Annotated in this window: 89 protein-coding genes and 1 pseudogene (1 of these 90 running past the window's edge); 43 read left to right on the top strand and 47 right to left on the bottom strand. The window is 60.0% G+C overall.

Features of this window, described 5'->3' with window-relative positions:
* Together Mal15_RS10180 and Mal15_RS10175 are read right to left on the bottom strand one after the other, a co-directional pair.
* Positions 1 to 697, bottom strand: partial view of a BatA domain-containing protein gene (locus tag Mal15_RS10180; protein WP_147867656.1) — the 5' end (the start) only. 1,571 nt of this gene lie to the left of the window's left edge; the window shows 697 of its 2,268 coding nt (coding positions 1–697); its start codon is at positions 695 to 697; its stop codon lies off the left edge, out of view.
* On the bottom strand, positions 694 to 1,602 hold the full coding sequence (locus Mal15_RS10175; RefSeq protein WP_147867655.1) for a DUF58 domain-containing protein: 909 nt from the start codon (positions 1,600 to 1,602) through the stop codon (positions 694 to 696). The genes Mal15_RS10180 and Mal15_RS10175 overlap by 4 nt, the downstream gene beginning before the upstream one ends.
* A 628-nt stretch (positions 1,603 to 2,230) precedes the next feature.
* Between Mal15_RS10175 and rarD the strand changes: the two genes are divergently transcribed.
* Positions 2,231 to 3,112 (top strand): EamA family transporter RarD, encoded by an 882-nt coding sequence (rarD, locus tag Mal15_RS10170; RefSeq protein WP_167546712.1) that lies wholly within the window; start codon positions 2,231 to 2,233, stop codon positions 3,110 to 3,112.
* 208 nt (positions 3,113 to 3,320) lie between these two features.
* Here the strand turns inward: rarD and leuD are convergent, their stop codons facing one another.
* The 3 genes from leuD to Mal15_RS35125 all read right to left on the bottom strand — a co-directional run bounded on the left by leuD (position 3,321) and on the right by Mal15_RS35125 (position 5,895).
* Positions 3,321 to 3,914: a 3-isopropylmalate dehydratase small subunit gene (gene leuD, locus Mal15_RS10165; protein ID WP_147867653.1), complete on the bottom strand. Its 594-nt coding sequence runs from the start codon at positions 3,912 to 3,914 to the stop codon at positions 3,321 to 3,323.
* A 231-nt stretch (positions 3,915 to 4,145) separates the two neighbouring features.
* A complete protein-coding gene (leuC, locus tag Mal15_RS10160) occupies positions 4,146 to 5,570 on the bottom strand; it encodes a 3-isopropylmalate dehydratase large subunit (RefSeq protein WP_147867652.1) in 1,425 nt (474 codons plus the stop codon).
* Positions 5,571 to 5,691: 121 nt separating this feature from the next.
* Positions 5,692 to 5,895 (bottom strand): DUF1289 domain-containing protein, encoded by a 204-nt coding sequence (locus tag Mal15_RS35125; RefSeq protein WP_147867651.1) that lies wholly within the window; start codon positions 5,893 to 5,895, stop codon positions 5,692 to 5,694.
* Positions 5,896 to 6,367: 472 nt separating this feature from the next.
* Between Mal15_RS35125 and Mal15_RS10150 the strand changes: the two genes are divergently transcribed.
* Positions 6,368 to 7,462 (top strand): potassium channel protein, encoded by a 1,095-nt coding sequence (locus Mal15_RS10150; RefSeq protein ID WP_147867650.1) that lies wholly within the window; start codon positions 6,368 to 6,370, stop codon positions 7,460 to 7,462.
* Here the strand turns inward: Mal15_RS10150 and Mal15_RS10145 are convergent.
* Entirely contained in the window at positions 7,390 to 7,839 is a 450-nt protein-coding gene (locus tag Mal15_RS10145) for a VanZ family protein (protein ID WP_147867649.1), read from the bottom strand. The two genes, Mal15_RS10150 and Mal15_RS10145, sit on opposite strands and share 73 nt — an antisense overlap.
* A 119-nt stretch (positions 7,840 to 7,958) precedes the next feature.
* Between Mal15_RS10145 and Mal15_RS10140 the strand changes: the two genes are divergently transcribed.
* The 3 genes from Mal15_RS10140 (at position 7,959) to Mal15_RS10130 (ending at position 10,734) form a co-directional block, all read left to right on the top strand.
* On the top strand, positions 7,959 to 8,792 hold the full coding sequence (locus tag Mal15_RS10140) for a family 16 glycoside hydrolase (RefSeq protein WP_147867648.1): 834 nt from the start codon (positions 7,959 to 7,961) through the stop codon (positions 8,790 to 8,792).
* A 29-nt stretch (positions 8,793 to 8,821) separates the two neighbouring features.
* A complete protein-coding gene (gene tadA / locus Mal15_RS10135) occupies positions 8,822 to 9,295 on the top strand; it encodes a tRNA adenosine(34) deaminase TadA (RefSeq protein WP_147867647.1) in 474 nt (157 codons plus the stop codon).
* A 317-nt stretch (positions 9,296 to 9,612) separates the two neighbouring features.
* Entirely contained in the window at positions 9,613 to 10,734 is a 1,122-nt protein-coding gene (locus tag Mal15_RS10130; RefSeq protein ID WP_233903390.1) for a hypothetical protein, read from the top strand.
* A 111-nt stretch (positions 10,735 to 10,845) separates the two neighbouring features.
* Here the strand turns inward: Mal15_RS10130 and Mal15_RS10125 are convergent, their stop codons facing one another.
* From Mal15_RS10125 to Mal15_RS10110, 4 genes are all read right to left on the bottom strand, one after another.
* Positions 10,846 to 11,028 carry a hypothetical protein gene (locus tag Mal15_RS10125; protein WP_147867645.1) on the bottom strand — a complete coding sequence of 61 codons (183 nt, stop codon included), beginning with the start codon at positions 11,026 to 11,028 and terminating at the stop codon, positions 10,846 to 10,848.
* A 187-nt stretch (positions 11,029 to 11,215) separates the two neighbouring features.
* Complete coding sequence (locus tag Mal15_RS10120) at positions 11,216 to 11,902, bottom strand: TIGR04283 family arsenosugar biosynthesis glycosyltransferase (protein WP_147867644.1); 687 nt, start codon at positions 11,900 to 11,902, stop codon at positions 11,216 to 11,218.
* A complete protein-coding gene (locus Mal15_RS10115; protein ID WP_147867643.1) occupies positions 11,899 to 13,041 on the bottom strand; it encodes an LptF/LptG family permease in 1,143 nt (380 codons plus the stop codon). The genes Mal15_RS10120 and Mal15_RS10115 overlap by 4 nt, the downstream gene beginning before the upstream one ends.
* A 168-nt stretch (positions 13,042 to 13,209) precedes the next feature.
* A complete protein-coding gene (locus Mal15_RS10110) occupies positions 13,210 to 13,413 on the bottom strand; it encodes a hypothetical protein (RefSeq protein WP_147867642.1) in 204 nt (67 codons plus the stop codon).
* A 284-nt stretch (positions 13,414 to 13,697) separates the two neighbouring features.
* Between Mal15_RS10110 and Mal15_RS10105 the strand changes: the two genes are divergently transcribed.
* Together Mal15_RS10105 and coaD are read left to right on the top strand one after the other, a co-directional pair.
* Positions 13,698 to 14,807, top strand: a complete 1,110-nt coding sequence (locus tag Mal15_RS10105; RefSeq protein ID WP_147867641.1) for an aminotransferase class V-fold PLP-dependent enzyme — start codon at positions 13,698 to 13,700, stop codon at positions 14,805 to 14,807.
* A gap of 20 nt (positions 14,808 to 14,827) precedes the next feature.
* A complete protein-coding gene (gene coaD, locus Mal15_RS10100; RefSeq protein ID WP_147867640.1) occupies positions 14,828 to 15,334 on the top strand; it encodes a pantetheine-phosphate adenylyltransferase in 507 nt (168 codons plus the stop codon).
* Positions 15,335 to 15,434: 100 nt separating this feature from the next.
* Here coaD and Mal15_RS10095 read toward each other — a convergent pair whose 3' ends face one another.
* From Mal15_RS10095 to Mal15_RS10085, 3 genes are all read right to left on the bottom strand, one after another.
* Positions 15,435 to 16,280, bottom strand: coding sequence for a sugar phosphate isomerase/epimerase family protein (locus tag Mal15_RS10095; protein ID WP_147867639.1), 846 nt, complete (start codon positions 16,278 to 16,280; stop codon positions 15,435 to 15,437).
* A 90-nt stretch (positions 16,281 to 16,370) separates the two neighbouring features.
* Positions 16,371 to 17,285 carry a sugar phosphate isomerase/epimerase family protein gene (locus Mal15_RS10090; protein ID WP_147867638.1) on the bottom strand — a complete coding sequence of 305 codons (915 nt, stop codon included), beginning with the start codon at positions 17,283 to 17,285 and terminating at the stop codon, positions 16,371 to 16,373.
* Between the two features lie 7 nt (positions 17,286 to 17,292).
* Positions 17,293 to 17,787, bottom strand: coding sequence for a hypothetical protein (locus tag Mal15_RS10085; protein WP_147867637.1), 495 nt, complete (start codon positions 17,785 to 17,787; stop codon positions 17,293 to 17,295).
* A 273-nt stretch (positions 17,788 to 18,060) separates the two neighbouring features.
* Here Mal15_RS10085 and Mal15_RS10080 point away from each other — a divergent pair, with 273 nt between their 5' ends.
* The 5 genes from Mal15_RS10080 (at position 18,061) to Mal15_RS10060 (ending at position 25,657) form a co-directional block, all read left to right on the top strand.
* The gene (locus Mal15_RS10080; RefSeq protein ID WP_147867636.1) at positions 18,061 to 20,388 is read left to right on the top strand and encodes an Hsp70 family protein; all 2,328 of its coding nucleotides are present in this window, start codon (positions 18,061 to 18,063) and stop codon (positions 20,386 to 20,388) included.
* Positions 20,389 to 20,594: 206 nt separating this feature from the next.
* The gene (locus Mal15_RS10075; protein ID WP_233903389.1) at positions 20,595 to 21,995 is read left to right on the top strand and encodes a vWA domain-containing protein; all 1,401 of its coding nucleotides are present in this window, start codon (positions 20,595 to 20,597) and stop codon (positions 21,993 to 21,995) included.
* Between the two features lie 10 nt (positions 21,996 to 22,005).
* A complete protein-coding gene (locus tag Mal15_RS10070) occupies positions 22,006 to 23,754 on the top strand; it encodes a sensor histidine kinase (RefSeq protein ID WP_147867635.1) in 1,749 nt (582 codons plus the stop codon).
* Positions 23,755 to 24,468, top strand: a complete 714-nt coding sequence (locus Mal15_RS10065) for a response regulator transcription factor (RefSeq protein WP_147867634.1) — start codon at positions 23,755 to 23,757, stop codon at positions 24,466 to 24,468.
* A 253-nt stretch (positions 24,469 to 24,721) separates the two neighbouring features.
* Positions 24,722 to 25,657: a sugar phosphate isomerase/epimerase family protein gene (locus Mal15_RS10060; RefSeq protein WP_147867633.1), complete on the top strand. Its 936-nt coding sequence runs from the start codon at positions 24,722 to 24,724 to the stop codon at positions 25,655 to 25,657.
* 194 nt (positions 25,658 to 25,851) lie between these two features.
* On the opposite strand, the gene Mal15_RS10055 is transcribed toward Mal15_RS10060, so the two are convergent.
* The gene (locus Mal15_RS10055) at positions 25,852 to 26,694 is read right to left on the bottom strand and encodes an alpha/beta hydrolase (protein ID WP_147867632.1); all 843 of its coding nucleotides are present in this window, start codon (positions 26,692 to 26,694) and stop codon (positions 25,852 to 25,854) included.
* Between the two features lie 212 nt (positions 26,695 to 26,906).
* Between Mal15_RS10055 and Mal15_RS10050 the strand changes: the two genes are divergently transcribed.
* A complete protein-coding gene (locus Mal15_RS10050; RefSeq protein WP_147867631.1) occupies positions 26,907 to 27,800 on the top strand; it encodes a phosphatidylserine decarboxylase in 894 nt (297 codons plus the stop codon).
* 309 nt (positions 27,801 to 28,109) lie between these two features.
* Positions 28,110 to 29,291, top strand: a complete 1,182-nt coding sequence (locus tag Mal15_RS10045) for a serine hydrolase domain-containing protein (protein WP_147867630.1) — start codon at positions 28,110 to 28,112, stop codon at positions 29,289 to 29,291.
* Positions 29,292 to 29,455: 164 nt separating this feature from the next.
* Here the strand turns inward: Mal15_RS10045 and Mal15_RS10040 are convergent, their stop codons facing one another.
* Positions 29,456 to 31,138: an outer membrane protein assembly factor BamB family protein gene (locus Mal15_RS10040; protein WP_147867629.1), complete on the bottom strand. Its 1,683-nt coding sequence runs from the start codon at positions 31,136 to 31,138 to the stop codon at positions 29,456 to 29,458.
* Between the two features lie 170 nt (positions 31,139 to 31,308).
* Here Mal15_RS10040 and Mal15_RS10035 point away from each other — a divergent pair, with 170 nt between their 5' ends.
* From Mal15_RS10035 to Mal15_RS10020, 4 genes are all read left to right on the top strand, one after another.
* Positions 31,309 to 32,205, top strand: a complete 897-nt coding sequence (locus tag Mal15_RS10035; protein WP_147871940.1) for an AAA family ATPase — start codon at positions 31,309 to 31,311, stop codon at positions 32,203 to 32,205.
* Positions 32,206 to 32,272: 67 nt separating this feature from the next.
* Positions 32,273 to 33,310 (top strand): Gfo/Idh/MocA family protein, encoded by a 1,038-nt coding sequence (locus tag Mal15_RS10030; RefSeq protein ID WP_147867628.1) that lies wholly within the window; start codon positions 32,273 to 32,275, stop codon positions 33,308 to 33,310.
* Positions 33,311 to 33,320: 10 nt separating this feature from the next.
* Positions 33,321 to 33,653 (top strand): P-II family nitrogen regulator, encoded by a 333-nt coding sequence (locus Mal15_RS10025; protein ID WP_147867627.1) that lies wholly within the window; start codon positions 33,321 to 33,323, stop codon positions 33,651 to 33,653.
* Positions 33,654 to 33,908: 255 nt separating this feature from the next.
* Complete coding sequence (locus tag Mal15_RS10020) at positions 33,909 to 34,580, top strand: glycine zipper domain-containing protein (RefSeq protein WP_147867626.1); 672 nt, start codon at positions 33,909 to 33,911, stop codon at positions 34,578 to 34,580.
* Between the two features lie 90 nt (positions 34,581 to 34,670).
* Here the strand turns inward: Mal15_RS10020 and Mal15_RS10015 are convergent, their stop codons facing one another.
* Positions 34,671 to 36,305: an ABC transporter permease subunit gene (locus Mal15_RS10015; RefSeq protein ID WP_147867625.1), complete on the bottom strand. Its 1,635-nt coding sequence runs from the start codon at positions 36,303 to 36,305 to the stop codon at positions 34,671 to 34,673.
* Between the two features lie 268 nt (positions 36,306 to 36,573).
* Positions 36,574 to 37,614, bottom strand: a complete 1,041-nt coding sequence (gene epmB, locus Mal15_RS10010) for an EF-P beta-lysylation protein EpmB (protein WP_147867624.1) — start codon at positions 37,612 to 37,614, stop codon at positions 36,574 to 36,576.
* Between the two features lie 159 nt (positions 37,615 to 37,773).
* Here epmB and efp point away from each other — a divergent pair, with 159 nt between their 5' ends.
* The 3 genes from efp to Mal15_RS09995 all read left to right on the top strand — a co-directional run bounded on the left by efp (position 37,774) and on the right by Mal15_RS09995 (position 41,350).
* The gene (gene efp / locus Mal15_RS10005; RefSeq protein WP_147867623.1) at positions 37,774 to 38,343 is read left to right on the top strand and encodes an elongation factor P; all 570 of its coding nucleotides are present in this window, start codon (positions 37,774 to 37,776) and stop codon (positions 38,341 to 38,343) included.
* A 9-nt stretch (positions 38,344 to 38,352) separates the two neighbouring features.
* Entirely contained in the window at positions 38,353 to 39,699 is a 1,347-nt protein-coding gene (gene mgtE / locus Mal15_RS10000; protein ID WP_147867622.1) for a magnesium transporter, read from the top strand.
* Between the two features lie 226 nt (positions 39,700 to 39,925).
* Positions 39,926 to 41,350, top strand: a complete 1,425-nt coding sequence (locus Mal15_RS09995) for a class II fumarate hydratase (protein ID WP_147867621.1) — start codon at positions 39,926 to 39,928, stop codon at positions 41,348 to 41,350.
* A 291-nt stretch (positions 41,351 to 41,641) separates the two neighbouring features.
* Here the strand turns inward: Mal15_RS09995 and Mal15_RS09990 are convergent, their stop codons facing one another.
* The 5 genes from Mal15_RS09990 to Mal15_RS09970 all read right to left on the bottom strand — a co-directional run bounded on the left by Mal15_RS09990 (position 41,642) and on the right by Mal15_RS09970 (position 49,119).
* Positions 41,642 to 42,817 carry a glycosyltransferase gene (locus tag Mal15_RS09990; protein WP_147867620.1) on the bottom strand — a complete coding sequence of 392 codons (1,176 nt, stop codon included), beginning with the start codon at positions 42,815 to 42,817 and terminating at the stop codon, positions 41,642 to 41,644.
* Positions 42,814 to 43,638 carry a lysophospholipid acyltransferase family protein gene (locus Mal15_RS09985; protein ID WP_147867619.1) on the bottom strand — a complete coding sequence of 275 codons (825 nt, stop codon included), beginning with the start codon at positions 43,636 to 43,638 and terminating at the stop codon, positions 42,814 to 42,816. The genes Mal15_RS09990 and Mal15_RS09985 overlap by 4 nt, the downstream gene beginning before the upstream one ends.
* 168 nt (positions 43,639 to 43,806) lie before the next feature.
* Positions 43,807 to 45,390: a phytoene desaturase family protein gene (locus tag Mal15_RS09980; protein ID WP_147867618.1), complete on the bottom strand. Its 1,584-nt coding sequence runs from the start codon at positions 45,388 to 45,390 to the stop codon at positions 43,807 to 43,809.
* A 336-nt stretch (positions 45,391 to 45,726) separates the two neighbouring features.
* Positions 45,727 to 47,160, bottom strand: coding sequence for an aldehyde dehydrogenase family protein (locus Mal15_RS09975; RefSeq protein ID WP_390623528.1), 1,434 nt, complete (start codon positions 47,158 to 47,160; stop codon positions 45,727 to 45,729).
* 201 nt (positions 47,161 to 47,361) lie between these two features.
* The gene (locus tag Mal15_RS09970) at positions 47,362 to 49,119 is read right to left on the bottom strand and encodes a peptidylprolyl isomerase (RefSeq protein ID WP_147867616.1); all 1,758 of its coding nucleotides are present in this window, start codon (positions 49,117 to 49,119) and stop codon (positions 47,362 to 47,364) included.
* Between the two features lie 555 nt (positions 49,120 to 49,674).
* On the opposite strand from Mal15_RS09970, the gene Mal15_RS09965 reads away from it, so the two are divergent.
* Both Mal15_RS09965 and Mal15_RS09960 read left to right on the top strand, forming a co-directional pair.
* The gene (locus tag Mal15_RS09965; RefSeq protein WP_147867615.1) at positions 49,675 to 51,102 is read left to right on the top strand and encodes a sulfatase family protein; all 1,428 of its coding nucleotides are present in this window, start codon (positions 49,675 to 49,677) and stop codon (positions 51,100 to 51,102) included.
* Positions 51,103 to 51,661: 559 nt separating this feature from the next.
* Positions 51,662 to 53,701 (top strand): M13 family metallopeptidase, encoded by a 2,040-nt coding sequence (locus tag Mal15_RS09960; protein ID WP_147867614.1) that lies wholly within the window; start codon positions 51,662 to 51,664, stop codon positions 53,699 to 53,701.
* A 122-nt stretch (positions 53,702 to 53,823) separates the two neighbouring features.
* On the opposite strand, the gene Mal15_RS09955 is transcribed toward Mal15_RS09960, so the two are convergent.
* Complete coding sequence (locus Mal15_RS09955; protein WP_147867613.1) at positions 53,824 to 55,497, bottom strand: hypothetical protein; 1,674 nt, start codon at positions 55,495 to 55,497, stop codon at positions 53,824 to 53,826.
* A gap of 379 nt (positions 55,498 to 55,876) precedes the next feature.
* On the opposite strand from Mal15_RS09955, the gene Mal15_RS09950 reads away from it, so the two are divergent.
* Positions 55,877 to 59,173 (top strand): dockerin type I domain-containing protein, encoded by a 3,297-nt coding sequence (locus tag Mal15_RS09950; RefSeq protein WP_167546711.1) that lies wholly within the window; start codon positions 55,877 to 55,879, stop codon positions 59,171 to 59,173.
* 233 nt (positions 59,174 to 59,406) lie between these two features.
* Here Mal15_RS09950 and Mal15_RS09945 read toward each other — a convergent pair whose 3' ends face one another.
* A complete protein-coding gene (locus Mal15_RS09945; protein WP_147867611.1) occupies positions 59,407 to 60,006 on the bottom strand; it encodes a hypothetical protein in 600 nt (199 codons plus the stop codon).
* 513 nt (positions 60,007 to 60,519) lie between these two features.
* Entirely contained in the window at positions 60,520 to 62,070 is a 1,551-nt protein-coding gene (locus tag Mal15_RS09940) for a sulfatase family protein (protein ID WP_167546710.1), read from the bottom strand.
* Positions 62,071 to 62,270: 200 nt separating this feature from the next.
* Here Mal15_RS09940 and Mal15_RS09935 point away from each other — a divergent pair, with 200 nt between their 5' ends.
* Complete coding sequence (locus Mal15_RS09935) at positions 62,271 to 63,233, top strand: hypothetical protein (RefSeq protein WP_147867609.1); 963 nt, start codon at positions 62,271 to 62,273, stop codon at positions 63,231 to 63,233.
* 145 nt (positions 63,234 to 63,378) lie between these two features.
* Here the strand turns inward: Mal15_RS09935 and Mal15_RS09930 are convergent, their stop codons facing one another.
* Positions 63,379 to 63,933 carry a DUF4416 family protein gene (locus Mal15_RS09930; RefSeq protein WP_147867608.1) on the bottom strand — a complete coding sequence of 185 codons (555 nt, stop codon included), beginning with the start codon at positions 63,931 to 63,933 and terminating at the stop codon, positions 63,379 to 63,381.
* Positions 63,934 to 64,025: 92 nt separating this feature from the next.
* Here Mal15_RS09930 and Mal15_RS09925 point away from each other — a divergent pair, with 92 nt between their 5' ends.
* The 4 genes from Mal15_RS09925 to Mal15_RS09910 all read left to right on the top strand — a co-directional run bounded on the left by Mal15_RS09925 (position 64,026) and on the right by Mal15_RS09910 (position 70,102).
* Entirely contained in the window at positions 64,026 to 65,138 is a 1,113-nt protein-coding gene (locus Mal15_RS09925; protein WP_147867607.1) for a pyridoxal phosphate-dependent aminotransferase, read from the top strand.
* A 94-nt stretch (positions 65,139 to 65,232) separates the two neighbouring features.
* Positions 65,233 to 66,447 (top strand): cofactor-independent phosphoglycerate mutase, encoded by a 1,215-nt coding sequence (locus tag Mal15_RS09920; protein WP_147867606.1) that lies wholly within the window; start codon positions 65,233 to 65,235, stop codon positions 66,445 to 66,447.
* 124 nt (positions 66,448 to 66,571) lie between these two features.
* Positions 66,572 to 68,359 (top strand): aspartate kinase, encoded by a 1,788-nt coding sequence (locus Mal15_RS09915; RefSeq protein ID WP_147867605.1) that lies wholly within the window; start codon positions 66,572 to 66,574, stop codon positions 68,357 to 68,359.
* A 513-nt stretch (positions 68,360 to 68,872) separates the two neighbouring features.
* Positions 68,873 to 70,102 (top strand): XylR family transcriptional regulator, encoded by a 1,230-nt coding sequence (locus Mal15_RS09910; RefSeq protein ID WP_147867604.1) that lies wholly within the window; start codon positions 68,873 to 68,875, stop codon positions 70,100 to 70,102.
* 250 nt (positions 70,103 to 70,352) lie between these two features.
* On the opposite strand, the gene Mal15_RS09905 is transcribed toward Mal15_RS09910, so the two are convergent.
* The 6 genes from Mal15_RS09905 to Mal15_RS09880 all read right to left on the bottom strand — a co-directional run bounded on the left by Mal15_RS09905 (position 70,353) and on the right by Mal15_RS09880 (position 78,372).
* Positions 70,353 to 71,054 (bottom strand): hypothetical protein, encoded by a 702-nt coding sequence (locus Mal15_RS09905; protein WP_147867603.1) that lies wholly within the window; start codon positions 71,052 to 71,054, stop codon positions 70,353 to 70,355.
* A gap of 263 nt (positions 71,055 to 71,317) precedes the next feature.
* Positions 71,318 to 72,184: a hypothetical protein gene (locus tag Mal15_RS09900; RefSeq protein WP_147867602.1), complete on the bottom strand. Its 867-nt coding sequence runs from the start codon at positions 72,182 to 72,184 to the stop codon at positions 71,318 to 71,320.
* Between the two features lie 230 nt (positions 72,185 to 72,414).
* Positions 72,415 to 73,650, bottom strand: coding sequence for an SHD1 domain-containing protein (locus tag Mal15_RS09895; RefSeq protein WP_147867601.1), 1,236 nt, complete (start codon positions 73,648 to 73,650; stop codon positions 72,415 to 72,417).
* A gap of 389 nt (positions 73,651 to 74,039) precedes the next feature.
* Entirely contained in the window at positions 74,040 to 75,344 is a 1,305-nt protein-coding gene (locus Mal15_RS09890) for an SMI1/KNR4 family protein (RefSeq protein WP_147867600.1), read from the bottom strand.
* A 2-nt stretch (positions 75,345 to 75,346) separates the two neighbouring features.
* The gene (locus tag Mal15_RS09885; protein WP_390623527.1) at positions 75,347 to 76,855 is read right to left on the bottom strand and encodes a BamA/OMP85 family outer membrane protein; all 1,509 of its coding nucleotides are present in this window, start codon (positions 76,853 to 76,855) and stop codon (positions 75,347 to 75,349) included.
* Positions 76,856 to 76,992: 137 nt separating this feature from the next.
* Positions 76,993 to 78,372, bottom strand: coding sequence for a BamA/OMP85 family outer membrane protein (locus Mal15_RS09880; protein ID WP_233903385.1), 1,380 nt, complete (start codon positions 78,370 to 78,372; stop codon positions 76,993 to 76,995).
* A gap of 620 nt (positions 78,373 to 78,992) precedes the next feature.
* On the opposite strand from Mal15_RS09880, the gene Mal15_RS09875 reads away from it, so the two are divergent.
* Positions 78,993 to 79,925, top strand: a complete 933-nt coding sequence (locus Mal15_RS09875; protein WP_167546709.1) for a diacylglycerol/lipid kinase family protein — start codon at positions 78,993 to 78,995, stop codon at positions 79,923 to 79,925.
* A 287-nt stretch (positions 79,926 to 80,212) separates the two neighbouring features.
* On the opposite strand, the gene Mal15_RS09870 is transcribed toward Mal15_RS09875, so the two are convergent.
* Both Mal15_RS09870 and Mal15_RS09865 read right to left on the bottom strand, forming a co-directional pair.
* Positions 80,213 to 81,949, bottom strand: coding sequence for a DNA polymerase Y family protein (locus tag Mal15_RS09870; RefSeq protein WP_147867597.1), 1,737 nt, complete (start codon positions 81,947 to 81,949; stop codon positions 80,213 to 80,215).
* Entirely contained in the window at positions 81,855 to 82,553 is a 699-nt protein-coding gene (locus tag Mal15_RS09865; protein ID WP_147867596.1) for an ImuA family protein, read from the bottom strand. The genes Mal15_RS09870 and Mal15_RS09865 overlap by 95 nt, the downstream gene beginning before the upstream one ends.
* A 454-nt stretch (positions 82,554 to 83,007) precedes the next feature.
* On the opposite strand from Mal15_RS09865, the gene Mal15_RS33995 reads away from it, so the two are divergent.
* Positions 83,008 to 83,274, top strand: coding sequence for a lipopolysaccharide assembly protein LapA domain-containing protein (locus tag Mal15_RS33995; RefSeq protein WP_167546708.1), 267 nt, complete (start codon positions 83,008 to 83,010; stop codon positions 83,272 to 83,274).
* Between the two features lie 226 nt (positions 83,275 to 83,500).
* Here Mal15_RS33995 and Mal15_RS09855 read toward each other — a convergent pair whose 3' ends face one another.
* Positions 83,501 to 83,794, bottom strand: coding sequence for a hypothetical protein (locus Mal15_RS09855; RefSeq protein ID WP_147867594.1), 294 nt, complete (start codon positions 83,792 to 83,794; stop codon positions 83,501 to 83,503).
* Positions 83,795 to 83,984: 190 nt separating this feature from the next.
* Here Mal15_RS09855 and Mal15_RS09850 point away from each other — a divergent pair, with 190 nt between their 5' ends.
* From Mal15_RS09850 to Mal15_RS09835, 4 genes are all read left to right on the top strand, one after another.
* Positions 83,985 to 84,398, top strand: coding sequence for a hypothetical protein (locus tag Mal15_RS09850; RefSeq protein WP_147867593.1), 414 nt, complete (start codon positions 83,985 to 83,987; stop codon positions 84,396 to 84,398).
* A gap of 29 nt (positions 84,399 to 84,427) precedes the next feature.
* Positions 84,428 to 85,753 carry a PDZ domain-containing protein gene (locus Mal15_RS09845; RefSeq protein WP_167546707.1) on the top strand — a complete coding sequence of 442 codons (1,326 nt, stop codon included), beginning with the start codon at positions 84,428 to 84,430 and terminating at the stop codon, positions 85,751 to 85,753.
* Positions 85,754 to 85,791: 38 nt separating this feature from the next.
* Complete coding sequence (mutY, locus tag Mal15_RS09840) at positions 85,792 to 86,940, top strand: A/G-specific adenine glycosylase (RefSeq protein WP_233903384.1); 1,149 nt, start codon at positions 85,792 to 85,794, stop codon at positions 86,938 to 86,940.
* 68 nt (positions 86,941 to 87,008) lie between these two features.
* Positions 87,009 to 88,292 (top strand): cytochrome-c peroxidase, encoded by a 1,284-nt coding sequence (locus Mal15_RS09835; protein ID WP_147867591.1) that lies wholly within the window; start codon positions 87,009 to 87,011, stop codon positions 88,290 to 88,292.
* 278 nt (positions 88,293 to 88,570) lie between these two features.
* Here Mal15_RS09835 and Mal15_RS09830 read toward each other — a convergent pair whose 3' ends face one another.
* Both Mal15_RS09830 and Mal15_RS09825 read right to left on the bottom strand, forming a co-directional pair.
* Positions 88,571 to 89,167, bottom strand: coding sequence for a hypothetical protein (locus tag Mal15_RS09830; protein WP_233903383.1), 597 nt, complete (start codon positions 89,165 to 89,167; stop codon positions 88,571 to 88,573).
* Positions 89,168 to 89,279: 112 nt separating this feature from the next.
* Positions 89,280 to 90,926 carry a sulfatase gene (locus tag Mal15_RS09825; protein WP_147867590.1) on the bottom strand — a complete coding sequence of 549 codons (1,647 nt, stop codon included), beginning with the start codon at positions 90,924 to 90,926 and terminating at the stop codon, positions 89,280 to 89,282.
* A 203-nt stretch (positions 90,927 to 91,129) separates the two neighbouring features.
* On the opposite strand from Mal15_RS09825, the gene Mal15_RS09820 reads away from it, so the two are divergent.
* From Mal15_RS09820 to Mal15_RS09800, 5 genes are all read left to right on the top strand, one after another.
* Positions 91,130 to 93,382 (top strand): serine/threonine protein kinase, encoded by a 2,253-nt coding sequence (locus tag Mal15_RS09820; protein ID WP_147867589.1) that lies wholly within the window; start codon positions 91,130 to 91,132, stop codon positions 93,380 to 93,382.
* Positions 93,383 to 93,391: 9 nt separating this feature from the next.
* Positions 93,392 to 95,518, top strand: coding sequence for a hypothetical protein (locus tag Mal15_RS09815; protein ID WP_147867588.1), 2,127 nt, complete (start codon positions 93,392 to 93,394; stop codon positions 95,516 to 95,518).
* Entirely contained in the window at positions 95,511 to 97,364 is a 1,854-nt protein-coding gene (locus Mal15_RS09810; RefSeq protein WP_147867587.1) for a GTPase domain-containing protein, read from the top strand. The genes Mal15_RS09815 and Mal15_RS09810 overlap by 8 nt, the downstream gene beginning before the upstream one ends.
* Positions 97,365 to 97,660: 296 nt before the next feature.
* Positions 97,661 to 98,389 carry a MotA/TolQ/ExbB proton channel family protein gene (locus tag Mal15_RS09805; protein WP_147867586.1) on the top strand — a complete coding sequence of 243 codons (729 nt, stop codon included), beginning with the start codon at positions 97,661 to 97,663 and terminating at the stop codon, positions 98,387 to 98,389.
* A gap of 202 nt (positions 98,390 to 98,591) precedes the next feature.
* Positions 98,592 to 100,373, top strand: coding sequence for an ABC-F family ATP-binding cassette domain-containing protein (locus Mal15_RS09800; RefSeq protein WP_147867585.1), 1,782 nt, complete (start codon positions 98,592 to 98,594; stop codon positions 100,371 to 100,373).
* Positions 100,374 to 100,515: 142 nt separating this feature from the next.
* Here Mal15_RS09800 and Mal15_RS09795 read toward each other — a convergent pair whose 3' ends face one another.
* Positions 100,516 to 103,008 carry a DUF1592 domain-containing protein gene (locus Mal15_RS09795; RefSeq protein ID WP_233903382.1) on the bottom strand — a complete coding sequence of 831 codons (2,493 nt, stop codon included), beginning with the start codon at positions 103,006 to 103,008 and terminating at the stop codon, positions 100,516 to 100,518.
* Positions 103,008 to 104,345, bottom strand: a complete 1,338-nt coding sequence (locus Mal15_RS09790) for a DUF1552 domain-containing protein (RefSeq protein ID WP_147867584.1) — start codon at positions 104,343 to 104,345, stop codon at positions 103,008 to 103,010. The genes Mal15_RS09795 and Mal15_RS09790 overlap by 1 nt, the downstream gene beginning before the upstream one ends.
* A 404-nt stretch (positions 104,346 to 104,749) precedes the next feature.
* On the opposite strand from Mal15_RS09790, the gene Mal15_RS09785 reads away from it, so the two are divergent.
* Positions 104,750 to 105,595 carry a protein kinase domain-containing protein gene (locus tag Mal15_RS09785; protein ID WP_147867583.1) on the top strand — a complete coding sequence of 282 codons (846 nt, stop codon included), beginning with the start codon at positions 104,750 to 104,752 and terminating at the stop codon, positions 105,593 to 105,595.
* A gap of 133 nt (positions 105,596 to 105,728) precedes the next feature.
* Here Mal15_RS09785 and Mal15_RS09780 read toward each other — a convergent pair whose 3' ends face one another.
* The 3 genes from Mal15_RS09780 to Mal15_RS09770 all read right to left on the bottom strand — a co-directional run bounded on the left by Mal15_RS09780 (position 105,729) and on the right by Mal15_RS09770 (position 109,171).
* Positions 105,729 to 106,088, bottom strand: a complete 360-nt coding sequence (locus Mal15_RS09780; protein WP_233903381.1) for a glutamate synthase-related protein — start codon at positions 106,086 to 106,088, stop codon at positions 105,729 to 105,731.
* A 141-nt stretch (positions 106,089 to 106,229) separates the two neighbouring features.
* On the bottom strand, positions 106,230 to 107,657 hold the full coding sequence (locus tag Mal15_RS09775; protein ID WP_167546706.1) for a sulfatase-like hydrolase/transferase: 1,428 nt from the start codon (positions 107,655 to 107,657) through the stop codon (positions 106,230 to 106,232).
* A gap of 320 nt (positions 107,658 to 107,977) precedes the next feature.
* Entirely contained in the window at positions 107,978 to 109,171 is a 1,194-nt protein-coding gene (locus tag Mal15_RS09770; protein WP_147867581.1) for a hypothetical protein, read from the bottom strand.
* 279 nt (positions 109,172 to 109,450) lie between these two features.
* Here Mal15_RS09770 and Mal15_RS35120 point away from each other — a divergent pair, with 279 nt between their 5' ends.
* Both Mal15_RS35120 and Mal15_RS35115 read left to right on the top strand, forming a co-directional pair.
* Positions 109,451 to 109,966: a PAS domain-containing protein gene (locus Mal15_RS35120; protein WP_147867580.1), complete on the top strand. Its 516-nt coding sequence runs from the start codon at positions 109,451 to 109,453 to the stop codon at positions 109,964 to 109,966.
* Between the two features lie 12 nt (positions 109,967 to 109,978).
* A pseudogene (locus Mal15_RS35115) lies at positions 109,979 to 110,191 on the top strand (helix-turn-helix transcriptional regulator); the annotation flags it as partial.
* A 67-nt stretch (positions 110,192 to 110,258) separates the two neighbouring features.
* Here Mal15_RS35115 and Mal15_RS09755 read toward each other — a convergent pair.
* From Mal15_RS09755 to Mal15_RS09735, 5 genes are all read right to left on the bottom strand, one after another.
* A complete protein-coding gene (locus Mal15_RS09755) occupies positions 110,259 to 111,401 on the bottom strand; it encodes a XylR family transcriptional regulator (protein WP_233903379.1) in 1,143 nt (380 codons plus the stop codon).
* 130 nt (positions 111,402 to 111,531) lie between these two features.
* Positions 111,532 to 112,902 (bottom strand): Gfo/Idh/MocA family protein, encoded by a 1,371-nt coding sequence (locus Mal15_RS09750; protein ID WP_147867577.1) that lies wholly within the window; start codon positions 112,900 to 112,902, stop codon positions 111,532 to 111,534.
* Between the two features lie 195 nt (positions 112,903 to 113,097).
* Complete coding sequence (locus Mal15_RS09745) at positions 113,098 to 113,661, bottom strand: flavodoxin family protein (protein WP_147867576.1); 564 nt, start codon at positions 113,659 to 113,661, stop codon at positions 113,098 to 113,100.
* Positions 113,662 to 113,730: 69 nt separating this feature from the next.
* Positions 113,731 to 114,180: a MarR family winged helix-turn-helix transcriptional regulator gene (locus Mal15_RS09740; RefSeq protein WP_233903378.1), complete on the bottom strand. Its 450-nt coding sequence runs from the start codon at positions 114,178 to 114,180 to the stop codon at positions 113,731 to 113,733.
* 78 nt (positions 114,181 to 114,258) lie between these two features.
* Positions 114,259 to 114,684 (bottom strand): endo-1,4-beta-xylanase, encoded by a 426-nt coding sequence (locus tag Mal15_RS09735; protein WP_233903377.1) that lies wholly within the window; start codon positions 114,682 to 114,684, stop codon positions 114,259 to 114,261.
* Positions 114,685 to 115,343: the final 659 nt, after the last annotated feature.

The following is a 115,343-nucleotide window of genomic DNA, read 5'->3' as shown; positions in this document are numbered from 1 at the left end:
GCATGTCGACGACCAGCCGCGTTCCGCCATCGGTTTCCGCTGCAATCCGGTTGGTCTCGGCGATCCGTCGCGCCGCTTCCAACGTCGCCGCATCGACGGCGCCGGACTGGAAGTCCGACACGACCAGAATCTGACGTCGGGGATACGATCCCTCTTCAGACGCGACGATGGCCGCGTCGATCAGTTGGCCGATCGAGACGGCGTTGCCCCGGGCATCGATTCTTCGAAGCTTGGCCAACGCATCCGAAACTCCCATCTTGGCAGCGACGGCACCCAAGCGTGAACTGCGAACCAGCATCACTTCGTCACGCCGCGTCAGATCGGCCAGCACGGTGCGGATCTCTTCCTTGGCGACCTCGATCCGTGACGGTTCGCCCGGCGGCGTGACCGACATGCTGCGTGAATCATCGATCGCGATGACCAACGTTTTCGGTGCGTCACCGGCCAGCGCGCGAAGCCCCGTCCACATCGGCCGGGCCAAACAGAACGCCAGCAGCACCGGGATCGCACACCGCAGCAACAACAGCAACAAATTGGTCACCTGCATCCGCCGCCGATTGACCCGCACGACACTTTCGAGCAAGTACATCGCTCCCCAGTCAACCGTTTTGAATCGGCTGCGAAAGAACAGATGGATGACCAGCGGGATCGTGAACGCGAACGCACCGAAGGCCAACGCGGCATTAAGAAGGCTCATCGAATCGTCCGTCTCCTGGCCGCCACATACTCGTGCAAGACATCGACGAAGGGCTGGTCGGTGGTGATCGGAATCAAATCCACACGGCTGCGTCGACTGGCCTCACGTAAGGCTTCGTTGTGCTCGGTCAAGCGCTGCTGGTACGCATCGCGGATCGATGCGGCATCGACGGTCTGCTGGTCGATCGCGGATTCCAGATCGCGGAATTGGATGCGGCCAGAAAACGGAAAATCGACTTCGTCGGGATCCAGGATCTGGAAAAAGATGATCTCGTGCTTGTTCGCTCGGAACTGTGCCAATGATCGGGAAATTGATTCGGCGTCGCCCATCGAGTCGGAGAGGATTACGATCAGTCCGCGACGCCCGACTTTGGGAACGATCTTTCGGAACACGCCCCCCAAGTCCGTCTCGCGCCGCGATTGCTCGGCGACCAGCGCCGACAAGATCGGTTGCAGGTGCGACGGGCGGCTTCGCAGCGGGACCTGTTGGCGGAGGTCGTTGTCAAAGGTCACCAAGCCGACCGGATCTTGCTGGCCGAGCATGAAGTAGGCGAACGCGGCGGCCAGCCGAGTGGCGTATTCGTGCTTGGACAATCCCTCGAAGCTGCGGGTGCCCTTGTAAGCCATCGAACCGCTCTGGTCGACCAACAGATGGCAGCGAAGATTTGTTTCTTCTTCGTATTGGCGGATGTACAGGCGATCGCTTTTGCCGAACACCTTCCAGTCAATATTCTTCAGCTCGTCGCCCTGGACATATTGGCGGTGCTCCTTGAATTCGACACTGAACCCTTTGTGGGGCGATCGGTGGCGTCCGCTGCAGTAGCCTTCGACGATTTCCCGCGCCAGGATTTGCAGCCGCGCGACGCGCGACAATTCCTTCGGTTTGACGAAATCCAAAATCCGCATGGGGGGCTCGGGCGGTTGGGCTGGAGGCGACTGGCTGGAGGCGACTGGCTGGAGGCGATCGTGGGGGGGACGCCACTAGAATCAACGGTTACGGGTCACGATTATACCCTGTCGTGCCGCGTCGATTCCGCGAGATCGGCGAAGTTCCTGAACGGCGTCGTCCCCAGCCAAGCTTGCCGGAAGCCGCCCTTGCTCGCGCCGCGGCATTAGTAAACCAACAGGCCACCTGCGGAGGAACAGGGATTGATCCTTGTGGCAGGTGAATGGACGGCAGACGAATCCTCCCGATTCTTGAAAGGCTTGCGAACCATAAAGGGACGATCGCGTTCTCTGTAGATTTGGGTGGGGCAAAACGATGGGGAGAGGGCTGGCAGAATGATGCGGGGCAAAATCATGCGGCAACGGACGGAATGGTTTCCACGGGACGCGGCTGAGGGTGTCCGCTGCGCGGCCAGGGGGAACAGTTGGGACAACGGTTCTACAATTTGGGTCCCGATTCCGTTGTTAAGTGTGGGGCTGTAAGCTCGGCTGTGCCGGCCGGTATTCACTGGTCTCGGCTTTGATGATGGTCGGCCGCATGTGCGGCTGGCCAGTTTTCGGCGTTTGCCAAGGTTCTCGAAATCACTGCATGTCAGCCTCCACCCGCCTGGGATTCTTCTGCGCATTGGCCGCCAACGTGATTTGGGGGCTGTTTCCGATCTTCTGGAATCTGCTGCGCGGAACGTCGGCGCTGGAGTTGGTCAGCCACCGGGTTGTTTGGGCGTTTGTGTTTTCGATGCTGATCGCGGGGGTCCGATTCCGGCTCAGCAACCGTGTCGTTCGGGTGGCGTTGCTGGAGGCGCTCCGTCGGCCCCGGACATGGGGCATCTATGCCGCGGCAGCCTTCTTGATCGCGATCAACTGGGGAGCGTTCTTGTACGCGGTCACGAACGAGCAGGTGTTGCTGTCGTCGTTGGGGTACTACATCAGCCCCTTGTTCAACGTTTTGCTGGGGGTCGTCGTGCTCGGGGAGCGGCTACCGGCGGCGCGGTGGGGCGCGATCGGATTGGCCGCGATCGGGGTCACGGTGATGACCTTCGCCGCCGGCCAGTTCCCCTGGGTTTCACTGGCGATGGCCAGCTCATTTGCCGGATACGCGTTGGTCAAGAAGAAGGCGCAACTGGACCCGATGAACGGGTTGTTTCTCGAGACGCTGGTGCTGCTGTCCCCGACGCTGGTTTATTTGACGCTGTTGTACCAAGGCGGCGCGGGGGATTTTGGTCGCGGCAACGCGATGCTGGACGCGATGCTGATCATCGGCGGTTTTTTAACGCTCGTTCCGCTGGCGTTTTTCTCCGCCGCCGCTCAGCGGATTCCGCTGACCCTGATCGGCGTCCTGCAATTCATCGGCCCGACGCTGCAGTTTTTGGTCGGCGCGTTTTACTTCGGCGAACCGATGTCGACCAACACGTTGATCGGGTTCGCGTTCGTTTGGAGCGGGGTGGCGGTGTTCTTGATCAAGCGGCGGTGAAGGCGGGGCAGCCCATCCACTCATTTGCGCTTCGGTACTCGTATTCCGCCGCAGCTCAATTTTCGATCGGGCTGGACCGTCGCCGGCCTCTCCGAGGTCGGCGCGGGGCAAAGATTCGCTTTTTCGGTCCGCCGAGTTCGAAGAACACGGCGACTCTCAAAACGCATCGGCTACCCGAAGCCCCAGTCTGTCGCACGATGTCGGGCGTCTACCAGGTTCGGGCGGCTTCGTAGTCCGCGATCTTGTCTTCGAACTTCAGCGTTTGGCCGATGTCGTCCAAGCCTTGCAGCATCTTGTCGCGGCGGCTGGCATCGACCTCGAACGATCGCTCCCAACCGTCGGCGTCTTTGATGACCTGGTTTTCCAGATCGACCGTCAACTCGTAGGTCCCCTTGGCTTGGGCGGTTTCGAAAAGATGATCGATGTCGCTTTCGGGCAAGGTGATCGGCAGCACGCCGTTCTTGAAGCAGTTGTTGAAGAAGATGTCGGCAAACGACGGCGCGATCACGCTGCGAAAACCGTAATCGTCCAGTGCCCAGACCGCATGTTCGCGGCTCGATCCGCTGCCGAAATTGCGGCGCGCGACCAGGATCGAGGCGCCTTTGACGGCCGGTTGGTTCAGCTCGAATTCGGGGTTCGGCGTTTCACCGTCTTCCTGGAAACGCCAGTCGTAAAACAGAAATTGTCCGAATCCGGTGCGCTCGATCCGTTTCAGGAACTGCTTTGGGATGATTTGGTCGGTGTCGACGTTGGCACGATCCATCGTCGCGACGATGCCGGTGTGTTTGGTAAAGCTCTGCATGGGTGGTTGGTGAAGTGGCTTGGGTGGTGGTCGCGTGGAAGCAAAGGTCCGTAGGTCGCACTCGATGCCACCTACTCGATGAGCCGGCGGCGCTAACCGCGGGCCTTGGATTGCCCTTCGAGACTTGTAAGGCCCGAGGCTAGCGCCTGCGGCTCAGTTTGCGATCGAAAGTCGTTTGAGCGGAAAAGGGGTCAGGCCTCTTTTCCGCGGCCAGGCTGGAAGCCTATCCCTCTAGTGCTTGTAGTCCCAGTCGCGGATGTCGACGAAGTGGCCTTGGATGGCGGCGGCGGCGGCCATCGCGGGGCTGACCAGGTGCGTCCGTCCGCCCTTGCCTTGGCGGCCTTCGAAGTTGCGGTTGCTGGTGCTGGCACAGCGTTCACCCGGCGCCAGTTTGTCGGGGTTCATGGCCAGGCACATGCTGCAGCCGGCCTCGCGCCAATCGAATCCGGCTTCGCGGAAGACCTTGTCCAGCCCTTCGCGTTCGGCGTGGGCTTTGACCTTGCCGCTTCCCGGCACAACCATCGCGTTGACTTTGTCGCTGACGTGGTAGCCCTTGATGACTTCGGCGGCCGCCCGCAGGTCTTCGATGCGGGCGTTGGTGCAGGAGCCGATGAAGACGCGGTCGATCGCGACGTCTTCCATCGCGGTGCTGGCGTCGAGTCCCATGTAGGCCAGCGCGTCACGGGTCGTTTTTTGGTCGGTCGGATCGCTAAAGTCGGCCGGATCGGGCGTCTTGTCTTTGACGCTGATCACTTGACCGGGGTTGGTCCCCCAGGTCACCTGGGGTTGGATGTCGGCACCGTTGAAATGCAGCGACTTGTCGTACGTCGCTCCCGGATCCGTGGAGAGTCCTGCCCAGCGTGCGACGGCGGCATCGAAATCGGCGGGCGCTTCCGGCAATCCCTTCAAGTATTCAAAGGTGGATTGATCGGGGGCGATCATCCCGGCACGCGCGCCCGCTTCGATCGACATGTTACAGACCGTCATGCGTTCTTCCATCGTCAGGTTGGTCACGCAGTCGCCGGTGTATTCGAGCACGTAGCCGGTGCCGCCGGCGGTACCGATCTTGCCGATCAGATACAGGATCATGTCTTTGGCAGTGACGCCTTTGGGCAACTGGCCGTCGACGCGCAACTCAAACGTCTTGGGTTTGAACTGCAGCAGGGTTTGTGTCGCCAAGACGTGTTCGACTTCGCTGGTTCCGATCCCAAAGGCCAAGGCGCCAAACGCCCCGTGGGTGGCGGTGTGGCTGTCGCCACAGACGATCGTCATGCCCGGTTGGGTGTAACCGTTTTCGGGGCCGATCACGTGCACGATGCCTTGGCGGACGTCGCCGATGTCGAACAGCTGGACGCCGAATTCGGCACAGTTGCTGCGCAGGGTTTCGATCTGTTTGCGGCTGATCGGGTCGGCGATCGGCAGCGATCGGTCGCTGGTCGGGACATTGTGGTCCGGGGTGGCCAACGTTCGCTCCGGCCGACGCACGTTGCGACCGTTGATCCGCAGCCCTTCAAAGGCCTGAGGGCTGGTGACTTCGTGAACCAGGTGCAGATCGATGTACAAAATCGCGGGGCCGGATTCCGGTTGGTGGACGACGTGTTGGTCCCAGATTTTGTCTAGCAAAGTCCGCGGGGCGGACGAGTCGGCATCGGTCATTAGCGGGGTGGGGGAAACGGAGGAATACTAAAAGCGGAGCCCCTAACTGTCGGCGGAAAGCCTTGAATTGTCAATGAGCGATCCGGCGGCGATGATGTTCGGGGGGGCCACCGACCGCAATTCAGGCTTGTTGACGCCGTTGTCGGCATCGCCGATTGGTTTCTCGCCTTTCTTCTTCGCTCATCACGGACCAGCGGGCGATTTCGTCCAGCGTCCGAAAGCAGCCCAGGCAGGTCTGCGCCGCGTCGAGTGCGCAGTGGTCGACGCAAGGCGATTGAGAACTCACCGTCTCGGGGGGATCAGGCGGATGGTGTTGCGATTGCATGACGCGTTTGGACCGTTGCGAACGTAGCTACCTTCGCCAGAAGGTGGATCCCCCGTGTATTGCCCCGTTCCCGGGATTCGGCCTGGGAACGGAAATCTGCCCAGGTTCCGCCTCTGGTTGTACGCGGGGCGTGTGGTGGGAGCCAGGCCTGCAGGGCGTTCCAAGGGGGAGCCTTGGAACGAGGCAGAAGGCAGGAAAACCCCCGACCTCGATCTGCAGGATTCTCCCTGGGGAACAATGACGGAACCGCTTCGCCTGGTTGCGATTGATTTTCGGAACGAATAAATCAGTGAGTCGCGATGGCATTTGCGCCCTTTGGGGTCGCGTGCGTAGCCTAGTCTATCACAGGGCTGCCGGGGGAGCCCGTCACTGCCCCGGGGTGTTTTCCCTATAATCCTTCGGCAGCACACCCGAGCGATCCCGTTCGGATCGGCTCCCCCGACCTTTTGGACCACATTCCAGGAGTTTCGAGATGAAAAAGCGTTTCGACACCCGGTTGTGGTTGCGGTGGTTCGCCGGCCGCAACGAAGTGTTGATGTTCTCGCTGGCGATGATCTTTTTGGTCTGTCTGGCTGTTCTGGTGGTGATCTGGGTCGACGTTCCGGGGTTGCAAGAACGTGCCAAGCAGGTGGTCGATGCGGAGAGTTTGGAGGCGGCCGAGACGGCATTGGTGGCGCCGTATGGGCTTGAGGGCGGCGTGTTGGTGACCATGTTGGTGATCTGGTGTGTCGTGATCGGTGAAGCGATCGTGCACTGGGTGACGCGACCATGGAATCGCGAAAGTCTGCGGCATCACCTGCACAGCGTGTTGTTCTGCCTCTGCCCGGCGCTTCGCATGTGTGCCCGCAGTCCCGAGATGCACGGTCGGATTTGGTTGCCCGGGCTGGGATGGCGCCGGGGAGGTCGACGGTTGCAGCGACAATTGGAACGCCATTTTAGTGTTCCGATGATGGTGATCGCACTGTTGATCATGCCGATCCTGATCATCGAGTTCTTCTTGAAAGATCAAGTCGCCGCTTACCGCTGGCTCCGCATCCTGTTGCATGGTGGCACGGGGGTGATTTGGTTTGCGTTCGCCGCCGAATTCATTTTGATGGTGTCGATCGCGGAGAAGAAACTGGAGTACTGCAAAGAACACTGGATCGATCTGGCGATCATCCTGCTGCCGTTGGTGTCGTTCTTGCGGACGTTGAGTTTGGCCAAGGCGACTCGGTTGGCCGATTTGATGCGGATCCAGCAGATCTCCAACTTGGCGCGCGCCTATCGATTACGGGGCACGGCGATCAAGGCGTTGCGAGTTTTGATCCTGTTTGACCTGACCGAGCGGATCTTGCGTGTCAGCGATCAGCGGCGGATCGAAAAACTGGAGAAGGAACTGGCAGAGATGGAGAAACACTCGCGGTTGCTGAGGCAACGCATCGCCAAGTTGAAACTGAAGACCGCCGAGGAGGAGGATGACGCCTGCACATTCACAGACCGGCGCGGTCAGACGGTTCAAGCGTCAGCCGCCTCGTTGGAGACGGCTTCCTTGGACGCCGGCAGTGATGAGAACCTCCGCGCGATCTGACGCGACACGACGTACAGACCCACCGCCGTCATGATCCCCGCCAGATCCGCCAGCGCATCGAGGACGTCCGGATGGCGTCCCGGCGAGAACGCCTGGGTCAGTTCGTCGATGCAGGCGTAGGCCGCCAAGACAACGATCACGCCGAGGAATCGCCAAGCCGACCGGCGTGGATCGTTCGCCGGCGATTGCGTCACGTAGCAACACAGGACGGCCAGTCCGAAATAGCCGCCAAAATGCTTCAGTTTGTCGCTGACCTGGGGCCCGACATCGATTCCCGCAGGCAGGTGCGTTCCCAGAAAAAGTGCGCTCCAATAGACGGCCAGAGCGATGACGCCAAGGCGAAAGCCGAGTATGGTGATGCCGGTGATTGGACGCATAAAACAAGCAACAAGGTTAGGTCCACCGGCGGTGGGCCGGATGACGTCTGGTCGTACAGAACTGTTCGCACAGAAACTGAATCGTGAATCTATTGATCTCTAGGCAAGAGGACACCACCGTGCAGCGTCTCCATCGAACCCTCACCCGCGGCCGCACGAACCCCCTTGCCCGAACAAGGTTTGTCGCACTGGTCGCTGCGGCGGTTGTAGCAACCGCGGCGACAGCGCAGCAAGCCACGGCAGTGCAAGCCGACGCGGAAGTCAAGAAACCTGCCACACAAAACACGACCACGGACAAAAACGCCCCCGAAAACGACGCTGCCGACAAATCCACCAAGACGCCTTGGATCACCCTGGCCGGGCACTGGAAAGCCTGCCAATTCGGAGGGGAAGGCGACGTGGTGATCAAGGACGGTGTGATCAAGATGGAACACGGCGACCCGCTGACCGGTGTGGTCTGGACGGGACCCTTTGATGGCGATTCGGCCAACGGCGACGGCCAGGATTCGAAAAACGCCAAACCGCTGCCTCGGGACAACTATGAACTCCGCTGGGAATGTCGGCGCGATTCCGGCTACGACTTTCTGTGCGCGTTTACCTTTCCCGTCGCCGACCAATACGTCAGCTTGGTGATGGGCGGATGGGGCGGCGGAATCACCGGGATCAGCAGCATCGATGGACGTGACGCCAGCGACAACGAAACCACGATGTTCAAGAATTATGAGGATAAAAAGTGGTACAGCGCCCGTGTTCGGGTGGAGACCACGAAGATCACGGTCTGGGTCGATGGCACTGAACTGTTCAGCCAGCCCCGCAAGGACCACGAGTTCGACATCCGATTCGAAATGGATCCTTGCACGCCGATGGGGATTGCGAATTTCGAATGCGACTCGCAAATCCGCAACATCCAACTGCGACGTCTGCATCGATCGGAAATCGCAGCGGCACAGTAAACCGCAGCGGCACAGTAAGCGGGTTTTCGATGGATCAACAGCAAATCGACGAACACTTCATGGGCCGGGCACTCGAGCTGGCCTACCAAGCGATGGAATTGGATGAGGTTCCCGTCGGGGCGTTGATTGTCCGCGATCATCAGATCATCGCTGCCGCCTCCAACCAGCGGCAAATGCTGAAGGATCCCACCGCCCATGCGGAGATGATCGCGATCACGCAAGCGGCGGCCGCGATCGGCGACTGGAGGCTGGAAAAGACGACGCTGTACGTGACGTTGGAGCCGTGCCCGATGTGTGCCGGGGCGATTCTGCAATCCCGGGTCCCACGGGTGGTCTTTGGCGCCAGCGACCCGAAAGCCGGCGCGGTGACCAGCCTGTTCCAATTGCTCGAGGATGACCGGCTGAACCATCAGTCCGAGGTGGTCGCGGGAATCAAGGCCGAACCTTGCGGACGAGTGTTGACGGACTTTTTCGCTAGCAAACGCGCGCTGGGGAAGAAGTAGGTGGGTGAAACTGTACCGGTATTCAAGATTCTCGGACTTTTGCCACTTCTCGCGGCAATCAGACTAAGCCCTGGGCGTCAGCCTGTCCGATAAGACCGTCACGACCGAATTTTTGTGTCAAGAGACAAAAAATTCGGTCAATGCACCCCAACGCGGGCCGCGAGAGAAAATTGCAGGCAGTTTTCCGCGGCTACTACGGACGACTACTATTAGACGGTGGAACAGCGATGTCGGTACGGAAGCTGACGGCTAGAATTTTTGGATCCCTAGTACTGCTCTGTGGTATGGCCTCAGCCCAGGCTCAGGAGCACGTCCCCGTGGCGGATCCGTTTCAGTTCGATCCCGACTTCCGTTGGTTCGAGCCGATCTACGACATGGACTTGGCGGATATGAAGCCAAAGAAGCGGGCCAACACGGGCTGGTTCGCCACCTACGACCGATTGAACCTGTACGGTTCGCGGCCCGAACTGGAGAACAACAGCCAGGGGCTTGAGTCGGGTATGGATAGCGGCTGGGGCCACCGCTACGAGATCGGGTTCATGATGCCCGACACGGACAAAGGCTGGCTGTTCAGCTGGGTCGACAATGACATCGGCCAGTTTTTCAGCGTCCGTAAGGAACGTGGCAATCGCATCAACGAAGATGAACTCGACGGTGACGCCACCAATGCGGCACCACCGTTCGGATTCGAAGCCATCCCGGGAGTCTCCAACAACCGCGGTTTCAACTATCGCTTTGTCGATGAAAAGAAAAGCGAGAACGTGATCGATTTTGATAGCTACGAGTTGAGCAAGACGTGGCGGTTGGAGCCCTACCATTACGGTGGGATTCTTGAACCGATGGTCGGATTCCGCTGGTTCCGAATCGAAGATACGAATGTCTTCCAGAACTTTATCAGTTCCAACGACCCCGACCAGATCGCCGATGCAGCGGCCGGACGTCCCAACTTGATCACCACCTACGGTGCAGCGGCCGAATTGATGACGACCGACCAGGCCTTCACCGAGAACGAAGCGATCACCGGTCAGATCGGTTTCCGATACTTCAAGTTCATCGATCGATTCACGTTCGCGACCGATTTCAAAGTGTTCTCGGGGGCGAACTTCCAGAGCAGCTTCAACAACCGCCACACCGAAGCCGTCGTGTACGATGGAACCGACCTGATCACCCAGGGCGACGAGGTGACTCGGATCTTGTACGACGAAACCGACCGCGTCTACACCCGCAACGAAGAGTTCTTCCTCGGGTTCGATGTCCGCGGAGAACTCGGTTACCAACTCAGCCGTGCGGTCACGGTCCGAGCCGGTTTCCAACTGATCGATGTCGCTCGCGGTCTGTGGCGAGGCGGCGACAATAGCAACTCGGTCTTGCGAGGTGGTGACAACGACCAGGATTTCTTGATGGTCGGCGGAACCTTCGGGATCACGCTGAACCGCTAACGGTTCAATCACCCCGAGCAGCGAAACAGAAAAGCCGCGGCGGAATCTTTCCGTCGCGGCTTTCTTGCGTTTCTGCGGCATCGGCGGCCGCGATTTCTGCGGGAGAGGTGATCAAGCTTTCTCGGCCAACTCTCGCAATTCCTCTAACTCCTGGCTCAATCGGTGCCGCAGCGGGCTCTCCGGCCGGAGTTCTTCGTCCAAAAGATCTTCTGCTTCATCGAAGACATTCTCCCCACGATTGGGGTCGGTGATCAACTTGCGGAACATCTCTTCAACGGTGGCTTCAGTAAGCAAAACGATAACCTCGAGGGGTCATCTGAGCGGCAGAACGTGATTGTGTGTTTGTCCCGATCAAACACTCACTGCATCAATCGCGTTCTCCCCAGATGGACAGGCGATTCTAAATTCACTGGCGCGGGCCGCAAGGTGCCGCGTGCAATTGAATTTGGAATTCACCAGGGAATCCACCAACTCCAGGGGGTTATCGATACCATCTTTCCAGACGATGTTCCGACACGCCCAAACGATGAGCGATTTGGATGCCCCAGTTTCGAGCGGTCTGGCGGATCACGCCGCGTGATTTCCAACGTCGTGCATCAATGTGCACTATGCCATCGACCAACAGTGGCCAACGCCGCCGCCGCAAGGCCTGGGCGAGCAACACATCTTCCATCAACGGCACCGCCTGGAACCCTCCCACACCCTCGTACAGTTGCCGAGAGGCGAACATCGCTTGATCGCCGAACGGCACGCCGCGCCATCGCACGCGGAGTGCATTGCCCCATTCCAGCCAGCGGTAGATCGCATCCTCGGCGTCAATTCGCTGGCGAAATCCCCCCCAACAGGCCCGTGGGTCGCCCGCACGATCGACACACCGGCACAGCGCGTCCAAACAACCGTCACCCAATCGATTGTCCGCGTGCAGGAATAACAACATGTCTCGCGTCGAGGCTGATGCCCCGGCCGCCATCTGCTTTCCGCGGCCGCGCTGCGACTGCACGACCGTGGCTGCCGACTGCCGAGCCAATTGGGCGGTTCGGTCCTCGCTGCCGCCGTCGCAAACGACGACCTCTCCCGCACCGTTTTTCCACGCCGATCCGATCGCCGCTTCGATACGCTCGGCTTCATTGAGCGCCGCAATGATGACCGAAACGTCCCGGGGCGTCATACCGTCTCGACTTCACGCAACCGGACATAAGCGATCGGGCCGAGGACCAAAAAAGGCATCCACGCGGCGATCGCGGGCGAGAGCAGGTAGCCCCCACCCCCCATCGCGCTGCCGGCCGTTTTGAGCGCGAAAAATAAAATCACGGTGCCGATGGCCGCCCCAATCATCATGAACAGGTTGCGACCACGACGATTGACGACCAACGGCAACCCCAGCAAGAACAAGGAAAAATCCAACGGCACCCTGATCAGACGCTCGTGCAACAGCACCCGCGTGGCCATCGAGTTGTGGACGGCGGGATTGCGCAGCCGTTGAAACAATTGCAGACTGCTGCACAGTCGCGTCGAAGACTGGTCGGTTTGCAGGATTTCGGCGTTGACCGGAGTGACGACGAAACATTCCCCCGGAGCCAGCCACGCTTGATCATGGGCGGTCAACAAAACCGGTCGGCCGTCCCTGTTCGCCGAAGGGATCTGGTCGATCGCGGGCGGCGTGAACACCTGCTGCATCAAATAACCTTCGCCGTGGTTCTCGTCGGCAGGCAACCAACGTGCCGAAACCGAGACCAGCGCTTCACCGAATCCCGCATAATCCACGTCAAGCCGGAAACTGGGATGCTGGATCTCTTTGCTGCGAGGCCGAATCGACTGGCCCTCGAGCAGAATCCCGCTGATTTTGTCGTAACTGGGCAGAATCGGCTGCGGTGCGTCCCCTGACAAATCCTTGCTTTTCATCGACAACGCATCGCGCATCGTCGGTAACAGCAGTTCGCGGCTGGCAAATTGCACCAGCACGATGCCCATTGCGGCAACAACCATCCAGCGGAAGATCCGTCCGTGTGATACTCCCGCGGCCAGGGTTGCGGTCAATTCACCGGTGCGCCGCAGCCAACCGACAACAAACAACAGCGTCATCAATGCAATGATCGCCCCGGTCCAATCAAACAGCAGCAACATGTACGGGCCGTAGTAGTACCACATGACCCGAGAAACACTGACGCCGCGTGATTGTGCCAAATCCACCAGGTCGTTCATGTTCTGGAACGCGTGGAAAACGACAAAGATCCCCGACAGCGAGGCGAAACAGACTGCAAAGGTCCGGAAGAATAGCCCCAGAATGTAACGATCGATTTGCGTCACGGCGGATCGGACTCACTCGGGTGGGAACATTTGACCGATGCGCTGAAGTTTCGGTTTTGCCTCCGCTTTGACCTTCCTGACCGTCCAGGCCGATCCACGGGGCAGCGTTCAGCGACCGCGCAAGCATCCCACCGGTTCGGCGGCCGACGCAAGATCGAATCAGGGAAGCTATCGCTGCTCGCGATACGTCGACCAACTCAAATAGGCCAGCACGCAGCCCAAGATCGCAAAGGTGAGGTCCATCATCAGACTTGCCCCCCCCAATACGGCCAGACTGGTTTGCCCAGCAAGACTGGCCGCGGCGTCTTCGATGAACAGGCTGACGACCAAGATCGACGCGACAAGGCTAAAAAGACAGAGTGCCTTGGGCATCAATTGAACCTCGGAACGAATGTGAAATGTGGGAAGGGCCAGACGTAACGCTCGTATCGCGGCCGGGAAAGGGCCGCAGTATAGTTGCCCGAGCACATGTTTCCCAAGCCTACGCTACATCGCTAGTTTACCGAGAGCCACTGGAGCCGTTCATCCGGGCAATTATTCGGTAAATTCCGATTGCAGGGGCGATTTGACGATCCCAAAAAATGCCGATCACGCCGTTTCAACCACCTTCCGACCCGCAATTGCGCTCTGATCCGTGGGGTTGGTGGCGAAAAAAAATGCCCATTACCGAAAAATGGGCGTATCTGGACCACGCCGCCGTCGGGCCTCTGTCGATGCCAGCCGCCGCGGCACTGCGAAACTACGCCGACCAGGCAGAACGCGAGGGCGACACGGTTTGGCCCAGTTGGGCGGGGCAGGTGGAATCGCTACGTCACGGTTTCGCCGAACTGCTGCATGCCGAACCCGACGAAGTCTGCTTCGTCCCCAACACCTCGGCTGGAATCAATCTGGTCGCCGAAGGGTTCCCGTGGCGCAGCGGTGACACGGTGGTGATTCCCGAAGGCGAATTTCCCAGCAATCTGTACCCCTGGCAGAACCAGGCCGACCGCGGTGTGACGGTCCGTGTCGTGCCGCGACGCGACGGTCGGGTGGAGGTCGACGACTTGTTCGCCCACGTCGATGATTCGACCCGCCTGATCGCGCTTTCCTGGGTGGGCTATGCCAGCGGGTTTCGGGCCGATCTGGAAACGATCGTCCGGCGGGCCCACGAAGCGGGACTTTTGGTCTTCGTCGACGCGATCCAAGGGCTGGGTATTTTTGACCTGGATCTGCGAACGGTCGACATCGATTTCCTGGCCGCCGACGGTCACAAGTGGCTGCTGGGACCGGAAGGATTCGGAGTCGCGGTCATCCGCCGGCGACACCTGGACCGGTTGCGTTGCCGTAGCGTCGGTTGGAACAGCGTTCGCAATCCGTTTAATTACGCCCAGCCGAAATTGGAGCTTCGCCACAGCGCGGCGCGTTTCGAGCCGGGATCGGCCAACATGTCCGCCGCGGCCGCCTTGGGCGCCAGTGTCGATCTGTTTCGCGCGGTCGGCAGGGTGCACGGCCCCGATGCGATCGGCGACCGCGTGGTCAGCTTGGCGACCGAATTGGACGACCGGTTACGCGCGATCGGAATCGAATCCCAGATCCCCAAGCAACCTCAGCACCGGTCCGGGATCGTCACGTTTTCGGTGCCCGGGCAAGATCCTGCGGCGGTCCGGAATCGGGCATTGGAACAAGGTTGTGTCGTGAGCTGCCGCGGAGGTGGCATCCGGGCCGGCATTCATGCCTACAATGACAGTTCGGACCTGGAGCGTCTGGTCAGCGCGGTTGCGTCATAGCATCTTCCCCAACATCACCCATGAATGAATCGAACGAGCGGCGGGTCGCTGTCTACACCGGATCTTTTGACCCGATCACGCTGGGGCACCTGCACATCATCCACCGCGCCAGTCGGTTATTCGAGTCGCTGGTGATCGGGATCGGCATCAACGCTGAAAAGGGATCGCTGTTCTCGCCACAGCAACGTCGCGAACTGGTCCGGACGGTGACGAAGGATATCGAAAACGTCCGCGTCGAATTCTTCGAAGGGCTGGCGGTCGACTTCGTCCGCTCGCTCGGTTCGCGGTTGATGGTCCGCGGGATTCGTCCGATGACCGATATCGCGGGCGAATTCACGATGATGATGGCCAACCGCCAATTGGACGAAGACGTCGAAACGGTCTTCCTGATGGCTGACGAACGGTTTTCGCACGTCAGCAGTTCGCTGTTGAAACAGATCGCCAGCGTCAGCGACGACGACGAGCAGTTGGCAAAGTTTGTCCCCCGCGAAATCATCGCGCCGCTGCGGATCCAAATGCGGACGTGATAACGCTCGGCCCCCGTAGCGGAAGCCGCGGAGGCTTTCGCTCCCCCGGGCCCCGCTTTGACGCCAGGAAAACGAAGCCGCCGACCGCCTGTTGATCGAATCAGCCCAGGATTTCGCTGCGCAGCCGGGTGAGCAACTCGATCGCACCGCCGATTTCTTGCTTTTGCCGAACCGGATCTTCGGGGATTTCACGTTCGATCGTCAGCGGTCCCTGGTAACCGATTTCGTGCAAGGTTTCCAAGTACTTGCGCATGTCGACGTCGCCTTCGCCCAGGGGCACTTCACATCCCCAGGTCTCACCCGGCTTGTCGCTCCAGGTTCCGTCCTTGCAGTGGATGCTGCGGACATGCTTGGCGAGCATCTTGAGGGCGTCGATCGGTTCACCGGTGCCGTAAAGAATCATATTGGCCGGATCGAAATTGATCTTCAGATTGTCGCGTCCGACCGCGGCGATAAATTCCAACAACCCCTCGGCCGTCTCCTGGCCGGTTTCCAGATGCAGGAATTGACCGTTGCCGGCGCAGTGATCACACAGCTCGGCGGTCACCGCGACGATGTCGGCGTACTGCGGGTCCGAGCTGTCATGCGGGATGAACCCCAGGTGCAGCGCGACGGCGTCACAACCGAGCCAGTTGGCGAAATCCGCGATGTCACGCATCTCGGCCAAACGGCTTTGACGTGTTTCCACGGGAACCAACCCGATGGTTTTCACGACGGTCGGGATGTCGGCGTAGCTTTCGCCATCGAACCCGCCGAACACGGCCGTGCAACGCACGTTCATCGCATCTAATTGTTTCTTGAGCTCCTCGGCGGTCACCCGGTCACGTTTGGACGGGTGCGGTGCGTGCAGCTGGATGGTGGGCAGTCCCAGTTCTTTGATGACGTCCCATTTGACGCCGAGTCCGGCGTCGACCGAAGCGAACACACCGATGGGCCAAGATTCCATTTCAGATATCCGTAGAAGTGTTGGAGTGAATGATTTTTGGGGGGCGATTTTTTGGGGGTGGGCGCCGTGGAGAGCGTCTAAATCGATCGCTTAAACAACGTAATTGCGGAGGAAGGTATACGACTGTTTCAACGCACGCAAACAGTCTTCGTCGGAACCCTCATAGGCACGATCTTCGACTTCCACGCAAACCGGGCCGTTGTACCCCGTGTCCGTCAGCGCCCCGAAAAACTGCCCCCAATCGACGTCGCCCATGCCCGGCAATTTTGGAGAATGCCACTCGTTGGGGTTGGCCAGAACGCCGACGCGGTCGAGTTTCGCCCGGTCGACACGCACATCCTTGGCATGGACGTGAAACAATTTATCGGCAAATTCGGCCAGCGGTGCAAGGTAGTCGATGTGCTGGAAGATCAGGTGCGAAGGGTCAAAGTTCAGCCCGAAATGGTCGCTGTCGATGTCGTCAAACATTCGTTGCCAGATGGCCGGTGAATGGGCCAGGTTCTTTCCCGCCGGCCATTCGTCGTTGGTGAAAAACATCGGGCAGTTTTCGATCCCGACTCGCACATCGTGCTTTTCGGCCAGCTCGATGATCGGTTTCCAGGTCTCCAAGAAACGCGGCCAATTGTCATCGACGTTCTTGGTCCAATCGCGGCCGATGAAGGTGTTCATCGTGCCGATGCCCAAGTGGGCGGCGGCAAGGATAACGGCCCGAATGTGCTCGACCGCCAGTGCCGCCTCCTCGCGATCGGGAGACAGTGCGTTGGGATAGTAGCCCAATCCGCTGATCGTGACGCCGCTTTCTTGCTGCAGGGAGTGAATCGACTGGACGGTCGCGTCATCCAGAACGTGAACATCGATGTGGGTGATGCCGGCATAGCGACGCGTCGCCTTCCCCTTCGGCCAACACATCACCTCGACACAGTCGTAGCCGATCTGGGCGGCCGTTTGAAAAACTTGCTTCAAATCCGCGTCGGGAAGAATCGCGGTGACGTAACCGAGTTGCATAACAGATCTATTCTTCGAGTTTGGTGTCGGGGACGGTTTCGCCCGTGCCATCCCAGTTGGGGGCGCGATACCGGGTCGTCGGCCGGCGGACGGTCGGCTTGTTGGTCAGCAATCGCAACTGATCGCCCGAATAAAGTTTGGGCACCAACTGATCGCCGCGCCGCAAGCGGTACAAGATACAGCCTTTGCGTTGGACGTAGTACATGCCCCAGACCTTTGCGACGAACCGCTCACGCTCCAGTCCCACGCCTTTCGTCTCGACTTGATCGCCGATTTCGACACCTTCGCTGCGAACGGCCAGCCACATGGTCGGCCGCAACCGAAACCGCAACCGGCCGTAAATGTAATGGTAATAAACGCCGTCGAACGAGATCCGCTTGAGCACCCGAGGGCTGGGAATCACTTGCGTCGCAACCGGTGTGTCGTCGGGATGGATGAACCCGTGACCGTTCTCGGGCCAGCGCAGAAAACATCCGTAATCGGGCAGTTGTGGCCATTGCATGGGCAAACACCAATTCACGAGACGGAAAATCGGGAAACGCGCCAATACTTCTTATGTCGAAGGTCGGTTGTGCTGTAGGAACCGGAGCGAACAGTGTAACCGAATCAATCCGCTCGTTTTTTTCAACCCGACCCGTCGGCGGATTGACGCCATGCGGCGCTCGATCGAAGTGCATCTTGTATCTCACCTTCGGCGTGTACAATCGGCGGCTCCTGTCGTTCTTTCGACAATCTGTTCCCGACTTCGCACCGTTCGACCGACTCATCGTTTTCTATGCCTGATCACAAGACGCAACCACCGGTCGGAATCGACCTCGGCACCACCTTTTCCGCGGTCGCTTACCTGGATGCCGACGGTCGCCCGGAAACGATTCGCAACTCCGAAGGCGACCTGACCACGCCAAGCGCCGTCTTTTTTGACCAGAAACGACCGATCGTGGGCATGGAAGCGGTCGAAGCGGGATTGCTGGAACCGGACCGCTTGGCCCAGTTCGCCAAACGCAACGTCGGCGAGCAACACTATGAAAAATCGATTCGCGGCAAACACTTGCCGGCCGAAGTCATCCAGGCGCTGGTGCTGCGAAAACTAAAGACCGACGCCGAATTGAAACTCGGCCGAATCACCGAAGCGGTGATCACGGTCCCGGCATTCTTTAACGAACCCTGTCGCAAGGCGACCCAGGACGCGGGACGGCTGGCGGGACTCGACGTGCTGGACATCATCAACGAGCCGACTGCCGCGGCGATCACCTATGGCGTCCAACAAGGTTTCTTGGGGACCGCCCGAGACGGTGAACCGCTGACCAGTCGTGGGCGCGAATTGGTGTTGGTCTACGACCTCGGCGGCGGCACCTTTGACGTCACGGTGATGGAAATCGAAAAAGGGAATTTCAACACGATCGCGACTGCCGGGGATGTTTATCTGGGAGGCATCGATTGGGACAACCGGATGGTCGACCTGATCGCCGAAGCCTTCCTTGCCCAGCACGGACACGACCCCCGCGAAGACCCGCAGGCCGAACAGGAACTGCTCCGCAAGGCCAATCAAACCAAACACGCGCTCACCCAGCGTGAATCGGTCACCGTCGCCTTTGCCAGCGACGGCCGACGGTTGCGGACCGAGATTTCCCAACAGGCGTTTTCGGAGCGCTGCGTGGACCTGGTCGAGCGAACGATCATGACGGTGCATTTGGTTCTGGACGATGCCGGGATCGATTGGCCCGATCTGACGCGATTGATCCTGGTCGGCGGCTCGACCCGAATGCCGATGATCCGCGACGAACTGCAACAGTTAAGCGGCATGGAACTCGATCGCTCGCTGTCGCCGGACGAGGCGGTCAGCCACGGTGCGGCACTCTACGCCGGCATGTTGTCCGCCGGCGCCAAGGACAAAACCGGCATCTCGGTGACGAACGTCAATTCGCACGATCTGGGCGTCTTGGCCGTCGACCCGAAATCGAACAAGCCACGCCGCAAAATCATGATCCCGCGGAACAGCAAACTGCCGGCCCGCAAGACCGTACGGTTTCGGACGCACGTCAACAATCAAGCCAACGTCAAAATCCAAATCGTCGAAGGCGGCGACAAACGCGGCATCAATGCCACTCCGATCGGCAAGTGCGTCGTCGCCGATTTGCCCAAAGGCACCCCCAAGGGAACCAATGTCGACGTGCGTTTCGATTACCGTGCCGACGGGCGTCTGACGGTCCACGCCTCGCTGCCCGAAATCGATCGCAAGATCACCATGACACTCAATCGCGCGGCCGGGTTGTCCGATGACGAAATCGGAACCTGGACCAAGCGATTGGACGAAGGGCTGAGCGATGCCATGCTGGCCGGCATGGTCGAAGGCGACGACGGCCCGGCGGACGATTCGGTTTCCGACTCCGGCGACGTCCTACCTGACGATGGTCCCGCCGCGGAAGACGCCGCGGCCGAGGTCCAGGGGAGCGTCCAAGGGTTTGCCGCACTCCAACACGTCGAATTCGAACCGGCGGCCCCCGCCACGCCGGTCGCATCGGCCCCCGCCACGCCGGTCGCATCGGCCGGCGCGGCGGCCGGCGCGGCGGCAGTTTTGGGCGTCTCGGCCTCCAAGACACCCCACTCGCCGACTCCGTCAGCCCCCAACCCCCAGTCCCCCAACATCCAAGCGTCCGGCTCCCCTGCATCTGGCGGCCCTGCTCCCACCGATCCTGCACGAACAGCCGACGCGGTGCGTGAACCGACGCCGAAGTTTTCGGTCGGTGTGGGTGATGCGATCAAGATTGAAACCGATCAAGCGTCCGCGCCGGCGGCGAAGTTGTCCAGCGGCGATGCCCAGAGCTTGGCCGCCGCGACCGGATCGGCAAAGCCAACGATCTCCGAAAAACCGCAACTGGCACTCGACCCCAAAGACGCCGTCCCGGCGGTCAAGGCCGACGCCAACGATCTTGCGATGCTGGCCGCCTTGAGCGGAAAGGCCCCCGCGCCCAAAAAAGGCGACGTGCCGTTGATCGTGACCGATCATCCAAGTGGCAACGATGGGGCAAACAAGGCCGCTGAGATCAAACCCGCTCCCAAGCCGAAGAAATCCGGTGGCCTATTCGGTCGCAAACGAAAATGAAGTGACATTTCTTTTACATTGTTTTGAGGCGTCCGAGACCATTAAATCGCCAGTTCGTCGTTTACTAGATGAGCTGCGGCTTCCACTCGCCCCATCGGACGAGGGTTGGATCGGCGTGTCGGCGGTTTAGGTGATCGCCCCCGAGTACGCGGCTGCACGAGTGCTCCACAGAACCAGTGCCCCACTGATGCGAGGGAATCAAAACGATGTCTGCAAACCATTGGAAAAATGCACCTGTCTTGCTGGCCGCCGGCCTATTTCTCTCGGTGATGCTCGGCGGAGGGGGAACGACCTTGCGTGCCGAACAGTTGTCGTTGGATGTCGGCGTGTCCAATCCGACGATGTTGGCCGGGGAAAAGCAACTCAACCACATCCGCATTTCGTTGACGGGATTTGATGTCCCGCAAAACGAATCGCGTCCGCCGGTCAACACGGCGATCGTGATCGACCAAAGTGGATCGATGGGCGGACAAAAAATCGTGCAAGCTCGCGAGGCTGCGATCGCAGCGGTCCGGCGACTACGTGACGACGACATCGTTTCTATTGTGCTGTACGCCGACTCGGCCACCGTTCTGGTACCGGCCACCAAAGCAACCGATCGAAAATCGATCATTCAAAAAATCCGCTCGGTCACCGCCGGGGGGAGCACCGCTTTGTTTGCCGGGGTCAGCAAAGGCGCCGCGGAGGTTCGCAAGTTTCTTGACAAGGATTCCGTCAACCGGGTGATCCTGCTGAGCGATGGTCAAGCCAACGTGGGGCCGAAGAGTCCCCGTGAATTGGAACGCCTGGGGGCCTCCCTGGTCAAAGAGGGGATCAGCGTCAGCACGCTCGGTTTGGGGCTCGGGTACAACGAAGACCTGATGAGCCGTTTGGCGTCGGCCGGTAGCGGCAACCACATGTTTGTCGAACAAGCCGATGATCTGGTCGCGGTCTTTCAAAAGGAATTCAATGACTTGATGAGCGTCGTGGCCAGCGATTTTGAAATCCACGCGAAAATCGGTGAGGGCATTCGCCCGGTCCGCGTGTTGAACAACAAGGCGGACATCAGCGGCCAAGACATCTACATTCCGTTGGCCCAGTTGTACGCCCGTCAACAACGTTACTTCGTCATCGAAGTGGAGGTCCCCGCAGGGGAAGCCGGCAGCAAACGCCCGCTCGCTTCGGTCACCGTCCAGTACCAAAACATGCTCAGCAAGACGACCGACACGTTGACCAGCAGCATCGAAATCCGTTTCACCGATGACAAGGCAGCGGTCGCCAAGGAATGCGATCACGAAACGGCGGCCTACTGCGCGATTCAGTTGGCCAACGAAAAGAATGTGCAAGCGACGGCGCTTCGCGATGCCGGCCGGATTCAAGAGGCCAAGCAATTGCTGTTGGGCAACTCTGCCGAATTGCAAAAATTGGACGCCATGTATGGCGGTATGCTTGCAGACGAGCTTTCCAGCGAGCTGAAACGCAACGCCAAGCTGAACCAAGATCAATCCGCGATCATCGAAAGCCCGTCGGCATGGAACTATTCGCGAAAATCGATGCGGTATGAGCAGAGCAAGAACGCGGCGCAGCAACAAATGCGTGTTAAAGTGGCTCCGCCCTCGGATAAGTAGGTCCTGCTGAATGCCTCGTCGATTGTTCCTTGCACTCCTCTTGCTCGTCGCGGCACCGATGGTGCTGCTGGGCTGGATGAGTGCAACGGCAGTCAAGGCCAGCCAGGCGGCGGCAAAGGAAAACCTTGCGACGTTGCTCTCGTCGCAGCTTTATGACGCCGACAGGCGGATCGTACAGCTATTTGACAACTATGCGATCCGGTTGGACGACGAGCTGGACGGCTCGGATTCGGTTTTTGAAACCCTGCGGCGGATGCGTCGCCAAGTACCCATATTGCGGCAAGGGATTGTCGTCGACCCGGCCGGCACGATCGTCTTTCCGCGGCCCGGTGATTCGATCGGCGTCGATGCCACCGAAGTGGCCGCGGCGCTGCCGGGCTTGGTCGACGCAAGGCCGCTGCCCAGTGCGACGGGAGAGTCCCAGTCGCCGGGGACGAAAGTGCCCGCTTTCAAAACAAAGACAGCGGTTTCCAAAACGAACATTGCCAACGCAGCCGATTCCCAGTCACCCCGTCTGAAAGTGTCGCCGCAATCCACGCTGACCGAATCGGCATGGCAACAGTGGTACATGGCCGATGGAACCCAGGTGGTTTATTGGCGCGCCCGCCGCGACGGATCGACCGTGGGCATGCTGCTGGAACGCAGTCGCTGGATCGCGGATTTGATCGCCGTGCTTCCCGATCACCGCAGCCCCGAGTCGACGTCCTCGCTTCGCGTGGCCACATCGGGTACCAACGTCACTCCGACCAAGCGTGCCTTGCCTGATTTGGCGCCGACCCCGATCGGCAGCCTGACTTTGGTTGATGAAGCCAAACGGCTGGTCTATCGCTGGGGAAACCGCGACGAGTTTCAGCTGTCCCCGCTGGCCGCGGCGCCCCTTTCGGCCCCCTTGGCCAGCTGGCAATTGCGGTTACACGTCGATCCAGCGCTCGTCCCATCAACCAGCTCGGTCCCGATGTACCTGTCCTTGGCTGGCATTGCGATCCTTCTGCTGGCGGTGGGATTCTATGTGCTGACATCGGTCCAGCGTCAGATCAACGAAGCCAAAGGCCGGGTCAGTTTCGCCGGTCAGGTCTCGCACGAACTGCGCACCCCGCTGACCAACATCCGGCTGTACACCGAACTGGCAGAATCAGATTTGCAGCGGATCGGCAACAGCGACGCGGCTGATTCATTGGCCCAGCGTCTCAGTGTGATCGACCACGAAAGCCGGCGTCTGCAACGCCTGGTGACCGGCGTCTTGGAGATGATCCGCCCCAACGGAAAACCGCTCGGAGTTCGACTCCAGAGCACCGACGTGGGCGAGTTGATCGCGGGCATCGCGGAACAATTCACGCCCAGCTTCAAAGCCGCGGGGCTGTCGCTGGAGACAGATTGCCGATGCCACGAATCGGTCTCCGTCGATCCCGACATCATCGAAATGGTCCTGGTGAACTTGCTCAGCAACGTCGAAAAATACGTTCCCCGCGGCGGCCGGTGTGTGATTCGCTGTGATCTTCTGCCCGATGAAACGACAACGCCGAATAGGCTGCGTGTCACCGTCAGTGATGACGGACCGGGCATCGCGGTGCCCCATCAATCCAGAATCTTCCGCCCCTTCGTGCGGATCGACGACTCGATTCATGCGCCCAGCGGAACGGGAATTGGGTTGACGATCGCCCGCCGCGCCGCGGCACGCCATGGCGGGAACCTGGTGCTGAAGTCCGACTCACAACTCGGCGGCGCGGCGTTCGAGTTGACCGTCCCGATCGGTGAGTAAATGGCACACCACATCTTGATCGCCGAAGACGATGCGAACACGCGTGCCGCGTTGGCGGAGGTGCTTCGCAGCGAGGGCTACATTGTCACCGAAGCCGCCGACGGCCGGCACGCCAAGGATCTGTTCGACGCCTCGCCGCCGGACATCGCCTGTCTGGATGTGATGATGCCCGGCATGAGCGGCTTTGACGTTTGTAAGTACTTTCGCCAACAGTCACCGACGATGCCGATCCTGTTCATCACGGCCAAGGCGGAAGAAATCGATAAAGTGATCGGGCTGGAACTTGGTGGCGACGACTACATCGTCAAACCGTTCGGGACCAAAGAGTTGGTCGCCAGGATCCGCGCCGTCGCTCGCCGCAGCCTGTCGGAATCCCCCGACGCCGGCGTGACGTTCTCCGATGCCCCCTTTTCGATGGGGGACCTGGAGATTGTGCCAAGGGAACTTCGCGCCCGGCGCGGTGACGAAACGATCACGCTGACGCGACGCGAGGTGTTGATCCTGCAGACGCTGGCCGCTCGCCCCGGCGAAGTCGTCAAACGGGCCGATCTGTTCCGTTCGGCCTGGGAAGATGATCACGTTCCCAACAGCCGAACGATCGACCAGACGATCAGCCAGCTGAGAAAACGAATCGAAACCGCCCCCAAACACCCCCAGATCATCCAGACCGTCTACGGCGTCGGTTATCGATACGAAGCCACGGGGGACCGGTAGCGGAACGCCGCAGCGGCCTGTTGATTTAATCCGATCCACACGTGGGATCAGCCGTTTCGCGCGAGCGTACGGGCCTCCAACACCAAAAATACGCCCTGGCGCCCGTAGGCTCGCGCCAAACGGCTGATTCAATCAACAGGCCGTTGACGACTTCCGCTACGGATTGGAGCAACGCCACATCCCGGCCGATTGGTGTAGAATTGGCGTCCTGAATTCAACCCTCCATTTCTCCCACTCAACCTTTCGTTTGACCATGACCAACCGCCGTCAATTCCTCCAATTTGCGTCCGCCTCTGCCGCGTCTCTCTCCCTCGCTCCGCTGCTTCGTGCTGCGGAGACAGCCGGTGGTGGCGGCGCCCCCTTCAAAATCTCGCTGGCCGAGTGGTCGCTGCACCGCACGCTGCGTGACGAGAGCAAGGGGCTGACGAATTTGGATTTCCCCCGGGTGACCAAAGAAGAATTTGGGATCGACGCGGTCGAGTATGTCAATCAGTTTTTCAAAGACAAAGCCAAGGACCAAACGTACCTGACGGAGTTGAAGACGCGCTGCGATGACCTGGGCGTCAAAAGTCTGTTGATCATGTGCGACGGCGAAGGACGTTTGGGCGATCCCGATGACGCGAAACGAACCCAAGCGGTTGAAAACCACTATCGCTGGGTCGACGCCGCGAAATTCTTGGGCTGCCACAGCATTCGCGTCAACGCGAGCAGTGCCGGCAGCTACGACGAGCAAATGAAACTGGCCGCCGACGGGCTGCGTCGGTTGAGTGAATACGCCAAACCGCAAGGGTTGAACGTGATCGTCGAAAACCACGGCGGTTTGAGCAGCAACGGGGCATGGCTGGCCGGGACGATCGCCAAGACAGAAATGGACAACTGTGGCACGCTGCCCGACTTCGGCAACTTCTACCTGTCACGCGGCGACGAACCCAAGATGTACGACCGCTACAAGGGTGTCGAAGAGTTGATGCCGTACGCCAAAGCCGTCAGTGCAAAGTCACACGACTTCGATGAAGAGGGCAACGAGGTCCACACCGATTACTTCAAGATGATGGAGATCGTCCTCAGCCACGGCTACAACGGCTACGTGGGCATCGAATACGAAGGCGGCAAGGTGTCCGAGTACGAAGGGATCCGGTTGACGAAAGCCCTCCTGGAACGCGTCGCCGAAAAGGTCGCCAAGGGGTAGCCGGCCATTCCCGCCGCTCCATGTACGATGGCCCTTCCGGGCCGTCGTTTCTCGCTGCTTCGCAGCGAGGGAAATCGCCTAAAGGCTAAACACCAACGTCCGATGACCCTTTCGGGCCGTCGCGTCCGTGGGACGCGACGCGACGACCTAGAAAGGACGTCGTACACCCACTCACCCCGCCATCGCCACGCCGTTCACTTTCCTTCAACAAACCCCAGCGATTTAAGAAACGCGATCGACTTTGCCAACGTGTCGGCATACGGTTCGCCTTTGTTAAAGAAACCGTGGGCGGCATCTTGGTACAGGTGCAATTCGTTGCGGACTCCCAACTGGTCGAGTTTCGACTGGAACGCTTTGCCGGTCGCCACGGGAATCAGTTTGTCCTTGGTTCCCAGGAACACGATCGTCGGCGGCGTGTCTTGGCTTAAGTTGTGCAGCGGCGAAATCTCTTTCCAGTACTCCTGGACGCGGTCATAGCCGTAGCCGTCGGGGCCATTGTCATACACGGGGTTGAACAGCACCAGCGCGTCGGGACGGCAGCTGACCGACGTGTCATCGGCGGGATCGTCAAAGGCGTCGACGGTCGCGGTCGCCGCCGCCACATGCCCGCCGGCCGAACCGCCACCGGCGGCGATTCGATTCGGATCGATCCCGTACCGTGACGCGTTCTTGCGAGCCCAACGGATGGCGGACTTGCCATCAGCCACACAGGTCTTCGGCGGCGTGCCGTGTGTCTTTTTCACGCGGTACTCGGCGCACATCGCGACCATCCCCAGGTCGGCCAGCGCGCGACTTTGGCCATAAAACTGACTGGGGGTGCCGCCGTTCCATCCGCCGCCGAAGAAAAACACGATCGCGGCACGCGGCGTTTCGGCATCCGACTCGGCCGGTTTGAACACGTGCATCGACAACGAGACGTCATCAATCGTTTTGTAAACGACGGTCTCGTCAGGTTGCGGTTTGGCCTCGGCGGCAAATCCCAGCGGTGACGACAGCAAGGCCAACAAGCAGACGAAGATCCAGGGGCGATGATTCATGATTAAACGCAATCGGGAGGTGGGAAAGGAAATCGGGGATCGGTTGCGATTGTATCGACCGACGCAACATCTTACACACGATTGTCTCGCCGACTCGCCAAAGTCGCCCCGGCATGTCAACCTATGGAAGCATCCCCGCGATGCGTCCCCCCTGCTACGGCAGTTCCCGCCGGAATGCGGCTCTCCTTCAATCACCCGTCACGAATCCCGACATGGATGAAATCGTCTACCACGATCGCTACCGAAACGAATCGTGCATCGAAAAAGTCTACGGCGACAAAGCGCTTCGCTGGACCTACGGAACCATCGGCGGCAAACTCGCCCTGGCGGGAATCGTCAAACGCGCCTGGTTTTCCCATTGGTATGGCTGGCGGATGGACCAAGCCAAGACGCGTGAAAAGATCGCCCCGTTCATCGCGGAATACGGCTTGGACGCCGACGAATTCGCTCGCGCGCCCGGCGAATTCGCCAGCTTCAACGAATTCTTCTTTCGCAAATTAAAACCGTCCGCACGCCCGATCGATTCCCAGGCCAACTCGATCGTCTTTCCGGCCGACGGACGCCATCTGTGCGTGCCCGATTTGTCAAAGTGCGAGGGATTGTTTGTCAAAGGGGAAATGTTCGATTTGGAGACATTACTGGATGACCCGGCGCTGGCGCGGCGATATGCATCCGGCAGTCTGCTGCTGTCGCGACTCTGCCCGGTCGATTACCACCGTTTCCACTTTCCCGTCGGCGGCCGCCCCGGACCGGCCCGTTTGATCAACGGACCGCTGTATTCGGTCAACCCGATCGCACTGTGCCAGAACATCCAGATCCTGGCGACCAACAAACGCGCGATCACGGTGTTGAAGACGGAGACACTCGGTGAGGTCTTGTTGCTGGAGATCGGTGCGACCTGTGTCGGCGGGATCTGTCAAACGTACCGCGAAGGGGAATCAGTTTCCAAGGGAGACGAAAAGGGATACTTCCGTTTCGGCGGCTCATCGACCATCACGATCTTCGAGCCCGGTCGCGTGGTGTTCGATGACGACCTGCAGCGAAACTCCGCCCAGCAACGCGAGCTGTACGCCCGCATGGGCGACCACCTGGGCACGATTCTGTAGGGGACCTCAATTCGGATGTACGACGGCCCTTCCGGGCGGTCGCCTTTCGCTGCTTCGCAGCGACCGGGAATCGCCTAAAGGCTAGACACCAACGAAACTGGATCAACTCAAGCAGGTCGTATTTCGGAGTCCGACGGCCCTTCCGGGCGGTCGCGTCCGCCGGACTCGGCGCGACGACCTGGAAAGGACGTCGTCCGAAGACGTCCGAAAGCGTTCCGCTGACCGCATCGCGCGTCATCGGGCTACAATGTCACCCCGTACGGGAGCCTCCCCCACGAACCTTCCTTCCGCCCCATCACGAGTCCTCCGATGATTCGCACCACTTCGCTGTCTTGTTTGGCCTTGGTTCTTAGTTTTGTTTCGACGTTAAGCGGACAAGACGCAGCGGCGACGAAGCAGGCCGACCGCACGCCACCGCCGGTGATCGCCGAGATCGACGCGGCGATGCAAACCTTTGTCGACCAAGGAACCCTCTCCGGCGCCGTCACCCTGGTCGGCCACCAAGGCAAAATCATTCATCTGGGGGCGGTCGGATTGGCGGACATCGAAAAGCAAAAAGAGATGCGACCGTTCACGATGTTTTCGATCGCTTCGATGACCAAGCCGATCGTCGCGACCGCGGTGATGATCTTGCAAGATGAAGGCAAGTTGAACGTCGATGACAAGGTCAGCAACTACATCCCGGCGTTCAAGGATGTCAAGCTGAAGGATGGATCCGCCCCCGAACGTGAAATCACGATCAAAGATGCCATCACGCACACCTCCGGGCTGGCCGGCGACCAAGTGTTTCAACAATCACTCGAGGAGGCTGTCAACGAACTGGCCGAGCGACCGCTGGCGTTCCAGCCGGGCACCAAGTGGCAGTACAGCCCGGGGCTGAACGTGGCCGGCCGAATCATCGAAATCGTCTCGGGGCAACCGCTGCAAGAATTCCTTCAAGAGCGGATCTTCGGCCCCTGCCAGATGACGTCCACGACGTTCTTTCCCGATCAAAAACAACAGCGGCGGATCGCAACGTTGTACGGTCCGAGTGAGGATGGCAAATCGCTGGTGGCGGTCGGCAACCGCATCTCCGATCCGGCCGACGTGACGGCGCCCAATCCGTCGGGCGGACTGTTCGCCACCGCGCGTGACATGTTTCGGTTCTATCAAATGGTGCTCAATCAAGGCAAACTTCGCAAACAGCGAATCGTCTCGGCCGATGCGGTCGCCCAAATGACCTCACCGCAAACCGGTGATTTGGAAACCGGGTTCACCCCCGGCAACTGCTGGGGATTGGGGTGGTGCATCGTGCGTCAACCTCAGGGCGTGACCGAAATGTTGTCGCCGGGCACGTTTGGACACGGCGGCGCGTTCGGAACGCAAGGTTGGGTCGACCCGAAGACGGAAACGATTTACGTGCTGATGATCCAGCGGACCAAAATGGGCAACAGCGACGGATCCGACGTCCGAAAGGCATTTCAACAAGCCGCCAGCAACGCGGTGCAGTGATCCGATTCACTGGTCTCGTCGTAATGATGCCAGCCCGACGCGTTAGCGAGGGGCGCAGGTTAGCCCCTCGCTAACGCGTCGGGCTGGCATCTAAATCTTTTTATCGGATCATCAATGAATGGAACATGCTCAGCGGCTTCCGCTACCGCTGCAACGGCTCTCGTTCACTTCGCCGTTAACTGAAAACAAATCGCTTGGCGGTCGTTGCGGACCAACACGTAGCGGCCCGCCACGGTGGGGATGTTCCAGGTCTTTGAATCGAGCGCCGGGATCCGCAGCAGTTCGTGATAGTCCTCGATCGACGCATCGACAAACACGACCTCTCCCGCTTCGTCCTGGACGACCAAGACATCCTCGACCAGGACGACCTGGCCTTGGCCGGCCCGCCACCGCCGCGGCTGCGTCCAATACGAGGTCGCATCGTTCAAGTTGACCGCTTGCAGTGATCCGTTGCTGATCCCATAACCGACGTCGCCGTCGACACAGGTGTGGTTGAACTTGGTTTTCAAGACGCGATTGCTGCGCCACACATCGGTGGCCGCCCAGTTGTCGCCCTGTTTGGCCACGCGGACGAGCGCGCTGCCGCCGCCGTATCCCTTGCCCACCAGCAACCGGTCCGCACCGACGGGCACGGCCGAGGAACAGGTCGCCCCGGTGTTGGTCGAACCGGGCCACTGAAACGTCCACAACACCACGCCGTCTTCGATCCGATGTCCGCTGGCGGTTTTCTCGTTGACCGAGACGATTTGGCGTTGGCCATCGAGTGTCACCAAAACGGGCGACGCGTAACTGAGTTGGTCGTCACCGGCAGTCCACACCAGATCTCCGGATTGAGCATCGAGCGCGACCAGCGAGCGAACCGGTTTTTCACCGACGGGTCCACCCAGCGGCAGCACACACAATCCGTCGACCAGCAACGGCGAACAGGCATAGCCCCAGGGTGCCGCCACTTCGAACGCGACCTGATCCCAACCGGCCAGTTCCAGCAAGTCGCGGCTCCAATGCACCGCCCCGGTCGCTTGATCAACACACCATAAAAAACCGGTCGCCGTCGTGGCGTACACTCGGTCGCCGTCGATGGTCGGTGTGGAACGTGGGCCGACGCCACCGAGCGGGTTTTGATGCAACCCTTGGTGTTGTTGCATCCAAATCAGTTCGCCATCGGAAAGCCGATAACAGGTCAGACATTCTTGGTCGTCCCGCTGTTCCAGCGTGATCGCATGGTCTCCGGCAACCGCAAAGGACGACCATCCGTCACCGATTCCGTGGTCCCAGACCACATGGACCTGATCGGCAGAGGTCGGTTTGGCAAACGAGCGTTGGGGATAAACGCCGTTTCGGTTGGGGCCGAGAAACTGGGGCGAGGAGACGAGCGAGTCTGCTGCATCGGTCGACTCGTCGGTTCCGGTTGCGTCCGGTGCGGTCGTTTCAGCCGTGGCAGAATCCTCGGTGGTTTCGACCGTCTGTGGTGTGACCGATTTTAGCTCGTGGACCGTCTCGCTCGCGAATCGCCAGCGAAACTGCGGTAACATTTCGCCGCTGAATCCATCGAATTGAAACGCGGCCCCGAATGACACAGCCGCGACCAACATCGCCGCCGGGACGCCCCAGGGATGACCGGACCATCGCATCAATCGGTGCAAACAAAACAGCACGTACAGCGTGGCGATCGACAGCGCTCCCAACCCGATCAGGTTGGCGTTCTGGTGATCAAACGACGGCGCGAAATACTGGGCGATCGCCGTGATCAAGATGGCCAGGGCCAGCGCGATCGCAGCACCGATCAATCGTGGTGGTTCGCCCGGGGGATGAGTCTTTCCGGACGGGGCCTGATTCGACTGCGACATTCCGTCATTTCTCCAAAATCCAATTCGGCCAATGCGTTCTCGGTCGTGGGTTCCGCCACCGGTCACACCTGGGTTAACATACGCGACGACAAAAATGCCGTCCCTTCCCCGATCTTGTTTTATCGATGATGCAGCATGCTTACGAGACCGCTCGACGGCTGCGGGAGAACATGGAAACGGTCATTTTGGGGAAATCCGAGGCGGTTCGTTCGATCGTTCTGACCTTGCTGGCCGGTGAGCATCTGCTGTTGGAAGACGTCCCCGGTGTCGGCAAAACGCTCGCCGCCAAGGCCCTGGCGGGCAGCATCGACACCGAATTCAGCCGGATTCAGTTCACCCCCGATCTGCTGCCCAGCGACATCACCGGCAGCTCGATCTATCGCAGCGACACCCGTGAGTTTCAATTCACGCGGGGGCCGATTTTTTCCAACGTCGTGCTGGCCGATGAAATCAATCGCGCCCCGCCGCGGACGCAATCGGCGTTGTTGGAAGCGATGAGCGACGGTCAGGTGTCCGCCGACGGAACCACGTACCCCCTGCCCAAGCCGTTCATCGTCGTCGCGACCCAAAACCCGTTCGAATTCGAAGGCACGTACATTTTGCCGGAAAGTCAAATGGACCGGTTTCTGATGCGGACCAGCATCGGTTATCCCGAACGGGCCAGTGAACGCTTGGTGCTGCAGTCGCATCGATCCGGTGAACCGGTCGATTCGATCCAAAGCGTGGTGACGGCCGAGGACGTCGTCTCCGCCCAGGCCGCGGTCCGCAATGTCCGCGTCGACGAATCATTGCAAGACTACTTGCTGGAGATCGTCGCCCTGACACGGGCGACCGAGGTGTTTCGATTAGGCGTCAGCACCCGCGCGGCGCTCAGTTTTTATCGCGGTTGCCAGGCCCGGGCGGTGACCGAGCAGCGTGACTTTGTGACACCCGACGACGTGAAATCGTTGGCCGTCACGACGCTGTCCCACCGAGTCCTGGTCGACGACTTCTCCGGAAACAGCAGCCGTGATACCGTCGAAGAACTGATGGCGGAACTGCTGCGCAGTGTCCCTGTACCCGTTTGAGTTTCTGTGCCCGTTTGAATTCGACTGTTCCCAACTCGTTCCGCCGGCCGGAACCATAGACCACACGATGACTGATTCACCCAGCCAACCCCACGCGATCCGCTTCGGCGTCATCGGCACCGGACGCATCACCCGTCGACTGGTCGCCGATCTGCAGTCGACCGATGGTGTGTCGGTCACGGCGATCGCAAGTCGTTCTCAAGAGCGCGCCGATTGGTTCGCCTCGCAGTACGGCATCCCGGCGGGGATCGAAGGCTACGAACGATTGCTGGCTCGGCGGGACGTCGACGCGGTCTACTTATCGCTGCCACCTTCCATGCACGCCGAGTGGTGTGTGCGAGCGGCGGAGGCGGGAAAACAGATCCTGTGCGAAAAACCCCTGGCCACTTCCGCCGAGCAAGCCCGAAGCATCGCCGACGCCTGTGACCGCTGCGGCGTGCGCTGGTTGGACGCGACCGGTTGGTTGCATCACAAACGCACCAAGGAGATGCGGGCGCTGGCCGTCGACGGCCGATTGGGACGCGTCGGCCACATCTCGGTTTCCGTTTCGTTTTATCGACCGTTCCAGTCCGGTGAACATCGCTTGGACCCGAACCTGGGCGGCGGGTGTCTGTTGGACCTGGGTTGGTACACCACCGGGTTGGCCTGTCATTTCGCAGGCCGACTGCCCATCCGTGTCTTTGCCGATTCGATTCAAGAAAACGGCGTTCCCATTCGCTGCAACGGCATGCTGTGGTTCGGTGAGGATCTGACGGCCAGTTTCTCGTGCGGCTACGATACCGCGACACGAAAATGGTTCGAAGTTGCCGGCAGCGACGCGTCGATCATCTGTGACGACTTCACCCGCCCCTGGGCGGAACGGCCGACGCGGTATTGGATCCATGATGCCAGCGGCAACGTCGAAGCGAATGAATCCACCGATCGCCAGGAACAACGTCTGATCGAAACGCTGGTCGGCGACCAACCGCTCGACTCTTGGAACACGTTGGCGCTGCAAACCCAAGCCGTCTTGGACGCCTTGGCCGATTCGGATCGTCAAAAGCAACCGGTTGCCGTTCCGCCGCTCGATTCTTCTCTTCCGCTCCACCGCTCCCACACAGCCTAGTGGTTTTCACATGCGAGTCGTCGTCGCGATCATCCAGCCGACCAAGCTATCCACCGTCCGTGACGCGCTGCGCGAACTGCAAGTCGATGACATCACGATCTGTGATGCGATGGGGTACGGCCGCCAACACGGACAATCGGCACTGTTTCGTGGCAACGAATACAAAGTCGACCTGTTGCGCAAAGTGGTCGTCGAAGTGCTCGTGCACGAAGACGAGTTGCAACCGGTCATCGACTGCATCTGTCGGCATGCCTTGACCGGATCGGCCGGTCAAATCGGCGACGGAAAGATCTTCGTCCTGCCCGTCGCCGACGTCATCGACATCGCCGACCCGAGACGCTGACGCCGGGTACGGGTGCCTCCGTACGACGTCCTTTCTAGGTCGTCGCGCGGAGCCCCACGGGCGACGGCCCGGAAGGGACCGTCGTACCGAAGCTGCGGTGCCCCCCCAACCGCATCGCGTCCGATTTTGCGGGCCCCGGAGGACTCTCGTCAAGTCGATGGCGGATTGTGGCGATGACACTTCAATTGACCCCGCCATGTCTCCTGTGCTATTTCCAACCCTGCCAATTTCCCTCTTGGATATGGAATCTCAAGGATGACTGCCATTCGACCCTTCGGCCTGTTCGTTTCGCTGGTCTTGGTTGCCATTTGTACCCCAGGCGAGACGCGTGCTCAGGTCAACCAGCAACGTGGTGCAACCTTCGGTGGGATCGCCGGAGCGATCGCCGGGGGGCTGATCGGGGACCACAATAACGAAGCCGGTGCGGGAGCCGCCATCGGTGGCGTTGTCGGTGCGGTCGCCGGAGGCATCCTCGGCAACGCGGCCGACAAAGAGGCGGCGATGGAGCAACAGCGGGCGGCGTATTATCAATCCCAACGCCAACACTATGCCGCCCAGCAACAGGCCGTGGCCCAGCAGTCGGCCGTCACGCTGCAAGACGTCATTTCGATGTCACGAAGCGGATTGAGCGACCAAGTGATCCTGAACCAGGTCCGCCAGCGCGGCTACCTGGGAAAGTTGGCCGTCGGAGACATCATCGCATTGCACCAGCAAGGCGTCAGCGAAAACGTGATCACGGCGCTCCAGTCCGCCGGCCCGCCGCAAGTGTCGGCGCCGCCCGCCGCTGCGACCCCCGCGCCGACGATCGTCGAGCAGCGGATCTACCGCCCGGCGCCGATCATCATCGAAAAACACACGCTGCCGTATTACCCGCCGCCGCACTACCGCCACGGCCGCCGACCGATGTTTCATTATTACCATCATTGATGGTGGCGCACACGTAGCGAGACATGCCAGGCGCGACGCGTGAGCGAGGGGCATTACCCGGCCCCTCGCTCACGCGTCGCGCCTGGCAAGTCAACCTTCCGACAGCCCCTGTCGCGATCTTAACCGCAGCACCATGGCGGCCGTGATGCCCATCACCAGTGTCGCGCTGAACAGAAAGTAGCCGATCACGAGCGGCCATTGGCCGGCGTTCACTTCGGGACTTTCCGGTGCGATCTCTTCATTCAACGGCAACGCGAACAGCGCCGAAAACGGACTCGCCACGCCGGTCCAATCGGCTCGGGCGATCACCGGAGCGGACATTTCCAATGTGCGTGCCAGCGTCGAAAAGGCCGGGGGAGCGACGTACAGCAGCAACAGCACGGCATAGGTCGTCAACAACGCGATCGAAGTCTTGCGTGAAAACAAGCTGCACGCCAAAGCGATCACACAGTTGACCAGGCAAACGGTCGCGATGATCAAAAACATGCCCAACACCGTCAGGCCGTTGGACCAGAACGAGGTGTTCAGCGCCGCGCCCAGAATCAATGGCCACATCAGAAACGAGGTCAGCACAAACGTGATGCGAAACCGCACCACGAATTTGCCCCACAGAATCTGGATCGGAGAAAGCGGCGTCGTCAGCAACAGGTCTAACGTTTGGCGTTCCCGCTCGCTGGTGATGCTGCTGGCCAGGAACGAGGGACCGACCAACATGTTGAAGACGATCACGTACACGCCGAACCACGGCGCATGACGCTGTTGAAAGAACAGGAACACGCCCATCATCGGGATCGCAAGCAGGATGCTGATCTGGATCACCAGACGCAACATCAGCGTTCCCTGACTAAAGATTTCGCTGTGCAATTCTTTGTCATAAACCGGGTTGGCCCCGTCGGCCATCATCTCGTCTTTCTTCGGCGGGGCGAACAAGCGATCGGGAAATTGATCCGGTTGGATGACCAACCCGACCGCCTCTTCGGCTTCGCGATCCAAATCGATCACCTCCTTCCCTTCGCTGCCCACGTCCGGCGGATAGAGCATGCGTCCGGCCGCGGCGGCCCCCATCAAAATCACGGCGGTCAACCCGAACGCAGGGAACACGATGGCGGAGATTTTCAGTCGCAAGTCGCCTTCACTGGCCATCGACGCCCAAAACAAGCAGGCACCGATCACCAACGGCAATATCGCCAGATAGCTGACCACCAGCGCGCTGCTGGTCCGTGGGAAATAGCTGCTGGCCATCACCCCGATCGCGCCGAACAGGATCACCGAGATGATCAACCCCAAGTAGGCCGCCAACACTTCATAGACACTCACCCCGCCCAGCGGCAGACACAACACGATGATCGGCAGCGAACCGATGATCAGCATGCCGATGTGGGTCAGCGAGGCGACGACTTTGCCGATGATGATCGCGCCGGGCCGAAGCGGGCTGGCCAGCAGCATCTCATAGGTCTTGCGCTCTTTTTCTCCCGCGATCGTGCCCGCCGCAAAACTGGGGGCCATCAGCGAGGCGATCACGTACTGTCCGAGGAAGAACAGATTGACCAGCTTGGTCGCCGACGGCGGATTCGTCGTCAAATCCAAACGCTGGTCCGACGGCCAAGCGGCGACGACCACCGTTGCCAACAGAAGCTGGTAAACGGCCAACAAAACGAACGCACGCTTGGTTCGCAGATTGACCAACAACTCTCGTTGAAGCACCGGGTTTTCGAAAACGTACATCGATCAAAAGATTTCCGTATCACGGGACGTATCGACAAGTCGATGGGGCAAGTGGGACCGTAGCGGAACTCGCCAAGAGTTTCGCTTTCCGGCGACGCCGCCGCCGGGAACGACGGTCGCCGTCCTCTCTGAGGTCGGCGCGGGGCAAAGCTTCGCTTTGTCGCCGAGTTCGGAGAACACGGCGACCCTCCAAACGCATCGTCAAGTACGCAAACTGAGTTGCGGTAGACGTAGACGACGAGCAGCCTCTCCCACACAGCGTGACATTCTACGCGATCGGCGTCTTGCTGTTTTCGCCGGCTTGCTCGATCACGTATTTGGGGACGGCATAGCCGGGCAGCGACCCGCGCATCTGCCGCAGGATCTGTTTGCCCCGCTGGATGTCCACCCAAAAGTGGCTGGCACCGCGGACGCGATCGAGTTGATGCAGATAGTAGGGCAGCACGCCCGAATCAACCAATTTCAGCGACAGCTCGGTCAGCGCCTCGGCGGAGTCGTTCACTCCGGCCAACAAAACGGCCTGGTTCAACACCGACATTCCCGCTCGCCTCATCCGCTCAAACGCCGCGACGACGTGCTGATCGATCTCCTGGGCGTGATTGCTATGCACGACCACCCAGACGGCCAACCGCGACCGATCGAGTCGTTCGGCAAGTTCCGCGGTGACGCGTTGGGGAATCGCGATCGGCAGCCGGGTGTGAATCCGCAGTCGGCGGACGTGTTCGATCGCTTCGATCCGGCCGATCAAGTCCGACAGAACACCGTCGGTCAACGTCAGCGGGTCGCCACCGCTGAGCAGGACTTCGTGGATCTCCTCGTGGTCCTGGATGTAACGCAGCGCCGGCGCCCACGACAGAGTCCGCGATCCGCTTTCGGAATACGGAAATTCGCGTCGAAAACAGTAGCGACAATGCACCGCACAGGCCCCGTGGGTGACGATCAATGCACGCCCGTCGTACTTGTGCAACAACCCGCCGCCACGCTGGGCTTGCAAATCGCCGACGGGATCGGAGACAAATCCGGGGCGATCGGTCAGTTCCTCGGACGTGGTCAGCACCTGACGCAGGATCGGATCCTCGGAATCGCCGGGGGTGATCCGCGACGCAAGTTCGAGGGGCACAAAGGTCGCAAACGCCTCCGCCTGGTCCGCCCGCGGGTCCGGGTCCAATCCCAGCCACTGGCGCAACTGGGCCTGGGAACGGATCGCTCGCTTCATCGCCGTCTGCCAACCGACTGGGCCGTTGGGGGTGGAGAAACGGGCACCGTTTCTCCGCGGCGGTGCGGTCGACGAGCAATCAGGGGGCGACATGAATTCGGTCCGAAGGCGGTTTCTTGCGGGATGAGGGAAAACTAGCGTCTACCCGGTCGGGACAAAACCGCCCGCCCCCGGTAAACTCTCGCCCCGTTGGGAGTCGTAGAAACTCCTCTCGACCCCCCAAAAGTCTGTATCACGGAGCCGGACAAACCGATGGCAACTTACAACACCAGCGATTTCCGAAAAGGGCTGAAAGTCCAAATCGATGGAGAACCTTACCTGATGACGGACATGCAGTTCGTCAAGCCGGGGAAAGGAAACGCTCTCTACAAATGCAAACTGAAGAATTTGATTCGGGGAACCACGCTGGACCGAACCTACAAGGGTGGCGATTCACTGGAAGCCGCAGACGTTCAAACGACCGACGTCTCGTTCCTGTATCGCCAAGGCGAAGATTACGTGTTCATGCACCAGGAAACCTTCGAGCAGTACGAAGTGCCTGACAAGGTCGCCGGAGACATCTGGAAGTACCTCAAAGACGGCATGGTCTGCACGATGACCACGTACAACTCCAACCCGATCATCGTCGAACCGCCCACGATGGTCGAACTGGAAGTGACCGACTGTGCCCCCGGTGCCAAAGGTGACACGGCGACCAACGTCACCAAACCGGCCACAGTCGAAACCGGAGCGGAATTCATCGTCCCCGGATTTATCAAGACCGGCAACGTGATCAAAGTCGACACGCGGACGGGCGAGTACAGCGAACGCGTCAGCAACTAGGCTCTCTCCATGGTCAACCCTCTCCTACTGCCAGAACTTCGAGAGATGTTGGCCGAAAACAATACGGCCGAACTGGTCGAATTCTGCACGGCCCTCAATCCCGGGCGAACCGCGGAGTTCATGGAGGGGTTGGACGATGTCGATCTGTGGTCGGTGCTGCAGTACGCCGACCTGGATCGACGCGCGGAGATTTTTTCGTATTTCGAGGACCAGCGGCAAGTCGAATTGCTGCGGACCCAGGAACCGCGCGAAGTCGCCGCGCTGGTGGACCGGATCGCGTCGGACGATCGAGTCGACTTGATCCAGCAACTGCCGCCGGCGCGGGTCCAGTCGATCCTGCCGCTGTTGCCGGTCGAGGACCGCCGCGACATCTTGCGTCTGTGTTCCTACGAAGAAGGGACCGCGGGCGCGTTGATGACGTCCGAGGTCGCGATGCTGGCCGAATCGCTGACAGTGTCCGACGCGTTGGAGGCACTGGGCAAACAAGCCAGCGAATTGGAAACGATCTACTACCTGTACGTCGTCGACCATGACAACCTGCTGCGGGGCATCGTTTCGACGCGGCAACTCGTGTCATCCCTTTCTCGGCCGCATCGGACGCTGGGCGAGATGATGGAGACCGATGTGATCGTCGCCGAAGTGGACGAGGACCAGGAATCGGTCGCCGAAAAGGTCGAACGGTTCAACTTGCTGGCTATCCCGGTCGTCGACTCGGGCCGTCAGTTGCTGGGCATCATCACGCACGACGACGTGATCGACGTCGTCCGCGAAGAATTGACCGAAGACGCCCACCGGATCGCGGCGGTCGAACCGCTGGAAGAAGATTACCTGCGGATCGGGCTGTTGAACCTGTCCTGGAAACGCGGGATCTGGCTGATCATCCTGTTCTTCGCCGCGTTGCTGACCGCGTTCGCCCTGGAGCATTATCACGCCGAGCTGCAAGATTACATCTGGCTGGTCTCGTTCATCCCGTTGATCATCAGCGCCGGCGGCAATTCGGGCAGCCAATCGGCGACGCTGGTGATCACCGCGCTGACCAGCGGCCACCTGGAACTGGGCGACTGGCGCACCGTGATCCGCCGCGAGGTCGTCGTGTCCTGCGTGCTGGGCGTCTTTCTTTCGACGATCGGATACTCCGTCGCCATCTTCATGGCTCCCACGCCGTTCGCCGCGCTGGTGATCCCGATGACGTTGCTGGCGGTGATCATCGTCGGCTGTTTCTTCGGTGCCGCATTGCCGCTGATCTTCCAAAAACTCGGGCTCGACCCGGCCATGATGAGCAACCCCTTCGTCGCCGGCATCGTCGACATTCTGGGCATCGTGATCTACATCAACATCGCCCGCGTCATGCTCTAGCGCTTTGGTAACTCCTCGTTTTTAGGTAGCGGAACTCGCCAAGAGTTTCGCCTCCGCGGCGGCTGCGCGGCCGAAAGCCTTCGCGGCTTCCGCTACCCCGAAGCGCGGCCCCGCAACACCCGACCCGCCCGAAGCGCGCCTCGCCGCACACCAATTCTCAACCGCAGTTGCCGGCGGTAAACTTCCGGGGACTCAATTCTTCCCTCCAACCGCGACCACAACAGCCATGACGGATTATCGAACCGAACACGACTCGATGGGCGACGTTCAGGTACCGGCCGACGCCTACTATGGCGCCCAGACGCAGCGCGCCGTCGAAAACTTTCCGATCAGTGGGTGGCGGTTGCCGCAAACGATGATCAGCGCCATGGGCATGGTCAAACACGCCTGCGGCGTCGCCAACCGCGACCTGGGGAAATTGACCGGCAGCGGCAAAAACCCGCTGACCGACTCGCAAGTCGACGCGATGCTGGCCGCCGCGGAAGAGGTGATCGAAGGCAAGCTGGCGGGAGAATTCCCGATCGACGTCTTCCAGACCGGAAGCGGCACCAGCAGCAACATGAACGTCAACGAGGTGATCAGCAACCGCGCGATCGAGATCGCCGGCGGCGATCGGATGGCGTTGGAAAAGCCGATCCACCCCAACGATCACGTCAACATGGGGCAAAGCACCAACGACACGTTCCCGACGGCCATCCATGTCGCCACCGCCGTCCAGATCCAAACCGCATTGATCCCGGCGCTCGAGTCGCTGCACGCGGCGTTGGTCGTCAAAGCCAAGGCCTGGGACAAGGTCATGAAAATCGGCCGGACCCACCTGATGGACGCCACGCCACTGCGTCTGGGCCAAGAGTTCGGCGGGTTTGCGCGACAAGTGGAACTGTCGATCACCCGTGCCAAGGTCGCCCGTGATGCCGTGCTCGAATTGCCCGTCGGCGGGACCGCGGTCGGCAGCGGCATCAACACGCACCCCGAATTCGGTGCCCGCGTTGCCGCCGCACTCAGCGGGCGAACCGGCCTCGCCTTCATCGACGCGGTCAATCATTTCGAAGCCAACGCCCAACGCGACGCCCTGGTCCAGTCGCACGGGGAGCTGAAATGCATCGCGCAAACCTTGTTCAACCTGGCCAACAACATTCGCTGGTTGGGTAGCGGCCCGCGCTGCGGGTTTTACGAAGTGCAATTGCCGTCGCGACAACCGGGCAGCTCGATCATGCCCGGCAAAGTCAACCCGGTGATGTGCGAGTCGATGATGCAGCTGGCCGCTCGGGTGATCGGCAACGACGGCACGATGACGATCAGCGGTGCCGCCGGCGGCAATTTCCAGCTGAACATCATGATGCCGGTGATGGCTCACACCATTCTGGAATCGATCGCGCTGCTGGCCAGCGGCTCCAGCGCCTTTGTCGAATTCTGTGTCGAAGAGATGGAAGCGAACGAGGAATCGTGCAACGCGGCGGTCGAGCAAAGTCTGTCGATGTGCACCAGTTTGAACCCGTTGATCGGCTACGAACAGGCCGCGAAACTGGCCAAAGAAGCGTTCGCAAGCGGCCAGACCATCCGCGAACTCTGCCTGGAGAAAGGCATCTTGGACGAAGACGTCCTGACCGATGCACTCGACCCCTGGAAGATGACCGAGCCCCAGGGCTGATGCGGAGATGGTTGGTGTTCAGGCTTTTGCCGCACACGGTCGCTGCTAGGGACGTCGACTTTATAAGTGACGGATTTGTTCGTAGCGGAAATCGCCAAGACTTTCGTGTTTCGCGAGGCGAAAGCGACTCTGCTAGGGCGAGCCCTCTCTGGCGTTTGCTCGCTGGCATTTGCGTGCTGTGCACACGCCGTCTCTCCCAGAGGGAGAGAATTTAGATGTGGACCGAAGTTGCACCAATACAATCGACATCCGTCGCAGCGATAGAAATCGCCTAAAGGCTAAACCAACCTGTCATTCGTGCTTCGCCCCTTCGGTGCGACCGCGCCATGCGATTTGACGGCCGGCGAGGTGATTGGCAAGTGCGATCCACTGCAATAACACGAACACTGTCGTCGCAGGCACATGACACAACGCACCCAATAACGATTGTCGCAACCGCACGACCGCAACCAATCGCGGCAAATGGGCCAGCAAAATCGCGACACCCGAAATCGCGATCGCGACCGAATGTTTCTCCGCGATCGCCAGCACCAGCGCGAGCAGCGGTAACGCACTCGCCCCCAACAGCAACACGCTGAACACGACGATCAGTCTCGGAGCGGCGATGCCTTCGGTCGCGTTCTTCAGCGCGCCGCGAATCACTTCCGCCGCCCCCCGATACATCCGGCACTCGGCCAAATCGGTTCCGTCAACGACGTCGGTCTTGATGCCCGACGCTCGATACGCCCGCGGCAGCTTGACACCGTCGTGTCGCGACTGCTTGATCGATTCGTGCGTGCCGGCTTTCTCATAGGCCTGACGTGAGGTCAGGAACAACTGACCGCATCCGGCCGCCAAACTCGCGTCCGGTTGATCACGCATGCGAGAAAACGGCAAGTAGCACAACAGGATGAAATGCATCATCGGTATCAGCCATTTTTCGAGCCATGTCCCGGTGATTTGGTGGGGAAACGCACTCAGAAGCCCGACCCCAGTTTCATCCTGATACAAAATCAATTGATACAACGCGTGAGGCGTCAGTCGCACATCGGCATCCAGGAACACCAACCGATCGTACGTGGCGGCTGCGGCGAGCTGCCAGCACGCGTGTTGCTTGCCATTCCAGCCAGATGGCAAGGGGCGTCCGTGAATCAGACGCACGCGTTGGTCGGCTTGCCCCAGTTCGGCGACAATCTCCGCGGTGGAATCCGACGAGTCGTCATCCAGCACGATCACTTCGACAGTCACCTTCTCGCTCGCAAGCGCCGCTTCAATGCATCGCCCGATGGCGGATGCTTCATCGCGGGCTGGGATCAAAACCGAGACGCCAGGCTCTGGAGGGGCATCGTCAGACGGGGATCGGCTAACACCTAGAGCCCAACGACGGTCACTCGGACGGAGACATTGAAACAGCGGCAAGTTGACCAGAAATAGAGCAGCCGGCAATGCCGTCAACGCCAATGCGGCGATCGCAATGAACAGGGTCATTGGAACTGGCCCCCGTGGCTGGCCTGAAACTTCTTTCCCGTCAACATCGCTTTGACGCGTCGGCACGAATCGTACACCAAGCCGCCACCGCGGGTACCGCTAAGTAGGTTGTCGAACGGTTCGCTGGAGCGTGAGATCGTCAACTGGGACAGGTGCGTTTGTGCGTCTCTCAGTCCGCCGGCCAAGTGCTTGGCCCAGTCCGGCTTGGACCAATCCGGGTGGTCCGCCGTCCGGATCGGTGTGCCCAGCGAGATCAGGCAGACCGGTAACCGCTCGTCCCAAAACGCGTATTCCAGCGCCAACGGCAGCGCGATCGCATCGTCGGTTCGCTTGCACAGGTGCGACAGTCCGGGCATCAATTCGGCACCGTGGTCACGGACATCGGCGAAGCGACCTTCCGGCGTCATCCAGATGGCCGAGTCGGGCTGATTTAGGATCGAGACACTCTTCTTCAAGAACGCCGCGGCGCCGGAGCCGCTGGAAAGTTTGACACCGTAGAACCCCAGCTTTTCAAAGACGCTGTATTGTTCCAGGGCATCGGCATCGATCGGCGCAAAGAAATGACGTTCGGGGAAAAGCGTCCGGTGCAAGAAGTGTGCGATCAACGGATCCCACCAGGAAGGATGATTCGCGTAGATGATCAACGGAATGTCCCGCGCGAAATCCGATGCCGGATGCGTCGCCCGATCGATGGCGATGCAGTGGAAGTGGCGTCGCAGGAAGGGCCGCAAGAAAGCGTGGAAACCGCCAAGAAACCAGGCGGCCGGCTTCTTGACCAACAGCGTGTCGTCGGTCGTTTCTCGCACAGAAGCCTTTGTCATACTTGGTCCTCGGGTAGTGGACGAGGCGACGAGTCCTTTCGGATTGCCAGCTGCCAGGACTCCTCGCGTCGTCCACTACCGCAGCCCCGTATCTCAAGGCGACGAGGACCAATTATAGTCCCGCGCAGCGGGTCTGGAAGGCCAGCCCCAATCCGCCGATCATTCTCTCTACGACACCAGCGGAGTCAGTTTGCCCCCACGAGCGTCCTGGTCCAGCGAGTCCGCAGCAATCCAACCGCTCATCATCACCATCGGCATGCCGGGCCCGGGGTGCGCCGCACCGCCGGCCAAGTACAACCCGCGGACGTCTTTGCGGCGGTTGCCGGGCTTGAACGCGCCGACGTACTTGCCGTGGCTGGCCAATCCATAAATCGCACCGTTGAGCACACGATAGCGGTTGTGGATGCCCTCGGGAGTCAACGAGGCTTCATGCACGATCGCATCGCGAATCCCCTTGGTCCCCGCGCACGATTCCATCTTGTCCAAAATCACCTCGCGATACTCTGGCAACATCCGTTTCCAATCATGGTGCGGGCGCAGGTAGGGCGTGTGAACCAGGATGTACAGCGCCTCACAACCCTCCGGTGCGACCTCGGGTTCGCTGATCGCCGGGGCGCACACGTAGGCTGTCGGGTCGGGGGCCGGTTCACCACGGTCATAGATGTATTCGAATTCCGTTTCGGGGTCTTTCGAAAACACAAAATTGTGGTGCAACAGTTGCTCGTAGCGTCGATTCAGCCCCAGGTATAACACGACGCCGCTGCAGGCCGGCGAGTAGTGGTTGCTCTTTTCAAATCGTCTCGACTGGGGCGTGTCCTGTAGCAATTCACGATACGTGCGGACAGCGTCGCAGTTGCTGACCACGGCGTCGCAGGGAAGGGTTTCACCGGAGGCCGTGATCACTCCGGTGACGCGGCTGCCGCTGGTTTGGATTCGCATCACATCCAACCCCGTGCGGACGTCCACGCCCAGTTCGACCGCCAGCTTGCAAAGTGCCTCGGGGACCGCTCGCGTTCCGCCGACGGGATACCAGATGCCTTCCTCGGTCTGCATGTGGGCGATGCTGCACAGCACGGCCGGCGACGCATAGGGCGACGAACCGACATACTGGGTGAAGTGGTCCATCATTTGGGCCACGCGGGCGTCGGGAACATGCGATCGGACGACCGACGCAACACTCTTTCCCATCCGCAGCGACATCACGTCCTTCAGCACCTTCAACGAAAACGCCCCGCCGACATCCATCGTGTCGGCCAGCCCGCCGATCGATCGCCAAAAGAAAAACCGGTCCGACACGCCGTGCAGGTGTTCGCTCAGCCCGATGAACTTTTCGTAGCCGTCCGCATTGACGTCACTGCCGGTGAATTCTCTCAGCCGCGCCTTCATCTCCGGTGTGCTGGAGACCAAATCCAAAACCGAATTCTCACCGACCGAGCCGCCTTTGCCATCGCTTTCAAAAAAGCACCGCCACTGAGGATCCAGCGGCAGGATCTCCAGGTAGTCTTCCAGCTTGCGATCCGCTTCGGCGAAAACGCGTTTCAAGACGCTGGGGACGGTCAAGATCGTCGGCCCCATGTCGAAACGATAACCGTCGGCGCAGTGCTGAGCGGCCTTTCCGCCCACCCAGTCATTCTTGTCCAACAATGTCACCTGGTGCCCGCGAGCGGCGAGCACACAGGCGCTCGACAGCCCCGCCAGACCGCTGCCGACGACGATGACGTTCAAAGGATTCGGATCGGCTGCAATCATCATGAATACTCTTGGAGGGGGCTTTTAGATGAAGTGTACCTGGGCAGGAAGCCTGCACGGTAGACCGCCCCGGCGGGATTGGCTTTTTGGGCCCCGTCCATCTTCCGCCAGACGCGCGAGATGACGCGACGACGCCCCCCAGCGCACGTTGGTGTTTAGCCTTTAGGCGACTCCCCCTCGCTGCGTTGCAGCGAGAGGCGACGGCCCGGAAGGGCCATCGTACGTGGAACAGCGACGCACCCGGGTGGACGTTGGTGTTTAACCTTCAGGCGACTCCCCGCTCGCTGCGTTGCAGCGAGGGGCGACGGCCCGGAAGGGCCATCGTACGTGGAACAGCGACTAAGTCTTTTTGACGCTGCGGACGATGCGACGCAAGCCGGCGAACCGTTTTTGGAATCCGGCGCCGTGCAACATTTGCAGCGCACCGTGCAACATCTCCTGATCCGAAGCGGCTCGGGGACGCAAATGCGGCGCGAGCGAGCCGCGTCGCCGGCTGATCACTTTGGCAGCCGTCATCGCCAGCAAGCCTTCCGGCCCGCGGGTCACTCCGAATCCGCTTTGCCCGCGTCCGCCGAAGGGCAATCGGGGGTCGGCGGTCGGTGCGATCAAATCATTGATCGTGACGGTCCCCACATCCAACCGCTCGGCCACGCCGGTCGCTTCGGCCGCCGGCCCGAACACGCTGGCAGCCAATCGATACGGACACGCGTTGACCAGATCGACCGCATGATCGATGTCGCGGGCACCCATCACGGACAGCACCGGCGCGAACACGTCTGCCGAGGCGATCGCATGGTCCGCCGTGACGCGATCGAGCAACAACGGGTACATCGCTCCCTGTTCCCGCAACTGCATCGGGTCGTAACGACCGAGACGATCGACGGCGCCGGCGGCAAGGGCTTGGGCGACCAAATCGGCCACCCCCCGACGAGCCGCCGGGTGGACGATCACCGGCGGCATCTCAGCCAACACCGTCGTCAACCGCTCAACGAGCACCTCATGATTCGCGGCTTGAACCAGCAATCTTCGGGGGCCGATACACGTCGCACTGGCGTTGAAGCTCAATCCGAACCGCAGGGCCGCAATCAAACGTTGTTCATCGGCACCGGGCAGCACGATCACCGCGTCGCATCCGCTCAATTCCATGATCGAAGCGGACAGCGTCGGCGCCGCAGATTCGAGCACCTTGCGCCCCGTCTCCGCCGCACCCGTCAAGACGATCAGATCCACGCCCTCGGAAATCGCGTTGACCGCGGCCGAGGTGTCCGAATCGAGCAAGACCAATTGGTCCGCGGGCACGCCACAGGCATGAAAACATTCGACCAGGATTTGCGAGGCCCGCTGGGCACCGAGGGCCGGTTTCAGTCGCACACGGTTTCCCGCTGCGATGGCCTGAGCCACCTGGACGCCCGGCAACAGAAGCGGATAGTTCCACGTCCCGAGAACCAGGACCGTTCCCAAGGGGACGCGATGGACGACCGAGTGGACGCCCAGCAGCCAAGCGGGGCGATTGGACATTCCCACCCGCCGTGGCGCGAGGATTTTAGCACCCCGCTTGCCCAAGAATTTCAGCGCCGCGCACAGCGGCAACAACTCGCTGGTGATCGTTTCGACCGGATCGGTTCGCTGCGGCGACGCACAGGCCTGGATCAGCTCGTCGGATCGATCGCAAAGTGCCCCGGCGATCGAACCGACGATGCGGCAGCGTTGTCTGGAAGAGAGTTGGTTCCACATGGACGCCACTGTAGCGGAAGTCGCCAAGACTTTCGTCACCCTGGCGTCCCGGACGAAACGCTTGACGGCATGTCGATATTCCCCGATGCCGGGGACCACTGCCAGCCCGACGCGTGAGCGAGGGGCAACGTTGCGCCCCTCGCTCACGCGTCGGGCTGGCATCTTTGCGCACGGTTTGGCGTGTGGGATGAATCGGCAAGCCGTTGACGAGTTGCGTTACCCGAGAATGGCGTTTCTCCCCTACCGAGTCGCTTTGCCGCCTTGGGTTGCGGTGGCGATCTCTTTGGCGGCGACGAAGAAGTTGTCGACTTGGGCGGTGTCCTTCAGTCGATCGAATTCTTGCGCCATCTCGGCGGCAAACTTCTTTTCCGTCAGGTCACGAACCAATTCCCCACGCACCGCTTCGATGTCCGCGACGATCGGTTTGGTGCGTCCTTGGCACTTCAAAATGATGTACTTGTCGCCCGTCGCGATGATGCCGCTCAGTTCGCCCTGCTTGAGTGCGAATGCTTGGCGCTCGATGGTCGGTTGACCGCTGTACTTGCGGATCGGCGGAACTTTGCCGCTGTTGCTGGCCGAGACCGGTTCGATGCTGTACTGTTCGGCCAGACGCCCGAAGAATTCTTCCGAGGGGTTGTCGCGAGCCATCTTCCAAACCTTTTGTGCCGTCCGTTGGTCGCTCAACACGCAGGCCAGGATTTCGACGCGGGGGCCGAAATTGGATTCGAATCCCTGCTGCATGTCTTCGTCGGTGATCGCCACGCGGTCTTCGACCAGTTTCTTGAGCGCCACGCTGGGCCAAACCACGTCTTGCACGTAGATCTCGTACGTCGTGTCGCCTTCGCTGGTGACCGATTCGGTCCATGCGGCCACGTCGGCCGAACCGTCGCTGCGGATGTAGCCATAGCTTTTTGCGGCGCGAGCGATTTCGGCTTGAATGTCCGCGTCGCCGACCACCTTCTTGGCTTTGGAGAGGGCTTGGGTCAAAAGTTTGCGGTTGATTTCGCCGTCCAGGACGTCTTTCCCGTGACGCTTGACACACTCGGCTGCCAACTGGGCGATCGTGATGCGTTGGTCGTTCACGATGGCCGCGACGCCGGGGTACTGTTTCGTCAGCTCGGCATCCCCGAAGACTTTTACCAAGTTGGCGTCACGTTGCAGTTGTGCAAACAATTCGCTCGCGGCACCCTTCATTTTCTGGTCGCGAATTCGGTCATTGATCTGCTCGCGGATGGTCGGCATCGCGGTCATCGGCGGCGTGGTGGCCGGGATTCGTCGCACGGCTTGCAGGAAGATCCATTGGTCGGCCACCTGCATGACGGGAGAGATCTGGTCGTTGGCCAACGCGAATGCCGCGTCTTCCAGTCGTGAATCGCCGGTGTAACGTCGAATCGGCGGAATCAGTCCCCCAACACTTGCACTGACCTCGTCTTCGCTGTTCGCTTTGGCCAGGGCACCGAACGCGGCCGGCGTCGTGGTCGCTTGCTGGTGCAATTGGCGTGCTCTTTGTTCGTCGGCAACCATGATCATGCGGCATTTGACCGCTTCGCCGTACTGGGCCAGGTACGCACGGTTGAATTCTTCTTCGGTCGGTTCGACCTGATCGGCGACCAATTTTCGCAGCGCCAACATCGGCCACACGATCTCACGCCCGTACTGGCCCGGATCGATGTCGCGTTCTTCCTGCAACAGCCCCAGGTAATCGGGCACGCTGAATCCGAACTTGGTCGCCAGCCGCGTGATTTCCTGAGCGACTTCGGCCTGAGTGACTTCCAGACCGCGGTCCTGACAAGCTTGCAGGATCAACTGGCGATTGACGATGACGTTGTCCAGGACGGTTTCGCCGTAGCGTTCCAAAGTGGCCGTGGCGAGCATTTGGCGGGTGATCGGATCCGCGTTCACGACCGCGACAACCGAGTTGTTTTCCTGGCCGACGACGGGTGAAACTGCGACGGGCGAAACCGCCGCGGTGGCGACAAACAAAACGGCCGACAACATCAAGGCGGGCGAGAAACCCGATCCAGACAGGCCCGATCCAGGCAGGCTCGAGCCAACTGCGGAACGGATGTTACGGTGCCAACTCGTCGAAACCATGGCGATCACTCCTTTGAATCGTTCTCACGGATCATGCAATGCGGGAATCGACCGGGAAAACGACACTCCGCGGTCGACTGGATGGCGAAACTAGAAAAATTTCCATTTCGTCTCAAGTCGAATGTCAGCCCTGCCGGTAGCGAAACTCGCAATCACTGCTGACAATGGCCCCCGTCTGGCTGCCAGGACTAAACGTGCCACCATAATGTACCCTGGCTCCCTCTTTCCTGGACTCCGCATAGGAACGATGGTGTCCCTTGTAGCTCCCGCCCAATGCCACCTACTCTATGAGCCGACGGCGCTAGCCGCGGGCCTTGGATTGCCCTGCGAGACTTGTAAGGCCCGAGGCTAGCGCCGACGGCTCAGTTTGTGATCGAAAGCGTGTTTCCGGGTTGACCGGGCATCGATCCCCACACTTTTCCACCGCCCCATTCCACGACCCCCAAACGACAGAGCAACGTGCAACGCCCCAACATCATCTTCATCATCACCGACCAGCAACGCTACGACACGATTGCCGCTCTGGGGTACCCGCACGTCAACACCCCCAACCTGGACCGGCTGGTCCGCGAAGGCGTCTCGTTTGACCAGTGCCACGTGACCGCAGCGTCCTGCGCCGCCGCCCGCGCCAGTTTGTTCAAGGGCTACTTCCCCCACACGACGGGGATCCTGAAAAACGCCGATCGCTGGCGACGCAGCTGGATCGAGCGGCTCAACGACGCCGGGTACTACTGTGCGAACATCGGCAAAATGCACACCTGGCCGTTCTTGACCGAATTGGGCTTTCACGAGCGATTCGTCGTTGAAAACAAAGATCGCTACCTGGAAGGCCGCTATTTCTTTGACGAATGGGACAAAGCGCTGCGATTCCGCGGGCTGGTCAAACAGCAGCGCGAGCAATATCGAAAGCTTCCCGGTTACAACCAAGCCCTCGGCGCGTTCGACTGGGAATTGCCCGAAGACACCCACCCGGACTTCTTCGTCGGCGACATGGCGACGTGGTGGATCGAGTCGACGCCGAAAAAGGACCCGTTGTTTCTGCAAATCGGATTTCCCGGACCGCATCCTCCCTACGACCCCGTGCCGCGATATGCGGAGCCCTACCTGAATCGAGAATTACCGTTGATTCCGGTCACCCAGCAGGAGCTCGATCGCCAGCCCCCGGCGCTCAAGGAGTTGCGGGTCCACAATTCGGAAATCGACCATGATTCGGTGGTCATGCCGTTGCAGGTGACGCCAGAGCAACGACAACGGCAGCGAGCCTACTATCTGGCCAACGTGACAATGATTGACGAAAAGGTCGGTCAGATCATGTCGGCGTTAGAAGCCGGCGGGTACGCCGAAAACTCGATCGTGATCTTCACCAGCGACCACGGAGACTGTTTGACCGACCACGGCCAAAGCCAAAAGTGGACGATGTATGAACAGATCACCCGCGTCCCGATGATCGTCTGGGCTCCCGGACGGTTCGGCCAAGGACAACGCGTTTCCGAGCTGGTCCAGCAAATGGATCTGGGGCCGACGATCTTGCAGTGGGCCGGCGTCGACGTGCCCGAGGACCTGGAGGCGATTTCGTTGGCCGGAGCCTTGGACAACCCGGAATCATTCCAGGGACGTCCGTTCGTCTATTGTGAACAGGTCAAGGATGGGGTCCTGACCGGTTGCGAATTCATGACGATGGTCCGCGACAAGACGCACAAGCTGGTCCACTTTCTGGACGAGCCAGAGGGGCAGTTGTTCGATTTGGTCGCCGATCCGGACGAAGTGAACAATTTGTGGAACACCCCGGCCGCGGAAGCCCACCAAACGCGTCTGCTGGACGAGCTTCGTGAATGGCGGATCCGCAGCGGTGTTCACACCAAAGACTGGTGCCGCGACCACCGCTAGCGACAGGCTCCCCAAGTACGACGGTCCCTAAGTACGACGGTCCCTTCCGGGCCGTCGCGGATGGGGCTCCGCCCGGGCTGTGTAAAATCGTTCGATACTTTTGCGTTGTCGAGCGTAGGATTTTGGCGTTTTCAGTTCCGCGAAACCCTCTTGGGATCAGCCGTTTGGCGCCAGCCCATTGCCTCCTATTTTCGATCACAAACTGAGCCGTAGGCGCTAGCCTCGGGCCTTGCAGGTTTCGAGGCGCAATCCAAGGCCCGCGGCTAGTGCCGTCGGCTCATAGAGTAGGTGGCATTGAACGCCAGCCTACGGGCCTCCATAGCCTACGGGCCTCCATAGCCTACGGGCCTCCATAGCCTACGGGCCTCCATCCAGCCTGGGCCCGAACGCTCGCGCGAATCGGCTGCTGTCACTCGATTTCATCGCCCGAGGGGCTCAGTGCGACGACCTCGAAAAAACGTCGTGCACTCACCGCCGCTACGAGCCGAACAGGATTTTGCGTAGAATCCTGTGGTGCAACCCTTGCAACACTCGACTCGCCCCGTAAACGGAGTTTCTGATGCGTTTTTTCGCCAAGAGTTTGTCGGCCGTCACGCTTGCCGCGTTGGCCTCGTGCGTGCCCGCCTTCGGTGATGAAAAGTCCACCGACAAGGTGTCCGGCATTGATCTGTCCATCTTCAGCGATTCGGTCGCCGCCGGAGACAATTTCTATCGTTATGCGAACGATCAATGGCTGACCGAAACCGAGATCCCGTCCGACAAATCCAACTATGGAATCTTCACCGTCCTGGACGACAACACCCGCGCCCAAGTGCGAACGCTAATCGAAAAGGCTGCCGAGTCGCAGGCGGAGTTCGGGACGCCGAAACAAAAGGTCGGTGACTTGTATGGCAGCGTCTTGGACGTCGATGCGCGGAACGCGGCCGGTCTGGACCCGATTCGTCCGCTGCTTGCCGAAATCTCCGCGGTCGATTCACACACCTCGCTGGCAACGGCCATCGGCTCCCTGCGACGCGCCGGGATCGGCGGTCCCTTTGTTCCCTACGTTTCGATCGATGCCAAAAACAGCGATGCCTACACGGTCTACCTGACGCAATCGGGGCTGTCGCTTCCCGACCGCGACTATTACCTGCTGGACGAAGACCGCTACGTCGAACTGCGCGAGAAACTGCACACCTACATCGCCGACATCCTTGGGTTTGTCGATCACCCCGCCCCCGAGGCCGCAGCGAAATCAATCGTCGAGATCGAAAGCCGGATTGCCAAAATTCATTGGACGAAGACGGAGAACCGAGATCCGATCGCGACCTACAACCAACGCTCGCACGCCGAACTGGACGCGATGCTGGGAACGCTGAAATGGTTCGACTACGCCAACGCGGCGGGGATCGATGCGGTCGAAAACATCGTCGTTCGCCAGCCTTCGTATTTCGAATCCCTGGCGGCCCTGTTCGACGAGTTCACCGTCGACCAGTGGAAGGACTACTTCACCTATCACACGATCGATGGATCAGCATCGGGGTTGAGCGAGTCGTTGGAAAAACGTCACTTCGATTTCCACGACACGGCGATCAGCGGGATCGATGTCCAACAACCGCTCTGGAAACGTGGCGTCGACGTCACCGGCGCCGTGCTCGGCGAACTGGTCGGCCAGTTGTACGTCGCCGAACACTTCAAGCCGGTGGCGAAGAAGCGGATGAACGAACTGGTCGACAACCTGATCCGAGCGTTCGAAGGCCGCATCAAAACCCGCGACTGGATGGGCGAGGGGACGAAGAAACAGGCACTGGAAAAATTGTCGAAGTTCACGACCAAAATCGGGTACCCCGACGAGTGGAAGGACTATGAAAAACTGACGATCGGCGAGGGCGTGCTGGGCGACCACCTGCTCGCGTCGGCGCGGTTCGAATACGAACGTGATCTGAACAAGCTGGGCGGGCCGATCGATCGAAACGAATGGCACATGACGCCGCAAACGATCAACGCCTACTACAACCCGACGATGAACGAAATCGTCTTTCCGGCCGCCATCCTGCAGCCGCCGTTCTTCAACTTGGCCGCCGACGACGCGGTCAATTACGGCGGCATCGGCGCCGTGATCGGCCACGAACTCAGCCACGGGTTTGATGACAAGGGCAGCAAGTTCGATGGCGACGGAAACTTGCGGATGTGGTGGACCGAAGAGGACCGCAGCGAATTCGAAAAACGCGCCGGCGGGTTGGTCGACCAGTACAACGGTTTCGAGGCGATGGAAGGCAAGTACGTCAACGGCGAGTTGACGCTCGGCGAAAACATCGGCGACCTGGGCGGATTGAGCGTGGCCTATGCGGCGTACCAGCTTTCGCTCGGCGACTCGCCCGCCCCGGTCATCGACGGATTGACCGGTGACCAGCGATTCTTCCTAGGCTGGGCCCAAATCTGGCGGCGACTGTATCGGGATCCCGAATTGGTGCGGCGGCTGAACGTCGACCCGCACAGCCCCAGCGAGTTTCGCGTCAACGGTATCGTCCGCAACATGGACGCCTGGTACGAAGCCTTCGGAATCAAGGAAGGCGACACGTTGTATCTGGCTCCCAAAGACCGCGTGCGAATCTGGTAGACCGACCGGTCAGACCGGCCAATTTCAGCTGGCAGGACGTAGCGACGCTCGCCAGAGCGTGGGGAAAGCCGGGGACCCACCTTCTGGCGAAAGTAGCTACGTTTGAATGATTTCTTCCCCGACTACTCCGCCGGTTGATCCGCCCGGCCGCCGGCCCAATTGCGAACGATCCGCAGACGTTCTTCTTCGGATCCGTAGATCAACGCCAGTGCTTCCTCGCCGCCGACGATGTCGAACGCGGTCAGCACTTCCTCTTCGCTGAGCAGCTGTTGGGATTGAAACAAGCGGACTTCGGCGAGCGTGCGGAGGTTCTTCCCACCTCCGCTGGCCAACAGCGCCCCGACGCGTTTGCTGGCGATCTCAGGTGTCAGCCCCGGAAAATCGGAGGTGACGGTTTCCCGATCGATGATCGCAAAGAAGTTTTCCAGTCGCTCGCCGACAAAATCTCGCGATGAAACACTCTTGATGCGAGATTTCTGGGCAAATTCCAGCGAGTCGATGACCTTGGAGATGCCTTTCGACTCGCCGCTGGGCACATGGAACAACCGGCAACGGCTGATGTTTTGAGTGTACTCGCCGCGCAGCGGTTTCAGCAGCACATCGAGGTGAATCAGCAAATCCAAGTCGGCCTTTTGGGCGCGGCGAATGTTGTCCGTCGAAGTGCCTTCGCCGAGAAAGACGATCCCGGGTCGCCACAGCGGCAGGGTGTCACCGGCGTTCTCGATCAGATTCACGAACGCTTCGGACACCGTCTCGGCGCTTCCCGATTCGGCAGTCACGTCCGTCATCGCTCGCCCGAAATCGCCTTGGGCGTAGCGTTTATCAAACTCTTCCCCGATTAGGGTGGTGACGATTCCCAGATTCTTGCTCAGGCTCTCCTCGGCTTCTTGGCTGAGCATGGTTGCGTCGAGCGCGGCGAGTCGGGCCGCCGGGGTGGGCGGTCCGGCAGGGGCGGCAGCGCGGCGTCGTCCGCCGCCTGACCCCATCATCATTTCCTGCTCGTACATCTCGTCCATGCCCGCCATGTCATCTTCGTAGCTATCCATGCCTGCGGTGTCGTTCATTCCCGGACGCCCGCCGGCACCGGGACCGCCGAAGCCGTCCTCATAGAATTCGTCCATCCCGGCTTCCATGCCGCCGTCGCCGAACCCGCCACCGCCGCGACCAGACGCCTGGACATCGCCGATGGGTTGTGGGTCGGTCGCGTCACCGCGGACGGCGTACGAGATGCCCCAGCGCAGCTGCCACGTCGGACGTCGCATCATCCGGCTGTACTTGACCAGTTGCAACTGGTTTTGGGCATGGTCGTATTCGGCAACGATGTGGCCGAAGTAAAGCTTCATGGCCAGGTCATATTTTCCTTTGGCGTACGCCACGGTGGCATCGTTCAGCAAGACGGGGCCCGACAGGACCGGCGGGGCGGCCTCGGGGTCCGCCAAAGACGCGAAACTGGTTGATTCGAACGCCTTGGTCAGGGCGTCGGACAACCGCGTCGCGACCAGGTCTTGGGGCGACACGCCACGTCGACCGCGGGATCCATAGCCATAGCCCTCCATGCCCATTTCCTCCTCATACATCATTTCCATGCCCATCTCGTCCTCGTAGCCTTCCATGCCCATCTCATCCTCGTAGCCTTCGGACTGGGCAAAGACCGTTGGAGGGGTCCACGCCAGGGCGGCCACCCCGATCGCAAACATCATCAGCGGTTTCGCCATCATCGGCGGTTTCGCGGCGACCGATGGCAAACCGAATAGGTACCCGAGCCGTTGCGGAGCGTTCATGAAAAGAGTAACCATGTGAGATCTCGTCCGAATTTGCGACGAAGGAAGACGATCGACCGTCCGTTATCTGCGGGGCGGTGGCACGTACAACGCGTTTTTTTTGGCATGATATTCGCGCGAAATGCGGCCGGTTTCTCAACCGCAATCGGCCCCTACAGCGTATCATAGACGCCCTGTCGAGCGAATGTTCCCCGGCGAACACGCCCAGAAATGGAAAAAAGTTTCCCAAGTCTGCAGGAATTCCCCCCCAGAAGGGAACTCGGCAGCAAATGAACAGTCGAAGTCAGTGGTGAGGGCTAGGCGCGGGGCTGAACCCACCGGATTTCGAAAGCGAAGAATCGAGCCGAACTTCAACATTCCAGCCTTCAACCTTTCAGGAACGCACCGGAGCGATATGGGATCACGCCGGCCAGCAAACAGTGGCAAGAACGCGAGCGGTCGCCGGCGGCAGATCGATGCTGCCGATGGCGCCCCCAGCGTCAGCGGGGACCAAGCCGTTCGAGGCCGCGATCGAGCTGCCGGTCGACCCGCTCGGAGCCGTCGCCGGCTGGTGTTCGAACGCTTGGGACAACGCCGTCTTTTGGCGGTGATCACCGGGTCGGTCTATCACGACCAGGACGGATCGATGCGTCCGGACCCCTCCGAAGTGCGGCTGGGTTCGCGGCTGGCCTACATCGACGCCAACGACAACGCCAACCTGGATCCCGGTGAAGCGTTTTCGATCGGCGATGCCGAAGGCCAGTTTCGATTCGACGACCTGCCGCCGGGGACCTATCCGGTCCGGTTGTTCGATGGTTCGGAGAACCAACAACAAACCTTCCCCGTCGGCGCCAAACAAACGCCCCTGCCGGCGTCGTTCCACGAACCGATCGACGCGATCTTGGCCGGCACACAGCTGAGCGTTTTGACCGAAACCTCCCTGGTCCAGATCGACACCTCAGGGACTCGGATGTCCAACGTCCCGCTCAGCTTTTCCGCGACGGGGCTGGTCACGGCGGCCACCGGTGGTTCCCGCGGAGGCGTCTTGGCATCGGTCGTCGCGGGCACGTTTTCCGAAGTCGGCCAACCGCGTTCGGCGATCTATCTGGTCCCGGCCGGCGGCGCCCCGCTTCGCATGCTCCAGTACTCGACCAATCCGCTCGCCTTTGCGGACCCCGAATCCGCAGTCGGTGCCGATGGCAACGGCGTCGTGATCGCCGCGGGCAGCGAGCCCGGCGACCCCGGCACGGTGCACACGATCCGAGTGACGTCGTCCGCCACCGGCAACAATCCCGTCAGCGCGCAAGTCCTGCCGACGCGGGTCACCGTTCCCGCCAGCACCCAAGTCCTCGCGTCGACCAGCTCCATCGATTTGTCCTCGCAACCGCTGGGAGTCGCCAGCCGCAGCGTGATGGCTTGGCCGGTCGACGCAAGCACCGCTGCGATGGCCGGAAGCGACCAGACCACCCCGGCGCTGAAAACGACCTTGTGGAGCAACGACGCGGCGAGCTGGATTTCGGGAACCGAAACGGTGCTGGTTGGCGCCACGGAACTGCTCAGTTTTGACGATGCGGCCGGGTTGCTTGCGGTGCGTTACGCCGCGGGCGATGTTGCCGTCCTGGACGTCGATGCCGGCTTCGCGCCGCTGCATCAATTCGATTCGGCAACCGGCCCGTGGACGTTTATTCCCGGCCGTGAAGCGATCGCCACGATCGACGCGCGCGACTCCGGGCACGTCTTGTTGATGCACGACATCCGCAACGGCGAGCTGCTGACCAGTCTTCCGGTGAACATCGATTCGATCGGCAATCCGATCTCCATCGTCCCCGGTGCGTCGCTGGATTCATTGTTCTTGTTGGGTGAAACCGGAACCTCTTCGATCAGATTAAGGGAACCGGTCGCTCACCGCGTCGTCCTGGATGCCGACGACGATCAAGCGGAGATCGAATTCGGTGTTCAAGTCGATGGCCAGAACGACCGACCGAACGTGCCAAGCCAGTACAGCGCCTCGGCCCTGGAAGACAAACCGCTGGAGATCGACGCGTCGGAAATCGCCGCCTTGGTCGCCGACGCGGATCGAGACCGGTTGGTTTCCCTGATCGTGGAAGAGCCGACTCATGGCGCAGTCACCTTTGATCCCGACGGCGGCCTGAAATACCAGCCCGACGCCGACTACAACGGGTCGGATTCCTTCGCCGTTCGATTCCATGACGGTCAAGCCGCCTCCCATCCGATCCACTTCAGCGTCTCGATCGCCGCCCAGCCCGACCTGCCCCGCGGAATCCGCTTTCACGGCGGCGACGTGCCCGAGCACGCCGAGGGACCTTACGAAGTCGGTTCGGTTCACATCGAAGACGTCGACATCGAAAACCAGTATGACCTGGAGATCTTTGATCCGCGTTTCACGATCGAAGACGGCACCTTGATCTTGGTCAGCGGAGGGCTGGACTACGAACTCGAGCCTCAGATCACCATCACCATCGCCGGGCTGGACCGTGACGCCGGACAGTATTTCAGCCACGACTTGACGGTTTACGTCGAAGACGAAAATGACCCCGTCGTCGATGTCATGGCGTATTACACCTTTGTGATGGAGAACGACGAAGGGGCTTTCGTCGCTGAACTGGAAGCATCCGACCAGGATCTCGGCCAAACAATCACCTACACGGTCGACGACGAACGCTTTGAAGTGATCGGCAACCAACTTTGGCTCAAGCAAGGCGAGTCGATCGACTACGAAGCGGAATCGGTCGTCGTGCTGACGATCACCGCAAACGATCATGCCGGCAGTACCGCATCGATGGAGATGCGACTTCCGATCATGGATGTGCCCGAAGCGATCACGGAAATCACCCTGTCCAACCAGACCGTGATGGAGCTGGAAGCAGGCGCGCCGGTCGGCGACGTTTCGCTCGATGGAGTCCCCGCGGCGGACAGCTATGACCTGACCGTCGATGATCCACGGTTCGAAATCGATGGATCACAATTGAAACTGCTGGATGATCAATTCGTCCGACGCTCGGCCGCCGAGCAGATCGAACTGACGATCACCGCCCAAGACACCTCGGCCGTGTTTGATGCCGTCACGGCCACGTTCGTGATCGAGGTCCTGGAGAACGAGACGCCGTTCCATAACGATGACAATCCCTATGACGTCGACGGCAACGGAGAAGTCACGCCCCGAGACGCCTTGGCGATCATCAATTACTTGAACATCTATGGCCCCGGTCCGGTCGGTCCGGGAGACCCCGGGTTCGGATACGACGTCAACGGCGACGGCCAAGTCACCGCACTGGACGCCCTGTTGGTCATCAACATTCTCAATACCCTGCAAAACGGCGGCACCGTCGGCGGCACCCTGCACAACTCGGCCACCGACCAGGAGGCAAGCGATTCCGACCAATCGTCCGCCGAAAGCCCCGAGACCTCAACGGCCGATCCCACTCCCTCCGATCCCCTCCAGAGCAGCCCGATCGTCGAAGCCTCTGACGGACCGGACAGCAAAAACGCCGATAGCACCGTCAATGATGCCCACGACAGCGTGATGACGCCCGCGCCATCCGCCTACACACTGCCAAGCCAATCGCCCCTGTCAGACGAGCAATCGACCCAGGCGACCGACTGGCTGGAAGGGATCCGCAAAGACGACCAAGACCCCGAACTGGCCCGCGCGATCGACGAACTGATCACCCTGCTCGGCCAATCGAAGTAGCTCCGTCCAAACCGCACGGTTCGGCCACGGTTGGTGACTCAGCGGGTCTCTTGGTGCACCGTGCGTCGCGCAGCCAAAAAGAGCGACTGCGATAAGGAGACGACGGGCTGACACAGTGCTTGCCGGTGGCCCCAGTCGCGGCAAAGTCATTTGTGTCAATCAGTGGTTCCAAATCGCGAACAATCAACCACGTTTTAAAACGCGCTGTCGGCAACTCCGCGTCCTTCGCGTGGTCACCCGCCTTTTCGAGCTGCCATCGCAACGTACCAGTCGACCAATTCTTCGGGAGCAACGTCGCCAAACTTATCCGCACAGCGAGAGAACGCGCCGGCAATCCCCGTATAGGGAGGCTGGCCGTCGATGTACGGACCAGCGAGCCCAAGAAGCCAGTCGTCGCCCGCCCAATGGCCGTCGGGCATCGTGAACTTAAACACATGAAACCGACAGCTTTCATTTCCGATCGTTCGAGTGACCGTTTCAACAAGTTCAATCTCATCTGGCGCCTCTTGCAGTTCGTTCGGATGCATCATCCAGTAGGCAAGTCGTGTTTCGGCCTGGGCGATTTCGTCCCGGAATTTCTCAGGGAAAAGGTCCAACCGCTCAAAGTGTTTAAGTAATTCGTAGAGAAACCCACGAATCTGCGGCAAGCTGGCCAGACCCTCGATCTGCTTTGGCGAAGGTGAGTCGCCGGCAGCCAGTTTTTCGGCAATGGGATCGACGAGCATGAAAAGTTGCTGGTCACGCTTGCGAGCGCCGCGTGCGACCGACGTGTATCGCCAAACAACAAAGGCGACAATCGCCGCACCGAGTAAACCTACGATGTACCAAATCAATTCCGACGGATTCCTTGGACTAGAAGTTGATAGGCTGGTCGATTAGGAACGACACGCCCAGTCGAGGATCGTCAGCGATCACGCGGCGGCGACGGTAGATTGACCGCTTCATACAACTTGACTTCGCCGCTCGTCGTGCATCGCGTGGTTCCACATTCTACACGGCATTCGTCGGACAGGGGGAAGGTTCAACCACGAAGAACGCGAGATCATGACATCCCTGCGGCATCAAGAACGCTCAAGGTATTCGCCGGTTGCACGCCTCTGCGGACTTCGCGCCCTGTTGTCGAGGAGCCTCGGAACGAGGGCGATTCTGATTGTAGAACCATTGTCCCCAATTGTTCCCCCCTCAGCCGTCTGGCTGAGAGGCTCGGGTGTCCACGTGGCGGCCAGGGGGAACAGTTGGGACAACGGTTAGACACTGTTTTCTCAGCCGGTGCGACTGGGGAAGGGCGGGTGTCCGCGTGGCGGCCAGGGTAGAACAGTTGGGGACAACGGTTCTACACTGTTGCCTCAATGCTGCGTTGGGGCTGGTTGTTTGAGGAGTGGTTGCTGTGACTTGGGGATGCGGTCATAGCGGAGCTCGCCGCCGATCAGACGCATCAATTGCCGGGGGCCTTTCTCTGGGGCGTCAAACAAGTAGTCCGATTTCGGTGCCGGAAACTCCGGGACGTCTGCATTGACGGCGTCGAACAACGCTTTCAATCGACGGACGGTCTGCGGATTCGACTCCGCGACGTCGTGCTGCTCACCGGGGTCTTCTTGCAAGTCGAACAACATCATCGCTTTCGGCCCATCACCCGCAGTCAATCCCGGATGCTCGGTCGGTTTGGCTTGCTCAAACGGGGCCAACAACGTCACTCCGTCGGGTCCACGCGGGTCGACCCAATTGGCCAGTTCTTCCTCAGACAAATTGCTGAATCGCAACGGCCCCGGGTTGCCGACGTGCAGCTTCCACTTGCCGGAGCGGACCGTGGCAAGCGACGTTCCTTGCATGCCAAAGATCACCTCGTGCGGCGGTTCGCTGCTGGCGCCGGTCAACAGCGGCATCAGGTCCGTACCGTCGATCACACGGTCGCCGGGCAGATCAATCCCGGCCAAACCACAGACCGTCGGCAACACGTCGATGGTGCCGGCGGGATGATCCGACACCAGCCCCGGTGGGATCACGCCCGGCATGCGTGCGATCATCGGCACACGCAAACCTCCCTCCCACGTTTTACCTTTCATTCCCCGCAAACCTCCGGTCGACCCGCCGTACCAGGGTCCGTTGTCGGAGGTGAAGATGACCAGCGTGTTTTCACTGAGCGCCAATTCGTCGAGCGTCGCCAGCAACCGGCCGACATCCGCATCCAGCTCGGCGATCACGTCGGCATACAGATCATCGGGCGTGTCGGGGGTGTAATAGTCATCCGACACCGCCAACGGTTTGTGGGGCATCGCGTGCGGAAGATACAGGAAGAAAGGACGGTCCTTGTGTCGTTTGACAAAATCGATCGCGCGATCGGTGTAGCGGCGGGTCAACGTCGCTTGAACGACGGGGTACTCCACGACGGTTTCATTTTCGACCAGTTGAACCGGGTACATGTCGTTGGAGTAAAGGATGCCGAAGTACTGGTCAAAACCTTGAGTCCGTGGCAACCACGCTGCCTTGTGCCCCAGATGCCATTTGCCAAACGCGGCGGTCGCGTATCCGGCTGACTTCAGTAATTCGGCGATCGTGATCTCCGACTGCGGCAATCCAAAATTCGACGCGCCCGAGTCGGGGGACGGATTGCGCACCACGCTGTGACGAAACGGGTAGCGACCGGTCAGGATCGTGCCCCGCGAAGGAGCGCAGTAAGGGGTGGGCACGTAAAAACTGGTCAGCTTTGCCCCCTGCGATGCCAAACGATCCAGATGGGGCGTTTCAAACGGGCATTCGGGGTTGAATGCCCCGACATCGCCGTATCCCAAGTCATCGGCAAAAATCACCACCACGTTGGTCGGTTGCTTCGACAGCGCGACCGACGACAAAAAGACCGTCAGCAGCATTGGTAAGGTGCAAAAGCGTTGGATCATCATCTGAAACTCTTTGGAAATTGTTGTCGATCCGGATCGTGCCACCATAGCGTCGCTACGCTCGCCACAGCGTGGAAACGACAGGCCGTCCATCTGATGGCGAAGGTAGCTGCATTGGAACAGCGATTCACGGCGATTGCCGGACATCTTACACTGGTCGACTCATGACCGGCTCGTGCCACCTCACCTTAACCGCCCCACACATGATCCTGATCGCCACCGACGAAGCCGGATACGGCCCCAAACTGGGGCCGCTTGTCGTTGCGGCCTCGGCGTGGAAGATCCCGATCAACACGGCGGACCGGTCGGATCTGCAACGCGCGTTCGCGGCCGTCGCCGGCCCGGTGACGGTCGCCGGCCGGCGGGTCGTCGTCGATGATTCCAAAACGGTCTTCCAGCCCCGATCGGCCACCAAGAAATCCGGCGGCTACGGCAAGCTGGAATGCGTCACGTTGGCCGGAGCCCGGTGGTGCGGACTGGCCGACGGGCGTTTGGACATTGTTGATGATCTGGCGCCGCAAGACCGGGCGCGAATCAACGCGGCACCCTGGCTGGCAGGGTTGATGAAACAATCGATCGAAACGAAACAGGGCAGCCCTTTGATCGACGCGTGGCAGTCCGGCGGGGCGATCCTGTCGGGGCTGAAGGCACGTGTGGTCACGGCCGAAGCGTTCAATCAGGCATGTGCCGCTGGGGGCAACAAGTCGGATTTGTTATCACAAACGACCCTGACGCTGGTGAAAGACTTGCTCGACGAGCTGTCCATCTCGTCCGGCGAACCCGTGGCCGTGTTTTGCGATCGACACGGCGGCCGCCGCTATTACGCCGGACCGTTGCAATCGGTGTTTGAAGGCACCTTGGTCCGGGTGATCGCCGAATCGAAAACCGAAAGCAGCTATACCGTGCCATATCGCGGTGATGAGTTCACGATCCGGTTCACCGTCAAAGGCGACTCGTTCACTCCGGTCGCTTTCTCGTCGATGGTCGCCAAGTACATGCGTGAAAAGGCGATGGAATCGTTGAACACGTATTTTGCAGATCTGTCGACCGTTCCGCTGCGTCCCACGGCCGGCTACCCCGTCGATGCGGATCGATTTTTGGAAGACATCGGCCCGATCATCCAGAAGCAGGGCTTCGACCTGGCAACCCTGGTGCGTTCGCGATAGTCCCGCAGCAGCCGTAGGTGTCTAGCCATTCGGAACCGTCTAGCTTTTTTGGGATCACTTTTCTGATGTACGATGGCCCTTCCGGGCCGTCGCCCGAGGGGCTCTGCGCGACGACCTAGAAAGGACGTCGTACTCCCTCTGCCGATTAACGCTGTCGGAACCCCTTGCCCCGTTGCAGCGTCGACCGCAGATGATTGCGGCACCGGGTGGCAAACTCGGCGACATCCGCGGTCCGATAGTCGGGATAGGTCCAACGGTGATGGATCCATTTTTTGGCGGTGTACGTCAATGTGATTTCGCCAAACATTCCGTCGCGTAAATAAACGCGGTGGTCGCGATCCTTGGTCGTCGCCAGGACCAATTTAGCTTGGGTGATGTAGCCGGGATCCAGGTTCAACGGACGCGGGTGGGACGCGTCTGGTCGGGCAAACTGCGATTCCAACGAATTGGTCCAATGCTTCCAATCGGCCAATTCCGCCGCGTCGCAGGGCTGGTGAAACGCGATCAGTTCCTTTTCCAAGTGCTCGCCCATTGACGCGGCATAATACCCGCCGGCCTGGAACGGCAGGGGGCCAGACTGCACGACGATCTCGCCCCAGTGGTTTTCCAGACGTTCGATCGCCTGCTGCCGAACCGTCGGGTCACAAGAGATCACTGCACAAAATCGGATCACCGGTTCAACGTACAACACCTCGGCCACAAGTCGTCTCTCGTCTAAAATCAATCGATCTATTGTTTCGACGTGTCGACTGGCGCCGCGTCCACACCGATTTCCTAGAGCATAACAGAACCATGCATCCTTGGATCGCAGACCGCACGACGACCTTCGACGCCAGCGGCATTCGCAAAGTCTTTGATTTGGCGGCCAAGTTGAAGGATCCGGTCAATCTTTCGATCGGTCAACCGGACTTTGACGTCCCCGATTCGGTCCAGGATGCGGCGATCGAAGCGATCCGGAGCGGCAAAAACGCCTACTCGCCGACCCAGGGAATCGGTCCACTGCGTCAGTCGCTGCAACAGGAAATCGAAACGCGTTATGGACACACCGACCGCGACGTGTTTGTCAGCAGCGGGACCAGCGGCGGATTGATGCTTTCGATGCTGTCGATGATCAATCCGGGCGACGAAGTGATCTATCTGGACCCTTTCTTTGTGATGTATCCGGCGCTGTTGAAGATGTGTGGCGGAGTCGCGGTTCCGATCGATTCCTACCCCAGTTTTCAGCTCGATCCCGATGCGATCGCCGCCGCGATGACGCCCAAGACCAAGATGATCCTGCTGAACAGCCCCGCCAATCCGACGGGCGTCACCGCGTCGGCCGAGCAGTTGGAAGCGGTCGCACGGCTGGCGGCGGAAAAAAACATCGCGCTGGTGTCTGACGAGATTTATTCCCGGTTCCATTACGACGACGCCTTCGTTTCACCGGCCCAGTTCAATCCGGACACGATCGTGATCGATGGATTTAGCAAAAGTCACGCAATGACGGGCTGGCGCGTCGGCTACGTCCACGGACCGCGTGAAGTGATCGCGACGATGCTGAAGATCCAGCAGTACTCGTTCGTCTGTGCACCGCAACCGGCCCAGTGGGGCGCTTTGCGAGCGATGGAGGTGAATCTGCAGGGACACATCGATGATTACCGCAAGAAACGCGATTTGATCTGCGACGGCCTGGCCGAGCGATTCGAGTTCACCCGCCCCGGCGGCGCGTTTTACCTGTTCCCCAAAGCGCCGGGCGACGACGGCGGCGAGGCGTTTGTCCACAAGGCGATCGAGCGGGGATTGTTGATCATTCCCGGGAACATCTTCAGCGCCCGCGACAGCCATTTTCGCATCAGCTTTGCCGCCTCGGACGAAACCATCGCCAAGGGCGTCGCGATGCTGAACCAATTGGCCGACGAGGCCTAGGGACAGTCCCCTTCCGAGAATCCCCTCTCTAAACGAAACTAGGCGGAATTCCCTTCACACCAGCCGGTCTCCCGAACCCCCCAATCGAAACACCATGAAATATGTCATCGTTATCCCGGACGGATGCGCGGACGAACCGATCGAGGCTTTGGGGGGGAGAACGCCGCTGCAGGCTGCCACGCTGCCGGCGATGGACCGGATCGCCGCAAGCGGGGCGAGTGCGTTAAGCAACAACACGCCGGCCCATTTCCCGGCCGGCAGCGAAGTCGCCAATTTATGCCTGTTCGGCTACGATCCTGACAAATATTTCACCGGTCGCGCGCCCTTGGAAGCGGCCGCCGGCGGGATCACGCTGGGCCCCCATGATTTTGCCGTCCGCTGTAATCTGGTGACGATCCAAGACCAGGTCATGGTCGATTTTACCGCCGATCACATCAGCACCGACGAGTCGAGGCAATTGCTGGCCGCCGCGGGCGAGGCCTTGCTGGGTTCCGAAGGCGGACGGTTCGAATTCGTCCCCGGCGTCAGCTATCGGAATCTGTTGATCTACCGCGGCGATGCGGACACTCCGCCCCCGTTTTCCTGTGAAACGCGATCGACCGCGCCACATGATCTGACGGACCTGTCGGTCGCCGACGATTTCCCACGCGGTCCGGGCAGCGATCTGCTGGTCCGATGGATGAATGAGTCCGCTGACGTGTTCGCCGATCACCCGGTCAACCAAGCTCGCATCGCAGCCGGGAAACGTCCGGCAACCAACGTCTGGCTGTGGGGTCTGGGCGGCGCACCGTCGATGCCCACCTTCGAAGAACGGTTCGGCGTGCGAGGCGTGATGATCACCGCCGTGGACCTGCTGCGCGGGATCGCGGCGTTGGCCGGATGGCCGCGGCTCGAAGTCGAAGGGGCAACCGGGTACCTGGACACCGATTATGCGGCCAAAGGCGCCGCGGCGGTCAAAGCTCTGGACCAATACGACTTGGTTTGCGTGCATATCGAAGCCCCCGATGAAGCCTCGCACGAGGGACGTCACGACGCAAAGATCGAAGCGCTCGAGCAGATCGATCGCCACATCGTCGGTCCGCTCACCGAAGCGCTTGCCGGATACGGCGACCACCGCATTCTGGTCACCCCCGATCACCCGACGTTTTGCAGCACCAAAAAACACACCCACGGCATGGTCCCGCTGGCCATGGCCGGAACGGGAATCGAACCCGATTCACAAACGAGTTATGACGAAGTGGCCGCCGAAGCCTCGGGGCGTCGCTTTGATCACGGTTGGGATTTGATGGACGCGTTTATCCGTCGCTAAGCGGCGAAAAACAGGCGGACAGGCTGTCGGGGATCGTCGAGGACGAGGCGATGACCGGCCAGAAGCCTGTCCCACATAGTTGGATCCGACAGATCATTTCATTGCAGATTTATTGACCACACCCATGTCTCTGATTGTTCAAAAGTTCGGCGGCACAAGCGTCGCCGATGTCGAAAAGATCCGCGCCGCGGCGCGCAAAGCCATCCGCGCCCAACGCCAAGGCCATCGCGTCGTGATGGTCGTCAGCGCGATGGGAAAGAACACCGACCGGTTGTTGGAATTGGCAAACGAGGTCGGCCCCAATCCGCCGGCCCGCGAAATGGACATGTTGCTCAGCACCGGCGAACAGGTCAGCGTCGCCCTGGTCGCGATGGCGATCAACGCGCTCGGCAGCGAGGCGGTCAGCTTGACCGGCGGCCAGATCGGGATGCAGACCGACAGCAGTTTCAGCAAAGCGCGCATCCGATCGATCTCCACCGATCGCATCGAACGACTGTTGGACGAAGGCAAGATCGTCGTGGCCGCCGGTTTCCAGGGGATCGACAACGATCTGAACATCACCACGCTCGGACGCGGCGGCAGTGACACCACGGCCGTCGCACTCGCGGCGGTGTTGAAGGCCGACGCCTGTGAAATCTACACCGACGTGGACGGCGTTTACACGACCGACCCGCGGTTGCTGCCCGAAGCGCGGCGGGTGGACGTGATCAGCTATGACGAGATGTTGGAGCTGGCCAGCCTGGGAGCCAGCGTCATGCACAACCGCAGCATCGAGTTTGCCAAGAAGTTTGGCGTGCCGATTCATGTCCGCAGCAGTTTTTCCGATACCGAAGGGACGATGATCGTCACCGAACAGGAATCGGCGACCGCGCCGGTCAGCGGTGCGGCGATGACGCCCGACGAAGCCCGATTGACGATCCTGGGCGTTCCCGATGTTCCGGGGATGAGCTTAAAGATTTTTTCGGCGATCGCGGACAGAAAAATCGCCGTGGACATGGTCGTGCAGAACATCGGCGACGGCGGCAAAGCCGACGTTTCGTTCACGGTCCGGCGCGACGATTTGCAGACGACGCTGTTGGCGCTGGCCCCGGTGATCGACGCAATCGGCGCCGAGGGCGTCACGCATGATGACAACGTCAGCAAGGTCTCCGTCGTCGGCGCCAACATGGCCGACCAGGCCGGTGTGGCCAGCGAGATGTTTCGTGCTCTGGCCGGCGCCGGCGTGAACATCCAGATGATCACGACCAGCGAAATCAAGATCAGCGCGCTCGTGCCGCGCGACCAAGCCTCCCTCGCACTGCGCGCCGTCCACGAAGGATTCAAACTGCACGAAAAACCCGCCGATGCGAAATCGTGGAGCCAGATCAAGGCGGACCGCGAAGCAGGCGTCGAGGTGGAAACGCTGATCAGCCGTCTCCGCGACGACGCGCTCGAAGCGCTCACGCTGACCGGGATTTCGGTGCTGGATCATCAAGCACGCGTGACGTTGATGGGCGTCCCCGACCGCCCCGGAATCGCCGCCGACATGTTCGAACGGATCGGTGCGGCCGGTATCTCCGTCGACATGATCGTCCAAGGGTATGACGGCGAAGACGGATCGACGAGTGTCAGCTTTACCGTGCCCCAAGACGCCTTGGAGGCCAGTCTGAAGGTGGCCAAAGAAATCGCCGCCTCTCACGGCATGCGCGGCGTTCAAGGTGTCGCCGAGATTGCCAAGGTCACCGTCAGCGGCATCGGACTGCGCAGCCACACCCACGTCGCGACGCTGCTGTTTGAATCGTTGGCCGCGGCGGACATCAACGTCGACATGATCAGCACGAGCGAATTGCAGGTCAACGCCGTGATCGACAGCAAGTCGGCCGACATCGCCAAACGGGGCTTGGAAAAGGTCTTCGCCGGATCGCTGGGTTAAGGGGAAAGGCAGAGAAGGCAGAATGATACGGGGCAGAATGATCTCCGCGATCGTTCACCCCTGCGCTCGCGCGGTTTCACGCCTCGTTCCCGGGGCTCTGCCTGGGAACGGGAGTTTTCCGAGGCTTCGCCTCGCGTTGCACGCGGTTCGTGTGGCAGGAGCCACACCTGCACGTGCGTCCCAAGGCGGAGCCTTGGAACGAGGCCGGGCCGCGCCCCATCATTCTGCCCCCATCATTCTGCCTTCCCATCGTCTTGCCCCCATCGTCTTGCCCCCATCGTCTTGCCCCACCGCTCTTTTCTCCTCTCAACCCGTTGGCAATCACGCGGCAAGAAATCTTCCCAGCCAATGAATCGCCTTATTCAACAGAAACCCTCGTAGAAACCGGTGTATTTGCGATCTGCACCCGGGGGTGACGATTGCATCGCGGCCGAGATTGAGAGATATTCCGTTGTCATCGGAGCTCGTTGGGGCCCGTTTCGCAGCTTTGTCTCCCCATCCTTTGCCGTTGTGATGTCAGTCCATCCTGCCAACGTCGCCAAAAACGGGACCAGCAATCAACGGCGGCCCAAGGTGCTGCTGTTGGTGGAAACGACGATGGCGTTCGGCCGCGGGGTGTTGGAAGGGATCAGTCGCTACCGCATCGAAAAACAACCGTGGTCGGTGCAATTGGACTTGCGCGAGTTGATGGCCGGTCCGCCGGCGTGGTTCCGATCCTGGGACGGCGACGGCATCATCACCCGTGACACGACGCCGGAGATGATCGAGATCATTCGCGAGACGGGGATTCCGACGGTCAACTTGGGCGACATCCGCGACGACCAAACCCTGCCCTCGGTGATCAACGACCACGAAGCGATCGGACGACTTGCCGCGTCCCATTTGGCCGACAAAGGGATCGAACACTTCGCCTTTGCCGGATTCAGCGACCACCACTGGTCGGCCCAACGATTGACCGGATTCCTGGCCGGCCTGGCCCAACGCGGGGTCGATGATCCCGACCTGGTCCACGTGCATCAATCCGATTGGTCGTCGGCCAGCCAGAGCGGATGGCAGCGTCAGCAAGACCAAATCGTTGCCTGGGTCAAAAGCTTGCCGCGCCCGGTCGGGATCCTGGCTTGCAACGATTTCCGTGGGCAACACATCCTGGAGGCCTGTCAAACGGCCAAGGTGTCGGTCCCGGATGAGATCGCGGTGTTGGGTGTCGACAACGATCACGTGCTGTGTGATTTTTGTGACCCGCCGCTTTCGAGCATCATTCCGGCAGCCGAACGGATCGGGTACCAGGCCGCCGTGATGCTGGACCAGATGATGCGGGAACAAAAGCCCGACAAATTGCACGTGCAGATCGCGCCGCTGGGGATCGCCGAACGGTTGAGCACCGATGTGATGGCGATCGATGATGAAGACGTCGCCGCTGCGATCCAAATGATCCGCTTCCGAGCCTGTGAGGGACTGACGGTTTCGGACATCTTGGCCGAGGTGCCGATCGCTCGGAGCAGTCTGGAACGCCGGTTTCGTCAGTACCTGGGACGATCGCCGCAGGCCGAGATCCGCCGTGTGCAAATCAAGCGGGCCTGTCAACTGTTGCGCGACACCGAACTGAGCCTGGTTAAAATCTCACGGCTGACCGGGTTCAAACATGCCGAGTACTTTAGCGTCGTCTTCAAACGCGAAGTCAATCAGACGCCGGGACGCTACCGGGATGCCAGTCGCGCGAAGGCGCGGAAACCGTTCGGTTGACAGCAGGCATCGGTTAGGCCGGGAAGGGGCAAAACGATGGAAGGCAGAATGATGGGGGTGGATTGAGCCGCGGCCGGGCCTCGTTCCAAGGCTCCGCCTTGGGACGCACGTGCAGGTGTGGCTCCTGCCACACAAACCGCGTGCAACGCGCGAGGCGGAGCCTGGGAAAATTCCTGCTCAACGAGGCATGGAACTGCACGAGCGTCGCGAGCGTAGAGGTGAACGATCGCTGAGATCATTCTGCCCCGTATCATTCTGCCTTGTCTCCCCCACCGAACAGATCCGGCAACACGATCGCTTGGTCGGCATGTTGCAGTACGAATTCCGTGAGTGCCGCTTTTTGTTGGTTGACCGCAGATTCGGCGGAGGCGTTGACCCGGGTGTCGGCCACCGAGACGAACAGCTTGGCCACGTCCACCTGAATCTTCATTGCTGTTTGAAGTGTCACCCGAGTGGCATCGCCCTCGGCCGGTTCGGCCGTCAATGTGGTTTGATAGTCCTTGATCTCACCTTGCTCGGCGACCGACTTGGTTTCGACATGCATCCGATCGCTATCGATGTCGGCCTGTTGACGCAACGTCAACTCCTGGGCGTCGATGTCGGGATTGGTGAACCGCACCGTCAACATCCGCGTGGCGTCGAGTTCGGTTTTGGAGCGTCCGCGGAGTGCGTTCAGGATCGGCCGATCTTCTTTGGACATGTCGACGTTGAGGCCCTGGATACTTTGGCTGACCAGTTCCATCCCGCCGTGGGCGACGATCGCTCGGGTCGCGTTCTTGCGGACCATGATCTGCTTGAATCGGTTGAACGGGATTTCCAATTCAAACGTGGTCGTCGCCGAGGCCTCGGAGACGTGATCGACGCGACGCAGTTGTGTTGCCAACAGGCCGATCACGGCCAACAACAGCACGCCCAGGATCAACCAGAATTTACCGAACCGGCGTTTCGACATCTGATGTACGTTCTAAATGGGAGGAACCGTCTCGTATGGTCGCGCGTCCAGCCTCGTTCCCTAGAAGCTCGAAACGCAAGCGCGTGCGTCACTTACGTCCAGACACACTTGCTTGCGGGCTGTCGATTTAGTGAGCCGACGGCGCTAGCCGCGGGCCTAGCGGTGCCAGCATCGCCCTTCGAGGCCCGTGGCTAGCGCCATCGGCTCACGATTGTTTCGGTTGCGATTAAATCGACAGCCCGCTCGCGCTGCACGCGTGTCTTCTATTGAATCACGCGGTCGCGTTCCGAGACACCCCAGTACATGAAGTGCGGCAAATTTCCCACGTAAGGCACGGCACGCTCGCATTCCCAGACCCGACTGTCTTTGTAATCGAGCTGCAGCGGCAAATTGCTCAATTGAACCGCGGCGAAACGCCACTGCGGCCCATCGGCCGATTCGACCGCTTCGATCAACAGGATCAACTCGGGGTCGGTCCCCATCACAAACGCGAACACGCCTCCATCAATGACTTGGTGCCGCTGGCTCTGGTAGCGATAAATCGGTTGGGCGAGTAGTCGCAGCGATCCTTGGCCATCGGGTAACCCCGATGGAATGATCCCCTGAAAATCTCTTGCCAATCGACGCATCTGCGTCAATCGCAGGTTCTCCGTCCGCGCCGGTGCGGGGGCACCGGGAATCTTTGCCGGACGGATTCCCGGTTGCTCGGTGATCCAGTCCGGGACGATCCCGCGAGAGCTTTGACGGGGCTCGTGCTCGGAATGAATCGGGGCCAGAGACAGCGAATGAAATTCGTGCGACAATCGTCGCCGTGTCGAGTCCTCCGGTGAGACGACCGACCAAATCGCGCCGACCACTTCCGGCCGCCCGTCACTGGTCCAGACGAACGCCGCCCCATGGGTGTCGCGAACGCGGATCGGATTGGTGAACGTCAGGATGGGCGTTGGAACCAGCTGCAACACCTCCGCCGTGTCAACTTGCCGAATCATCTCGTACGCGGCGGCCTCTTCGTGATACACACCGACCCAACGTTCCCGTTGATCCTTCGTCGGCACCTCCTCCTGCCCGGCGGCGTGCTCGGCCGTCAGGATCGTGGCGAGCCACAGCAAGCATCGGATTCTCGGCGACATGGAAACGCTCCGGATCGGGGGATCGAAGGACGGCCAATGAAAATAGTCAGAACGTCTATTTTGTAGTCCTTCGGTCCGCGGAGTGCAAGGATTCTGCGATCCGGCTGGACAGTCGCCGTCCTCTCCGAGGTCGGCGCGGGGAAAGCTTTGCTTTTTCGGTCTGCCGAGTTCGGAGAACACGGCGACGCTCGACTCGCAACCGGGTCGCCGTTCAAATTCGGAAGCACTTGCTACTGCCCGAATGCCGGGTTGCGGGCTCCCGGTGCGGGGGCCAATCCGGGGGCGGCTTGGTTCTGCATCATGCCGATGGTCATGACGGCTTGCGTGAGCGCCGCGTCGAACTCTTGTTGGTTCGTCGCGTCCAGCATGGGCTGAAGAAACTGGTTGGCCATCGCCGAGACCATTCCGGTCGCTTGAGCCATCTGTTGCTGCGAGGCCTGGAAGGCTTCCTGGTTGTTTTCGAATTGTTCGGCCAACCCCTCGGCCATCGTGCCGCCTTTCTCTTTCCACTTTGTCACGAACTCCTTCGGCACCCAGCGTCCGTTGAAGGCGACCAATTCGATGACCGTCGTGCCGCCGTCCTGTTTGGGCACGGTGATCGTTCCATTGGAATCGTCGATTTGATCGACAACAATCTTGCTGGTGAATTGTTCGATCATTCCGGGCGGGGCGGATTGAACCAAAGCGTGCAGGTGGCCGCCGATCCGAGGGCCGTAATGATCGACGTACGCGGTGACCGACTGGTCGACCGCCATCTGCGAATGAAAGGCACACTGAACCAGTTCGTAAATCAAGCCACTGGCCGGATCATAAATCGGCTGGACCATCTGCATCACTTGCGGCGGCGCCATCTTCAACATCGGCGTGTTGAGGATGAACTGCTTCTTGCGGATCAGGATTTCACAGACCTTGTTGGCCACGTCCTCGATCGGTTTCTGCGTCTGGACCTGCAGTTGCACGCTCGGACGCATCGCCTCGCGGACTTCGGCACTGTCGACTTCGCGGCGAACATCCTCAGGCAACGCGTACCAGATCACTTCGGGGTGCCCGGCCAGAACCTGTGCGACGACGAAATCGACGGTCTGTTGAAGTGTTCCGTTTTCGGGAAACGCCGGCATGGGGGCAACCGCCGGCACAGCGGGCGCAAAGTCGTGTTGGTTGTCGGCGGATGTTGATGCCTTGGGCGTCGCGTTCATGGCCGGCTTGGCTGCGACTGGGTTTTGATTCGCCGCCTCGTACAACTCCTTGGCTCGGTTGCGACTGGCGTCGCTCAACCGATCGATGGGGACCGTTTTGGTCGAACCGTCGGCCAGCCGCAACACGACCGACCGGCCCTCAACGCCCACGTATTCGGCATCGATTTGGAACTGTCCGGTGTTGTCCGTCCAGGTTTCCGCGTTGAGGTGTTGTGGGATCGCCAACAGGAACAGCGGCAATGCGAACAGCAAAGGAAGGGAACGCTTCATGGTGAGTCGCTAAGTTAGGAGAGCTGAATCGGCAGGATCGCAAACCACGCGGAATGCCAGGACCAGAGTGACAGGCCGGGTGGAGCTACGAACGGGGCGCCATTATAGGAGAATCAGCGTGCGGGGGGCTGGACGGCGTTTATTGATGCCTCGTTCCCGGGGCTCCGCCTGGGAACGGGAATTCCCGAGGCTCCGCCTCGCGTTGCAAACGCTTTGTGTGGCTGGAGCCACATCTGCACGGGCGTTCCCAGGCGGAGCCTTGGAACGAGGCAAGGGCTGGGGATGAGGGGGCCAGCATGGGCAAGCTTCACATCGGTTGACGCGCACAAACGCCATTGATTTCGTGGTGCGATGAGTGCCGGATCACGTCGCTTCAGCGAATCACCACTTCAGATACCGTAGCGGTCGCGGAAGCAATTGCGGTGCGTTCGCGCCAGTTCGCCTTGGGCGGCCCTGCCGGCCGCGTCGGCACTGATCGCGATCTGTTCGAGCAATTCCGCAAAGGCGAGCATGGGTTCGGCGCCCATGTCCCACCCCGCGCGGACCCACAACTCGTGAGCCTTCGCCGGTGTGGCTTGTCGAGCGAGCGATGCAAAATGTTCACGGATTTGATCGCGTCGTTCACTCGCACACGCGATGCCTAGCCGTTGGAAATAATCCTTTTCGATCGGATCAGACGGCTGGTAGTCGAGCTTCATCAGTCGCGCGGCGGCGAACTTTTGGCCTTCGCCGCTAAACCCATGCGTCCGCACCCGCACGGTCTGGTCGGTGAAAATGGAACAATCCAGTCCGCGACGGTAATGTTCAATCGCCGCGGCGAGACGACCAGATCGCTCTTCGCTATACCCCAGCAAGTCCCAGCCCCATCCCAAATCCGGTGCGATTTCGATCGCGCGACGACAATGCCGATCGACGGCGTCCCAGTCCTGTTGGTTCAGGACTTGTTCGTGCGAGACGTCAGGGGCAACGAGGTTGCCGATCCATTTTGGATCCATCAGCTGGTTGTCAAACAGGGCGCGTTGGACTTGTTCGGCATCGTTGATGTTCAAGGTGCGAGCGGCGTCATCGTCAAGCAGAGGATTCTCAAGCGCGTCGATCACCAGCTGGCACAAGACCGCGGGTTGGCTGAGACCGCGACGGACCATTTCATCGGCCAACTCCGCCCCACGCAACGGTTCCAGCTCGTGCACCGATCGATGTTCCAGTCGGGAAAGCGCCCATTGGTTCAGTTTTTGGCAGGACCGGTCATTATCGTCGACCGCAGATCCCGCGGAGATCGCGTGGTCGCGACGGCTGCCGGGAAGCCGGTGCCGCACATGATCGAAGTAGATCGCTTCGGCCAACGAATTCCCCCACGGGATCCAGTCGCCTCCGCCGTGATACCAGTGAACGACCTGCGTCGCGGTATTGTCGGCGGCCATGCGGATGCACAGCCAATCGCCCATCGTGTTGGTCAGGATCGGCAGAAAGTCACACGGCATCAGCGCCGGCCAGATCGCCGAGGGCGCGTCGTCGATCAGATCGGCGGGCGTGATCGCCGATGCGAATCGGTTTCCACCGCTGCCTTCGGCAAAACGCCAGATTTCTTCGTCGAACCATCGCGTGAGGTCGTCGGAAAGGACGCATCGAAACCTCGCTTGGATCTGGTCGGTCCAAGATCCCGAGGCGGCGGATGGTTGGGAAGGCTGTGGCAAGGTTAGCGAATCAAACTCATGTAAAAGCTGAACACACGCTCGTCATCAAAGTCGGACTTGTTGACCGGATAGGCGAAGTCGAACGCGAGCGGGGCCGGCCCGAGTGCCGGGATCGCGACACGCAATCCCAAACCGGGGGCGACACGAAACGAGTCGGAATCCAGTTTAACACTGCTTTCGACGGTACCAAAGTCACAAAATGCGACTCCGCGGAAGGCATCGTCGGCGGTGATCGGGAACATGTATTCGACAGAATTGAGGAACTGAAACTCACCGCCGACACCAATGAAGGGATTTCCGCCCGTACCGCCCACCACGGGGCCTGCACCGCGAAAATCAAAGCCTCGCAGCGTCGCATAACCGCCGGCGAAGAAGTTTTCAAAGATCGGCGTGTCGTTTCCGCTGAAGCCGATTTGCGTGCTGTATGAAAACGTCTGTTTCCCGCTGCCGTCCGCTCGCGACGCCAGCAACCAGTACTTGCGGTATTCCACTTCGATTCGCGAGTAGTCGTAATCGCCGAACGTCTCTTCGAATTGAAATTGAAAGTAGTGTCCCTGGCTGGGCTGGATCGGGCTGTCGCGGGTGTTGTGCGTCAACGTGATGCTGCCGCTGTACAGTTCGTTGTCACCTTCGGCATCGGCCAGTTCTTGGTACTCGGCCGCATCGCCGGGGGACAAGATGCCGGTGTTGAGTGCACGAATGTTGCTCAGGTCGACGTTTTGGCCGCTGATTCCGACCGCCAGTGACAGGTCGGGCGTGATTCGGTAGCCGAGCGAAAACCGACCGCCGAGACGATTTTCGTCCCAGTCGTCATAGCGTCGGTCGTACAGGAAACCGCTGGCGGAAAAACTGATCGGCAGGTAACCGAACAGGTTCGGGTCGGCGAATTGGACACTGTAACGATCGAAGTCGCTGCCCGGTGCCGCTTCCAGCCGAAACGTTTGTCCGGCACCGCGAAACGCCGTCCCGCCGAACAGGTCGCGGAACGACCGCGGCCAACGCATGATGTCAAAGTTGCGTTCGTCGATCGTGATCTGACCCGTGACGCCCGCGTCACTGTTGACCGCACCGCCGAACATGATCCGTCCGGTCCGCGCGGGGAAACCGTTGACGATCAAGTCCGCGACGCGAACGTTGGGCGTGTACACCGGATCGGTGCCGATCGGTGGGAACGCCGTGCCGCTGCCGGGCACCGATTGACCGGGCATCAGCGTTTGTTGTCGCGGCCCGAATTGGGTCGGCGGAAACGAGGTCTGCTGGACAGGTTGCCCGGTGGCGGTGGCTTGCGGCGGAGCGACTTGTGGCGTTCCAGCGTACGCTTGTTGTGGTGCTGCGTACGCTTGTTGTGGTGCTGCGTACCCCGGTGGTTGTGTCGCGTACGCCTGTTGCGTGGGCGTGTAGGTTCCCGCAGCGGCGCTGGTTCCGTACGGGTTGTACTGCGCCGCCGCCGGTGACGCGCTGATCAGCAGGATGCCGGCGAGCACCGTCAACCGCGCCGCCACGGCACGCATCATCGGAACGTTGATGACGGCTCGTGGGGCCAATCGTTTCGGCAAATCGTTCGATTCCATTCGGGGTGATTCGCTTGCGGGTGTCGGTGTAGGTCGTGAAAGGATGCCGTCGGGTTCAGGGTGGAAAGACCGTTTCATCAAAACGCATCCTCCCGCGGGTCGACGATGATGTCCGGTGGGTCGGCGATTTGCGGATTCGTTTCCAACAACTGGCTGTTGGACATGCGTCGACGACCGATTTCCAGCAGTCGGCGGTCGATGAAGTCTCCTTCGCGCATTTCCAACATGTTCAACATCACGGTTTCACGCATCAGGTGCGGTTCGCCTTCGATGTTGACGCGGATCTCACCGATCTTCCAGCGGTCGCCTTCTTCGATCTGGTAAACCAAGTCGACCGTGTTCTCTTCGTCACGCATCACCGTCTTGGGTTGGACGTCGGCGTAGATGAATCCCAGTTCGCCGTAGCCATAGACGATCTCGCCGACGTCGCGTTTCAAGATCGTGCCGTCGAACATGTCACCGGCCTTCAGTTCCAAACGTTGACGCAGCGAATCTTCGGTGACGAACTGGTTGCCGATCAATTGCACGCTGTTGATTTTGAAGCGGTTGCCTTCGTTGACCACAAAGGTCACGTCGATCCACTTGCCGTTTTCGCTGTACGAGATCCGGCGGCCGACCGTCGCGGTCAGGTAGCCCAGGTTGTGATAGGTCGCCGCCAGGATATCGACGTCGCGATCGATCTTGGCCATGTCGGCGACGTTGAAGGTGTAGTAGCCGAGTTTGAGAAACGGGCCGCGGCTTTTGATCAGCTTCTTCAGCCGGGCCTCGCTCAGCAACGTGTTGCCGATCACGCGGATGCTGTTGATGCGTTCCAGGGGACCTTCGTTGATCCGAAAGATCACCATGCCCGGTTTGTCCTGGTAGCCGATGGTCGACGTGATTGCGACTTGGTTGAAGCCTTCGCCTTTGTAGTAATCGATCAGACGCCGGCGGGCCGATTCGACCGAGAACTCGCTGAGTGGATCTTTGACCTCCAATCCGGCACGGCCCTTCAGATCGCGGTTGTTAACTCCCCTGTTGCCGAAAAAGACGACATCGGTGATCAGCGGGCGTTCATGGACGATGAACGAGACATTGACCCCGGCGTCGGTCTCCTCGGTTTTGAACGTGACGTGGTCGAACGAACGCATTTCGTTCAGCCGGTGGACGTCGCCGAGCAGAACTTCGCGGCTGAAAAAACGCCCCTTCTTGGTCTGCATTTTCTGCAGGATTTCGTGTTCGCTGAGCGTCCGGTTGCCGACGATTCGGACGCTGCTGACGACCTTGTCGCCGTGCTCGCGGCCGATCGGCAAGGCGTCTTGGTTGTGGATGTGGTCGCGGAACTTGGGGCGTTCAGCCGGACCGGTCGGGCCGCCGCTCTGTGGGCCTCCGCCGCCGCCCATGCCACCCATGCCACCGCCCATCTGAGCCGCGGCGGGCATCGAAAACGCCAATCCGGCGATCAAAACGAGGATCAAGGGCGCCGCCGCAATCGGTGCGGACTGGCCGGCCCGATGGTCTCTCTGATGGCGTCCGTGCGTAGTGAATCGTTGTGTCATAAGACGAAAGCAAACCGTTCGACGAGGAAAACGCGATCCATCCGTGGAGCGTCATGGGGCCACCACACGGATCGTCACCGTTCGCGTGATGGATGGCTTGAAAGGGTGGTACCAATGTCGCGAGTACCGCGACAAGGCAGATTCCCCCGGCAACTTGCGTGAATCTGATAGGAATTTGCGCAAACTGTTGCGACAAAAAGTGTCGATTGATCGTCGACTCACAGCAGACATCGGGCGGCGAAACACGAGCGACATCAGCCGATTCGCGCAAGCGTTCGGGCCCCAGCGTCTATTGGAGGCCCATAGGCTGGCGCCAAACGGCTGATCCCAAGAGTGTTATGCGGAATCGAAAACGCCAAAATTCTGCGGACGAAAACGCGAACAAATCGAACGATTATGCGCAGCCCAGGCTCCGCCTTTGGTTCCTCGCGGTGGGTGTGGCGGGAGCCACACTCGAACCAGCGTCCCCAGACGGAGCCCGGGAACGAGATAAACTCAGAGATGAACAGCCGAGTGAACTCACGAAGGGAGCTGTGAAAGTGGCGACATCGGACGTGATTTTGTTTACCAGCCCGAAAGCGGGCAGCGGCGCGGCACGCGAACAGCTTCCCCGGTTGGCCGAAATGCTGGCCGCCGCCGGGATCAAATGCCAGAGCATCGCGTGCTCCCATACGCTGCATTCCCTGGTGGCCGGCCGTCGTGAAACCGGTGTTTCACAGCCGACCGTGATCGCCGCCGGTGGTGACGGAACCATCAGCCTGGTCGCATCGCACACGTTTCCCGACACGCCGCTGCTGCCGATGCCGATGGGGACCGAGAACCTGCTGGCGAGATACCTGGGTCAATCCAACTCGGCCGAAGCGATCTTGGAAACACTGACCACCGGACGCACAATCCGATTCGATGCCGGACAAGCCAACGGGCGATTGTTCTTGATCCTGGCCACGGCCGGGTTCGATGCCGAAGTCGTCCGCCGCTTGCATCTGCGCCGCAAGGGACACATCCGACGACTCAGCTACCTGAAACCGATCTGGCAAACCTGTCGGGCCTATCGCTTTCCGCTGCTGAGCGTCACCGCGTTGGACGACGCGGGAGAGATTATCCACCAGCGCCAGGTCGGATGGGCGATGACGTTCAATCTGCCCTGTTATGCCGCGGGGCTGCGCATTCATCCGGCGGCACTCGGAGACGATGGGACGTTGGACCTGATCACCTTCGCCGGTCGCGGGCTGATCCGCGGATTGGGGTACCTGCTCGGCGCCGCATCCGGTCTGCACCGACGCTTCGCCGGTGTCGAGCATCGCCAGGTGACCCGCCTGCGAATCGAATCCGACCAGCGCGTCGCCTATGAACTAGACGGAGACTACGCCGGACGACTGCCACTGGAAATCAAGGTCTTGCCCCGCCGGGTGACGTTGTTGGTTCCGAGTTCCAAGTTTCAGGTTTCAAGTCAAGACGAGAACGTTTCCTAGCTCGTTCCAGGGCTCCGCCTTGGAACGCACTGCAAACAAGTGTGACATCAGCCGATTCGCGCAAGCGTTCGGGCCCCAGCGTCGACGAAGGCCCGTAGGCTGGCGCCCAATGCCACCTACTCGATGAGCCGACGGCGCTAGCCGCGGGCCTTGGATTGCCCTTCGAGCCCCGTAAGGCCCGAGGCTAGCGCCGACGGCTCAGTTTGTGATCGAAAGCAGCCTAGGCGGAGCCTACGGAAATCCCCGTTCCCAGGCGGAGCCCGGGAACGAGGTCTGAAACCTGAAACTTAAACAAACCGCCCGTGCAAAAACCAATCCCCCGTCTTTAACTCGCGAAACACCCACCAGACCTTTCCGGTTTCCGTTTCAACGCGGTAGTAATCGCGGCGGATGGTCGGACCGTCCCACCAGCCGGTTTCGATCCGTTCGGGGCCCCAGAACTCGGCGACTCGATGCAGTTGCCCTTCGACGCGGAAAGTTGGCAGGTCTCGGGGCGGGTTTGCTGCGTCGGGGGATGTCGCGGCGACGACGGTCAAGGGAATGGGCTTGCGCAACAGTTGCATTGGGCGGCGGCGGGCGTCCTCACGCCGAGGCGGGTGAGAGCCGGAACGGTGGCGGGCGGGCGGTGACGATGCGGGCTGTTTGGCCGGCAAACGTCGCAGCGCTTGGCGAGTGCGGTGGTCGGTCAGTGAATAGGTCCGAAAGGCCTTCTCCGGCAACGGGTTCTCGCTCAATCGGACCCCCAAAACCGCCTCACGTCCCAGGCGACCGGTCAGGGTGTCGACCAGTCGAGCCAGGGAGCGATCGGAGACCGAGTCGTTGTCCAGGGCCAAGGCATCTTCGGCAAACAAGGCGTTTTGTTGTGTCCTGAGCGGGCCGCTGCTGAGCACCGACAACGTGATCTTGATGATCGGTGCTTGAATCCGCAACGATTCCAGGCTGGAATGGATCAGACCGTGCAGGTGTTCGGCGTCTTGCGTCGGTGCGAACATGCCGATCACCGTGGTCAGTGGCGAGCGGTCGACCAGTTCCATCCGGCAAGCCACACGCAGCGCCCCGCGTTGGCCGGCCGCCAGACTGGCCACGATGTCTTCGGTCAAGCGTCCCACACGATCCATCACGATCTCTCGATCTTCGGTCGGATACTCCAGGTCATGGCTGCTGTGGTGTTGTTGTTCGGCATGATGGATTTCCAACGGCACCTCGACTTCGCCCAACACCTCGGCGATGCGTTTGACGATGCCGTCGCCCAAGCGTCGGGCCAGTCCGCCGCGCGGCAGACGCAGCAGTTGCCCGATGGTTTCGATCCCCAGTCGGTCCAGCGTGTATTTGGTTTCCGTTTCGATCCGCAGCGCGTTGACCGACAGGTCATGTAAATCATCCGCACCGCGAACGGAGATGAATGTGTCGCGGGGGTGGTAATGGGCCAGCGCCCACGCGGCGGCGGCATGATCGGCGATCGCCAATTCGCCGACCAATCCGAATTCGGCCAACGTGCGACGGGTCGCCTCCAGGATTCCGGCTTCGTCATCAAACAGATGCGTCACCCCCGACAGATCGCAGAACAGCGTGTCGCTTTCGAGCAAGACTTGTCCGGCCCAAGGTCGTTTGTCCAGCGACTCGATGGCGACCAGGGGGCTGATCCGGTGTTGCAGTGCGTCGGCGATTCGGTCCAGCGCGATCGAATCGGCGATCGGGTCATGCTCGATGCTGATCGGTGTCACACCGGCGGCACTGGCAAGCTCCGTCGCCTGGGCGATCGCGATTCCGGGGCGAACACCCATCCGCCGCGCCGCGCCGCAGCAGGCAACAACCAACCGGCCGCGGCGGTGATCGTTTTTCCAAAGGATCAGCGGCCTGTTATTTTGCGGCCGTTTTTTTTGCAGCGTGGGGGACTGCGACTCAGCCTGCGGGCGGTTCGAGCGATCGCTAGGAAGCGGTTCGGGCGTCTCGTCGCGATGCCACTCGCTTCGCAATCGCTGGATGGGCCAGTTGCGAAGCCAGATGCTCAGCAGCCGTTTCATGCCGTGGGGTCTGTGGGGCGGTGGTGGAAAGCGGACGGAGTGTTGCGGCGTCGGTGATCTGCAGTTGGAGCTGCTTGCCGGCGACACCGCCACGGACGCGGTCGAGTGTGATCGACAGGACTTCGAAATCACGCCAGCGGTGCGTCGGTCGGCGCTTCGTCGCACGTTGCGCTGTGTCGCGCTGTTGTTGCGACACATAAAACTGGACCTCGGCGAAACTGGGTTTTCCACGCGTGGCAAATCCGCGCACGAACAAGCCCGGGGTTCGACCGGCTTCGGCCGCCAGTTGCAAACGTCGGGCGTCGCGATCGTCGACCTGCATGGGCAGGGAAGCCCAGACCGCTGCGGCGGCACCCGAGCGGAGCGATTGGTCGATCGCCCAAATCGCATCGGCACCGCTCCGCGGCCGCAGCAAGATCATGCGTTGATGTGGCACGCCCAACGAGACCGCCGCCGGTGGATAAAACGTGCCACTGCAATCCACGATCACCAGCGGTCGCGCAGGGATTTGACGCAATCGACTGGCGGCGGCCGACATCGCCAGCGATCCGGCGGCGACACCGTCGTGGGCGGCAATCCATTCGGTCAGGGTAGAAGGGTGCAAGCCACCGCTCGGCAACCAACGATCCAACGATTCGCAGCCGGTTGAAAATCCAACCCCGTCGTCCCGCCGCGCCGTGCTGATGCAGCCGACCTTGGCCCGCAAGGATTTCAGGATCGAGGCTCGATCGGGTGGAGCAGGGGCCGGAAGATCCTGGGCCCGTAGGCTAGCGCCAGACGGCTGAGGTTCGTTCGAGATCCGCCGATTTGACGCCGGGGGACACACAGCAGCGGGCGGCTTGACCGCCGGGGGCTCCATGAAGGAAAAAAATTGCTGCTGATTGGCCATGACGATTCATCTTGAACGAAATGGAGGCAGGGAAAGAAAGTTGCGGCCCGCATCCAATGCCAGCATAACTAATGCTAGCATTTCGGGCTCGATTTTTAGTGGTTGCCGTTTCGCTGGCAATTCACCGGCAGTTCACTGGACATATGGCACTTCACGGGACATGGGGAACATGGCGCGAATTCGATGGTTTTTGATCATTTCCGGCGTGTTGGTGCTGATGATCTTTTCGCTCTCCAACACCCAGCGTGTGTTGCTGCAAATGCCGCTGGTGTTCCACGTCGAAGTCCCGTTGGCGATGCTGTTGGCGATTTCGGGGCTGATCGGATTTATGGTCGGCGCCCTGTGGACGGCTTGGATGCTGCATCGAAAAAAGGAGCGGTTGGGCAAGACAGGGAAAAAGGACGGCCAGGACGGCGGGGCAGTCGACGGAGGTTGAGGGGGCGGTTTTTCCCTCGTTCCCAGGCTCTGCCTGGGAACGCGATGCCCATCCTCCTCGTTCCCAGGCTCCGCCTGGGAACGCAATGCCCGTGTGGCTCCTGCCACACACACCAATCCGCCAGCGCGAGACGAGCCTCCGGTTCGGTGTGTTCCCAGGCGGAGCCTGGGAACAAGTGGATCGCCCCCCTTTCAGGCAGGGTTGCTGTTTGCGACCGTTCACCCCTTCACTTTCCCCGTCGAGCGGCCATTTGTTGGCGTCGTTGGGCGACCAGTTGGTAGCGGAGCAGGACCAGGCGGGCCAAATCGCCCATGCGGTGCAGGCCGTCGTCGGCGGGGGCCGAATCGGCGACCGCGGTTCTGGTGGCGCGGGGACGGGAAACCGCGGGATTGGCGGCAATCGGGCTGGCGGCAATCGGGCTGGCGGCCAGGGGAGCCGGATTGGGGGCCACGGCGACGTTGGGGGCCACAGCGACGTTGGGGGCCAGCGTGCAGGTGTCAAAAAGCATCATTTGGGTCATGGCAATAGGCTCCGGCGAAACAGTCCAAACACGTCTCGAATGAGCGATGTCTCATTCGTTGGCTGAATCATCGAGAGCGTCATGACACGTCCGGTCACGCCCGAGGTGACTCTGTGCGAATCGACAAGAATCGTCTAGAATCGGGGGACTGAAACAATCATCCCCCCCCTTCTGAGAAGGCCTGATCAGCATGGCAGCCGCCGAAGACGAAATCGATTTCAAAATTTCACCGGACGACCAGGACGAGCACAGTTTCGTCTCCATTTGGAACATCGCCTCGGCGACCTGTGACGGCCAGTTAGTCGAGACGCGCGCCCTGGCGTCCAAGCTGTTGAATTTCCTGTGCAAGCGTGATTGCGACTTCGTCGTTTGCAGCTCGGCCAACATCGAGTACCTGGACGAAAAATTCGAATCCGACAACAAAATCCTGTACGACTGGAAACCCGAGAGCGAGCACGTCGACATCATCGCCCAGCACGCCGAGGTGCCCGGCAAGGCATTCATGTCGTTCTTGAAGACGCACAAATTCAACCCCGAGACGAAGTACAACCCGCGTCGTGCGGACCGTGTCGAGTGGTTCAACGAACGTTGGTGCATCGGCTAGCGGTGGGGGATATGGTCATTGACGCTCGCATGGACTCTCGGCGCAACCACCGATGTCGTCCCCGCGTCGCCGCAGTGGTGTGCGTCGCCGGGCTGGTTGCTGCGGCGTCTTTGATCGGCGCGGCCAACCGCGTGGCCGCACAGGTTCCTATTGCTACCGATCAGGTTCCTGCTCCGCAGTCAGCGACAGACTCGGTCGGCAATCGATCGACCGAGTCGCCTGCGCCCCCCGCCGGCGATGCGGGGGAAACAAATGCGGGTGAAACCGTCGTCGACCAGCCGGCCACGGGCCAACCTTCACGGACGCGTTCCGGCGAACGAACGCTTCAGTACTGGGCCAGTCAACTGTCCCATGAACGCTATTTGCGTCGCCAATCTGCCCGGCGGCACCTGATCGATGGCGGTCTGGAATCAATCCCTGTCCTGCGCGACATGCTGGATGCCGGTGATTTGGAAACGGTTGAAAACGTCATTTCGATCTTGGCAAAGGTCGCCGAAGACGAACCGCCGTGGCAGAAGGACGGAGCGCTTGCGACGTTGGAATCGATCGCCGAGACCAGCTTCGGCACCAAAGCCACCTTGGCCGAATCGACGCTGCAGTCGTTTGCCGAGACGCGCGGCCGCGAAGCCAGGGTTCAGCTGGCCGACGCCGGAATCTTTGTCGGCACCGAAACCGTCGCGTTGGCCTCGCGCAGCAGCCCCCGCGAGATCGTTCGAATCGACTCACAATTCAACGGAGACCGCGATGTCCTGGCGTGGTTGCGTTGGATCCGCGAGATCGATTTCGTGGTCATCGAAGCGACCGAGGCGACGTCGGACATTTTGGGCGCGGTGATGAAGATGCCTGATCTGGCGACATTGGTGATCGTTGATTGCCAGCTCACGCCGGGGGCAGTCCAGGCGATGCAAACACGGGCCCGGTTGGATACGATCGAACTGCGCTACGTTCGCTTGAACGAAGACCTGTTGACCGAACTGAGCCAAGTGAGATTGCGCGACGCGCTTCATCTGATGGGGACGGGAGTTTCCGAGCAGCGCGCCGAACGCTTGCGGGTCGAAATGCCGGGATTGGAAATCACACTTCGCCGAGGCGGGTTCTTGGGAGTGATGTGTCAAACGACGCTGCAAGACACCTGCGAAGTCAGCCAAGTCACACCGGGTAGCGGTGCGGCAGACGCCGGGTTGCAGGCCGGCGACGTGGTCATTCGAATCGACGACGTCAAAATCACTCGTTTCGATGATCTGCAACGGCAAATCAACACGCACATTCCCGGCGACGAAATCGCCATCCGCTATCGTCGAGGCGAAGCTGTGTTTGACACGACCGCAACGCTGAAGAAACAGCGCACCCCCTGACGCCCACATCCCCTGACGCCCCCCCTCGATCGCGAACCTTGTCGACTGAGACTCCGCCACATCACGACGATTGGCAGCGGACGCGCTGGCGAAGCGAGCTGCGACGTAAACTGCTGGATTGGTTCTCCGTCCACGCGCGCGTGTTGCCGTGGCGCAGCGATCCGACGCCCTATCACGTCTGGGTCAGCGAGATCATGTTGCAACAGACCCAGGTGGCGACGGTCCTGCCGTACTATCAACGTTGGATGGAATCCTTTCCCTCCGTCGCCGAGTTGGCCGCGGCGGAAGAATCCGAATTGATGCGGCACTGGGAAGGCCTGGGCTATTACCGCCGGGTGCGTTCGATGCATGCGGCGGCGAAAAAGATCATGACCGATCACGACGGCCGATTTCCCGTGGACTACGATCAAGTCCTGGCGCTGCCGGGCGTGGGGCGTTACACCGCCGGAGCGGTGTTGTCGATCTCCTCCGACGCCAAACTTCCGGTGCTCGAGGGCAACACGCAGCGCGTTTACAGCCGCTGGATTGCGTTGCGCACCTCGCCAACGGAAAACGCCGCCAACAAACTGTTGTGGGAACTCGCGACACGGATGTTACCGCGCCGCGGCAGCGGGCAATTCAACCAGGCGGCGATGGAACTGGGCGCGCTGGTCTGTCTGCCCAAACAACCTAAATGCGATGAATGTCCGGTCAAAAGCCATTGCCGGACCGCCGAACTTCAATTGCAGTCCGAAATCCCGGGCAAAATTAAACGGATCAAGTACGAAGACCGAACGGAATTCGCGCTGATCCTCGCCCGCCAGTCACGTGGCACGACGCAGTACTTGGCCCGGCCGTTGCCTGACGGAGGACGCTGGGCCGGCCTGTGGGATTTTCCGCGTTGCACCGACGCGACGACCGAATCGGTCGACGCGGCGGCCGGTTGGCTTTCCGATCAATTGGGCGCGAAAATTGCCCCCGGAGTTCGTCTGCAAACGCTTCGTCATGCGGTGACAAAGTATCGCATTTCGCTGCACGTCCACCAGGCGTCGTTTTCGGCCGCCGCCGCCGCGACCAGGCGAAAGCCGCCGGAGCCGTGGCAATGGGTCTCACTTGACCAGATCCGCACACTGCCGTTGAGCGTCACGGGACGAAAAATTGCCAAATTCCTGGTCGATGACCCACAACCCATTTTGCCGCTTGAATAAAGTTGAACGCTAAATCAACCGATCGTCCGTTCCAATCGTTAACGCCCTCCCTTTTGCCCACCATCATCATGCGTCATTTGATTCGACCTTCACTGCGAACGCTCCTTCCACTGGCCCCCATTTGTCTGGCCGCAACCGGCCTGCTGTCGATCGCTTCTGCCGAACCATCGGAAAATACTGATTCGGCAGCTCCATCAGCGACGGTGACTCTCGGCCAAGACGATTCGTTGCTGACCGGAATTCCTGGCAACGGCGAGCTCACTCTCGAAGAGGTCAAGAGCTGGCTGAGCCGACCGGAGCAACACGTCGAATTGTCGATCACCCTGCCCAAGGGGCTCGACGCCGCCAAAGGGAATCTGTTCATCCCCGCCGATAACCCGATGACGCGAGCGAAGATCGAACTTGGCCGCCAACTTTACTTTGATCCACGACTTTCCAACGACAACACGATCTCTTGCGCTTCGTGCCATGACCCCGCGCAAGGTTACGGCGCCCAGACCCAATTCGGTGTGGGCGTGCGTGGACAAGAAGGCGGCCGCAATTCACCGGTCGCGTACAACCGCATCGTCAGCAACGCGCAGTTTTGGGATGGACGCGCCGCCACGCTGGAAGACCAAGCGGTCGGCCCGATCGCGAACCCGATCGAAATGGGCAACAGCCACGAAACCTGTGTCGCCGATTTGGCAGCCAACCCGATCTACAAACTGCAATTCGAAAAGCTGTTCGACGATGGCATCACGATCGACAACGTCGGAAAAGCGATCGCGACCTTCGAACGAGCCCTGGTGACCGGACCGGCACCGTACGATTTCCAAAACGATCTGGACACGTTTGAGAAACTGTTCGCCGACGACTTGGAGTACTTGGACGAAGAACCGGAATTGAAAGAAAAGTACGACGCATTGAAAGCCGCCATCGCCTCGCATCCGATGAGCGAATCGGCCAAGCGCGGCATGAAGTTGTTCGCCGGAAAAGCAAACTGTGCGACCTGCCACGCCGGAGCCAATTTCACCGACGAGCAGTACCATAACCTTGGCGTCGGCATGGAAGCTGGCGAGCCCGATCTGGGACGCTACGAAGTCACGAAGCAGGAAAAGGACAAGGGAGCCTTCAAGACGCCGACGCTGCGCAACATCGCACTGTCAGCACCCTACATGCATGACGGCAGCCAGAAGACGCTTGCCGAAGTCGTCGACTGGTACGACAAGGGCGGACACAAGAACCCTTGGTTGAGCGACAAGATGAAGGTGTTGAATCTGACCGATCAAGAGAAAGCCGATCTGGTCGCGTTTATGAAAGAAGGGCTGACCGGTTCGTTTCCCAAGATCCAAACCGGTCGATTGCCCGAGTAGGTTGCCCGTAGACTAGCGTCCAATGCACCTACTTTCGATCACAGACTGAGCCGTAGGCGCTAGTCTCGGGCCTCACTTTCGATCACAGACTGAGCCGTAGGCGCTAGTCTCGGGCCTCACTTTCGATCACAGACTGAGCCGTAGGCGCTAGCCTCGGGCCTCACAGGTGTCGAAAAGCAATTCGAGGCCCGCGGCTAGCGCCGTCGGCTCATGGGGTAGGTGGCATTGGGCTCGCGTCATAGGGCTGATCAAACCGACACGCCGTTGACCGGTTCATTTCACCAGGTCAGCAGACCGCTGGAATCGTCGTCTTCTTCCCAGTGGCGTCGGACTTCACGCAACCCATAGGCGCACATTTCAAAGTGTTCGCTCATGCGCTGGATCAATTCCGACGACGGGCGGTCGGCACCGCCGTCGATTTCCGCGGCGATCGCGTAAGCGCGTTTGCCTTGGCGGCAGTAATCGATCAACTGATCCGGTGAGTTGCCACGGTTCTTTTTCGCCGCCAAGCTTTCCGGGTACATGCCCGACCAGAACAAGGTGAAGTCACCGACATGTCGATAGACTTCACGTTTGGCCAAACCGATTCGACGTTCGGCTTCACAGATCATTTGGACGACGTGCTTGGTTCGCATGCCATCGCTTTGGCGTAACCAATAGAGCGAATCGACGCGGACGAATCGCAACATCAGGTCGCTGACGTAATCGACCAGTTGGACGTCGGCCACACCGAGTTTGGTGTGAAAGATGAACTCGCTGATGCCACGAAAGAACCGTTCGATCGTCGATCCGTCGAGTTCATCGCCCCCGTGATCGTCCCCGTTGCGTTCGCCGTTGTCGGGACTGTCAGCCCCGTGACCGGAATGTGACGTCATATTCAATCTCCCGAAATAGAACAGTGCGAAGGACCCGTTTTCGCGATGTCGTCTTTCGACAGCTAGCGGCAATGCGTTGATGCCGTCAAGACTGATTTAGCATAGTCAAAAATCAGTCTTTCGCACGCAGACTTCCCCACCAATCCGGATTTGGTTGCCAATCGGCCTCCAGAATGCGGGAATGGAAATCCTCCAACCGCTGTTTCATTTGCGTCTGTTTTTCCAGGTAGTAGCGCTGGGTGGTTTCCGGATCGTAGCGCGGGTCCGGTTCCGGGCGTTTCGCCTCCACTTCGGTCAACCAAGTGTCCAGTTGCTGCCACATCGCCGCGGCGCGTGCCGGCTGGGTTCGCGACACATCGCTTTGTTCGCCCGGGTCGCTGGCCAAGTGATACAATTCGTCGCGTCCGTCTTCGTAGTAATGAATCAGTTTCCAATCATCCTGGCGGATGATCGCATGTGGTTCTCCGCCTTGATTGCCGTAGTGGGGATAGTGCCAATACAACGGTCGGTCGGGGATCGTTCCACCGGTCAACAGCGGTTTTAAACTGACGCCGTCTTGGTGCTGGTTCGGTCGCAGCGGCAACCCGCACAGCTCCAGCAGCGTCGGGTACAGGTCCGCGCCGGTGACCGGTGTCTGGTCGGATGTTCCCGCCGGCACCAGCGCCGGGTAACGGATGTAGAACGGTTCTCGAATCCCGCCTTCCCACTGCCGTCCCTTGCCGCCGCGCAAGGGCAAATTGGACGTGCAAAACGCATCGCCCGAAGAAACGCCGCCGTTGTCACTGGTGAAGACGACGATCGTGTTGTCGGTCAGTCCGTTGGCGTCGATGGCATCGAGCACCATTCCCACGGCGTCGTCGACCGTTTCCACCATCCCGGCATAGACCGGGTGATCTTGGACCTGCCGCACGGGCAAGGTTCGGTCGACGCGGAAACGTTGCTGCCCCGGGGGCAGTGGCGGAGCGAGTTCGCGGTATTTCTGCCACAGCGTTTTGCTGGTCTGGACGGGGCCATGCACGCTGTAAAACGACAACATCGCAAAGAATGGATCGCTTTTGTGATCGTTGATGTAGCGGACCGTTTCCTGCGCCAAACGGATTGGCAACGATTCACCGTCGGGGCCACTCTCGAGCACCGGATTCGTGTACGGAGCGAAGTAGCCGCCCGGTGGGCTTCCCTTGTCATGCCCCCCCTTGTTGACCTGATAGCCATGGTCGGTCGGCCAGGAACCCTTGTCGCCCAGGTGCCACTTGCCGGCAAAGAACGTGGCATAACCTCCTTCACGCAGTGCTTCGGCGATGGTCACCTGGTCGTGCGGCAACGCGTGCACATACTCGGCCGGAAGCAAGCGGTCGGGACGTTTCCAATCGAATCCTGTTTTCGCCCCGATCCAATCGGTGATCCCGTTGCGGGCGGGAAAGGTCCCCAGTTGGATGCTCGCCCGCGAAGGGCTGCACACACAACACGTCGCGTAGCCGTTTGTAAAGCGCATCCCTTGCTTTGCGATGCTGTCGATCCGCGGCGATCGATAGTACGTGCTGCCTTCACCGGACAGGTCGATCGCCCCCATGTCATCCATCAGGATCAAAACGACGTTGGGACGTCGGGGGGCGTCTTGTCGCGCGCCGGCATCCTGGGCGGTGACGGGTTGCAAACCGAAGCCTTGCGGAATCACGACAGCCGCCAGGAAGGCGATGATCGCTGTTGTGATTGATTTGCCGGGACGAGAGTGACTGGCCAAGTCAAGCCGATGGTTCATGGATGCGGTTGGGGAATCGGGGAAGTAGGGCTTGAGGATCCTGTTGGTATTGCGTCCCCATTGTAGCGGAACTCGCCAAGAGTTTCGCTCTCGGCGGTGTCGCCGAGAAAGGGTGTCGCCGGGAGCGACCGCCGAACGCCGTTCGCGGCTTCCACCACCAGCCGGCGGCTCGCGCGGTCTCGGCGTCTTCGTATACTGGGACCATGCCCCGAGACGATACCAGCCGCAATCCGCCAACGCGTTCACAGTGGAAAACACTCGACGAGTCGCCACGCGCGCCGCGCGGGCTGGGGCAATCGACGATTCTGAGTGTGGTTCGCCAAGCTCCGGTCGGGCCTTTGTCGCCACTGATCGCCTCTCTGGTCGTCGCCGTGTTGTTGGGCGTGACGCTGTATGTGGGTTGGTTGGTGCGAGAGCGTGTGCGAGGCAGTATTCGCAATTCGCTCGAAACGGTGCTGGCGGCCAACATCAACGCGCTTCAGTTGTGGCTGGCCGACCAGCGAGAAACGGCCAAACAGTATGCCGCCGAAGAAAGTTTGCGTTCGATCGCGATCGGGATTCTGGAACGAGACTCCGAAGATGCCCAGGAGATGCCATCGCACCAATCCGAGTACTTGCGGGATCTGACGGCGCGATTGAGCGACGCCGGTTACTTGGGTTGGGCGATCATCGATCCGTTGGGCGGAGTACTGGATTCAAGCGATGATCGCTTCAATGGCAGCGCGATTCCGTTTGGTAAAGAACTGTTTGAGCGTTTGACGTCCGGAAAAGCCTCTGTGACACGCCCTTTCGAAATCGCGACACGCCAGGTCGGCAACCAGGAAAACGGTGCGGAGAAAATTGCGGTCATGTGCGCGATCGCTCCACTGCGCCACGACCTTCGGACCGGCGGTTTCTTGTCGTTGATGATCGATCCATCCAAGCAGTTCAGCAAGATTCTGTCGGTGGCTCAATTGGGAAACAGCGGCGAGACCTATGCCTTTGATCGGCAGGCGGTGATGATTTCGAGCAGCCGATTCGAATCCCAGCTGTCCCAAGTGGGGTTGCTCGCGCCCGGGGAAACGAGTCCGCTGAAGATTCATGTCCGCGACCCCGGCGTCAATCTTCTCAAACAGGTCAACGTGCCGGGCGAACCGACGACGTGGCCGATGACGCAGATGGCCGACAACGCCACGCGTGGCGGGGCCGGTTCGAACGTCGTCGGTTACAACGGGTATCGGGGCGTTCCCGTGGTTGGCGCGTGGACGTGGCTTTCGGAATACGATTTCGGGATCGCCAGCGAATTGGATGTCGACGAAGCGTTTGCGTCGCTGCAAATCATTCGCAATTCGTTCCTGGCACTTTTCGGTGCCGCGTTGATCGCCGCGGCGGTTCTGTTGGCGCTTGCCTGGATCACACGCCCACGCGAAATCAACACCCGTCGCGTCGAGGCGTTGAAACGGCGTTTGGGACAATACGATTTGCATCAGCGGATCGGCCGCGGCGGGATGGGCACGGTCTATCTGGGCACGCACGGATTGCTGGACCGCAAAGTCGCCATCAAAGTCCTCGAAAACGCCGACGCGACCGAGCGATCACTGGCCCGGTTCCAGCGTGAAGTTCAGTTGTCGGCACGGTTGAAGCATCCCAACACCGTCGAGATCTATGATTTCGGCCGCACCGATGAAGGCACCTTTTTTTATGTGATGGAGTATGTCGAAGGGATCTCGCTGGAACAGCTGGTCGACTATTACGGACGTCAACCGGCCGAACGCGTGATCTATTTGTTATTGCAGATCTGCGGATCGATCTCGGAAGCTCATTTGGCGGGGATGATCCACCGCGACATCAAACCGGCAAACATTCTGTTGACCTCGCGGAGCGGGATCCATGATTTGATTAAGGTGTTGGACTTCGGATTGGCCAAACAAATCGATCATGATTCGGTCCAGTTGACGCGCGTCGATTCGCTGACCGGCACGCCACTGTTCATGTCGCCCGAGTCGATTCGTGATGCGGCCTCGGCCGACGTCTTGAGCGACATCTATTCGATCGGTGCGGTGGGTTACACGCTGCTGTGCGGCTCGGCACCGCTGGAAGGCGAATCGGCGACCGACATTTGCGCCAAGAAACTGCACCAGGAACCGGAACCGCCGGAGCGACGTGTCGGCGTCCCGCTGGCCAAGGACCTTCAAAAGATCTTGCTGCGGTGTTTGCGTTTGAACCCGGCAAAACGACCGCAGTCGGCACAACAACTGGCCGGGGAGCTGCTGGCGTGTGCCGACAGTCCCCATTGGACGCAAGCGGACGCTGCTTTATGGTGGCGCGAGATCTTCGACGGGCCCTATCTGGACGATTTTGAGCTCAGCGAAGAGAATCCCTCGGCCGACGGCACCCAAGGTGACACCGCCGTGAACGAAAAACGTCCAGCGGCCAGTCCAGGGGCCAGCCCACTGGCTCAATCAACGGCGAACTGAACACCGGATATGTTTGGTCACAAACGACGAAAATCCCCGCCCCAGGTCGACTGGCCACGGCTGAAAGCGTTACTCGAAGACGATGATCGTCGAGCCGCCGTCGAGCGTCTTTACCCCGATCCCGGAAACGAAAGTTTCCTCTCGGCGCTGCGTCGCATTGAGCCGAATTTGGCCGGCGATGTGGTTTCGCTGGGGCGTCAGGTGTTTCACGGTGCCCGATTGGCCGAGTACCCGACGTTGGCCGTCGCCGGCATGCTCAACAGCGGAAAAACCAGCCTGGTCGCCGCCTTGCTCAGCCGGCACGGGCGTCGTCGTACGCTGCGTGGGGTCGCCAACCGTCAAGGCACCCACCGGTTCGTCCTCTGGCTGCCTCAAAAATGGCGTGACGAGCCCGACCTGTGGCAGTTATTGCTCGATGATTTCGGCGATGCCGTCGGACACCCGCCCGAGCTGCTGGCGGAAATGCCCGAAGAGGCGCATGAGCAATACAACAATCGCAGCGGCGGCGTCGACGCGCTGGGCGTGCCCCTGGTCGCGACCGACCCGGCGTTGGATGACCTGGGGATCGGGTTGTTGGATTGCCCCGACATCGTTTCCGACGAAGTGTTCGGAGTCGGTTCGCCCGAGCGGCGGCGTGAATTGCTGGGCAAGGCATCGACGTTCTGCAGCGCGTTTCTGGTCGTTTCCACCCCCAGCATGGCCCGCGATCGTTCACTCGGGGACATCCTGCAAACGATCTCCGATCTGATGCCGGGCATTCCTCGTTTGTTGGCCGTCAACAAGATCCGTCCCGGTCAATCGCCCGAAGACGTTCTGGAATCATTTGAACCTCAGGCGAGCAAGTATGGTGTCGAACGCGTCTACGGGGCTTATGATTTTGAACTGCCCAAAAGTGAACCGTTCATACCGAAGTCGGCCAAGGACGGGGACCAGGAGTTCGTGATCGAGAACAGCGACGAAGATCCGCTCCCGATCTTCTTTTCACTCTCGCCCCAAGCCGACGAGAACCCGCCCGCGGAAATCAATTGTGACCGATTGTTAACCCACCTAACACGTGAACTTGATCGTCCCGAATCATCGGACCGTTTTTTGTTGGGGCGTCACGCCGCACTGCGTCGCGCGGTCTGGAACCGCGGGTTGTCGGCAGTCGAAGAGGACGCGGAAAAGTCGCTTCGGCTGACCTTGCGGGCGCGTCAAACATTGCTTGACACGACGATCAACCTGTTTACCAAACAGACGACCGGCGGGGCGATCACGGAGGTTCGGATGCACCAAAGCGAACGCATCGTGCGTCAATTGGCCGATGCGTTTTGTGACGCCGCCCCCTGGTATGCTCGCTGGGGCGTGCGGATCAACACCTTCATCCAAGGCCGCACCAAAGCGGCGACCGACCTGTTCAAACAGTACGTGCCGACTGCGATGGCAGAACGGTACGCCGAATCGATCAAGGAAAAGTTCAAGGCGAAGAAGGTCGGCCAGCTCGTCAGTCCCGAAGAGCTGGAGATCTCGCTGCGTCGTTTCGGCGCCGCACTGACCCTGCCGCACTGGTTCGACGGCCAGAACGATCCGGTCGACGGTGCGGCGTGGAACCAAGCGATGCACGATGTCTTACGCAGCTTTGAAGAAAACGATCGCGTCGTGTTCGATAGCGAACAATTGCGCAACGTCGCCGAAGAGATGTGGCGGCAGATCCCGCGTCATAAAAAGCTGGCCTTCGGGCTGACGCCACTGGCGGCGATGCTGGCCGCGTTCGGAAGCGTCTTGATGTTGCCGGTCGATTTCGGGGCGACGGTCTTGGTGGCCAACGCGTCGATTGTCGAATTGCTGGCCGCCGCCGGGCTGACCGCCTTTTCCGCCTACTGGGCCGGCGGAAAGACCGCCCAGACGCTCAGCACCCAGGCCGCCGTCGAACAGATGTCGATGTTTTATGTCTTGCTGTGCCACCAAATCGGCATCGATCCCGGCACCCCCTTGCCGTCGATCCGGATCAAGCAATCCAACGTGTTGTTCCCCACGCCCAATGTCAAGGTCGCCTCCGACGGCCGGGCAAGGGCGACGCTCGCGGTCTATCGTATGAACAGCACCTTTCGTCAAGAATTAAACGGGATCCTGCCCCGCGAGTCCAAACATGCATGAATCCTCTGAAGCATCCGTCCCCCCTGACGACGAATTCTTGAATCGGGTTCGTCGCGCCGGGGCTTCGGTCTTGGGCGACAGCGAAACGGGGCGTGCCGTCCGAGCCCTGTGCGATGAACACGCCCGGGCGCGGCAATTGCTTTCACAGGACCGTGCCGCCGGTGCCCTGGTCCTGGCCGTCGTCGGCGCGACCGGGCAAGGCAAGTCTTGGTTGATTCGTCAATTGATTCGCCGCTCGCCCTCGGCCGCGTCGATCCGCAGCGGCAACAATGCCGACCAGGCGACCGAGGATCTGGTTTGGGTCGGTCCGCACCCGCCGGTCGACTTGGATCCGCGGTTCGAACGCTTCATTCGGGTTTCCACCGCGGACATGGAACCGATCGGCACGCCGTACATGTTGGTCGACGCACCTGGGGCGACGGACAACCGAGCTGGAATTGCCGACGTCGCCCGACGGGCGCTCTCGCTGGCTTCGGCCATCGTCTTGGTCGTCCGCCGCGATCAGATCCGCGGGCAGACGCCGTCAGCACTTGCCGTGGCAAGCGAAGGCACGATCGTCATTCCCGTGATCAACACGATCGGCGCCGACGACGCGGCCTTGCATACCGACATCGATGCCTTCCTGGCAAACCTGCGTGCCGCGGCGCCCGAAAGCATCATCGCCCGACCGATCCAGGTCAACGATTTTGAACTCAGCGGCCAAAACGAAGAACAGATCGGCGCTCAGGCGGCCGGCCAGTTGCTCCGCCAATTGCAAATCGAGTTGGAAAACAACCCCGACAGCGATCGACGCAAATCGACACGCCTGGCCGCGCTGGACGGCCGTTTCCGATCCGCATTGAGCGCGCTGTTGGCCGATGAATTGCCCGGATTGACGCGCGCGGTCGGCCGGCTGAACGACGAAGCGACGAAGTTGCCCGGCGAAGTCGCACAGACGCTCGTCGGCCCCGACGGACCGATGCAAGCCGCCGTGCGAAGTCGTTTGCGTCTAAAACTGTTGACGTCGACCGGCGCGATTTGGTTTCCCTATCGTTCCATCCTGGGCGTGTTGAACTTGACCCACGGGGCCTGGGATCGCGTGCTGTTGTCGTTGTCCGGTTCGCTGCCGTCCCTGGTCAGCACGATCTGGACATCGACGCGAAGCTTGACCTCCGATCGCAACGCCAACGACGAACTCCGCGACGGACTGCAGCGCCGCAGCGCCGCCGCCGTGACCGATCGCTTGGGACCGCTGGCGGCGCAGTTTCGTGAAGAGTTGGCGCTGTTGCAGCGTCACGACCAGGAAGACGGTGCGGGATCGCTCGCCGCTGGCGATTGGCGTGTTTCGTCACGCTCGGAAACACAGCACGTCGCGTCATTGGCCGGCATCGACGCGTTGCAGGAACGGTCTCACAAGATCTTCGAAGACGCGGTCGAGGAGAACTCCGTCGCTCCGTCGACCGCCACCAGCATGGCCATCATCGGAACCTTGATCTTTTGGGCGTTGATGGCCGGCCCCTTCGTCGCGCTGTACGGCGAATATCTGAAAGCGAGTTACGAAACGTTGCTGCACGTTTCGGCGACCGACGCTTCGGGTGAACGACATCCGCTGGAACACTTTCCCAAGCCGGAGTTCGCGATGGTGATCACCAGTTTGGTGCTGTCACTTTTGCCGACCGCGATCTTTGCGATGGTCGCGCTCTCGAGTGCCCAGTCCAACGGTCGCACCGGGCGCGCCCAGCAAGCCATTCGCCGCGGCCACGAGGAAGCGATCGCCCAATTGCAGCACGATCGAGTGCTGCGTCTGCGCTGGGACGACCCGTTGCTGACCGACGCAGAATTCCTGGTCTCCGCGGGTCGGTGTTAGGTCTTGTTGCCCTTGCTCCCGGCTCCAGGCCCTTGCTCCCGGCTCCAGGCCTTTGTTCCCGGGCTCCGCCTGGGAACACATTTCGCGGAGGCTCCGCCTCGCGTTGCACGCGGTTTGTGTGGCAGGAACCACACCTGCATTGCGTTCCAAGGCGGGAGCCTTGGAACGAGGGTCGGCGGGAGGTTTGCACGGGGCTGCCAGGAGGGCAACAAGCAAGAGTTTCGCGTCGGCGATGAACTGGTACACTATCGCCCCCAACGGTCACCGCTCCATCAACACTCATCCACGACCTAACCATGCCGCAAGGATTGCTCGTTCCGTTTGATGTGTTGCTGGCCCAGGGGGATGTCGACGCGGCGGCCGAAAGCACCGGTTTGCTGGACATCGTGCTCAGCGGCGGGATCGTGGGTGCCGTCATCCTGGTGGTCCTGCTTTCACTCAGCTTCCTCGCGGCCTACCTGGTGTTTGACCAAATCATGACGCTCCGCCGTGGAGAGGTCCTGCCGGAAGGCTTGAGTGAAACGGTGCGGCAAGCGTTGCTGACCGGCAGGCTGCCGGAAGCCGACGCGGCCTGTCGGCGTGAACCGAGCGTGCTGAGCGTGGTGTTGCTGTCGGGGATCGCGGAAGTCGACTACGGCTGGCAGGGTGTGGAAAAAGCCGTCGAAGATGCACTGGCCGAACAGTCGGCGCGGATGATGCGGCGGATCGAGTACCTGAGCGTGATCGGCAACATCGCGCCGATGGTCGGGCTGTTGGGAACCGTGACCGGGATGATTTTCGCCTTCCAACAAGTTGCCACGACTCGCGGTGCGGCCGGTGCGGGTGACTTGGCCGAAGGGATCTATCAGGCGCTGGTCACCACGGTCGGTGGTCTGGTGGTGGCGATCCCCGCGCTGGCGGCCTATGCGGTCAGCCGCAACCGCGTGGACACGCTGATCGCGGACGTCGCGTTCCAAGTCCAACATGCCCTGGCCCCGATCAAACGCCGCCCGGCAAAAACCGTCGCCGCCCCCAAGCGATCCTGAACCGCGATGCGGCCATCCTGCCAGCGGGAAGCGTCAGCGAGCGGCCCGGGTTCAACCCCGCAATCAATTCCTGCCCCACCACGAACCCCTTGCTCACGCGACGGGCTGGCATTTGATCCTGACGTGTCGACGATTCCGCATCGGCTTGGTACCCTCAACGGCGTTTCGTCCTCATCCCCTTACCCCCCGTTTGTCCGCCGGTATGGCCGTATTGATTCAAGTCCGAAATGCCCATAAGCGATTCGGCGACCAAGTCCTACTCGATGGTGCCGACGTTTCCCTGGTCGACGACGTAAAAGTCGGCTTCATCGGCCGCAATGGTGCCGGGAAAAGCACGTTCTTGCGAGCGATCCTCGGCGATGAAGAACTCGAACAGGGCGAGGTCATCCACCATCCCTCGTTGCGGATCGGATACCTCCGCCAGCACGATCCGTTTCAACCGGGCGAGTCGGCGTTGGATTTCTTGATGCGGGAAAGCGGCCAACCCGATTGGCGCTGCGGTGAAGTCGCCGGCCAATTCGAACTCAAGGGGGACTACCTTAATGGTCCCGTGAAATCGCTTTCCGGGGGGTGGCAGACACGGGTCAAATTGGCGGCGCTGCTGTTGAACGACCCCAACCTGTTGATGCTGGACGAACCGACCAACTTCCTGGACCTTCGAACCCAGATTCTGTTGGAGCACTTTCTACGGACGTTCAACAAAGCGGCCTTGATCGTCAGCCACGATCGCGCGTTTTTGAAAGCGACCTGCTCGCAAACGTTGGAGCTTTCGCGCGGCAAGCTGACGATGTATCCCGGCAAGATCGACCGGTTTCTGGAGTTCCGCGAAGAACGTCGTGAGCACGATCGCCGCGTCAACGCGACCGTCATCGCCAAACAAAAACAACTGCAACGCTTCATCGAAAAAAATCGGGCCAACGCGTCCACCGCCAGCCAGGCGCGCAGCAAGGCCAAGCAATTGGAACGCTTGCAGACCAGTGAAGTGGAAGTCGATGAACCCACCGTTCACATCCGTGCCCCACGCGTCAATCCGCGCCAGGGCACGGTGATGCGAACCGAAGAGCTTTCGATCGGTTACCCGGGCCACACCGTCGCCGCAAATATTTCGCTGGAAATCGAACACGGCCAACGGGCCGCCATCGTCGGCGACAACGGCCAAGGAAAGACGACGTTGTTGCGGACGCTGGTCGATTCACTGGAGCCGATCGAGGGAACGATCAAATGGGGCCACGCCACCGAGTTGGGCACCTACGCCCAACACGTCTACACCAGCCTGGATGACCGGCGGACCGTGCTGGAACATCTGGAGTACGAATCGAATGCCGACACGACCCGCCAGGATTGTTTGGCGATGGCCGGCGCGCTGCTGTTTCGCGATTCCCACATCAACAAGAAAATCAAAGTGCTCTCCGGGGGCGAACGTGCCCGGTTGTGCATGGCCGGATTGTTGCTCGGGACGGCCAACGTGCTCGTCTTGGACGAACCCGGCAACCACCTGGACGTCGAAACCGTCGAAGCCTTGGCCGATGCCCTGGTCGACTACCAAGGCACCGTGATCTTCACCTCGCACGATCGGCACTTCATGCAACGCGTCGCGACCAATGTGATCGAAGTCCGCGACGGAACAGTCAAAAACTACTTCGGCAACTACGAGTCCTATCTGCAAAGCGTCGAAAGCGAAGTGGATGCGGGGGAACGCGAACGCGACCGTGCGGCCGGAAAACCCTCTTCACCGCCACCGAACAAAACCGCCAGCGCGGAAGATTATCGCGAAAGCCAGCGGCAATCGCGAAAGACCGAAAAGGAACTCAAGAACCTGGAAAAGAAGATCGCCCAACTGGACGACGAAAAGAAATCCATCAACGAAAAACTGTTGACCGAAACCGACCCCGAGGAAGCCGTACGGTTGCACGACCAATTGACCGAAATCGGCAACGAACTCGAACAGGCGGAAGAACGTTGGATGGAGTTGAGTGATTTCTAGAATGTCGCGTCACGACGTCGTGGCTACGCTCGCCAGAGCGTGGAAAATGCCGCGGCCCACCTTCTGGTGAAGGTAGCTACGACTGCCTTGTTCGGTGAACGGTCGTGTTCAGCGGTCACGCGGTGCATGATGACTCGACTCGCTACCGCCGCGAAAACAAATCGCTGAGGACGATTTGCTCGATCAACTCACGCGTCGGATAGTCTTGCTCGGCAAGCCGATCCAGAATCGCGTCGATCGTCGCCCGGTCGCCCAATTCGACGCGGCGGCCGAGTGCATAGGCGAGCATCTTTTCGGTGAACGCACGGGCAAAGAACGCTTTCCGCTCGACCAACAGCCTTTTCAGTTCTCCGACGCCTGCAAACGTTTGCCCGCTGGGAAGTTTGCCCGAGGTGTCGATCGGTGCCTTGTTCTCGTATCGGTTCCGCAGCTCACCGATCGGGTCAAAGCACTCCAGTGCAAACCCCAGCGGATCGATCTTGCGATGACATTCGTTGCAGGCGGCCGAGGAGCGGTGTTTCTCCAGCAGGTCACGCACCGATGTCGCGCCGCGAACATCGGGATCAATCTCCGGCACATCGTCCGGTGGTGGCGGCGGGGGCGTGCCGAGGACGTTCTCCAGCATCCAAACGCCGCGGACGACCGGTGAGGTTTCGATCCCGTTGGCCGAGACGGTCAACACGCTCGCCTGGCCCAGCAATCCGCCGCGACGCCGGTCCGAAAACGTGACTTTGCGGAATTCATCAGCGCCCTCGGCAGGCACCTGATCGACGACGCCATAAAGCTTTGCCAGATCGCGATTGATGTACGAATAATCCGCGTCCAACCAGCGGATGACCGATGCATTTCCATCGATCAAGTGCCGCAAAAACGCTTGTGTTTCGCGTTTCATGTCGCCCTGCAAATTCGACGCGTAATAACGCCAAAACGTGTCGCGGTCGGGCGGCATTTCACCCAGGGCACGCAGGTTCAACCAGGCGTCGGTGAATCCGGTGATCATCGCATCGGACCGGGGATCGGCCAACAATCGACGAGTTTGGTCCAGCAATGCGGCTCGGTCCAGTTGCCCGGAGTCGGCCAGGTCTCGCAGCATTGCGTCTGGCATCGATCCGGTCAAAAAATACGACAACCGCGCGGCCAGGGCATGCTGGGACAACTGATCGGATTCTGGTCGACAATCGGGGTGCAGGTACAAAAATGCCGGCGAACACAGAACGGCCTTGAGTGTGTCCTTGTACGCATCCATCGGTTCGCGTCCATCTCGCCGGCGGATCTCGTACACCACCATCAACCGATCCAACTCACCCGGTTTGAGCGGCCGACGATAGGCCCGGCGAGCGAACGCTTCGGTCAACTTTGACACGTCCGCCGGATTGAACTCTCCGTCGGGCAAAACGCTCGCCAAGGTGCGGCTGGGCCACTGCCGAAAAATCGGGCCACGGATCGCGACTTCGTGGATTCGGATCTGGGGGACCTGGCCATAACGCAACATCACGTTCCGGCCGCGAACGATCCCGCTTCCGCCCCGCGCGTGCTCGGGAAGCAGATGGGAATACATCCGGTGCAGCCGTGTGTGCAGCGGTCGCACTTCGCGCAAGCCGTTTTCGAAGGTGAATCGCGGCGTGATTCCCCGGTCCAAGTGAACCTGCATCGTGTACCACTGCGGGTCGCCATCTTCGATCGTCCGCTGGGCCAACAATGGTTGAATCGGCTGCATCGTATGCAGGCTGCCCGCGTCGGCGTTGCCGGGCCGAATGCCCAGACGAAACTTTTCGCTCAAATCGATCTTCAGAACCGACTCGGAGTACGGCGTGTCACGATGCAGGGCTTGGGCGAGCACACGGATTTCGTAGATGCCGTCCGTCGGCACGCCCTGTCGGAAATCTTCCAGCGGCCCATAGGCACCCTCGGGACGGTCGGCCAGCGGGCTATCGTACAGACACAGGTAGCGAAAATTGAATGCCGCCCGGTGCGCCAATTTCAGCTCGGGTTGCTGGTGAAAATCGCCGTCGAAACGCCACGTCTGCTCTTCGGGTGGATCGAGGTTCGCAAAAGCCTTTTCGACGACCTTTTCGGCTGCGTCCAGGTATTGTTCCAGCAGGTACCCCGACGTCACCAGCGCATCGCCGACGTTATCCAGGTGCTCGACCGTGTTATCGCGTGGAAAGCGATCGGTCGGATCAAACATCGACATGTCCAATTGAAACAGATCGCCGACTGTCGATAAGTATTCTCGGCGCGTCAGCCGGCGCAGCACGGTTTGCCCACCGGTGCTGGTGGACTGTTGACGCAATCGCTGCAGTGTGTCGGTCAAACGTTCGATCGCTGCCTGCCGATCGTCACCCGACGGTTGGTCGGCGTCTTCGGGCGGCATGTCACCGAGCGTCAACTGGTCGATGATTTCTTGCAGCGTGATCAATGTGTCGGGACCGGCGGACGATAAATCAAGCGTTTCAAACTGACGCTCTCCGCTGGCATCGTCGGCGTTGTGGCAATCGACGCAGTAGTCGCGCAGAAACTCGTTTGCATCGACTGCAAAGGCAGGCGTCGCGATCATGACCGAAGCGATCAAACAGCCGAACATCCAGCTCAGCAGCTGTTGTTGCCGCAGCCCCGTCATCGAAGTTCGCCGCATCAAACCAACTCCAAACCCGTCAAGGTGCCGGTGCTGGTCGAGAAACGGTCGGCGGGGACTCCGAAGCGGTGCAGCAAGGTCAAGAACAGGTTGGTCAGCGGCGGTCGATGCGGGCTCGATCGGTCAAACCACATCGGATCGCGATGGCGCAGTCCTCCGCCGGCGACGACGATCGGCAGATTCGTGTTGGTGTGGGAATTCGCATTGCCCATCCCACTTCCGAACAGCACCGAGGTTTGCTGCAACAGATTCGATTCGCCGCATTCGGTTTCACGAAGCTTGGTCAAGAAACGAGAGAATTGTTCGACCTGATAGGCCTCGATCGTCTTGAGCGCCTCGATCGACTCTTCGCGTTGGCCGTGGTGCGAAAGCGAGTGGTAGCCGCTTTTGAACCCGAAATCGCGGGCTTCGAAATCCCCACCGATTTCCAAGGTTGCAATTCGAGTCGAATCGGTTTGCAGTGCCAGAGCGATCAGCTCGTACAACATCGGCAGGTCGTCGACCATGTTGGTGTTGTTCGGGGCGTCGAACGGCGCCGGCGGTTTCTCGATGTCGATCCATTGTTTGCTGTCCCCGAGCCGGCGTTCGACGTCGCGGATCGAGGTCAGGTATTCGTCCAGCTTTTGGGCGTCGCGACGATTGAGTTGTTTCGAAATGCTGTTGGCGTCACCACGGACCGCATCGAGGATGGACTCCTTCATCCGGAACCGATCGGCGGCCCGCTGTTTGTCTGCCGCAGCGATTCCGACGAACAGTTTTTCGAACAACTCCCGCGGCCCGGTGATCGGTGGCACACGTGTTCCCGAACGGCTCCACGACATTTGGCAGCCGCCATGGATCCCCGAATCGCTACCGACGGTCAAGGAGGCAAATCGAGTCTGCCCGCCGATCGTTTCGGCGGCCAACTGGTCCAGCGTGATGTTTCCGTCGGGCATCGATTTCGCGTCCACGCTGCGCACCCCCGACAAGAACGCGTGAATCGCAAAGTGGCCTCCTTTCAGCCCGTGGTCCAGACCACCGATCACGGTGAAATCGCCGCTGTGGGGCGCCAGGGACGCAAGCGTCGTCGACAAACCCGCCGAACCATCGCCACCGCCACTCGCATTCACATCGTCGGTTTGCTCCGGCCAAAACGCTTCCGGGTAAAACCCCAGCATATTGCCGATGCAAACCATCCGCCGCGGTGCCGGTGAGGAAGTCGCAGACGGGGCATCCGATTCCGCCGCGGCGGCGCGGTTACGAAGCGAATCGAAGGCAGGCAGTGCGATCGAAATACCAGCGGCCTGCAGGATCGATCGGCGACGGACAACCGGACGCGGGGGACGGTGGCGATTCATGGCGAAAGACCAACGGGGTGGGAAGTGGTGGGCGAGGCGGAGGGGCCTTCACAAGGCCCCTCCAGTTTACACCATCGGCCAACCCGTTCGAAATATCCTCTTATGCAGAATCCCCCTCCGCCGAGAGTGTCGTGCGGTTTTCCCCCGTCGCCTGAACCACAAGGGAGGTCGATGCCCATCGTCTTCCCCCCATCGTCTTCCCCCCATCGTCTTCCCCCCATCGTCTTCCCCCCATCGTCTTCCCCCCATCGTCTTCCCCCCATCATTTTGCCCCCCGTCGTTTTGCCCCCCATCATTCTGCCCCGAATCATTCTGCCATTTTTCACCTCCTCCCCATCGCCGGTAATTCAGGTCGACTTTGCCGGTTGATTCCGCCGATCACCAGCACGGCGCTCGATTGGTCGATGTTCCTAATCGGCCTTTCTTTTGCCCCTGGAACGACCACATCGATCGACGGCGACATGGAATCAACGCTGCCTGAACAACTGGGAATCTGGCGACTGGGATCAAGTCTGCGCACTGGAGCATCGTTTTGCGTCAGTTTCGCCCAGCCGGTCGACGCCGTCGGCAGCCCGCGCTGGGACTATGCGATGAAAGTGGCGACGGCGCCCGAAGGCCGCTTGGGGATCGCCAGTTCGATCGCCGCGGGGGCCGTGATCCGGCACCCCAACGTGGTTCCCGTACTCGACGGCGACGCATCCGGTGATCGGCCGTACCTGACGATGCCGATGTTGGATGGCCGGACGATGAAATGGCATCTGTCCAGCGGTCCGCGAAAGCCGTTGCCGGTCGCGTTGTGGTTGATCCGCCAAGTCTGTCAGGGGCTCGCCGCGATGCATGCCGCCGGATGGACGCACGGCGACGTCAAACCCGACAACGTGATGGTGGGAAGCAACGGGCACGTGACGCTGATCGACTTGGCCTTTGCTCACCGAGGCACCCTGGACCCGTCGGCGCCGTTCCGTGGAACGCGAAAATACGCCGCGCCCGAGTTGTTGGTCAACGCATCGGCCGGCACTCCGGCGAGCGATCTGTTTGCCGCCGGCCGCATGCTCTGGGAATGGCTCGCCCGCGTCGAAACGAGCAACGAACAGGTGCTCAGCCCGGTCTGCGAGCTGGTCGAATGCATGGTCGACGAGACCCCGGAAAACCGCCCGTCGGCGGCCGAGGTCACCGCAACGTTGCTGCGGATGGAAATCGACACCCTCGGCGAACACATCGTCCCCACGGTCCAACGCCGCGCGGCATAACGAGCCAGCGTCCAATGTAGCCACGCTCGATGCGAGCGTGGATGGCACGGATGAACCACCTTCTGGCGAAGGTAGCTACGTGGAACGCGGAACTGGCGTCGTCGGACGCGCGCCAAACGGCTGATCAATCCGCTTACGCGATCGGGTAACCGAACAGCTTCTCGGCCGATTGGGTGCCGAAGGCATCGTTCAGAATCTCAAAGTGCTTTAGCTCAACTTCGCACGGATGCGGCACGCCGCAGGCCCGGCCCAGTTGCAGCAAGTCTTTCCGCATTGTCACGACATAGTTGGCAAACCGGTTGGCTTTATCGGTCGGATCCAATCCGCCCATCAGCCAGCGGTTTTGAGTGGCAATCCCCGCCGGGCAATCCCCGGTATGACAGCGCTGGGCTTGGATGCATCTGATCGCCAGCATCGCTTCACGACTGAACGGTCGCTCTTCGTCGTTGTTGGTGACGATGTGCTGCCGCAACTCCGGCCCGATCGCTTCCAACCAGTATCAGAAATGGCCGATGATCGGAAAGTTGTGCAGGATCGCGTGCTTCTTTTGCAGGATATCGCACGTAAACCCATGCCAACAGGCTCACCACAATGATGATCGTCGTCCCTACCCAGGTCATGTCATTTCCTCGGGTCAGCGAAGCGGTCGCACGTCTTTCTCCCAGTGGTCGATCAAAAGCTCCAGCCGCTTGACATCTTGCGGTCGTGAGGCGGCAAGATCGTTGCTTTCGCTCAGATCATCGGCCAGATTATACAACCATTGCTGCACCTTCGTGTCCTCAAGCTTGCGGACCAATTTCAGATCTCCCTCACGCACCGCCGTCCACGTCCTTTTTGCACGTCGGCCGCGCCAGAACAGCGTGCGAGCAACGTCCGCGCGTTGGTCGGCGACATGCGACAAGATGTCAATGCCTTCCAGTTGAAGATGCGATTGATCGGCTCCGGCCAAGGCCAGGATCGATCGCGTCAAATCGAAGGTCACACACACCTGATCGCTGACCGTCCCGCCGCGGATGCGATTCGGCCAACGCACCACCAGCGGCACACGGACCCCACCTTCGTACGTCGTGCCCTTGCTGCCGCGAAGCGGCCCCATGTCTGCCGCGCCGGCAAACCCGCCGTTATCAGACGCGAAGATCACGATAGTGTTGTCAGCGATCCCTTGTTCATCGAGCGTTTTGAGAATCCGGCCGACCTCCGAGTCCAGGTCCTCGATCATGGCGACGTACGCCGACGAATCCAACGCCATCCAATTCTCCTCGATCACGACCTTGTCCTTGTCGCCGGGGCCTTGGTAGGGAAAGTGTGGGCACTCGTGGGCGACATAGGCGAAGAAGGGCTGGTCTTTGTGTCGCTTGATAAACTCGATGCTATCGTCGGTGATCAAGTGCGTCATGTAACCGTCGCGCTCGATCGGCTGTCGGCCGCGAAACAGGACATGCAAGTCACTCAGTTCTTGATGGTTGAAGTAGTGGACGTTGCCGCCCAGGTAGCCGACGAATTCGTCCCAACCATATTCCATCGGGTTGAATTTGGTTTCGTAACCCAAGTGCCACTTGCCGAACAGACCGCACCGATAGCCGGCCGACGTCAGCATGCTCGGCAAGACCGCATGATCGACCGGCAACCCCAACTCATGCTGCTCGGCCAATCGGATCGCATCGTCATAGCGTCCCACGTTGCCGGTGCCGATCGCGCACTCCAGCCCACCGACACGTTGCTGGTAACGCCCGGTCAACAGTGCCGTGCGAGTCGGACTGCACTCCGGGCCGTTGGAATAGTGCTGCGTAAATCGCACACCTTGCTTCGCCAACGCGTCGATGTTGGGCGTTTTGGCAATCCGCTGTCCGTAACACCCCACGTCGCCATAGCCCAGATCATCGGCAAGTATTAGTACGATGTTTGGACGGCTCGCCGAATCGGCTTTTGCGACGGAAAAAAACGGGGTTTGCGTTAACTGGCCGACAACTGCTATGAAGGCGAGTGTAGCTGTTCTATGCAGCAAATGACGTGGGAATAACCGGCGGCAACCGGCCTGCGTCGTGGCAAGGAATTGAATCATGTTGAATCCCATTCTTTTGAATGCGGGCGCTGTCTTTCAGCGTTACCGGCGTTCGTATCGATGTCGCGTTCCGCCGTGAAAGGCGGATTCGTTGAGCGCACAAAAAAACCAGAGGATCGCGGTCGGCAAACCGCATGGTGCTCCCCTGGCGGCAAGGAACCGAACTCGGTTCCCGCCAATAGTTTCTTCTTTCTCAACCCCCAAGTCAAATCCCAGCGGCAACTGGGCCAACCCCACGAGGTTTACTCGAAAATGGCAAGGAATCGAAAGCAGCGACGCCAGCAACACGGCTCGGCGCGGCATTGGAAGCAGAGGGTTAGCTATCTTTCCAATTCTACGATTACATACGGCGCCCGGGTCTGGAAATCAGGGCAGATCGCTCCATTGCCGACTCCGTCGATCACTTCGATGAAATACATGACGTCCCATTGCGGCACAAGAAAACCGCCGGGTATCGTTGCCGCATACTCGTTGGTCCGCTCTGTTGGATGAAAGTCGAGCTCCCGATACTCTTCGTATTGAGTTACGTGACGGTAACGTAACTTGAGTGATTGGACCCCGGATGGATCAGTGACGCGAGCCACAATGCGCAAAGGGCTGAGAAGTCTTGCCGACGACACAGGATCATGTTCGACAGCAGGCGGCGTGACATCTCCCGTGGTGCGTGGGGACCACGCGACCGCCTGTGGCACGGCGTCAACGGATGCAGCCTGGGCTTGGAGTTTCGAAAGGTTGGTTTCAAGTATCTTCAATTCGTCCCGCCAGTGTCCGCCTAAATTGAAGCTTTTCGGCCCCATTGCAAGGTCGTCGGAGTACCGGTTGCCAGCAGTGTTTACCAAATCACGCCAAGCGTCAATTGCCATTTCTTCTCCGCGCGCTGCGGCAACCAGTTCCTCCGGTTTCTGACGTCGTCGATAGAGGTTGTAGTGAACGGCTGCTAGGCTTCTCCGCGCGTGAAACCTTGCGAGATGAGCTAGGATTGTGAGATCTGTAATCGTCGAATCAAATTCTTTGCCACGTTTGTTGCCGATATTTGCCTTTGCCTCCCGAACATTGGCCAACACCCTGTCCGCGGTTTCGTCGAACCAACGACTGGTCGTCTCGGGTGTTACTTTTGGAGTAACGCCGTCGGAAAGAATACGACGCGCCGCAGCGTCAAAATCCTCAAACAGCCCAACGTCAGAACCTTCGTTCTGGGCGTAGTCAGCTAGCGATGCGCCGAGCGCCTGTCGTTCGGGCCAGGATTTGGGCTTGAAAGGAGAGAAACAGTTTGTGCATCTGAGCGCACACCGCTCGCTAGCCACATGGCAAGCAATGGCAGGACCCAAATGCGCCGCAAAGAATCGAACATGCCAAATGACTCCTGCTAGGACTTCCTGGCGATAAGAAACGGTGGCGATCTCACGTAAAGTCGATCGCGATGACTTCGTGATCGACGTCCTGGGGTAGCCGAACGCGCGGTATTCATCTCGTCTTCCTTTGGCTGCTTCCCTTTTAATCGCGAGAGAACTCATGCGAGTTTGGAGCTATCACACTTCCACCCTCCTCCCCCGGCTTTTTATCTAGTTTCCAGCCGCGTAGCTAATTCCTTCAAGAACATCAAGCTCGGAGCAATGTATTTCAAAGGCTCTTGCTGATCCCGCTCGTGCTCGAACACGAGCAGCGGAGCAGCACCTTTGGGGATCGGGAGGCGGGGAGTTGTCTTTCGTTGTCAGCAACACATGGCGCCGATTATATGCATCATTCCTGAATGCTTCTGGTAAACGCCTGCCAAAGTTTGTTAAAATCCTGCCATGCGAAAACCATCACCCCAGGCCATGTTTTTCGGCCGCATTGCGGATCCGCGAGATGTGCTGCGAATGTTCGAACTCACGCCAGATACATTCGTCTTTGTCAAGGACGAGGAGGGCCGATTCATGGCGGCGAATCGAGCCACGTGCGCACGATGTGGTGCCAGCAATGAGTCTGAGCTGATTGGTTCCACCGATGAAAAGTTCCTGCATCCCGAGATCGCGAGGTCCTATCGCGAAGACGACAAGCGTGTGTTTCGCACTGGAAAGGCGATCGTCAATCGGCTCGAGCTCTTTTACGATGAGCAGCGGCGATTGGACTGGTTTCTTACCACAAAGCTGCCGTTGCGAGATCAGCGGGGACGGGTCATTGGTGTCATGGGGATGACTCGCCGAGCTGAACAGCGAACGATGCATGAGAGCGTGCGAGAGGTTGTAGCGGCCGTGGACTTTGCGCGGGAGCACTGCAATCACGTATCAACTACTGCCGAAATGGCTGACGCCCTATGCCTCTCGTAACGCCATCTACATCGCAAGTTGCGAGAAGCACTGGGGCTCAGTCCATATGAGCTAATGCTTCGCGCGCGAGTTCAATCCGCTGCAAATGCACTCGCCCAGACATCCCGAACGATAAGCGAGATCGCCAGTGATCATGGCTTTTGTGACCAGAGCGCTTTTACTCAGCAATTCCGGAAACGCACTGGGCACACGCCACGAGAGTTTCGAGCTATCTATCAGCGATAACTTGAAACTTGCCAGCCAAAATCGCTCGGTGCATTAGCTCCCAATCGTGGAACGTTCAAAGCATAAATCAATCAGGGCTGTGAGAGCTGTTTCGTCGGTAATCGCCCGGGGAAACCCCCACCTCCCGCTTGAAGGCAGCGCCGAGATATTCCGAATGCTCAAATCCCAAAAGATTGGCAATTTGGGGCACCGTCAGGTCCGTGTCACGCAGTAGTTCTTTGGCGCGATTCATTCGCACTCGTTGAATCTCTTCATGTGGTGTCACCCCCACCAGTTTCTTGAATCGATGCTCGAAAGCACGGCGCGAAAGATCTACTTGTTCAAGGACATCTGTGACGCGAATGTTGGCTGACGCCCTGCGTCGTATGAACTGAAGTGCCTTGGCAATTTGCTCGTCTTCAATCGCGACGGTGTCGGTGGACTCACGAAGCTTCACACCCAGTGGTTGAGTGACCAGTGGCTGTTCATCGGTGATCGTTTCGCCGTCCATCATACGATCGAGCAGACTTGCCGCCTCAAATCCGGTTTGTTTCGTGTCAGGGATGATGCTCGAAAGCGTTGGTTCCGACAGTTCACATATCAAGTGGTCATTGTCAACTCCAAGAACGGCAATTTCCGTTGGAACAGGAACACGCATTTGTCGACATGCATCGAGAACTTCCTGTGCCTTGAAGTCGTAACACCCCATGATCCCAATGGGACGCGGCAGCTCACGGATCCAGTTCATGATTCGCTGTTTTTCGGTAACAGCATTGAACGTTCGAGCGTAACGTGCGACGGACTGATGTTCGAAGAAGCGGTAGCCTTCGGATTCAGCGAACTGACGAAAGTGTTGACCACGCTTGAGTGACCAATCAAATCCTGCATCTCCGCAGTAAGCCAAATTGCGGAACCCGCGTTCGGCAAAGTGATGGAACGCGAGTTTGGCAATCGCCTTGTCTTCCGTGTCTGCCCAAGGAACACCTTTGATATGCCTTGCGGCACTGAGGTCGACGATAGGAACTCCGCACTGAACAAGTTGACGACCGATTGCATCGGTCTCGATTCTGGCGATGATCCCGTCGCCTCCCCATGTCCTGAGCCAACTGGGGGGAGAGGCACCACGCTCCTGTTCTGTTAAATAAACAGACCAGTTCCCATGGACCTTTGTGTAGGCAATCACACCTTCAAAAAGCCCACGGCTATAGCCGTTTGAAGTCTCGATAAGCAATGCGACTGATCGCCGGGTCATCGGATGTGAAAACGTGACAAGTCAATAACAGGAATCTACGCGGCCAGATTAGTTGCTGCCCACTTCCTCCTCGCAGTCCGCGCGAGGAGGGACGGTGTCGAATTGATCGCTACATATCGATCTCAAAGCCATTACGGCTTTCGCGTGAGAGAAACGAATTGGCTTCGTCGTCGCCGATGATCTCACGCTTGGTCGGATCCCAATTCAGTTCACGCCCCAAGCGGATCGCGATGTTTGCCAAGTGGCAAGTTTCGAGCATCCGGTTGTGTGTCCAAACATCGGAGATCGGTTGTTCACGCGCTCGCATGCCTTCGATGAAGTTGGCGGTATGATTCTCGCTGACAGGGCCGCCGTAAACTTTTTCCACTGCGTCCTCAGGCAACGGGTTGGTTTCCAGATCTTCGACCGGCTTGCCCGCCAGCCTTCCGCGATTAACGAAGAATCGACCCTTGGTTCCTTCGAACAGAATGCCGTTGTCACCTTCGCTAGTGATGATCATTGGAATGTCGCCTGGCATGTTCACGTGGATCTCGAACTTTGTCGGCGAGTTGTATTGATCGCTGACCGTCGGATAGCCATCCTTGTACTCGACCGGCAATGAGTAGCTGACCGGCGTCACTTTATCTGGACCGGTTTCACTCGCGCCCAATGCCCACGTCGCAATGTCAACGTGGTGAGCACCCCAGTCATTCATTTGGCCACCGGAGGTTTCGTACCAATTGCGCCACGCATAGTGACAATTGGTGTAGAGCGGTACGCCGCCACCATAGCCCTGACGCATTTCGGTCCCCGCTCTATATGGAACCTTAGGTGCTGGGCCGAGCCACATGTCCCAATCGAGGCCTTCAGGAGGATCGATCGCAGGGATCACTGGCGAACCGGTTGCGCCGTTGATCCCACAAGTCACCTTTCGGATCTCGCCGATCCGTCCATCACGGATCAGTGCGATGGCTTTGAGGAATCGGTGTTCGTTTTCCGTCCGCTGCATGGTTCCGACTTGGAACACTCGCCCGGTTTGTTTGACGATCTTTTCGATCAACTTGCCTTCGTCGATCGTCAAGGTCAGCGGCTTCTCGCAGTACACATCTTTGCCAGCAAGCATCGCTTCGACGGAGATCTTGGTATGCCAGTGATCTGGTGTTGCGATCATCACTGCGTCGATGTCCTTGCGGTCAAGCACTTCGCGGTAGTCCTTGTACCCCTCCGCTTTCTTGCCGGTTTTCTTCTCGAGCTTTTCGTTGATCGCTCCCAGCACCTTGGCATCGACGTCGGCAAATGCCGCGAAGTCTGCAAACTTGGTTGACTTGTCCGTGATCGTCCAGCCTTGGTTTCGCAGTCCAATCGTGGCGAAAACGGGACGTTCATTCGGCGAGTCTTGCGCGCGAGAAGCGGAGCTGGTACCTATAAAGACGCCGGCCGCAGTGGCGGCGGCTGTCGTTTGAAGAAAATCACGTCGGTTGAATCTTGTTTGCGGCTTCATTGCAGAACCTCATTAAGAGAGCGGGGGAAACAAACGGGAAACGTTGAAATCGTACTTGGGATGAATGGCACGGGCTTAGTGAGCCGACGGCGCTAGCCGCGGGCCTTGATACGCCTTCAACACGGCGGTAGGGCCCGAGGCTAGCGCCTACGGCTCAGCGTATTGGCTTATGCCCGTGCCATTCGTACTTGGGAGCTATTTGCCTAGGTCTTTAAAACGTTCGTAGGACTGGTTCAAAGGATGTGCCTCCGTTCGTCCATGAATCATGTTTGCCGTCCACTCGGATAACCTTCTCCCGAGTCGGCGACAAGCCTCCTGAACTCGTTCCTCCTCAGGTGCCCCCGCGGATATGGCTCCGTAATGAGCCGAGAACTTGATGCCGGAGTAATCGGTCAAGCCGAAAACGAGAAAACCGTAGTTGATCAGGATGGACAGCAATGCCATGCAGGTCCATTCCTGGCCGCCACCCCAAGCTCCGGCGGAAGAAAAAACGCAGCCGATCTTTCCGTCGCGTTTGCCCCAGTTTTCAATGGGTTGCTGGTCCCACCACCGTTTCATCTGCCAACTCACGCAGCCGTAGTTGGTCGGAGAGCCAAGCGCGAGTCCGTCACACCATTCCAAATCCGCATGATCGGCCTCTTCAATGCTACGCAGCCGGACTTCAGTCTCGTCGAGCTGCTGCGCACCTTCAGCCACCAGCTCCGCCATACGCTGAGTGTTCGTGGTATTGGAATGGTAAAGGACCAAAATCTTCGTCATCGAGCTTTCAGTTTGTGGGTGACGAAGTCCTAAGAATCGACGCTCTTATCGACGTCCTATTGACCGACGCTAAACGAGTGACTTTTCTTGATTGAGCGTGGAAGTGATGTTTCTTAACTGGCGGATCAACGTGTCCGCCTCATCCGGCGTCATGCAGCCGTACATTTCATCGCGGATGGATTGCCCGGCCTTCCAAAGCTTGCGCAGCTTTCGCCTTCCGCTCGCAGTCAGTGCTACGGTTTTTGCTCGGGAATCGGTTGGGTGGCTTGCCCTTTGGATCAGTTCCATCTTCTCCAGCAACACCAGCATCGCTCGGACCGTACTCGGGTCAGAGGAGATTCGGTCCGCTAGTTCACGCTGCGTTAATGCTTGGCCCTCGGAGAGTGCCAATAGAAGCACAAATTGGTCAGCGGTCACGCCATGCTGAGCAAACGCTGCTTCCGTGTTGCGGTGAAGCGCCATGTAGGCCGCACGCAATGCTAATGGCAACTCTCGCTCTTGCTGTGTGGATTCCTTCATCTATTTAAGCGACTCCAACGCGAAAGAAAATGTCTGATGGCCGCCCTCGCCGATCCATGGGCGTTTGTGATGCCCCCATCATGGATCAGTCTCCGAAGGGACACCCGTGGCGACGTGACCTTCAATTCTCGCGAGCAATTCGGCTCGCGATACAGCGTTCCCATCTTTGCCGCTCTTCATCCATTTGTCGGTTCGATCATCCTTGGCCCAAACCAAGCAATGACCGACACCTTCCAGATTGTTCTGACTCGCGAACGCGACGAAGCGATCCGGTGCGGCGAAGTTCCAGCGATCTTCCGCAGGATGAATGCACTGCGGCTTCATGCAATTCTCAGGTGCAAGAATCTGTTCACCCACCCCAACGCCAATCTTAAGGCGATTGCCGACCACTTCCTTCAATGTGGCCGTGTCAGTTGGTCCGTTGCTCTCTTGGGCGGCTGAATCACCCACAATAACCAAGGAGAGTGTAAAAGATAGAAAAACGAGCAAAGATCTGAATCGCATGAAGTGCCTGTGTTGATGCTTGCGTCTTCTCTGCACGCGAGTCGGATTCTCTAACGAGACCACCGAGATGAACCTGTGAAATAACTCCACTTCGGAAAAGTGTACACAACAAACACATGAAGACGTAGCCCCAACTTTTGAAACCATTCCACGCGCATTGAGGGGGCGGTTCTTTGCAATGGCGGTCCACATCGTCACTGTCCGCGCAGCCTGGCAAATGGACGCTGGCCCAAATGACGCAGCGTCGCCAACTTGAGCGAATACCCCGCTGCTGCCGCGCAATGTAAATCTAACGCTCACTAGGAGGTGGCGCGTCGTTCCGTTGAATTCGCCCAATGGAATCGAAATATCCCCGAAAACAATGGATTGCCTCACCGATTTGCAGAACTTTCAGACCGGCCTGGGGTTTATGCGTGTACGCACGGTTATCTGCCGAGCGGATCTGCTGCGAACTTGTGCAATATCTCCGTCCAGGTGCGCAATTCCTCATTTCCATTGAGCTCAATCTGGCTATAACGCACCGCGCCGCCGTTCCATCATTCGCGATATCTCGTCCCATTGATGGCGGCATGTTGTCCACCGAAAATCCAGCTCTATCTGCTTAGATGGACATCGAGCTGGTGGAGTTTGCACCGTCAACCAAATCGGCCTACCAGAAA

It is taken from the genome of Stieleria maiorica, assembly GCF_008035925.1.
GTDB classification, from domain to species: domain Bacteria; phylum Planctomycetota; class Planctomycetia; order Pirellulales; family Pirellulaceae; genus Stieleria; species Stieleria maiorica.
This window is presented reverse-complemented; position numbering and strand designations above follow the sequence as displayed.

Excerpts from the sequence above, each read along its gene's own strand:
- Mal15_RS10175 (WP_147867655.1), bottom strand. The coding sequence starts at position 1,602 with ATGCGGATTTTGGATTTCGTCAAACCGAAGGAATTGTCGCGCGTCGCG.
- rarD (WP_167546712.1), top strand. The coding sequence starts at position 2,231 with ATGTCAGCCTCCACCCGCCTGGGATTCTTCTGCGCATTGGCCGCCAAC.
- leuD (WP_147867653.1), bottom strand. The coding sequence starts at position 3,914 with ATGCAGAGCTTTACCAAACACACCGGCATCGTCGCGACGATGGATCGT.
- leuC (WP_147867652.1), bottom strand. The coding sequence starts at position 5,570 with ATGACCGATGCCGACTCGTCCGCCCCGCGGACTTTGCTAGACAAAATC.
- Mal15_RS35125 (WP_147867651.1), bottom strand. The coding sequence starts at position 5,895 with ATGCAATCGCAACACCATCCGCCTGATCCCCCCGAGACGGTGAGTTCT.
- Mal15_RS10150 (WP_147867650.1), top strand. The coding sequence starts at position 6,368 with ATGAAAAAGCGTTTCGACACCCGGTTGTGGTTGCGGTGGTTCGCCGGC.
- Mal15_RS10145 (WP_147867649.1), bottom strand. The coding sequence starts at position 7,839 with ATGCGTCCAATCACCGGCATCACCATACTCGGCTTTCGCCTTGGCGTC.
- tadA (WP_147867647.1), top strand. The coding sequence starts at position 8,822 with ATGGATCAACAGCAAATCGACGAACACTTCATGGGCCGGGCACTCGAG.
- Mal15_RS10120 (WP_147867644.1), bottom strand. The coding sequence starts at position 11,902 with ATGACGCCCCGGGACGTTTCGGTCATCATTGCGGCGCTCAATGAAGCC.
- Mal15_RS10110 (WP_147867642.1), bottom strand. The coding sequence starts at position 13,413 with ATGCCCAAGGCACTCTGTCTTTTTAGCCTTGTCGCGTCGATCTTGGTC.
- Mal15_RS10105 (WP_147867641.1), top strand. The coding sequence starts at position 13,698 with ATGCCCATTACCGAAAAATGGGCGTATCTGGACCACGCCGCCGTCGGG.
- coaD (WP_147867640.1), top strand. The coding sequence starts at position 14,828 with ATGAATGAATCGAACGAGCGGCGGGTCGCTGTCTACACCGGATCTTTT.
- Mal15_RS10095 (WP_147867639.1), bottom strand. The coding sequence starts at position 16,280 with ATGGAATCTTGGCCCATCGGTGTGTTCGCTTCGGTCGACGCCGGACTC.
- Mal15_RS10090 (WP_147867638.1), bottom strand. The coding sequence starts at position 17,285 with ATGCAACTCGGTTACGTCACCGCGATTCTTCCCGACGCGGATTTGAAG.
- Mal15_RS10085 (WP_147867637.1), bottom strand. The coding sequence starts at position 17,787 with ATGCAATGGCCACAACTGCCCGATTACGGATGTTTTCTGCGCTGGCCC.
- Mal15_RS10080 (WP_147867636.1), top strand. The coding sequence starts at position 18,061 with ATGCCTGATCACAAGACGCAACCACCGGTCGGAATCGACCTCGGCACC.
- Mal15_RS10075 (WP_233903389.1), top strand. The coding sequence starts at position 20,595 with ATGTCTGCAAACCATTGGAAAAATGCACCTGTCTTGCTGGCCGCCGGC.
- Mal15_RS10070 (WP_147867635.1), top strand. The coding sequence starts at position 22,006 with ATGCCTCGTCGATTGTTCCTTGCACTCCTCTTGCTCGTCGCGGCACCG.
- Mal15_RS10065 (WP_147867634.1), top strand. The coding sequence starts at position 23,755 with ATGGCACACCACATCTTGATCGCCGAAGACGATGCGAACACGCGTGCC.
- Mal15_RS10060 (WP_147867633.1), top strand. The coding sequence starts at position 24,722 with ATGACCAACCGCCGTCAATTCCTCCAATTTGCGTCCGCCTCTGCCGCG.
- Mal15_RS10055 (WP_147867632.1), bottom strand. The coding sequence starts at position 26,694 with ATGAATCATCGCCCCTGGATCTTCGTCTGCTTGTTGGCCTTGCTGTCG.
- Mal15_RS10050 (WP_147867631.1), top strand. The coding sequence starts at position 26,907 with ATGGATGAAATCGTCTACCACGATCGCTACCGAAACGAATCGTGCATC.
- Mal15_RS10045 (WP_147867630.1), top strand. The coding sequence starts at position 28,110 with ATGATTCGCACCACTTCGCTGTCTTGTTTGGCCTTGGTTCTTAGTTTT.
- Mal15_RS10040 (WP_147867629.1), bottom strand. The coding sequence starts at position 31,138 with ATGTCGCAGTCGAATCAGGCCCCGTCCGGAAAGACTCATCCCCCGGGC.
- Mal15_RS10035 (WP_147871940.1), top strand. The coding sequence starts at position 31,309 with ATGGAAACGGTCATTTTGGGGAAATCCGAGGCGGTTCGTTCGATCGTT.
- Mal15_RS10030 (WP_147867628.1), top strand. The coding sequence starts at position 32,273 with ATGACTGATTCACCCAGCCAACCCCACGCGATCCGCTTCGGCGTCATC.
- Mal15_RS10025 (WP_147867627.1), top strand. The coding sequence starts at position 33,321 with ATGCGAGTCGTCGTCGCGATCATCCAGCCGACCAAGCTATCCACCGTC.
- Mal15_RS10020 (WP_147867626.1), top strand. The coding sequence starts at position 33,909 with ATGACTGCCATTCGACCCTTCGGCCTGTTCGTTTCGCTGGTCTTGGTT.
- Mal15_RS10015 (WP_147867625.1), bottom strand. The coding sequence starts at position 36,305 with ATGTACGTTTTCGAAAACCCGGTGCTTCAACGAGAGTTGTTGGTCAAT.
- epmB (WP_147867624.1), bottom strand. The coding sequence starts at position 37,614 with ATGTCGCCCCCTGATTGCTCGTCGACCGCACCGCCGCGGAGAAACGGT.
- efp (WP_147867623.1), top strand. The coding sequence starts at position 37,774 with ATGGCAACTTACAACACCAGCGATTTCCGAAAAGGGCTGAAAGTCCAA.
- mgtE (WP_147867622.1), top strand. The coding sequence starts at position 38,353 with ATGGTCAACCCTCTCCTACTGCCAGAACTTCGAGAGATGTTGGCCGAA.
- Mal15_RS09995 (WP_147867621.1), top strand. The coding sequence starts at position 39,926 with ATGACGGATTATCGAACCGAACACGACTCGATGGGCGACGTTCAGGTA.
- Mal15_RS09990 (WP_147867620.1), bottom strand. The coding sequence starts at position 42,817 with ATGACCCTGTTCATTGCGATCGCCGCATTGGCGTTGACGGCATTGCCG.
- Mal15_RS09985 (WP_147867619.1), bottom strand. The coding sequence starts at position 43,638 with ATGACAAAGGCTTCTGTGCGAGAAACGACCGACGACACGCTGTTGGTC.
- Mal15_RS09980 (WP_147867618.1), bottom strand. The coding sequence starts at position 45,390 with ATGATGATTGCAGCCGATCCGAATCCTTTGAACGTCATCGTCGTCGGC.
- Mal15_RS09970 (WP_147867616.1), bottom strand. The coding sequence starts at position 49,119 with ATGTTGTCGGCCGTTTTGTTTGTCGCCACCGCGGCGGTTTCGCCCGTC.
- Mal15_RS09960 (WP_147867614.1), top strand. The coding sequence starts at position 51,662 with ATGCGTTTTTTCGCCAAGAGTTTGTCGGCCGTCACGCTTGCCGCGTTG.
- Mal15_RS09955 (WP_147867613.1), bottom strand. The coding sequence starts at position 55,497 with ATGGTTACTCTTTTCATGAACGCTCCGCAACGGCTCGGGTACCTATTC.
- Mal15_RS09950 (WP_167546711.1), top strand. The coding sequence starts at position 55,877 with ATGGGATCACGCCGGCCAGCAAACAGTGGCAAGAACGCGAGCGGTCGC.
- Mal15_RS09940 (WP_167546710.1), bottom strand. The coding sequence starts at position 62,070 with ATGATGATCCAACGCTTTTGCACCTTACCAATGCTGCTGACGGTCTTT.
- Mal15_RS09935 (WP_147867609.1), top strand. The coding sequence starts at position 62,271 with ATGATCCTGATCGCCACCGACGAAGCCGGATACGGCCCCAAACTGGGG.
- Mal15_RS09925 (WP_147867607.1), top strand. The coding sequence starts at position 64,026 with ATGCATCCTTGGATCGCAGACCGCACGACGACCTTCGACGCCAGCGGC.
- Mal15_RS09920 (WP_147867606.1), top strand. The coding sequence starts at position 65,233 with ATGAAATATGTCATCGTTATCCCGGACGGATGCGCGGACGAACCGATC.
- Mal15_RS09915 (WP_147867605.1), top strand. The coding sequence starts at position 66,572 with ATGTCTCTGATTGTTCAAAAGTTCGGCGGCACAAGCGTCGCCGATGTC.
- Mal15_RS09910 (WP_147867604.1), top strand. The coding sequence starts at position 68,873 with ATGTCAGTCCATCCTGCCAACGTCGCCAAAAACGGGACCAGCAATCAA.
- Mal15_RS09905 (WP_147867603.1), bottom strand. The coding sequence starts at position 71,054 with ATGTCGAAACGCCGGTTCGGTAAATTCTGGTTGATCCTGGGCGTGCTG.
- Mal15_RS09900 (WP_147867602.1), bottom strand. The coding sequence starts at position 72,184 with ATGTCGCCGAGAATCCGATGCTTGCTGTGGCTCGCCACGATCCTGACG.
- Mal15_RS09895 (WP_147867601.1), bottom strand. The coding sequence starts at position 73,650 with ATGAAGCGTTCCCTTCCTTTGCTGTTCGCATTGCCGCTGTTCCTGTTG.
- Mal15_RS09885 (WP_390623527.1), bottom strand. The coding sequence starts at position 76,855 with ATGCGTGCCGTGGCGGCGCGGTTGACGGTGCTCGCCGGCATCCTGCTG.
- Mal15_RS09870 (WP_147867597.1), bottom strand. The coding sequence starts at position 81,949 with ATGAAACGGCTGCTGAGCATCTGGCTTCGCAACTGGCCCATCCAGCGA.
- Mal15_RS33995 (WP_167546708.1), top strand. The coding sequence starts at position 83,008 with ATGGCGCGAATTCGATGGTTTTTGATCATTTCCGGCGTGTTGGTGCTG.
- Mal15_RS09855 (WP_147867594.1), bottom strand. The coding sequence starts at position 83,794 with ATGACCCAAATGATGCTTTTTGACACCTGCACGCTGGCCCCCAACGTC.
- Mal15_RS09850 (WP_147867593.1), top strand. The coding sequence starts at position 83,985 with ATGGCAGCCGCCGAAGACGAAATCGATTTCAAAATTTCACCGGACGAC.
- Mal15_RS09845 (WP_167546707.1), top strand. The coding sequence starts at position 84,428 with ATGGACTCTCGGCGCAACCACCGATGTCGTCCCCGCGTCGCCGCAGTG.
- Mal15_RS09835 (WP_147867591.1), top strand. The coding sequence starts at position 87,009 with ATGCGTCATTTGATTCGACCTTCACTGCGAACGCTCCTTCCACTGGCC.
- Mal15_RS09830 (WP_233903383.1), bottom strand. The coding sequence starts at position 89,167 with ATGACGTCACATTCCGGTCACGGGGCTGACAGTCCCGACAACGGCGAA.
- Mal15_RS09825 (WP_147867590.1), bottom strand. The coding sequence starts at position 90,926 with ATGAACCATCGGCTTGACTTGGCCAGTCACTCTCGTCCCGGCAAATCA.
- Mal15_RS09820 (WP_147867589.1), top strand. The coding sequence starts at position 91,130 with ATGCCCCGAGACGATACCAGCCGCAATCCGCCAACGCGTTCACAGTGG.
- Mal15_RS09815 (WP_147867588.1), top strand. The coding sequence starts at position 93,392 with ATGTTTGGTCACAAACGACGAAAATCCCCGCCCCAGGTCGACTGGCCA.
- Mal15_RS09810 (WP_147867587.1), top strand. The coding sequence starts at position 95,511 with ATGCATGAATCCTCTGAAGCATCCGTCCCCCCTGACGACGAATTCTTG.
- Mal15_RS09805 (WP_147867586.1), top strand. The coding sequence starts at position 97,661 with ATGCCGCAAGGATTGCTCGTTCCGTTTGATGTGTTGCTGGCCCAGGGG.
- Mal15_RS09800 (WP_147867585.1), top strand. The coding sequence starts at position 98,592 with ATGGCCGTATTGATTCAAGTCCGAAATGCCCATAAGCGATTCGGCGAC.
- Mal15_RS09795 (WP_233903382.1), bottom strand. The coding sequence starts at position 103,008 with ATGCGGCGAACTTCGATGACGGGGCTGCGGCAACAACAGCTGCTGAGC.
- Mal15_RS09790 (WP_147867584.1), bottom strand. The coding sequence starts at position 104,345 with ATGAATCGCCACCGTCCCCCGCGTCCGGTTGTCCGTCGCCGATCGATC.
- Mal15_RS09785 (WP_147867583.1), top strand. The coding sequence starts at position 104,750 with ATGTTCCTAATCGGCCTTTCTTTTGCCCCTGGAACGACCACATCGATC.
- Mal15_RS09775 (WP_167546706.1), bottom strand. The coding sequence starts at position 107,657 with ATGATTCAATTCCTTGCCACGACGCAGGCCGGTTGCCGCCGGTTATTC.
- Mal15_RS09770 (WP_147867581.1), bottom strand. The coding sequence starts at position 109,171 with ATGAGTTCTCTCGCGATTAAAAGGGAAGCAGCCAAAGGAAGACGAGAT.
- Mal15_RS35120 (WP_147867580.1), top strand. The coding sequence starts at position 109,451 with ATGCGAAAACCATCACCCCAGGCCATGTTTTTCGGCCGCATTGCGGAT.
- Mal15_RS09750 (WP_147867577.1), bottom strand. The coding sequence starts at position 112,902 with ATGAAGCCGCAAACAAGATTCAACCGACGTGATTTTCTTCAAACGACA.
- Mal15_RS09745 (WP_147867576.1), bottom strand. The coding sequence starts at position 113,661 with ATGACGAAGATTTTGGTCCTTTACCATTCCAATACCACGAACACTCAG.
- Mal15_RS09740 (WP_233903378.1), bottom strand. The coding sequence starts at position 114,180 with ATGAAGGAATCCACACAGCAAGAGCGAGAGTTGCCATTAGCATTGCGT.
- Mal15_RS09735 (WP_233903377.1), bottom strand. The coding sequence starts at position 114,684 with ATGCGATTCAGATCTTTGCTCGTTTTTCTATCTTTTACACTCTCCTTG.